Consider the following 115,343-nt stretch of genomic DNA (forward strand, 5'->3'; position numbering starts at 1 on the left):
CCCAAATTCCTGATCGCCGACGAACCGGTTTCAGCACTCGACGTAACCGTCAGGGCGCAGGTTCTCGACCTCTTCTCAAATCTGCAGAAACGTTACGGGTTTTCGTGCCTGTTCATCAGTCACGATCTCGGCGTGGTCGAGCAGGTGGCTGACCGCGTCATCGTCATGCGGGACGGACGCATCATCGAGCAAGGTGATCGTGACACCATCTTCGACAACCCGAAGGAGGCCTACACACGGCGTCTCCTTCAGGCAATTCCTGCTCTCGACCTCAACGAAAATGGTGGAGTGCAACTGAAATGGCGACTGGAGGCATAAAATGGACATGAGTGTAAACACCGCTACTGCGGCAACCGCGCTTGAGGAAATTTGCAACGCGCAGCCTTTCACCACCCGTTTCATGGTGTGCAATCTTCTGACGGGTGAAAGCATCGGTCGCGGTGAAGATGAAGAAACACCGTCAGCCAGCACCCGCAAGACATCCATCATGATGGCAGCCCTCAAAGCCGTGCATGAAGGCCGTCTCGATCTGGATGAGCAGATTGTCTACGAGCAACGTTTTTCCGAAGAAGTCGCCAGCGGCATGTTTCGCTACCTGACACCGGGCATCGTCATATCGCTGCGTGATGCTATTACCGGCATGATGGTGCTGAGTGACAATGTCTGCACCAAGATGGTGTTCGAACGGCTTCAGCTTTCCGAAGTGGACAGCTACTGCAAGTCCATCGGCATGAGCGGAACGCATCACCGTTTCCTCATTCCGCCATTGGCCCTGTCGCCGGATCACACTTTGGGTTCGGTGACGACAACCACGGCACGCGATCAGGTGTTTCTGCTGCAGACAATTCTTGATGCGCAGACGTCACCGGAAGCTGCCGAACTGCTCGGCTCATCCATGGAGCTTTGCGCTTACGCGCTGCAAACGCTCAAAAACCAGATCCTGCGTTACGCCATTCCATCACGGCTGCCATTTGGCACCTTGGTCGCTCACAAGGGCGGAACGGGCAAACGCGGCCGTATGAATGCCGGCATCGTTTACCGCGATGGCGCGCCTTTCTACATCATCGCCGCTTTCACCGATCAGGTGCCACAGGCGATGGCCGACGGAACGCCGGGCTACACCGTATCACTAGAAACGATCGGCAGACTTTCACGCGTCTGCTGGGACCAATTCCAGCAATAAACTCAATCACAAAAGAGGGTAGAACATGAAAAAGATACTGCTTGCAGGTACAGTCCTGCTCACCATGGCCAATATGGCGGTCGCCCGCGACATCGTCGTGGCGCAAAGCTCGGATTTGCGCAGCAACAATCCCGGCGTCAACCGTGACGGCAATACCGATGGCGTTATCCTGCACATCGTTGAAGGCCTTGTCGGTTACGCCAACAATGGTGAAGTCAAGCCACTTCTCGCCAAGAGCTTCGAAACCTCCGACGACGGCCTGACCTACACGTTCACTCTTCGCGACGGCGTGAAGTTCCACAATGGCAAGACGCTGACCGCTGAAGACGTGGTGTGGAACTGGAACCGCTATATGGACCCGGCCACGAAATGGACCTGCGTTGGTGATTTCGACGGTAGCCGTATCGTTCACGTTACCGGTATCAAGGCTGTAGACGCCAACACCGTTACCATGACCCTTGAAAAGCCTTCGGCGGTTTTCCTCGGTCTGATGTCGCGTCCTGAATGCGGTTACACCGGCATGATCTCGCCCGACTCTGTCGCTGATGGCACCTTCAAGGAGCCAATCGGCACCGGTCCCTTCAAGTGGAACGAGTGGAAAAAGGGTGAATATATCCGCCTTGCCAAGTTCGATGATTATGTCTCGCCGGAAAATGACGGCAAGGCAGATGGCATGGTTGGCTCCAAGCGCCCGTTGGCTGACGGCATCAAGTTCATGGTCATTCCTGATGCATCCACGGTCAAAGCCGGCCTGCAGTCTGGCGTTCTGGACACTGCCGAAATCTCGCCGGACCTGATCCCTGAGTTTAAGTCGAACGACAAGACACAGCTGATCGTTTCCCCGAACAACGGCAAGAACCTATTCTACATCCAGACCCGTGATCCGGTTTTGAGCAAGCCAGGCGTTCGCCGTGCCATGGCCATGGCGCTTGATCTCGACCAGCTCGTTATGGCCGCTTCGAATGAAACCGGCCATGCCAACGGCTCCATGGTTGCCGAAGACTCCATCTACTACAGCGACGTTCAGAAGAAACGTCCTGCCTACGATCTGGAAGCCGTGAAGAAAGAACTGGCAGAAGCCGGTTACAAGGGCGAGCAGATCAGCATCATCGCCAACAAGCGCGGTAACGTGCCAAGCTTCCCGGCCGCCGTGATGGCGCAAGCCATGATGCAGGCGGCGGGCCTCAACGTTCAGATCGAAGTTCTCGATTATGCAACACAGGTGGATCGTCGTCGTTCCGGCAACTACCAGGTCATTTCGCAGTCGGTAGCGCCACGTCTTGACCCGGCCCTGATGTACAGCTTCTATGTCGGCGACAAGGACAAGAACGCATCGCTGATGTGGGACAATCCAAAGGCCATCGAACTGATGAACGCCGCCTATGTCGAAACCGACCAGACCAAGCGTCAGGCGATTTTCGATGAATTCCATGAGCTGATGCTGGCCGAAATGCCCGGCATTTTCCTCTACGACATGATCGATGTCTGGGGCGCAACCGCCAAGCTTCGCGGTGAGCCAGTGTGGCAGTCGAACGCCCGTCTTTGGGAAGTATCGATCGCGGATTGATTCGCACCTTCAGGACGTCAGCGATGACCTCACGTCCTGAACAATTCAACCACAAGAACAGATGCAGTGGCGGACGTTAGTCCGCCATCCAGACTTCTTTTGCCTGAAATTCCACCCCTGCCCTGAGGATACGACATGCCTGATACCGCTTCACTTGCCGCGTTGAACGCCAATATTGATGGCCTTTCATCCGGGTTTACGGCCCTCAGTGACAGCATCTGGGATTTTGCAGAACTGAAATTCCATGAACACCGCTCAGCCGGTCTATTGATCGACATGCTGAAAAAGCATGATTTCTCGGTCACCACAGGTGTTGCCGGTATGGAAACTGCATTCATTGGCGAATATGGCAGTGGCAAACCGGTCATCGCATTCCTCGGCGAATATGATGCGCTTGCAGATATGAGCCAAGTCGCGGGTGTTGACGAACAAAAGGTTATGGAGACAGGCGCAACTGGCCATGGATGCGGTCACAATCTCTTGGGCAGTGGCTCGCTGCTTGCAGCCATTTCCCTTGCCAAACACCTGGCGGAAAACAACATTCCTGGAACGGTGCGCTATTACGGTTGCCCTGGCGAAGAAGGCGGATCCGGCAAGACCTTCATGGCGCGGGCCGGTCTGTTTGACGATGTAGATGCCGCCCTGACCTGGCATCCAGCACCGTTCAACGGCGTGCGGTCGACGAACAATCTCGCCGTTCTCGAATATTATTATCGTTTTAAAGGCGTTGCCGCCCACGCCTCCAATGCTGCCCATCTTGGTCGTTCAGCACTTGATGCGGTGGAACTGATGAACGTCGGTGTCAACTTCCTGCGCGAACACATGCCACAGGATTGCCGCGTCCATTACGCCATTACCGATACCGGCGGCAAAGCGGCCAATGTCGTACAGGCCCGTGCCGAAGTGCTCTATCTCGTTCGTGCGCCTGAAATGTCGCAAGCACTTGCTCTTGCCGAGCGGGTCAACAAGGTGGCGAGAGGCGCTGCCATGATGACGGAAACCGAAGTCGAGATCGTCTTCGATTCAGCTTCAACAAATCTCCTGCCCAACCTGACGCTTGAACACGCGATCCATGACAATCTGACCGCTCTCGGCCCGGTTCCATTCGACGACGCGGACGTTGCCTTTGCACAGAAGATCCAAGCCACTTTCTCAGACGAGGCAATCAAGAGCAGCATTCGGCTTTATCAGATCAAGGAGGACGTTTTCCTCAATCACAAGGTGGATGGCACACAACCTCTGCATCTCGGACTTCGGTCGTTCGAGGGGCAGTCTCACTTCCGCGCAGGGTCAACCGACGTGGGCGATGTCAGCCGTGTCACGCCAACCGCGCAGTGCTGGGCACCGGCTTGGGCAATCGGCACAAATCCGCACACATGGCAGGTCGTGGCGCAAGGGCGCAGTCCCGGTGCACACAAGGCGATGATCCATGCCGCCAGAGCGATGGCTGCAACCGGACTTGATCTGCTTGTTTCGCCGGAATTACTGGCCAGAGCAAAGGCTGAGTGGGAAGAAAAAATGGACGGGCAGCCCTATGTCTGCCCGATCCCGCCGGATGTCCATCCTGCCATCGACTGAGGCAGCCTATCCATGCGTCATGGTTGCCCCGCAGAAAGGGCAACCATGAGTGTTCGTTCAGCGCTTGTACTTGCCGATCAGGGCTTCCATCATGCCCATTTCTTCCGTTGTCAGATCCTGCAATGGAGAGCGAACCGGGCCTGCATCAAAGCCCTGCAATCGCACGCCTGCCTTGACGGCTGAAACGGCATACCCCTTGGCACGGTTACGGATCGCCATGAACGGATAGAAGAAGTCGATAAGGATCTTCTCGCACGTCGCACGTTCACCTGCACGCAGTGCCTTGTAAAACTCCACAGCAAGACCCGGAACGAAGTTGAAAACCGCCGACGAATAGGTGGTAAAGCCCGCAGCCAGATAGGCCTCCGCGAAAAGCTCCGCTGTCGGCATGCCCCCGAGATAGGTCAGTCGGTCACCCATCTTCGCGGTGATCTGGCGCACCAGGCCAATGTCGCCCGTCCCATCCTTGAAACCGACAAGGTTCGGGCATTCATCGCAAAGTCGCGCCAGCGTATCAGCGTGCAGGACCGAATTGTCGCGATTATAGACCATCACCCCCATGCCGGTTGCCTGGCAGACCGCCTTGATATGGCGATAGAGGCCTTCCTGCGGCGCGTCGATCAGATAATGAGGCAAAAGCAGAATGCCATCAGCACCGACCTTCTCTACCGACTTGGCAATGGAAATGGCGATTTCAGTGCCGTAACCGCAGCCCGAAACGATTGGTGTTGTGCCGGCCGCTTCCTTTGCGACCCGAACAATCTCCGGGATTTCCTCCGGTGTCAGCGAAAAGAACTCGCCTGTACCGCCGGCCGCAAACAAGGTCGCCGCCTCAAACCCAGACAGCCAGTTGACGTGTTCGGCGTAGCTTTTTGCATTGAACTTGCCTTCGCCATCGAAATGCGTAACCGGGAAGGACAACAGTCCCGCCCCTAGAACATGCTTCAGATCTTCGGTCTTCATGGATATAACCCTCCTGTTGTCGAGGTGCGGTTGTCCGTCACCTCTGTCTACTCGTGAATGGGTGGAATGATGGTTCAGGCCTTTAGAGAGCCGACCATTTGAGCCAAACGATCACAGGCACTTTCCAATTCCTGATTGGATGCCGCGATCGACAGGCGAATAAAACCGGGTGCACCGAATGCAGCACCGGGAACGCTGGAAAGGCCAAACTGCTGCAGTAGACAGGCGGCAAAGTCGGTATCGTCAGCAATGACATCCCCGCCGCTAGTCTTGCGACCCAACAGGCTTTGTACTCCGATAAATGCGTAAAATGCGCCATCGGGAGGAATAAAGTCGATGCCATCGATCTTCGCCAGACGTTCCGCCATGAGACGGGCACGGCTGGCAAAAATCTGTGCGCCATCAGTTACAAAGGTCTGATTGCCGGTCAGGGCTGCAAGCGCAGCCTCTTGTGCAATTGACGAAACGCAGGAGACGCTTTGCGTCTGCATCTTGTTGAGCGCCGAGATCAACGACTTTGGCCCTGCCGCATATCCAAGACGCCAACCGGTCATGGCATAGGCCTTTGACACACCATTGACGACCAAAGTGCGATCACGCAATTGCGGACAGGCACTGACAAACGAGACGAAAGGTTTGTCCTGCAGAAGAACATGTTCGTAAATCTCGTCGGAGACCACAAGAATATCCGGGTGGCGGATAAGCACCTCTGCAAGCAGTTGGTATTCAGCGGCGGAATAGATTGCTCCGGTCGGATTGGAAGGGGAATTCAACATCAGCCAGCGGGTCTTTGGCGTGATGGCAGCTTCCAGCTTACCGACCGATACCTTGAAACCATCTTCAGGGCCGCAGTTGACGTAAACCGGCTTGCCGCCATGCAGGGCAACGATATCGCCGTACGACACCCAGCAGGGTGTTGGAATAATGACTTCGTCACCCGGTTCCAGTGTCGCCAGAAATGCGTCGAACAGGATCTGTTTTGCACCATTGGCAATCATCACCTCGTCGGCCGAGTAATCCAGCCCGTTCTCGGTCTTGAATTTTTGTACAATCGCCTTGCGCAGGCTTTCCATGCCAGCTGGCGCGCCATAGCGTATGCCACCTTTCAAAACAGCTGCGACAGCCGCTTTGGTGACATGCTCCGGCGGTTCGAAATCCGGCTCTCCCAATGAGAGATCAATGATGTCGCGACCTTCCGCCGCCAGCTTTTTTGCAGCCATTGCAATCGCCATGCTCGGGGACGATTTGATGCTTGCTGCGCGCCCGTTTTCGAAACTCATTTCCGACTTCCTTGACCTTATCTTTCAGCCAGAAACCGGGCGAGGCTGAACCTCTCGCCCGGTTTCTACGGGAGGGTTATTGGGCAATCACATAGTCGAAGTCAGTGTCGCGCTTCGCGGCATCGGCGTCGCGCTTCTCGACTGGACCGTAACCGCCGCCGCCCGGCAGCTGCAGGATCAACCGCCGACCGGCAGGCACATGCTGACGACCCTTGGTGGCAAGACGTGTTCCGTCGTCGAGAAGAACGGCGCCGGCTGCACCATCTTCACCGCCTTCACGACCCCGTGGCGGATGATCGACGCGGTCAAACATCGCGTTGAAGTGCATTTCATGTCCATCGGTCGGGGATATCTCGACAACCTGGCCGAGGCCACCACGGAACTGGCCGGCACCGCCGGAACCATCCCGCAATTCCTTGCGCCAGAAGATAACCGGACCAACATGCTCGGTCGCCTCGATCGACATAGAATGGACACCACTTGGGAAGGCGGTGGCACTCAGACCATCCAATGTCGAGCGGGCGCCAGCACCACCACTGTTGAACAACAGGACTTCGGCGCGCTGGCCGCCGTCGGCTGGTGCATGCTCACCCTGCAATGGCCGTACGCTGACATGCAGGTTCCACAGGGCGCCCGCACCTTCTGCCGGAACCTGCCCCGGCAGCATCTTGTGAACCGCACCGAGTACGGCGTCCGGAACCAGGTGGCCGAGAACGTGGCGAACGGATACTGGCGCCGGGTGCTGAGCGTTCAGAATGCAGTTGGTCGGTGCCGTCATGCGGAATGGCAGCAGCGAAGCGTGATTGTTGGGGATTTCAGGCGCAATCGAGCATTTCATGCCATAGCAGGCATAGGCTGCCGAATAGATGATCGGGCAATTGATACCCTTTGGGCTGGGCGGTGATGTGCCCTCGAAATCCGCAAGAATATGATCATCTGCAACGTCAAGACGCACGGCAATGTCGATTGGCGAGCCGTAACCGTCGACACGCATGACGTTGGAATAAGAACCCATCGGCAATGCTGCGATACGTTCGATCGTCGCATCGTAGCTGCGCTTGAAGATGAATTCGCCGAGTGTCTCCAGATCATCGAGCTCAAACTCTTCCATCATGTCCATCAGACGGCGATGGCCGATTTCGTTGCAGGCTGCCAGCGAATACACGTCACCCACAACCTGATGGCTTTCACGCACATTGTTGTGCAGGATGTTGACCAGATCCTTGTTGACCTTGCCACGTTCGGCAAATTTCATGATCGGTACGAAGATACCTTCCTCGTAAACTTCGTTGGCATCTGGTCCGAAACCACGGCCGCCAACGTCCACAACGTGCGCGGTACAGGCGAAGTAACCCACCAGGGCGCCATTGCGGAAGCTCGGCGACACGACGGTGAAGTCGTGCAGGTGGCCCGTTCCCTTCCAGGGATCATTGGTGATGTAGACATCACCTTCAAAAATGTTTTCGGGGCCAATATCGCGGATGAAGTGACCAACCGCCTCGGCCATGGCGTTGACGTGGCCGGGCGTACCGGTCACGGCCTGGGCAATCATCTTGCCGCCACGGTTGAACACACCGGCAGACAGGTCGCCCGATTCACGCACACTGGTGCTGAAAGCGGTACGAATAAGGGTGACAGCCTGTTCTTCAACGACGGAGATCAGACGGTTCCACATGATCTGCATGTGGACTTCGGAAAGTGCATTGGTTTTCATGGGTAATCCTCCGTTCAAGCGCTTTGCTTGACGCGTACGAGCAGGCATCCGTCAGCTTGCATGATGACTTCGCGGCTTGCGGTGATAATGGTCGAGGTTTCGCGTTCGGTGATGACGGCAGGTCCTGAGACCCAGTCGCCGGCCTTCATGTCGCTGCGCGACACAATCGAGGCTTTCTGGAAGCTGCCTTCCTGCACATCGAAGATGTCACGCACACCGCTGGTTTTGGCGCTGGCAGCCTTTTCAGTCTTGCCAATACGACCGGGAGGCGTGACTTTTGACGTTGCACGCAGAGACCAGCTAACGATCTCGACATCCAGACCATCAATGACACGTCCGAAGAACTGTTCGTATTGTTCATCAAACAGGTCACGGAACAGCTTATCGTCAGTGTCGGCATAATCACGGACGTCGATGGTGACAGGCACTTCCCATCCTTGACCGACGTAACGCATGTAGGCCGTGCATTCGAGTGCCGGATCGGCATCTGGAGCTCCGGAACGAACGAAGGACGTAGCTTCGGCAATCAGGTCGGAGATGGTCTGATTGATCGCCTTGGCCTCAAATCGGCTGAGACGGCTGTAAGCACTGCGAACGGATTCGAAACCGAAAGGCGCACGCAGGAAGCCGATAGCCGAACCAACACCGGCACCAGGCGGGATCAGTAGATCCGACATGCCGAGCTTTTCACACAGCCGTGCCGCATGAATTGGTGCTGCACCACCAAAGGCAATCATGGTGAACTCGGACAATTCCTTGCCGTTTTCCACCGCATGCATACGCGCGGCATTGCTCATGTTCTCATCAACAACTTCGCTGAGACCGTAAGCAGCCGTTGCGATGTCCGTTTCAAGTTTGGAGGCAATGTCGGTGTCCATGGCTTTGTCGGAGGCCGGGCGATCAAGCTTCATGGCGCCACCGGCGAATTCATCCGGGTCGAGACGGCCAAGGATCAGGTCGGCGTCGGTTACCGTCGGGTTTGCACCGCCACGACCGTAGCAGGCAGGGCCTGGTTCGGAACCCGCACTGTGCGGCCCAACACGGATCTGGCGCATGCTGTCGATGGTCGCGATAGAGCCACCACCGGCACCGATTTCGACCATTTCGATAACCGGAATGGAAATCGGCATGCCGCTGCCCTTCTTGAAGCGCCATGTACGGGCGACTTCAAAGGTTTTCGATGTTTTTGGTGTCTGTTTTTCAATCAGGCAAATCTTGGCGGTCGTACCGCCCATGTCGTAGGACAGAACCTGATCGAGACCATAGCTGCTAGCAATATGGGCTGCAAAAATCGCGCCACCGGCCGGTCCGGATTCAAGCAAGCGCACTGGGAATTCAACGGCACTTTCGACGCTTATGATACCGCCACCGGAATGGATCATGAAGACCGGGCAGCGCGTACCTTCTTCGGTCAACCGGCCAACAAGGCGGTTTAGGTAAGACGCCATCAGCGGCTTGACGAAAGCATTGGCGCAAACCGTGTTGAAGCGCTGGAATTCGCGCATCTGCGGCGAGACCTCAGACGAGATCGACACCGAAATATCCGGCTTTTTGGCAAGTAGGCGTTCGCGAACGACCTTTTCATGTGCGCTATTTAGATAGGAGTGGATGAAACCGATCGCGACGCTCTCGTAACCAGCTGCAATGATTTGGTCACACAGCGCGTCCACTTCGGCGATATCCAGTGCCTTGAGCACCGAGCCATCTGCACCGATACGTTCATCGATAACAAACCGTTCGTTTCTTGGCACGAGCGGCGCCGGCAGAACAATATTGAGATCATACTGTTCGAAACGGCTTTCGGTGCGCATTTCGATGACGTCACGGAAGCCCTTGGTGGTGATGAAGGCCGTGCGCGCGCCCCGTCGTTCAATCAATGCGTTGGTCGCCAGCGTCGTGCCGTGGATGATCGTATCGATCTCGGAAAGCTCGACACCCGCCACCTCCGCCACCTGGCGGATACCCTTGACGATCGCGTTTTCGGGATAAGAATAATCGGTCAACACTTTGATCGAATGGAGCGTGATGCCTACCTCCATCGCAACGTCGGTGAAGGTGCCACCGATATCGACACCGACCCTGATCTGCTTGCCATCTTTCGCCATTTTATAACTCATGCTCCGTAAGCGAGCTGCTGGTTGTGCCGGGCGCGGGACGTTCAATTTTTGACATGCGTCCGCCGTTCCCCCACCCACACAATCAGGTGGAGGCCAAAAGCTCTTGAATTGTTGATATTGAGGTGTTCTGCGCGGCGGCCGCAGCGACCGCGCAGAAATTCAGCGTTACTGTTTGCCGGTGAAATCAACGCCCGGCAGGGTCGTTGGCAACTTGGCCCGATCAACCCCGATCCATTTTTTGTAGGCGGCATCCAGCGTGCCGTCTGCCGTGTGGCGGGTGACAAAGTCCGTCAGGTAATCCAGCAATTCCTGATCGCCCTTGCGCACTGCCATGCCCTGGAAATTGTCTGCCACCTTGTACTTGCGGTCGAATTGCGCATCGTAACCGGCCTGCTTGATAACAATGCCGTATGTCACGCTGCCAAGAATGGCATCGACCTGGCCGGAAAGCAGCGCCTGCACGGTTGTTGCGTCATCGTCAAAACGTTTGATCTGGGTGTCTGGAGGCGCAACCTTGACCAGCAGTGGTTCAAAAGCGCTGCCGCGGTTGACGCCGATCACGAACTTGCCGAGATCTTCGTTCGCCTTGATGTCAGCATCTTTCTTGCCCCAGACCGTGATGTCATTCGAGGAGTAAGGAATGACATACTGGATGACCTTGGCGCGTTCCTCGGTAATCGTCATCGACGGCACCAGGAAGTCGACATTGCCGTTGACCAGCAGCGGAATACGGTTCTGGCCGGTGATGCGCTCGAATTTCACCTCAACACCAAGTTCCTTGGCAATCATGTTGGCAATCTCGATATCGAACCCGTCGTTCTGACCCTTTGGATCAATAAAGCCCCAGGGGAACTGGTCCATCTGTACGCCAATTGTCGCGGTGCCTTTGGCCTTGATCTCTTCCGGGGTCACAGCGAGTGCCGACGTCGCAAAAGAGGTCGCGGCAAGAAGGACGGCAGTCAATCCGCCGAGGGCTTTGGAACGCGAAAGAGTGAATGCTGTATTGAACATAGTGTCACCTCTGGTTGGTTTTTTGTCATGCGTTCTTGTGTTACCGAGCGGCGTTCAGGCGCCTTTCGATCCGTGCACTGCAATAGGTCAGTGGTATGCAGATGAAGAAGTAGATGAGTGCAACAGCCCCATAGACCTGCAGCGGTTGAAACGTGATGTTGGCCATTAGCTGTCCGGAGCGGGTAAGCTCTGTCAGGCCGAGAAGTGCGGCAAGCGCTGTACCCTTGATCAGATTGACCAGGAAGCTGATGGTCGCTGGCAGGCCGATGCGGAATGCCTGCGGCAGTACAATATCGACCATGCGGTGTACGTAACCAATACCAAGCGCACGTGCCGCCTCGCTCTGCCCATCAGGAACCGCCTGAATGCTGCCGCGCCAGATTTCACCGAGAAAGGCGCTGGTGTGCAGCGAAAGACCAATGGTCAGCGCCACCCAGACATCCACCTTGATGCCGACCAGCGGCAGGCCGAAATACACGAAGAACAGTTGCACGAGCAGCGGCGTACCCTGGAATATCTGGATATAGGTCGCCATCAAAATACGCAGCCATTTCCATTTGCTGGTACGTCCAAGTGCGACTGCCAGTCCGAGCGCGCCTCCGGCTGTGAAGGCAAGAAGCGACAGGACTACCGTCCAACGCGCGCCTTCCAGCAAGAACAGGAACTCTCCCCAACCAAATTGACGGATCATCGCACTGCCTCACTTTACCGGATAGGAGAAATACACTCGGCCAATGGCGCCGAGAGCGATGGAAAAGAACTGCGACAGCGCAAGATAAATGGCACCAAGGGTGAGATAGATCTCGAAGCTGCGGAAAGTCTGCGAATCCAGCGTCTGGGCGAAATAGGTCAGTTCTTCCGCCGACACCGATGACATCAGACTGGAGTTCAGCATCATCAGGATAAACTGGCTGCACAGCGCCGGATAAACAGCACGGATGGCAGGCCGAAACACAACGAAGCGGTAAATGTCCACCGTGTGCAAACCAAGCGCTCTGCCCGCCTCGATCTGGCCAGGACGAATGGACTGCACACCGCCGCGAACAATCTCCGCCGCATAGGCTGCACAGTTCAGTGTCATGGCTAGGATCGCCGCCTGCTCTCCGCTCAATCGGATGCCCAGTGCTGGCATGCCGAAAAACACAAAGAACACCTGCACCAGAATTGGCGTGTTGCGGATAAGTTCGATGTAGCCAATGGCGATGGTGCGCAGCACGGGCGTCTTACTCATCCGCATGGACATGAAGACGATACCTAGGCTCAAACCGAAAACCATCGACAAAGACGACATCTTCAATGTGCCGATGATGCCGTCCGCGAGCATCGGCCAGGCGGCAAATACAGGGGTAAAATCAAATGTATAATTCATCGGTCACCCCTCAATGGTTGAGGATCTGGCTGAGGAACGTTCTGGTACGCTCATGGGCCGGATTGCTGAAGAAGGTGTCCGGTTTGGCGCTTTCGATGATCTCGCCGCGGTCCATAAAGATCACCCGATGGGCAACGGCGCGCGCAAATCCCATTTCATGAGTAACGCAGATCATGGTGATGCCGTCATCGGCCAGCGATACCATCGTATCAAGCACTTCCTTGACCATTTCCGGGTCAAGAGCAGACGTCGGCTCATCAAAAAGCATGATCTTGGGGTCCATACACAGTGCCCGAGCAATGGCGACGCGCTGTTGTTGTCCGCCGGAAAGCTGGGCCGGGAATTTTTTGGCCTGTTCGGCAATATGAACGCGCTCCAGATGACGCATTGCCTTGTCTCTCGCCTCGGCAACCGGCGTTTTGCGAACGCGACGCTGCGCCAGCATGCAGTTTTCAAGAACGGTCAGATGCGGAAACAAATTGAACTGTTGGAAAACCATGCCGACATCACGGCGGATATGGTCTGCGTTGTTACCTTTCTGGCTGAGTTCGGTGCCATTAACGGCAATCTTGCCCTGCTGGATTTCCTCAAGGTGGTTGATACAGCGGATCAAGGTCGACTTCCCCGACCCAGAGGGGCCACACAGAACGATATGTTCGCCCCGCGCGACATTGAGGTCGATGCCCTTCAGCACCTGGAGTGTGCCATACCACTTGTTGACGCCGGTCATCTCGATGGCTTTTTCCGACATGCTGGTCCCGTTCATGGCCAGTTCCCCTTTTTGTTGTCAGGCGTTAGGTGCGATTTCAAATATGGCATCAATCTCGACAGATGATCCGCGCGGCAGAGATCCCGCGCCAAGTGCGGTGCGGACATGACGGCCCTTGTCTCCAAATATCTCGACAAGGAGATCCGAAGCACCATCAACGACGGCTGGATGCCCTTTGAAATCAGGTGGCGCATTGACGAAGCCGCGAAGCTGGACACAGGCAACCACACGGTCTAGATCGCCGTCGAGGGCAGCGTTGACACGCGCTATGACATTGAGTGCGCAAAGCCGGGCGGCCTGATAACCGTCGCCGGGCGAAATATCCTGACCGACAACACCGACAAAATGCTCGACGCCATCTATTCTGGGTATCTGACCCGAAACGAACAGCAGATTTCCCGCCAGTCGGTGCGAAATGTAATTACCTGAAGCCGGGGCAATCGACGGCAATACGACGCCCAGCTCTGTGAGACGTGCGGAGACGGCACCCATAGCAGCTTTCCATTTTAATTTTTGAACGCGCAGTGTGCGCGGACCACGTTCCCGGAGCCAATCGCCAACCGTCTTGATACATCTGACTGGTCGTAAGCTCACTTTTTCTGAGGTAGAGCATTATTGAAATAGTACCTCTTGTCAACAACAAACAAAGAGGTACTACCTCTTGAAAATTAAATCCATTCAATATCTCTAACCTTATGTTTATAAATCTCTTTACTGGTGTTATCTCACCTCGACATTTTCTGACACTGTGCGTCAATACAAAATTTTTTTTAAAATAAACGCCAAAATAGCGCCCAGATATACCGTACTTCCATCACCTCAACCTCAGAGTGCGCACACTTAAAACGCGAAAATTCACCAAAGAGGTAGCATCACTCAGCCAAGTAGTGATACCTTGTCGACAGAAATGAGATTTTACCGCAAAACATAAGCGATACAGGAACTGCGAACTTTGGATACTCTGACGGGCCGAACCATAAAGGCGTTGAAAACCCACATAAGCGAAAGCCAGTTTGAAAGTGGTTTCAAGCTGGGTTCACTCAATGATTTATCACAGCAGTTTGGCGTCAGTAGAACAGTCATCCGTGAAGCCGTGTCGGCGTTGCGATCCGACGGCGTGGTGGAATCACGGCACGGGGTTGGCGTCTTTGTCCGGCAAGCGCCCCGAGTGGCTGAGAGCGAACCGGATACATTTGATGCAGACGTAGCGCTCGCTCCATTTGCGCGCCTGAAAACTTCATTCATGGATCTCCTGGAATTAAGAATGGCCTTCGAGGTTCACGCAGCCGGCCTGGCCGCCACCCGCCGTTCATGGGCGCAGGAATCGAACATCTGGAATGCCGCGCGCCAATTCGAAGCTTCGCTGGAAGATGAAAGCGCACTCGACCATCTCGATTTCATTTTCCATCGCTCTATTGCCGAAGCGACGAATAACGGCGCCTTTATCGAATTTTTCAGTCTAATGAGCCTGCAAATCCTTCCGCAGCCAGCCTTTTCGAGACAACTCAATCCTGCACTGATTACCCCGGATTACATTCAAAACACCGTTGTTGAACACCGCGCCATCTGCGAGGCAATCAGCTCTGGTATTTCGGAAAAAGCGCGAGAAGCCATGCGCGCCCATCTGAACCGCAGCCATTTGCGCTATCGCGGCTTTTCAGATGGCACCACCTCGCCGCTCAGCAATGTCGCGCGGGAAGACTGAGTAAAGCGCAGGCTCTCTGTTAACGACCCATAGCTCGCGATGGGGCTATGACCGACATGCGATTGGAATGGCCTAGCGCATGGCCAAGGCTGCCCGCCGATGAAAGACGTCGGCAGCATCGGAAATTCCTTGAAGGGAATTTCCGTCAATGTGCACAACCCGCCATCAACTGGCCTTTTGAACTGCGCACGACCTGTGACCTTCCTTTCACGCTTCACCACGCGCTCAATTGCAAAGAAATTCTCATTGTCGTCGGGATATTAGATTATATTACCTATAAATTTGATAGATTTTAATTACATAAAGTGAACGGGATCAGTATCCGTTTCCAGACACTCCCAAATCGGAAAATAATTACTTGTTTTCATACAGTTATGCAAACTGATGGCGAGTGAGAAAAACTATCGTCGGCGATGCATGGGCGTGAGAAGCAGAACCGATTCCGGGCGTACCAGTTCACTTTTTTGATGCAGACCAGCAGTGCAGGCAAACAGATGACCCAGCGGGAAATCCACCTCAACCTTTTTATGCGGTTACAGGGCAATCATTTGTCCGGATGGCGGCACCCTAAAAACCGTATCAATGAAATTCTCGACATTGATTATTACATTGAGATCGCCCGCAAGGTTGAGGCAGCCAAATTCGATTCCCTGTTCATTGCCGACGGTCTCTCGATCATCAATCACCCTTGGAAAGGACTGAGCTGGCTATTTGAGCCTTTGACACTTCTGTCGGCGCTGGCTGTCTCCACCAAACATATTGGCCTCATCGCCACGGCATCGACAACCTATTCGGACCCATTCAGCGTCGCCCGCGCTTTCGCAAGCCTCGACCACATTTCGAAAGGTCGTGCGGCCTGGAACATTGTCACGACATTTCATCCGGAATCAGCCGCAAACTTCGGAGACCGCCCGATCCCCGAACATGCGACGCGGTACGATCGTGCTGCAGAATTTGTCGATGTGGTGCGAAAGCTGTGGGACAGCTGGGAAGCAGACGCTCTCGTCAGGAACAAGGTTCAGGGAACTCTGGTCGATTATGACAAGGTTCACGCCATTGATCACAAGGGGCCGTATTTTGATGTACGGGGCCCGCTGACCAGCCCCCGACCACCACAGGGCCACCCTCTGCTCGTTCAGGCTGGCGCATCAGCCAGCGGCCAGAAATTTGCCGGCGCTTATGCGGATGCGATTTATGCACCAGGCGACGACTTTGACCAGACGCTGGCGTTTACTAAACAGATCAGGGAAGCAACAGAACGTTCCGGACGGCCGCGCAACGCAATCTCCGTTCTGGCAGCCCTTTGCCCCGTACTGGCAGACACTGAGCAGGCAGCCAAAAACATCGCGCAAGAGCTGCATGAACTGTCAACAGTCGATCACGTCTATGGGTCGATGCGCAGTTGGTTTGGACTGGAACTATCTGAGGTTGGACCCGATGAACCCATCCCGCATGAGCTTTTGCCAGAGCCGGATCAGGTTCAGGGCCTAAGAAGCCGCTACGAACAAATCCTGCGTTTGATCAAGGACAAGAACTACACGCTGCGCGACATTGCCAAACATCTCGAAGGCAGCAATGACGGCGGTTATTTCGTCGGCACGCCCGAGCAACTGGCTGACCGCTTGGGCCACTGGTGGGAAACGGGTGCTGTCGACGGCTTCAACCTGTCCCTGCCCTATTACGACGAACCACTCGACATCTTCATCAATGAGGTTCTGCCGATCCTGCAAAAACGCGGGCAGTTCCGTTCAAACTATGCAGCCGGAACGCTGCGTGACCGTTTCAGAGGTTGAATACAATGAGCCAGATTATCACCGATGTGCAGATTGAAGGTGCGACAACCCATATTCCGGGCCGCTTTCTGATAGGCAATGACAGCTTCCAGATCGTGACCGACGCAACCGCTGGCAAAGGTGGTCGCGGACAGGCAGCAGGCACCTCGCACCTGATTGGTGGCGCACTCGTCACCTGTGCATTGAATGTTTTCAGAGGCGCAATTGAGCATGATCTGCCCGCGTTTCGTAATGTGCATATTGATGCCCGTTTCCAGCGGGTCGAGGGCCAGACAAACCTCGGCTCGCTCCATCTCGACGTCGCGATCGAAGGTATCGATCAGACAGAAGCCGACCGCCTACGCCAGCTCTACCTCGACAATTGCTCGATCTATCAGGCGCTGAGCGCAACGAAGGCGCTCGACATTACCGTTTCCTCCCGCCCCCAATAATCTCCCAACGCAGGGTAAAATCCATGACCCACACGCTTTCACGTCGTCATTTTCTAGGTGCTGCAGGCGCCTCCGCCGCCGCATTGACACTGGCCGGTAAATCCAGCGTTTTCGCCGCCGACAATGTTCAGATCCAGCAACAAGTCTGGACAGGCGCGCAGGAAATCGTACCGCAAAAGGTTGCAAGCGCATTTCAGGCTGCCAATCCCGGCGTCACCATCACCGTTGCACCGGGCTCATCCAATGCGGTACTCAACACCATTGTAGCCGCCCGCAAGGCAGGCAGCCCTCCACCGATCAATGTCGGTTTCTTCAACCTCGAAAACACCGCACGTGGCCTCGCCGAAGATGCATGGGTGGCGCTCAACGCTGCCGAGGTAAAGAACCTCGACAATATCCACGACGACTTTCGCCTGCCAAACGACGTCGGAGCATTCCCCTGGATTGATCTAGGCGGCATCATCTACAATGCCGAAAAGGTCAAGGAACCACCGAAGTCCTGGAAAGACCTGTTCGACCCTAAGTATCACGGACGTGTCGCGACTTTCGATGGCTTCTGGACAGGCAATGGCGTGCTTGCAACCGCCTATGCCAATGGCGGAAGCATCGATGACATTGAACCTGCGCTGAAGATTTACGAAGAAGCCGCCAAGTCCGGCCACATCCATTCGCTCTTCAACTCCAACGCCCAGATCCAGCAGCTTCTGGCAAGTGGCGAAGTCTGGATTGCACCGCACTTCCGCGGTATTGTCCTGCCTTGGATCGAGGAAGGCGCACCATTCGGTTATGCGATCCCGGAAGAAGGGCAGATCCTGTTCCCTGAAGGTTTCCAACTGTTGAACGGCAGCACAGATGATCAGCTGCGCGTTGGCCGCAACCTGATCAATGAGAGCCTGACGCGCGAGAACATCATCGACTATGCGGTCACTGCCTCAGTTGTACCTGTGCTGAAAGACAATAGCGGCCTGCCGGAAGAACTTGCCAATGATCCGGCCGTCTCCAGCGAGCAACTCGCCAAGGCCCTGAGATTGGATTATGCGAAGATAGCCGCAAACCATGCGGGCTGGCTCGACCAGTGGAACCGCCGCGTGAAAGCGAACCTGTCGTGACGGCAGGAGCCATCGACATACGCCTGAGCAATGTCGGCAAGAAGTTTGGCGACCAGACCGTCGTTGAACCTTTGAACCTCGATATCCGGCAGGGAGAGTTTTTCTCCCTGCTGGGCCCATCGGGATGCGGCAAGACCACGACACTTCGCATGATCGCGGGTCTGGAAGCACCGACAGAAGGTGAAATCACCATTCGCGGCAAGTCGGTCATCGGTGTTCCCGTGGAGCGCCGGCCGACCAATATGGTGTTCCAGAAGCTTGCCCTTTTTCCCCATTTGAGTGTTTTTGATAACATCGCCTTCGGGCTGAAGCTCAAACGCACTTCAAAACATGAAATACGCAACCGCGTCTCTGTCATTCTGGAAACCGTGAAGCTTGAGGGATATGGACAGCGCGCCATTTCCCAATTGTCAGGTGGCCAGCAACAGCGTGTGGCTATCGCCCGTGCGCTGGTCAATGATCCTGCGGTGTTGCTGCTTGATGAACCTTTGGGCGCTCTGGACCTGCAGCTGCAATTGCACATGCAGCAGGAACTGGTTCGCATTCAACGCGCGTCCGGCACCACCTTTGTGTACGTCACTCACAATCAACAGGAAGGACTTGCGATGTCTGACCGCGTCGCTGTGATGAATGCCGGACGTTTTGAACAGGTTGATACACCACTGGCGCTTTTTCACCGCCCTGCCTCAGAATTTGTTGCCCGCTTCATGGGGCAAACCAATGTTATGAGCGGCGAAGTGACAGCCAAAAACGGCAATGAAACACACGTTTCAGCGCAAGGGCTGAGTTTCGTCCTGATCGGCCAGGAAACACTGGCCGTCGGTGACAAGGTACTGCTTTCCATTCGCCCTGAACGGCTAAATCTGACCACACAACAAGACGCCAAACTCAGCCTTCCACTGTTGCGCACTTTGTTTCAGGGAACGACGGTTCTCTACACATTCGGCCTGCCCGGTGGCGACGAGCTGAACGTTTCGGCACTTGCCCCTTCAGATGCACTGCCCGAAGCCGGTCAACGGGTTGGTCTGCGCTGGGAAAATGACGCCGCAATCTTGCTCAATCGCTCGCCGGCAGAGACATCATCGAAATGACCCTTCGAGAGCGCTCACCCTGGCTGCTGCTGATCTCACCGGTCGTTGTGCTGGTGGCACTGCCGTTTATCGCCAGTCTGGCGTTGGTCATCGGCTTCGGATTCTCCGGCAGGCAAGCTATCGGGCTGGAAGTCTGGGCACGGTTCATCACCGACCCGTTTTCGTGGAAGGTCATCTGGACCACGCTGTGGTTGGCAGCCCGTGTGACATTTTTCTGCCTTCTCATCGGTTATCCGGTTGCCTTTGCACTCAACAACCTGAAATCACCTCTCACCCGCGGCATTGCCTTCACCGTTCTTTTCACACCTCTGTTGATGAGTGTGATTGTGCGGGCCTATGGCTGGATCGTTCTGCTCTCCAGCCAAGGGCTGGTGAACTCCGTACTTGGTATTGCTGGCCTCGGCCCGTTTCGGCTGATGCTGAATGATTTTGGCGCGCTGATTGCCATGGTGCATGTGATGTTGCCATTTGCGGTTCTGCCGCTGTTAAGCTCCATCAACCAGTTGCCACCCAGTGGCATCGAAGCTGCGAGAGATCTGGGGGCGAACCCCGTGCAGGTATTGCTGCGTGTCATCTTCCCATTGACGCTGCCCGGCATTCTCTCGGCAATCGAGATCGTATTTGCGCTCGCCGCCTCTGCCTTCGTCACACCTTCCATTTTGGGCGGTGGACGTGTGCTGACCCTGCCGCGGCTGATCTATGACAATATCGGCAGTCTCGACTGGGCACTGGCCGCGGTTCAAAGTCTCACGCTGCTTGGTATCACCGTTCTTGTTCTTTTCGGCCTTCGTCGCCTCGGACGGTTGTTCCGTTATGAAGGAGCGACCCGTTGAAACGCACCATTCTCAATATCATTCTCGGCGCAACGCTGGTCTTCATGGCCGCGCCTATTATTGTCGTGATCATCAATGCATTTAATGTCAGCGCCTATAATGCCTGGCCGCCACCCGGCCTGACTTCGGCGTGGTTTCAAAAGGCGCTTGCCAATCAGGGCTTTATTACCGGCCTGTGGCGTTCTCTGGCGGTTGCGATACTCGCAACCCTCGTCATCGTCATGATCGGCATACCCGCCGCCTACGCCATTTCGCGGTTCCGTTTCCGGGGGCGCAAAGTCCTTCGCTCCGTGCTGCTTGCGCCGCTCGTCGTACCACGCGTGGTGTTAGGGTTTGGTCTGTTTATCCTGTTTGTCACAACACGCTCCCAGCTGTTTGGCACCCTGCCGGGCATTGCGCTTGCGCATGTCATTCTGGTCGTTCCATTTGTGGTGATCATTTTTCTCGCCGCTCTTGAAGATGTCGATCCCAAACTGGAAGAAGCGGCCCGCGATCTGGGCGCCGGACCGGTTCGTGCGTTCTTTCTGGTGACCCTGCCGCAAATGCGCGTGGCGTTGCTGTCCGCATCGTTCTTCTGCTTCATCACATCCTTTGACGAGGTGGAAACAACGCTATTTGTGGTTCAGCCCGCAGTTAAGACACTTCCCGTTGCGCTCTATCATTACCTTGAATTCCAGCAGGACCCGACAATCGCTGCTGTCTCCAGCCTGATGATTGCCGTCACATTTGTGTTCATCCTGCTCGGCCTGTTCCTGACGAACGGGCAATTCTGGAAAAAGATCTTCGGCAACTCATAAGCCGCTTTCCCATGAGAACGGACAGAGCTGCCGATCGTCCAGCCGTCGGCAGGTCTGTTTTTGGGGTGATTACCAGGTTGGAACCAGAATGGCGCGCGGCTCCAAAAACTCATCCAGACCATAAGCGCCAATTTCGCGACCAATGCCCGATTGCTTGAAGCCGCCGAACGGCGCGTGAGGATCATGCGGTGCACCGTTGATGATGACCCGGCCGGCGATCAACCGGTCAGCAACAGCCAGCGCGCGGGTTGTGTCGGCAGAAAGCACATAGGCCTGCAAGCCATAATCGGAATCATTGGCGATCTCGATTGCTTCGTCGTCATCGCAGTAAGTGATGACGCTCAGAACAGGCCCGAATATCTCTTCGCGGGCGATCCTCATGTCGTTCGTCACATCGGTAAAGATTGTCGGGCGAACAAACCACCCTCTACTGATCCCGTCCGGGCGTCCCTCGCCACCGGTCAAAACAGTCGCACCTTCCTGCTTGCCGAGTTCGATATAGGATTGGATACGCTGCCATTGCCGTTCATTGACAAGCGGCCCGATCCTGACATCCGGATCACCGGGATTGCCAACCTTCAGCTTCTCGGCCTCGCTTTTCAATCGCGCCAGTATCTCGTCACAACGCGAAAGCGGGATCAATATTCTGGTTCCGGCAACGCAGGCCTGGCCGCTATTGGCAAAGCCGCTCATCAGGGCAACCGGTATCGCTCTATCCAGATCGGCATCGTCAAGCACGATTGTCGGCCCCTTGCCGCCTAGCTCCAGAACAACCCGTTTCATCGTCTCAATGGCCGCACGCTGGATGATTTTTGCAGCAGCAGTAGAACCGGTAAAGCTGACAGAAGCGACATCAGGATGTGTGGTCAGTTCTGCTCCTACAACCGGGCCAAGGCCGTTTACAACATTCAGCACACCAGCCGGCAGATCTGCGGCATGCAGGCATTCCAGCAATATCTGGGTCTGGATAGCGCTCTGTTCGGCAGGTTTGATCACGACGGTGGAACCTGAACCAATGGCGTGGGCCAGCTTCGTGGCAATGAAACCAAAGTTGCTGTTCCATGGGGTTATGGCTGCCATGACACCCAGTGGCAGCATTTTAACGGCGCTGGAACCGGCCTGCCTGTCAAAGGTATAGTTCTCGACAGTTTCGGCCATAACATCGAAGATTGATGCGGTGTTCTGCACGGAAAAGCCGGTGAAGTAGGCAGGTGCACCATATTCATCGGTCATGGCCGCGGTCAGGTCGTCCGTCCGGGCCCGAACCGCCGCACTCAAACGATGCAACATGGCAATACGATCTGCTTTGCTCGTGCGTGACATCGCTGGGAAAGCCCGCTTGGCGGCAGCGATAGCGGCACGCGTGTCATCTGCATTGCCAAGCCTCACTGTTCCGATTTTTTCCTCGGTGGCTGGGTTGAATAGCTGCAATATGTCAGTGCCTTCAGGCGTAATGAATTGACCGTTGATGTAAATCTTGTCGATGTCTCGCACGTCTTGGCCTCCTTGGCTGTTGACAGAAATATGCGTCGAGGTCATCGATCTTATTAGATACACAATAAGACACGGGCTGATGAGGAACATTGCGCAATGACCAAAACAAGTCTCGCCGAACTTGAAGCCGTTGCTGTCGTTGCCCGGAGGGGCGGTTTTCGGGCAGCGGCGCGGGAACTTGGCGTATCCTCGTCAGGCCTTAGTCACGCAGTTGCGGGTCTTGAAGAGCGTATGGGCGTTCGCCTGTTCAACCGCACCACCCGCAGCGTGGTGCTGACCGCAGCCGGCGAGCAGTTCATCGAGACAATTGCCCCGGCATTAGCTGCAATTGAAGGTGCGCTTGAAAATGCCGGAGAGCATGTGGCAGAACCGTCAGGTTTGTTGCGGCTGAACATGGCACTGGGTGCCGCGCGGTTCATTCTCCAGCCTCTGGTGCTCGAATATCTAAGACGGTTTCAGCGCATGCATGTTGAAATTGTCACGGATTCTGAACTGGTGGATGTCATCGCCAACGGATGTGACGCCGGCATCCGGTTGGAAGATCGCGTGCCACCAGATATGATCGCGGTGCCCATCATTCCTGACATGCGCGAGGTCGTCGTCGCTTCGCCGGATTATTTCAAACAGCGCAGCATACCTCTTCATCCCAAGGACCTGCTGACGCACGAATGCATTCGCGCGCGCATGGCAAGCGGTCGCATTTATCGCTGGGAATTTTCCAAGGAGAATGAGCGCCATGCGCTTGATGTACCTGGACGCATGGTGCTGGATGAAAGTGGCTTGATGCTTGACGCCGCGCTCAGCGGTGCAGGTATAGCCTATCTGTCGGAACGCGCGATCTCACCGCATTTGGACAGCGGCGATCTGCAGATCGTTCTCAGCGATTGGACACCGCCCACGCCCGCTCTCTGCCTTTATTACCCGGGCCGTCGGCACGTTCCACAAAAGATGCGGGCATTTATCGACCTTGCACGTGAATACTCGCGCAAAGGCAGCCTCACGACATCGGTCTCTCTCTCGGGCGCGAATAAATGAAGCGTCTCCTGCCACCGGCAAGAGACGCTTTCTTTCTTGTGTTCAATAGGCCATGGCAAGGCTGAACAGACCTGCAAGCGCTGAAGGCTCTGTCGAGGCAATGTCATAGATGCACGGTGCGGCAAACACCGACGCCACAACAGTCAGAATGACCATCTTTCGCATGTCGCCCTCCCTTCAAATCAGCTTCAGCTCTACGTTGATATTGCCGCGTGTTGCCTTGGAATAGGGGCAATTCTGATGCGCCTCCTCAACGAGCGCCCGCGCCAGTTCAACCTCCAGGCCGGGCAGGCTGATATTGAGACGTGCCTGCAGAAAATAGGCGTCACCGGTCATCCCGAGATCAACCTCGGCATCGACAGCCGTTCCCTCGGGAAGGCGCAACTTGCGCTTGGCCGCTGCCAGCCCCATTGCTCCGATAAAGCAGGCCGACCAGCCAGCTGCGAACAGTTGCTCCGGGTTGGTGCCGGGTTTTGAGGTTCCTGGCGGCGACAGCTTCACATCAAGCTGTGCATCATCGCTACGGGAAAATCCATCGCGACCACCTGTGGTATGGGTCTTGCCGGTATAGAGAACCTTTTCAATCTGGGTCATGGAAACACTCCTTTGTTGCTGACAAGGCGTGTTTTGACGGATCGACGTATCTTGCGTGTTTCAGAAAACAATTGAAATGTAAGCTATTGTAGGGCCGGGAGCGCGAGATACTTTTACGTACAATTCCAAGGTTTTATTCAATGATCGGAGCGCTCAGTCGAGCGTGAGTTCCGCAACCAATCCGCCACCATCACGATTGTACAAACGCACCGAACCACCAATTGCCGCTGAAAGCTGCTGGGCGATCGCCAGACCAAGCCCCGTCCCGCCAGTCTCGCGATTGCGGGATTGCTCCAATCGGAAGAACGGCTGCATGGCAGCCTCCAGCATATTCTCGGGAATACCCGGGCCACGATCGAGAACGCTGATAACCGTTTGCCCCTGATCGCCCTCCGTCACGCAGATTTCGGCAGCCCCGGAAAACTTGATCGCATTGTCGATGAAATTTGTGAGTATCCGCCGCAACGCATGCGGTTTGGTCGCCACCGTACCTTTGACAAGATCGATGACGCGGACTGCCTTGCCGGTGTCCTGATAATCGTAGGCGATGCTGTCGATGAACGAAGAAAGATCGATGCGCGACAGCTTTTCAGCATTGCCATGCGAACTGCGTGCATAGGCAATACCGTCCTGCACCAGTCGTTCGATTTCACTGAGATCACCGACCAGCTTGTCTTTTTCAGGCGTATCGTCCGCCATTTCGGCCCGCAGGCGCATCCGGGTAATCGGTGTTTGCAGGTCGTGCGAAATCGCTGCCAGAATTTGCACGCGTTCTTCCAGATGGTGGGCAATCCGATCCCGCATGGCGTTAAAGGCACGCCCTGCCCGTGCGACTTCAGCAGGGCCTGTCTCGCTCATCGGCGCGCCTTCTTTGCCGGGATCCACCGCATCGGCAGCGGCCGCGAGATCCGCAAGCGGACGGATCGCCTGACGCACAGCTAACCACGTGCACAGTATCAGCAATGCCATCTGGATGGCGAACACATAAGGAAGCCAGCTGGCTATCGGCATGACACCGCGCGGCGTGACATCGATCGTCAGCTGGGAGCCATCAGACAGGACGACATGCCCCTGCAGCCGTTTGTCATCACCTGGAATTGCCTCAACCTTAAGCGGAAACCGGTGGCCGGCCGCCTCTTCGATCCGCTCGGCGATTTCAGCAGCACGGCCTGACATGTCTGGTATGCCGGCAAGACCCGGCCCCAGCACGAGACGGTAGTTTCCGCGGCTGAGCCGGTCAATCCATTGTGGTCTCTCATCCTCTGGTAAGCGGTCTATAACGGCGATAGACGTCGCCAGATCGCTTTCCAGCGTGCCGAGCATCACCGCCTTGGCCGACATGTAGCGTTCTATGAAGAGAATGCTGAAAGAAAGACTGTAGGCGATCGCCAGACCGGCAAACAGAATGATGAAAAGCCGTGATCGCAACGTGCCGGGCCACCAGCCTTGGCGGTCAGCCTCGTTTTTTGCAGCATCGATTTTGCCAGTGCTGGTCATGTCCTGGCTTCCGAAATCTCGACCGGGACGGAAAAGACATAGCCTTCCGCCCGGACGGTTTTAATATAGGTTGGCTCGCGCGCATCATCACCCAATCTCTGCCGCAACCGGCTAACGAGAAGATCGATCGAACGGTCGAACAGTTCGGCATCGCGACCTTGTGTCAGGTTCAGCAGCTGATCACGATTGAGCACCCGCTGCGGGTGATCGATAAATACCCTCAGCAAACGGTATTCCGCACCGCTGAGCGCAATTTCCGTTCCATCTCCGTCAAGCAAATGGCGGCCGACCGTATCCAGACGCCAGTTACCAAAGGTCAACAGACGCCCTGCTTCGCTGATTTGCAGATTTGGCGGCAACATTCGTGTCCGGCGCAAAACCGCTTTGATGCGGGCAAGAAGTTCACGCGCAGCAAACGGTTTGGGCAGATAGTCATCTGCCCCCATTTCCAACCCGATGATCCGGTCCATCTCGTCATCGCGCGCAGTCAGCATCAGTACCGGTGTCGCCTTGTGTTTTCCAGCCCGCAGTTCCCGACACAGAACAAGCCCGTCATCGCCCGGCATCATGACATCGAGCACGATCAGATCGACGGTGTTGTTGTCGAGAAATGTCCGCATCTGCCGCCCATCAGCGGCCACCGTTGTGCGCAATCCGTTCTTTATCAGATAGCTCGAAACCAGTTCGCGGATGTCACGGTCGTCATCGACGACTAGAATGTGGTCTATGTGTTCCATGAATGTCTTCAACGCCTTGGGGCTGGCACGCGGTGCGATACCGCATGCGTAATCTACTCTGACAAGAAAAGATATTGGCTCCTAAAACTTGCCAATGTCGAGAACTGCCTGCGCAAATGCCTGTGGTGCTTCCTGCGGCAGGTTATGGCCTATGCCACCAGTGATATTGCGGTGTTCATACCTGCCGGAAAATCTCGCGGCATATGCCGATGGGTCAGGATGGGGCGCACCGTTGGCATCACCTTCCATAGTGATAGTTGGGACGGCGATTTCAGGCAGTTTGGCAAGCCGCTGCTCATAGGCATCGTACTGTGCTTCACCCTCGACCAGTCCCAACCGCCAGCGATAGTTATGGATGGTGATATCAACATGATCAGGATTGTCGAAAGCCGGGCTAGAGCGATCAAAAGTCGCATCGTCAAACGCCCATGTCGGAGAGGCTGTCTTCCAGATCAACCGCACGAAATCCAGGGTATTGGCTGCGTAACCCGCACGCCCCCGTTCTGTCGCGAAATAGAACTGATACCACCAAGATAGTTCGGCTGCAGGTGCCAACGGCTTCTTGTTGATATCCTGACTGCCAATGAGATAACCGCTGACAGACACCAGCCCCTTGCAGCGTTCAGGCCAGAGAGCCGCCATGATGTCAGCGGTGCGCGCGCCCCAATCGTAACCGGCAACAATTGTCGTCTCGATACCAAGTGCATCGAGAAGCGCAATCATATCCACAGCCAGAGCCGATTGCTGGCCGTTGCGCGGCGTATCGCCGGAAAGGAACCGGGTTGTCCCGTATCCACGCAAGTAAGGTACGATTACCCGGTAGCCTGCCGATGCCAGAATTGGCGCGACATCGACATAGCTGTAGATGTCATAGGGCCATCCATGCAGCAGTAAGACAACGGGACCGTCAGTGGGACCTGCCTCTGCGTAACCGACATTGAGAACGCCAGCGTCAATCTGCTTCAAGGCCGCAAATTCTGTGTGGCCATCGGCCTTTGTTGCGGCACTCATCGCCGTCTGCGGCGGTGCGACTGCGGCCTCAGCCTTTGCCAGGACGGGTACACCGAGCTCAACGGCAGCGGCAGCCATTGCGGCGACACCGAAAAAGTGACGGCGATTGAGATTGATTTCGTTGCTCATGAGCTTTCTCCGATTTGCATAATCATGATCGAGAGAAAGCCCGTGCCATGTATCTCCGGTGTGTCGTTGACGACGGAAATTGCATGAGCATGTAGCTTTTAGGCCCCCAGATACAATTCGATACATTTCGCAGGGCGACCGGACACATGCGGGATACGTCGTGACGACCACATTGGCGTCATCGCTGGTTTTACGATCATCACATCACGCCAGCTCCACGTTTCAAGGAGACGACGATGACGCTTCATATCATTGCCTATCTGGGCGGAGCGCTGACCATTCTCAGCCCCTGCATCCTGCCTATTCTTCCCTTCATATTTGCCCGCACCGGACAGCCATTTCTGCGCGACACATTGCCGATGCTTGCGGGCATGGCAGTAACCTTTGCTTTTGTCGCAACGCTGGCAGCTGTCGGCGGCAGCTGGGCAATCCATGCCAATGAATACGGGCGGCTTGCCGCCATAGGTTTGTTGGCGATCTTCGGCATCAGCCTGCTGTCGCCAAATATTGCGGCAGTCATCACACGACCTGTTGTCGATCTTGGAAACCGGCTTATCAATGCCCGTGGCAAACCCGGCTCGGCAAGCTCTCCTGTCAGTGCACTCATTCTTGGTGCCGCCACCGGCTTGTTATGGGCGCCCTGCGCCGGCCCTATTCTTGGCATTGTGCTGACCGGAGCAGCTCTCAAGGGTGCCAATCTGGAAACGACCGTCCTGCTGGCCGCCTACGCGGCAGGTGCTGCAACGTCTCTTGGCCTTGCGCTTCTCCTCGGCAACAAAGTTTTTGCTGCACTCAAAAGCTCTCTTGGGGTCAGCGAACGCATCCGCCAGGCTCTCGGAGTTGCTGTTCTGGCAGGTGTCGGGGTGATTGCCCTTGGTCTTGATACCGGTCTGCTCGCACGACTTTCCTATGCCAGCACATTCTCCTTCGAACAGGCCATCCTTGATCGCGTTCATCCAAGGACGGACCGCTCCATGTCGGTTGATGTGGCAAGCAATGGCAAGACCGTGGTGCCAGCAGACATGACCATGACGTTTCAGGCCAATCTGCCGGTCGAAGGTCGCGCGCCATCGTTTAACGGCGCGGTTGAATGGCTGAACTCGCCACCTCTCACCTCGGAGCAATTGCGTGGCAAGATCGTCCTCGTCGACTTCTGGACCTACTCCTGCATCAACTGCATTCGCACAGTTCCCTTTGTCCGCGCCTGGGCAGAAAAATACAAGGATCAGGGGCTCGTCGTCATTGGCGTTCATGCGCCGGAATTTGCCTTTGAAAAGAAAATCGACAACGTCCGCAAAGCGGTTGGCGACTTCAAGATCGATTATCCCGTTGCCATTGATAACGACTACAAGATCTGGCGCGCCTTCGAAAACAACTACTGGCCGGCCCATTACCTGATCGATGCCAATGGCCAGATCCGTTACCACCACTTCGGCGAAGGAAACTACCGCCAAACAGAACAGGCAATTCAGGATCTGTTGCACGAAGCGGGTAGAAACATGCCGGCAAGCACACCGGTCGAGCCCGCCGCGCAGGGGGCAGAGGTAAGCCCTGATCTCAAGAATATCCGCTCTGGCGAAACCTATCTCGGTTATCAACGCGCGACCGGTTTTGTCTCACCGGAAACCGTCGAGCCGGGCGTCGCCACTGATTATTCTGTCGACGACCCTGATCTCAACCAATGGGGTCTGGCTGGCACATGGACCATCGACCCGGAACAGGCCGTCTCAAACAAGCCGGATGACAAGATCGTCTCCCGCTTCAGCGCCCGTGACCTGCATCTTGTCCTCGGTTCCGGTCAGGTCGGCAAACCCATCCGTTTCCAAGTCACCATTGATGGCAAAGCACCAGGTGCAGACCATGGCGCCGACATTGATGCCAACGGTTACGGCACGGTCAGTTCGACAAGACTCTATCAGCTCGTTCGCCAATCCGGCGACGTAACAACCCGCAAATTCGAAATCCGCTTCCTTGATCCCGGTGTCGAAGCCTACGCCTTCACATTCGGCTGATGCCTGCCCCTATCCCCATTATCAAAGAAGGAAACCTCTCCATGCAGCGTTCTATTTCCACTATGGCAATAGCCTTCGTCGCTAGCCTTGCCGCTTTTGCCGCCCATGCAGCCGACGTTAAAAACATTGTTGTCGTTCATGGCGCCCTTGCCGATGGGTCAGGCTGGAAGACGGCAACTGAGATTCTCGAAAAGCGGGGTTTCAATGTCACGATTGTCCAACAACCAATCACCTCGCTGGCCGACGATATTGCCGCAACCAACCGGGTGCTCGACATGCAAGATGGTCCGACCCTGCTGGTCGGCCACAGCTATGGTGGCGTGGTTATTACCGAAGCAGGACATAACAACAAGGTCGCTGGCCTCGTTTACGTGGCGGCCTTTCAACCGGACAAGGGCGAAAGCCTGTTGTCGCTGGCAAGTTCCAAGCCGTCTTCGGGCATGAATATCCGCGAGACACCCGACGGTCAGTATCTCTATCTCGACCCGGCAGCTTTCCCGAAAGACTTTGCGGCGGACCTTCCTCAGGATGAAACGGCTTTTATGGCAAAGGCGCAGGTTTTTGCATCCAAACAATCCTTCTCGGCCAAGGTCGGTGACCCCGCCTGGAGGGCCAAGAACAGCTGGGCAATCGTCGCGACGCAGGATCGTTCAATCAATCCCGAGCTTGAGCGTGAGATGGCCAAACGTGCAGGCAGTGCGATCACCGAAATAACAGCAAGCCATGCGGTCTTTGCCTCGCAACCGGACAAAGTCGCAGATGTGATTGAGGCTGCGGCACGACAGTCTTCAAAATAAAAGCCAGCGCTACTAAGCGTGTTGGTTGCCTATCCCAGCCGCCCTCACGAAAGGGCGGCTGAATGGATTGCTCGCTAGAGATTTCCGACCCCGCCATCGACCAGCAGCTCCGTGCCGACAACGAAGGATGCTTCATCGGATGCAAGAAATACTGCGGCCTTGGCAAGTTCCAGTGGCGTGCCCAGGCGACCGATTGGCACCAATCGCCGGATTTCACGGCGCAACGCTTCTTCCGCGTCACTTTCCAGACCAAGCTTGCCAAGGGCTGGTGTTTCGGTTGGACCGGGGCTCAATCCATTGACCCTGATACCCCTGTCTTTGAACTCGCCGGACAGGGTCCGCGCTAGTGACAGAAGGCCAGCCTTGCTGGCGGCATAGGCACTGGACTGCGGCAAGCCGATATGGGCAGAAACAGAACCACAAAGAATGACCGAAGCCGGAGCCTTCAACAGCGGTAAAAGTGCCTGAACAAGGAAAAATGGCCCCTTCAAATTGGTCGCGAACAAGGCGTCATACGTTGCCTCGTCCCAGTCTTCCAGCGGACGGTGCGTGACATCGCCCGCATTGATGAACACCACATCGAGGGCTGGCCATGCCTCACCCAATTGCGCCGCCAGGTGACGTTGCGCCGCGATATCACCCGCCTCGTTGGATATGGCGATGACATCGCCACCCAATTGACGTTTTGCGTCCTCCAGCCGTTCGACCGAACGGCCAGTGATTGCGACCTTTGCCCCCTCTTTCAGGAATTGGCGCGCCGTTTCCAGCCCAATGCCGCTGGTCCCACCGGTTATCAGCGCGTGCTTGCCTGCAAGGCGTCCCATAACAATGTCTCCTTTTATGATGCGAGACGATTGTCAGGGCTTTAGTATCTTTTGTATAGTAGGCACCAAATTGCTACTAAAGGAAAAAAATGAAAAAGCACATAGAGCAGGCTGAACAGGCTATGCGATGCCCGATGGTTGATTTCGTCAATCTCATTTCCGGTAAATGGGCAATCCCCGTGCTTTATCGCCTGATTGTTGAAAACCGGCCGGTGCGTTTTGGCACCTTGCAACGTGCAGCAACCCCAGTCACACAAAAGGAACTGACCCGCCACCTCAGGCTTTTCGAAAAACAGGGCTTGGTGAAACGCACGGTCTATCCGGAAATGCCGCCAAGAGTGGAATATGAAATCACAGAACTTGGCCGCACCCTGAAACCAACTCTGGATTCTTTGGCCGTCTGGATGACCACACACGGTCCATCGATCCGCACCACGATCAGCAATGAAGTCGACGCTTAAGTGCTATCAACCCAGTGTGCCATCCTTCAAGAGAGGCCGTGTCACCGTCACGATGGCGTCAATGGCGACCCGTAGGCGAGGCAACATAACAGGAGATGCTGGCCAGATTGCATGGATCGCCAGATGCCCGGCGATCCTGTCGTCCATTAGGGAGACCAGTCGACCACTGGCCAACTCATCTCGTACCAACCAGCGAGGCAAAAGGCCAAGCCCCTGCCCGTTGCAGATCGCCGAATGTGTCAACAGACTCCCATCAAGCACAAGGCGCGCCTTGGGGTGCCAGCTCACCATTTCCCCGTCGAGACTGTGAAATTGCCACGGTGCGGGTTTGCCCTGACGCGGCGCTGCGATCACATCGTGATCGTCGAGATCCGCCACACTTTGTGGCACGGGCCGTGTCTCGAAATAGCTGGACGAACCGCATAGAGCGAGTTGCTGCAGCCCCAAAGACCGTGCGGTCAACCCGCTTATATCGGGTATCTCGCCAATTCTGACAGCGAGATCCGTCGTGCCATCCAGGAGATTGCTCGGCTCTGTCGATGTTGAAATACTGAAATCAAGGTTTGGCCACTCTCGGCAGAGCGCATAGAGCGCCGGTGCGATAATTTTTGCGCCGAAGAGCGGCGGCAGGCTGACTTGAAGGGTACCGGCCGGTTCATGCGCAAGGCCTGCGATGGCCACTTCAACGCGCTCTATTTCACTGCGTGCCCGTAAACATACATCGCGATACACCACACCTTCCGCCGTCAGGTTGAGGACGCGTGTCGTGCGCTGAAACAGCCGAATACCCAGGCGGTTTTCCAACCTGCCGATGGCCTTTGCCACAGCCGACGCCGAGAGCCTTAAACGAAGCGAAGCCGCAACGAAGCTGCCCGCCTCGCAGACCATGAGAAACACGCCAATATCGTCGCCAGATTGATGTCGCATGGCAATCTATTAGCGAATTTTGTTCGTCAATCGAAGGAAAATTATGCGCTTCTACCACGCTTGTGCGGTAGAATATGGTTGCGCTCATGAGCACACATCGAACCTACACCATCATCGGGGGTACGTCCGGCATCGGACTGTCCCTCGCCCGCAAACTCATTGAACGTGGCGACCACGTCTTTCTCGGCGGACGGTCGCCAGAGCGGCTTGCCACGACACTTACAACATTGGGAGATCGGGCTTCCGGTCGCACCGTGGAGATTACCGACAAGACGTCGCTCCGTGATTTTTTCGCAGAAGCGCCCATTCTTTCAGGCCTTTTTACACCGGCCGCATCTTACCAGACCGGTTCCTTTACAGACGGTGACATCACCACCAGCGAAGACCTGTTCAAGGCAAAATTCTGGGGCCAATACTGGGCTGTTCACGCTGCCCTTCCCCGTCTGGCACCAAATGCATCTGTTCTTCTCATGTCGGGTGCTGCCTCGGTCCGTCCTATTGGTGCACCAGCCTATGCCGCCTGCAATTCGGCGCTGGAAGGGCTGGCCCGCGGGCTTGCCATCGAACTCAATCCGATCAGGGTAAATTGCCTTTCCCCTGGCACCACCGATAGCGACCTTTGGCGAAACCGACCGCAGGAAACACGTGAGCCAGCCTATGAATACTGGAGCAAACTTTGCCTCGTTCAACGCCCGGCGACGGTCGACGAACAGGCGCATGCAGCCCTGTTTCTGCTCGACAACACCAACATGACTGGCAGCACTTTGTTCAGTGACGGTGGGTATTCGTTACGCTAGTCGACTGCATCAGTGTGCCATAGTCCGTGCAGATCAGGGGTCGTATGGACTATGGCCACGGCACCTCCCTCGGTAGATTACGCCGATCTAAAACATGACCAATTGAAGAAAGTATATTGAAATAAAAACTACAAATGTGTAGTCAGACCAACGTGACGCCGCCGTGGCATCGCCTTGGAGACATCGCGGCCCCGCCGCCGAGAGAGACACATGACCCTGACTCGCCTCTTTTCCAACCATACTTTGCGCGCACTCTGCGCAACATTTGCAGCAACATTGTTTGCGTTCACGACGACACCGGTCCAGGCGCAGGGGACGCGCACCATCACCCACGAACTGGGTGCAACCGAGATCGCCGGCACCCCTGCTCGCATCGTCGTGCTGGAATTTTCCTTTGTGCAGGCATTGGATTCGCTTGGAGTGACGCCTGTTGGCATTACCGATGACAATCAGCCGGATCGCATCGAGCAGAACCTCGGTAAAAAGATTGAATATAGCTCCGTCGGCACTCGCCTGGAACCAAACCTCGAACTGATCAGCGCACTGCAGCCGGACCTCATCATTGCCGATGAACGCCGCCATGGCGCAATCTACGAACAGTTGAGTGCCATCGCGCCAACCATCGTTCTCAACAGCTGGGATGGCAGTTACAAGGACATCAAGGAGGCCGTCATAACGATCGCGGATGCTATCGGTGACAAGGCCAAGGGTGAAAAGGTCGTTGCCAACCATGAGGCAAAGATGGCCGCCATCGCCGCAAAAATCCCGGCCGGTAATGATCGCAAATTCATGCTTGCCGTTGCCACAGCCGACAATTGGTCTTTGCACACGTCCGATTCCTTCAGTGGCTCGATCTTTGCAGCCATCGGCGTTGAAGCTGCCATCAAGGCCGACAAACCGGTTGAAAGTGGCGTTGGTCTGGAACGTCTCGTTGCCGTCAATCCCGATGTTCTGCTTGTTGCCACCGATCCAGGCGGTACCATTTTCGACCGCGTGCAGGACAATTCCGCTTGGAAAGCCATTGCCGCCGCAAAGAATAATCTAGTCTTTGAAGTGAACCGTAATCAATACGCCCGTTTCCGCGATCTTCGCACCGCGGAACTGATTGCCAATGACGTATTGAACAAGGTCTTCAATGTCCAATAAGGTCGAGAGGGCCACAGGGCCTTCTGCCCATGAAAACACCAAGATCGGGTGGAGCGGAGCTTTTCGCCGCCATCCGGTCTGGCTGTTTGGTATTCTGATGGTACTGCTGCCAATTGTGGCTATCGGCAATCTTATGGTGGGAGCCGCTGGCCTCACCATCCAGCAATCGCTTGCCGCCCTTTTCCAGCCTGATAGTTCGGTGGAAACTGCGCTGATCTGGGATGTTCGCCTGCCGCGCGTGTTGCTTGCCATACTGGTCGGCGCCAATCTGGCTGTCGCCGGTGTATTGATCCAGGCACTGACCAGAAACCCGCTCGCCTCACCTCAGACATTCGGGATCAATGGTGGCGCAGCATTAGCGATTGTCGTTTGCGTCATTGCACTCCCCGGACTTTCCGGCGGAAGAACGGTGCTACCGGCTTTTGCTGGCGCAGCGGCCATCGGCTTCATCATGTGGGTGCTCTCGCTTTCCAACGCCATCACGCCGCTGAAACTGGCGCTCGCAGGCGTGGCCCTGCAACTGGTGCTCGCCGCTCTGGTGCAGGCTGTGCTCATTGCCAACAATGCGTCCACAGACATTGTCTACTGGCTGGCGGGTTCTGTCACCTCTGCCCAGTGGTCAAAGGTTCTGATCATTCTGCCATTCACAGTCATCGGCATCATCATCACCATTGCAGGCGGCCATCATTTCGGTCTGCTGGCGCTGGATGCAAGCACCGGCCAATCGCTTGGCCAGAATGCCCAGCGAACTGGTGGCCTTGCGTCAATATTGATCGTTGTCCTCGCCGGTTCATCCGTCGCCGTTGCCGGCCCTATCGGCTTTGTCGGACTGATGGTGCCGCACATCGTCAGAAGCCTCGTCGGTGAAGACTTGCGCACCGTACTGAGCCTCAGCACCGTCGCAGGTCCGCTGCTGCTTGTCGGCGCCGATCTTGGTGGCAAACTCGCGACTTACCCGGCCGAACTGCCGGTTGGCATCGTCACTGCCATTCTTGGCGCACCAGCATTTCTGCTGATCACGTGGAGAAACCGCAATCAATGAACGCAGCGCTGGTTGATCCATCAACATCTCAGCCCTTGCGCACCACGCTGGTATGCGTTGGCCTGGCGGTTTTGCTCGTTCTGCTTGCCTTGGTCAGTATGGCCCTTGGCGCCGTCCCGCTTTCTCTCAACCGAGTGCTGGCGGGTCTTTTCGGCGGACCAGATGCCTTCATCATCGGCCAATATCGTCTGCCCCGCGTCATCGTCGCCATTCTCTCCGGTGCTGCACTCGCTTTGGCAGGTCTTTTCTTACAGGTGGCTTTGCGAAACCCGATCGCCTCGCCCGATGTAGTCGGCATCACTAAGGGCGCGGGTCTTGGCGCGATGCTGGCACTGATTTTTGCACCACCAGCCTGGATCATCTGGAGCGTGCCGGTTGGCGTTATCATCGGCGCCGGTACCGTTGCGGTCCTGCTGCTGGCGATCGGCCGCGGCCTTGGGGGTGGGGTCACCACTCTGGCGCTCGTCGGCGTTTCGCTTGGCGCACTGGCACAAGCCATGATGCAGTTTTTGATGGTGCGTTATCCACGTGGTATCGACCAGAGCATGGTCTGGCTGGCAGGCAGCGTCTACGGCAGCACAATTTCCGACATTCTATCGCTGTCATTCTGGCTTCTCGCCTGCCTGCCCGTGGTTATTCTGCTCGCCATGGTTCTCGACATTTCTGCCTTCGGTGACGATACGCTGAAAAGCCTTGGCATCTCACCCAATCTTTTGCGCGCCAGCCTTGTCTTGACCGCAGTGGTCTTGACGGCAGGCGCCGTCGCAAGCGTCGGCAGCATCGGCTTTTTGGGTTTGCTGGCGCCCCATATCGCTCGGCTTATGGTGGGACCACATGCCCGCCATCTCGTTCCAGCCACCGCACTGACCGGGGCACTGGCACTTCTGTTGGCGGATTTGATCGGACGACTGGTGGCACTGCCAAATGAAATTCCGGCCGGCATTGTCGCTTCGGTGATCGGTGGACCCTATCTCTTCTTCCTCTTGCTTTGGGAGGCTCGCCGTCGTGGCTGATATCCAACAGGACCGTTTACAAGCTGCAACCTTGAGCGTCGGTTATGGCAATAACTCCGTACTCAATCAGGTGTCGCTGGCAATCCCGGACGGAAAGATTACGGCACTGATTGGTGCCAACGGCTCCGGTAAATCCACATTGCTGCGTACCTTGGCACAGGTCCTGAACCCTGTTGGTGGCACGGTCCTGCTGGATGGCAAGGACATTACTCAAAGCCCACGCAAGGCTGTTGCCCGCATCATGGCGCTGTTGCCACAAAATCCTGTCGCACCGGATGGTCTGACAGTTCGCCAGCTGTGCCGCTTCGGTCGTTACCCGCACAAGCCGCTACTGGCGCGCTCCAGCGACCATGATGAATCGGTGGTCGATACCGCTCTTGCCGACGCAGGCCTGGCCAATCTGGCAAACCAACCGCTGCACCGTCTGTCGGGCGGTCAACGCCAGCGCGCCTGGATCGCAATGGCACTTGCGCAGGAAACACCCATTCTGCTGCTCGATGAACCAACAACTTATCTCGACATCGCGCACCAGATGGAAGTCCTGCACCTGCTGCGTCAACTCAACAAGCAGCAAGGGCGCACCGTTGTCATGGTGGTACATGACCTCAATCATGCCGCTCAGTTTGCCCATCACATTATTGCGGTTGCCGACGGTGGCATTCATGCTGCCGGTAATCCGCAGGAACTGCTGACCGCAGAGCTGATAAAAAGCGTGTTTGGCGTGGCGGCCATGGTCATCCCTCACCCGAGTGACGGCACACCACTTTGCCTGCCACTTGCCGCAGTGTCCTGAGAATGACGGCATTCCCATACTGTGTTAGGCAAACCCAATGACCGACCCCTCGCACACAGATTCGGGCGTTGCCCAAGCCTCGGCACTTCTGCGCCGCCATTACGATGCCAATGCGCACACGCTGACACGGACCGAGCGTCGCGTCGCCGATTATCTGCTGACGCTGGCGCCAGCCGATCTGGCATTTCGCAGCGCAGGTGAGATTGCGGTCGCGAGCGACACCAGCGATGCCACCGTCATTCGTACGGCCCGCCGTCTGGGCTTTTCCGGCCTGCCGGAACTGAAACGCCTGATCAATCGGCCTATCGCCACCCACACATCGCCCAGCACACGCCTTGGCCACAAGATCAAATCCGTGGCGCCGGACGCATTAGCGGCCCGCGACGCCATCTTCGCAGCCGCACACGAAATACTGGAAGCGACCCGCGAAGTGCTTGATCCTGGCGCTATCGAGCAGGCGGTGACACTGTTTGAAAATGCCGGAACCGTCTGGTGTCTCGGCATCGGCGTGGCGGAACAACCAGCACGCCATCTGGCCACCGGTCTGTTGCGTGCTGGCCTTGTCACGCAGACCGTTGCAAGCAGCGGCTTTGATCTTGCCAACAGCATGATTGGCCTTCGCAAGGGCGATACACTGGTAATTTTTCATGCCGCGACCCGCCGCAAGGATATCGCTTCGCTGATAGAGCACGCTGGCAAGATCGGCGTTTCAACCGTTCTGGTGTCCGGCACTCAACTTAATGAATTGTTCCGCGATCAGGTAACAGTTGCCCTGCATTCCATGGCTGTGGCGTCCAAATTGGCCAGTTGGCTGATTGGTGCAACCGTTATCGGTGATCTCCTCACCTTTCGGTTCTCTGCAAGGAATACGGCGCGCGCCACCGCAACGCATGACAATCTCAACCAATTACGTGCAAAATTCGAATAAAGCTGTTTTTCTACAATGCTTGGCAGGGCCTCCGGTCCCAAGACCTGCGACACTTTACCCGCAACCAGATCTCACCATCGTCACGACACCACACCAATGTACGGTTGAGAAAATTATGTTTTTTCAGCGTGATCTGTCCGGTTATGGTATTTATTTGACCGATTGCAGAATCAACTCCGTAAATTATTTGCTGCCCGGCAGCAGTGGCCTTGGAATATCATGCTCAAGATTGATCAGCGAACCTCGCGCGCGATGAACCGGCGCCTTGTCCTAAATTTGCTGCGCCGGGAAGGTCCATTGAGCAGGGCCGAAATCGCTGATGTGACGGGACTTAGCCGCGCCACGGTCACCTTCGTTGTTGGCGATCTCGTCAAGGAAAACTACCTCATCGAGCAGGAAACGACACGTGGTGCCAGCGGTCGACGCCCTACACCAGTGGCCATCAATTACGATGGTCACGCGGCCATCGGCATCAAGATGAACATCGACAGGATTGAGTGCATCCTGACAAACCTCTCGACGACGCCAATCCTGTCTCACGCGATTGACTATTCCAACACCCGTCCTGAGACGATCGTCGAGGCATCCCATCAGGCAATCAGACACCTGATTGCTAATGCGCCCACAGGGATCGGCCCGGTAACAGGCATTGGTTTTTCAATGCCCGGCATCATCGACAATCGCAACGGAATTTGTCTGAAAAGCCATCGTTTTGGCTGGAACAATGTACACTTCGCCGAGCAGCTGTTTGCAAAAACCCGCATCCCCGTGTGGATGGAAGATGACACGATTGCCTTTGCGCTGGCTCACCACCTTTTCGGGCTTGGCCGCAACGTCGGTACATTTATCGCACTCGCCATCGGTGCCGGTATTGGCTCTGCAACCGTGGCAGATGGTGTGGTTCTGCGCGGTGCGCACGGCCATGCCGGCAAACTGGGGCATGTCAAACAACATCTGGAAGGGCCGCTCTGCGAATGCGGTCAACGTGGCTGTCTGCAGGCATCCTATTCCGAACCCGCCATTGTTGCCCGGTGGCGCAAAACCAAGGACTTACCTGCCGCCAAGGACCGCTTTGACATGCTGGAAGCTGCCAAACAGGGTGATGCCGAAACACGTGCAATTCTGAAGGAAGCAGGCGAGCAGATCGGCATCCAGCTTGCAGCCCAGATCAATACGATTGACCCGGAGATCGTTATCGCAGGTGGCGAGGCAACCGCATTTGGGCCGTTCCTGCTCGACCCGATGACGGAAACGCTGGAAAAATACTGTTTTATGCAGGCGCCACCCATCCTAGCGGATGAACGCGACAATTTCTGGAGCCCAGGTGCAGCAGCGCTCGCCACCCAACGACTGTTCGACTTTGAAGTCGATGTGGCCGCAGACGAAACAGCAGTCTGACCAGCGCGCTACGCAGATACAAAAACGTGCGGGGAACTTGGTTCCCCGCACGTCTTGATAGCTCAACCATCACTCTCCTGGGAGGGTGGAGACTTAGCTGAGCTCAATCACCAGGCAGCCGTAGCCAGCCAGTTCAGTCGCGCCTGACACGGCTGCATCCGTCAACAGATCCTGACCAGCAGGCAGTGCCTTGAAAGAGCGGCTTTCGCTTGTCGTGTTGATGACGAAAAGCAGGCGACGATCTTCTGCCGTGCGGAGCGATACTTCGACGCCGGACGGCAAATCTTCCACCAGAGGCTGAGCACCCGACTGGGCAATGACAGTCGGTACCAGAAGCTCAACCACCTCAGGTGTCAGATAGGTTGCGAGATAGATCGCACGTCCCTGCCCGACCTTGCGCTCGGTCAGCATCGGTTTTCCAGCCAGACTGCGATCGGACCAGGACCCCAGGATCTTCACATCGTCAGCGATCTCGATGGTCTCGTAGAGATGTTCGGCCGTCGCCTCTCGGTTGCCAATCTGCATCTTGTAGGACCGTTCCGACGACGAAGACGGCAGAACCTGTGGCGGCACATACATGCCGGCATCAGGCGCATTGCGCTGGAACAGACCCTGCCCGCCAGCCGCCACAACACGGCCGAACTCTTCAACCTTCACACCGGTCAATTCAGAAAGCTGTGCGCCCGGCGCCTGCTCGCGAATAATGTGGTTGTTGCGATCCCGGGTGCCTGTCATCGCACCAACAATCACCGTACCGCCCGCTTCAACAAAGGCACGCAATTTTGGTGTCCAGGCATTATCCCACATCACCCAATGCGGAATGTAATACACCTTCAGGCGAGACAGGTCGTCTTCCGGATGGACGAAGCCGGTCGCATAACCGTTCTGATAGGCGAAGCGATGCAGATGAACTGCATCTTCCACCGGCGACGGCAGGCCGATCGGATAAGTCTTGTGGGCTTCCTGGTTGTCGAAGTCCGCGCCGGCAATGCCGATGTCGATCTGAACACTGGTGCCCAGCAACTTGCTCTTGATCTTATTGATGTCGGACGCGAAATGACGTGCCTCTTCATAACGGCGACGTGGCACGTCATCGTGATCGAGAATGCCCATCCAGTAGATTTCCGCACCAAAATGCGCTGGGCGCCAGCGGAAGAACATCAGGCCGTCTGCACCACGCGCCACGGATGACAGTGCCATGCGGCGCATTTCGCCAGGCTCTGGTGTCATCGTCGTGAAGGCTGGCTGGCTGCCAAGACCGGATGCCTGCTCCGGCACGATGAAGTTGCCCGAATAGCTGCGGCACAAATCCATCTGTAAGGCCTGCGTTGCGGCATGGCCGCCCGTCCGACGGAACTCGTCGTAGAGCATCGGATAGATATCGAAACCGATGAAGTCGAGATCCTGACCGAACTGCCCACGGAAATCGATATCGGTGAGATTGCCGAGATTGTGGAAGATGAACCAGTCGGAATTGGTTTCACGCAGGATCTTGACCTGATCATGCTGGAAGGTTGCGGTCGCTACAGCCAGGAAGCGGTGATAGTCCTGGACGTGGCCGGGGCTCAGATAGGATGGTGCCATCGGCATTGGCAACACGACCTGATCGAAATTGTCATAGGCAGTGGCCCAGAAATGGCCGCCCCAGGCGAAATTCAAATCATCGATCGTCCGATATTTGTGACGCAGAAAATTGCGGAACGCGAGTGCGGCAGAATCCGAGAACGATTCCGACACCGTGGTGTTCAGCTCATTGTCTGTCTGCCAGCCGATAACATAGGGATTGTCTTCGTAGTGCTCGGCCATTGCCTTGGTAATGCGGCGGCTGTGGTGACGCAGCACAGGGCTGGTCGTGTCGCAATGCTGGCGCGAGCCATGGCTTGCACGACGGCCGTTGCGGTCAACACGCAGCACTTCAGGATAGTTATGTGTCAACCAACGCGGTGGTGTCGCCGTTGGTGTGCAGAGCACGGTGTTGATGCCAGCCTTGCCAAGCACTTCAATCGCCCGGTCGAATAGATCAAAGTCGAACTTGCCTTCAAAGGGTTCCCAGATGTGCCAGGCAAATTCGCCCATACGCACCGTGTTGAAGCCGAGTTCCTTCATCCGCTCGGCATCACGCTGCCAGTAGCTTTCATCGACATGTTCAGGATAATGCGGCACGCCGAGCAAAAAATCGTCAAGGTTAAGGGTGCGCCAAGCCGAAAGCGGCGCTGGATTGGACCGTTTCATATCTTCAAAACTCCAAATTAAATTAAGTGCGGGTGGCGGCTTTCGCAGGAGTGATCGTTTTGCCGTCAGGCCCGAAGAGATAAGCGTCCGAGAGGTCGAAGTTGACCTTCACCGACTGGCCGTTGGAAAAGGCAACGACATCACCCAATTGAACAGTAATATTCTGGGTGCCGGTGTCGGAGCCGGTGGTAACCACAGGACTGCCGTCAACGTGAAGGATCGTCTCGCGGCCAAGATGTTCGATCAGGCGGATTTTCGCGTCGAAACTGGCGTCCCCGGTCTGCTCTCCGGTTTTCAACCGTTCCGGACGCACGCCGACCTTGACCTTGTCGCCGACTGAAAGTTTCACGTCGGCGATATCGGCAAATTGCAGTTCCGGTAGTCCCTCGACAGTGACGCTGACGCGGCCGCCCGAAACGGTCACGATACGACCTTCAAAGAAATTCATGCGCGGCGCACCGAGGAAGCCGGCGACAAAATGGTTGATCGGGTTGGCATAGAGCTCAAGCGGCGAACCAACCTGTTCGATTGCCCCCTTGTTCAGCACCACGATCCGACTGGCCATCGTCATCGCCTCGACCTGATCATGGGTGACGTAAATCATCGTTGAGCCAAGCTCGGCATGCAGCGTTGACAGTTCCACGCGCATCTGTGTGCGCAGTGCTGCATCCAGGTTGGACAGCGGTTCGTCAAACAGGAAGACTTCCGGAGAACGCGTAATGGCACGTCCGATCGCTACGCGCTGCCGCTGGCCGCCGGACAGCTGCTTAGGCCGCTTGTCAAGCTGTTCGGTGATGCGCAGGATTTCGGCAGCACGCTTTACGGCGGCATCAATCTCGGCCCTTGGCCGTTTTGCCATTTTCAGGCCAAAGCCCATGTTTTCGCCAACCGTCATGTGCGGATAAAGCGCGTAGGACTGAAATACCATGGCTATGCCACGATCGCCCGGCTCTTCCTTGGTCACATCACGACCATTGATCGTCAACGTGCCGGAGGTGACGGTTTCGAGACCGGCAATGGTCTTAAGCAGCGTGGACTTACCGCAGCCGGACGGACCGACCATCACGATAAACTCGCCCTTTTCAATCGTAAGGTTGATGTCCTTCAGCGCGTGGAAACCACTATAGTGCTTTTCGACATTGGTAAGTTCGACGCTTTTCATGCCGATCTTGTCCTTATTGTTCGTCTGGTTGGTGGGCGTCGGGGTCTGAGCGGCAACAGTCATCCTTTGACCGCTCCCATGGTCAGGCCCGAAATGAAATGCTTCTGCATCAGGAAGAACATGATGACTGGCGGGATCGCGACGAAGATCGTGGCGGCCGAAACAATGTTCCAGGCAGAAACCCATTCACCCTTGAGGTTGGAGAGACCGGCAGTAACCGGTTTGACGACATCACTCTGCGTCAGCACCAGCGCCCAGAAATAGTCATTCCAGATGAAGGTGAAGACGAGAATGGCAAGTGCTGCGAGCGCAGGGCGGACAAGGGGCACGACAATGTGGATCAGTGTCTGCCAGGGTGACGCACCCTCGGCACGTGCCGCCTGGAACAGTTCGTCCGGTAAGGCGGCAATGAAGTTGCGCATGAACAGTGTGGCAAAGCCGGTCTGAAAGGCAACGTGGAACAGGATCAGCGCATAGAAGGTATCGTAGAGGCCGATCGAAACCATCAGGTCGCGGATCGGAATCATCATGATCTGCTGCGGCAGGAAATTACCGCCGACAAAGATCGCAAAGATCACCATCGAACCCCGAAAACGATAACGCGACAGCACAAAACCGGTCAGCGTCGAGAACACCAGAACCATGATGACCGAGGGCACCGTAATGATCAGGCTGTTCATGAAATAACGCGTCATCTTGGTCTGTTCGAAGACCGCGACATAGTTCTCAACGAGATTGAACTTGCTGGGCCAACCCCAGTAGTTTCCGGCCATCACGTCATCAAACGACCGGAAGGACGTCATGATGACGGCAAACAATGGCAACAGCCACAGGACAAGCACCAGCGAAACGCCAGCCATATATCCAAAGCGGGCAAGTTTTTTGTTCTCGGGTATGGGACGAGGATACATCGGATCAGCTCCTCTTTTCGGATTTGATCAGCCCGCGCAGATACCAGGCAATGAATATGGACATGATGAGGAAGAGGATGGTGGCAATCGCCGCCCCATAACCGAAACGGTACGAGAAGATCGACTGATCATACATCTGGTAGGCAAGCACCATGGAGGAGCCGAACGGACCACCGGCAGTCATCACCGAGATCGCATCGAATGACCGCAGGGCACCGACAACGGTGATGGCAACTGCGATAAAGGCAACTTGGCTGAGTTGTGGTAGAACGATATGGCGCAGCATCTGCCAGCCTTTCGCGCCATCAACACGGCCAGCACCGATCAATTCCTCGTCGAGATTGTTGAGACCGGCCAGAAACAGCACCATACAAAAGGCGATCTGTGGCCACAGGGCAGCGCCGACAACAGCGAAGGTCACAAGGTTTTCATCGGAAAGAAGAGCTGGCGCCTCCGCACCGAATGCGTGGTAGATGATGGCCAGCAGACCGAAGGTCGGATCGTAGAACCATCCGAAAATCACGCCAACCGTAACGGTTGCCAGCACCAACGGCATGAAGAACAGCGATTTGATAAATCGCATGCCAGCAATTTTCTGATTGACCAAAAGCGCAATGGCCAGACCGGCGGGCGGCGCCAGCAGGAACGTGATCAGCCAGATCGTGTTGTTCTTCAGCGATACATAGAACTGCGGATCGTCGAACAGTTCACGGTAGTTGCCAAGGCCAACCCATGTTTTCGGGCCCATGCCGTCCCAGTCGTAAAACGAGATACGGAACGTCTCAAGCGACGATGCGATGATGACAACGAGGAAAAGTATCAGGCCCGGCGCAAGCAACAGCGCGGGTGTCAGCCAGTTACGATGGCTGCGCCACCAAAGAGACATGGGCATATCCTATGGAAATGATCGGAGGTGGAACAAGTCCACCTCCTTTTGAAACGAAGCGGCGGTTAGCCGTGGATGCGCTGGCGGGTACGCTCGACCTGTGTCAGGATCTGCTCGCGGCGCTCTGGCTTTGCCATGAACTCCTGGAAGCCCTTGAGGCCGGCCTGCGCAAGATCAGGATCGCTGTCGCGGTCGTAATACTGCGAAGTGCCCTTGACGTTCTTCAGTTCAGCCACTGCCATTTTCAGGATCGGATCATCACCGATCGTGCAGTCGCTGCGGGCAGGCACGTTGCCTTCCGGCGCAAGGTAAGCACTGAGGTTTTCCGGCTTGTAGAAGTAAGCGAGGAATTCACGTGCCAGTTCCTTGTTCTTCGAACCCGACGGCATGTGGATCGAATCCACCGAGAAGTCCTCGAACTGGTCCATGCCCGGATTGATCGTCGGGAAAGGCGCAAAACGCACATGCTGCAGATCTTCGGCCGGGAACGCATATTTGATAAAGTTACCGAGATCCATCATCGCGGACTTTTTCTGCACAAGGCTGGCCGCGGCAGGATCCCACTCGTAGGACGAACCGTTTGGCGTGAAGAAATCAGCCTTTATCAGCGCTTCCCACTTGTCGAAAACATCCTTGAGCGATGCATCGGTGTATTTCACCTTGCCGTTCATCAGATCCATGTGATGCTCAAGACCATTGATACGCAGGTTCATATGGTCGAACCACCCGCCACAAGGCCACTGATCCTTGGTGCCCATGCTCATCGGGATGATGCCAGCTTTCTTGGACTGTTCAGCGAGAGTAAAGAAGTCATCGAATGTCTTTGGAACTGTCAGACCGTGCTGGTCAAACGTGTCCTGACGGTAGAACAGACCCCAGAGAATACCGCCTGTCGGCAAACCATATTGTTTGCCATCGACAGTAACGGAACCGAGCGTACCGCCCAGCACATCCCCATAATTTTCCTTCTCTACGAGATCGGAAACGTCCTCGAACAACCCCTTCTGCACAAAACCACGCATACGGCTGCCAGAGAACCAGAAGCAGATATCCGGCGGGCTTGCCACGAGATAGTTGCGGATCGCGGTCTTATGCGCCTCGTGATCCATGTTATTGACGGTGACATTTGCACCGACAGCCTTGCCAAATTCAGCAGCAATCGTTTCCAGCGCTTTGCGCTGACCGGCGTTGCCGCGGTTGGAAATGATCGTCAGCTGTTTTTCCTGCGCTATAGCAGGTGCTGACAGCGCGCTGGATGCCAGAACGGCACCTGTCAGCTGTACAAAACGGCGGCGGGTCGGCTTCAGAATCGTGGTCATGATGTCCTCCTAAAACAAACGAGAGCTCCCGATCTCAGCGGTATCACTAGGCGAACGCCTATCGCTCGTCAATGGTTAGTTTAATAAATTAATGATTGGAATTGCGATTTTTCATTCCGAAAGTAGCGATCGGGACGAACGAAAATATAAGGCCCGCCGGGATTGCTAACATTGACTGCTACTCAAAGAATTCAAGGCTTTAGGACCCTACAATTCACAGCCGCACTCAAGCACTAGACAGACACATCCGACAGTCCTGAAAAGGACAGGATCACGAAATGCCATATAGGATTTATCGGCGATACAGAGGATGCTGAAATGACCACAAGCAGCCCAGCCGCGATCGACTGGCCTTATTTCCACTCGCATTTTATACGAAATGGACCTACCAGCGGATGTTCCTGTTTAGATGCGAAGAAAGCTGACCTTAGATGCGAAGTCCAAAGCGCGAGACGCGAAAGAATGATCCCGACAAAACCAAGGAAGACATTCTGGCAGCGGCCACGGAAGAATTTGCCGCTCTCGGACTGGCTGGCGGGCGGGTTGATGCAATAGCCGAACGCACCAAGACATCCAAGCGGATGATCTATTATTACTTCGGTGGCAAAACCGGCCTTTATCTTGCGGTTTTGGAGAAGGCCTATATTCAGGCTCGGACATTTGAGAGAGAATTGAACCTTGAGGCACTCTCTCCTGTTGAAGCCCTGAAAAAATTGATTGAACACACATTCGACCACGATGAGGCCAACCCCGATTTTGTGCGGTTGGTAATGAATGAAAATATCCACCAGGCCGTGCATTTGAAGCAATCGAAGGCGATCGGGGATGCGGGCCCGCCCGTGCTTAAAACATTGGAAGATATCATCACCCGTGGTCGCGAAACGGGTGTGTTTCGCCGCGATATCGAACCGCTTGATCTGCACATGTTGATCAGTTCGCAGTGTTTTTTCCGCGTTACCAACAAACATACATTCGGCGCACTCTTCCAGTGCGACCTCTCCGTACCCGATATCTACCAGCGGCACAGACAGATGGTGGTCGATTCCGTATTGGCCTATGTCACCACGGACTATTCCGGCAGCCGGTGGGCTGCTCCATAAAAATGCCCGGCGCATGGCCGGGCATTTCTTTTTCCAGAAAATGTGCCTGACGGCTTAGTTTGGCAGCGCGTAGGCGATCACATAGTCGCCGCGATCAGGCGACTGACGTGCACCACCGGCCGAGATGACAATGTACTGCTTGCCAGTCTTTGGCGACTTGTAGGTCATCGGCGTACCCTGGCTTCCAACCGGCATACGAGCCTTCCAGATTTCCTTGCCTGTCGCACTGTCAAAGGCGCGCAGATAGTAGTCCTGGGTGGCGGCAAAGAATACCAGACCGCCCTGCGTGGCCAGCGAGCCACCAATCGTCGGCATGCCGATCGGAATTGGAAGACCCATCTTGATACCCATAGGGCCGGTATCTTCAACCGTACCGAGTGGCACCTGCCACTTGATCTTCTGGCTGTCCATGTCGATGGCAGTCAGTGAACCATAGGGAGGGGCCTGGCACGGAATCCCGAGCGCCGACAGGAAACGGTTTTTGTCGACCGCGTAAGGTGTACCGCGCATCGGCACGACGCCCATGACAGTATTGGTCGCTTCCGAACCGCTGTTGACGGCAGTGCTTGGTGCGGCTTCCTTCATCTGGATCCACAGACCAAGGCGCATGTCGTTGACAAAGATGGTGTTTGTCGTAGGATCGGTGGAGAAACCGCCCCAATTCATGCCACCAAGCGAGCCTGGGAAATTCAGCGCCAGATCTGTTCCCGGAACGGTGTAGACGCCATCATAACGCATGCCCTTGAAGGCAATGCGGCACAACAACTGGTCAAATGGCGTCGCACCCCACATGTCGCTTTCCGTTAGCGTCTGCGCACCGATCTGCGGCATGCCAACCGACAGTTTTTGTGTCGGAGCATAAGGTTCGTTCGGGATTTTACCTGGTTTAACCGGCACGTCGGCGACTTCGGTCAGAGGTTGACCGTTCGCACGATCAAGCACCCAGATCTGGCCAGCCTTGGTCCCGAAGGTTAAAGCCGGAACAGTCGATCCATCAGCCTTCTTGAAGTCGAAGAATGACGGCTGCATTGGCACGTCAAAGTCCCAGAGATCGTTATGAACGGTCTGATAAACCCACTTCTCGCGACCTGTGGTGGCGTCCAGCGCCAGCATCGATGCACCATACTTGTGGTCGAGTTCCGTACGCGTCGCGCCATAAAGGTCGACTGATGGGCTTCCGACTGGGAGGAAGACAGTGTTCGATGCTGCATCATAGGACATTGCGGCCCAAACATTCGGTGTCGAACGTGTATAGGTCTGACCTTCTGGAGGTAGCTTGGTGATTTCAGGATTGCCCGGGTCAAATGCCCAACGCAATTCGCCGGTGATCACATCGAAACCGCGCATGACGCCGCCCGGCATATCGACCTGAACGTTATCGGCAATACGACCGCCGACAACAACAGTGGTACCAGCAAGCGTCGGCGCTGATGTCAGCACATATTGCGGATCAGGGGCATCGCCCATACCAATCTTCAGATCGACGCGGCCGTTGGTGCCAAAATCAGGGCAAAATGCGCCGGTGTCGGCATCAATTGCAAAAAGCTCGGCATTGATCGAGTTCATCAGCAGGCGGCGCTGGCAAAGAGCACCTTCCGGAACTGTGGCTGCTGTGACCGGCGTCGAGCCATCAACGGTTGGCTGCTCAAGCGGACGGGTCGCATCGAAATAGGCAAGACCACGGCAGCGCATCCACACGGACGACTTGGCATTGATCTCGTTTTTCCAGTTTTCCTTGCCCGTGTCCGCATCGATAGCGATGACGTTGTTATGCGGTGTGCACAGGAATACGCGGTCACCAACCTGCAACGGTGTCAACTGGTCTTCGGCACCACCGCCACCGGGGCTGACGGGCGTATCACCGGTCTGGTAGGTCCAGGCAACGGTCAAATCCTTGACGTTATCGCGAGTAATCTGGTCAAGCGCGGCAAAGCGCGAGCCACCGGTCGTATTGCCGTAGGCCTCCCAGTTCTTCTGCTCCTTGGCCGGATCAACTGGCGTCAAAGGCGCAATAGTACCGTTAAAGGCAACGGTTGGATGCGGCACGAACATGCCAGCAAATCCGGCCCCTGAGACAACCGCCAGAAGCGCCGCGATGGCAAAAGATGGAAGATAGGCCGGTGTCTTTCCGGACGCCTTGCGCAACAACGGCAGGCTGAGCACGACCACGGTCGCACCGACGCCAAAGGCCAGCAAACGCGAGATCAGCGGCCAGAATTCAAGGCCGACATCCAGCAACGCCCAGACAACCGTAGCCGCTGTTACCAGGCAGAAAAGAAGTGCGCCAGCGGGCTTGCGCATCACGACGAGCAAACCGGCAACGATGATGGCAATGCCGGAAATCAGGAAGTACCAGCTACCGCCCAGCGACACCAGCTTGCCGCCAGCAGCGGCAAAGAACAGGCCGGCGAGAATGAGAACGGCGCCAAGCACGAATAGCCATAACCTGGCTACCGGGGACAGGATGCCTTTAGAGGCTTTCATTTATCTCTAGCTCCAATTGTGGATTCGACAGAGTCGACAGTCAAAGCCCACAGCGACGGAAGCAGAAGCGGAGATCACATTCAATTACGGTCACCACACTGCTTTCGAACGGGCGCCGACATCTTGGCCGGTCCGGATGACCAGCAATTCAGGGAGCGCCCTCTGCAAGGACTTTCTTATATTACCACCATGCCCTCCCACGCACGACAGCGAAGGGAATTTCTTCCCGAGACTGCGGTATAGTGCCGCTGGTATCTGTTTTGCAACCACATACGTACTTGTTCGTACATTTTTACGTCAACAATTACTGAAAGACCGTTTAGCGGAGGTCGCCAGAATATTTGTATAGTGAGAGTAATAGGAGCACCGGTAAGGCTAACGGCTGGACGCAAGCCCTTTAGCTACAACCCGCTGATTGCGGAAAAGGTACACACTCAAATCTAGCGCGAGTACCGAAATGAGAACTTCCGTCCTTGTAAGGTGCAAAAATTAAATCGATAAGCCTATCAATTGATCATTTGCCGCTTTTGGACTCAGACTCATTTTGGCGCCACCCCTCCATTTTGCCCACAACAGCGGCAATTTGCCTGAATTCAGTTCAAAACACCGTCAGATGCACAACGGCGTGCATCTGAGCCGATATGCACTAACTTCCGCCCCGAGCCACCAAGCACGGATGACGGGCGATGCATCCGGCACCTTGCGAGAGCACTGTCCCAGCGGGTTTGCCGACTGAAAACCGGCGGCCCTCATGCCTTCTTATTGATGATGAAAGGAGTGTCGCCATGGCGACCGTCGACGAGAAACTTGAACCCATTCTAGCCCAGGTCCTGCAGCGCAATCCTGCGGAGCCGGAGTTCCATCAGGCCACCCGCGAAGTACTGGAAAGCCTCGGCCTCGTCGTCTCGAAACATCCCGGCTACCTCGCCGATGCCTTGATCGAGCGCATCTGCGAACCGGAACGTCAGATCATTTTCCGCGTGCCATGGGTTGATGACAAAGGTCAGGTACAGATCAACCGTGGTTTCCGTGTGCAGTTCAATTCGGCACTCGGTCCTTATAAGGGAGGTCTGCGTTTCCACCCTTCCGTCAATCTCGGTATCATCAAGTTCCTTGGCTTCGAACAGATCTTCAAGAACGCCTTGACCGGTCTGCCGATCGGCGGCGGCAAAGGCGGTTCGGACTTTGATCCGAAAGGTCGTTCCGAAGGCGAAATCATGCGCTTTTGCCAATCCTTCATGACCGAACTTTATCGTCATCTCGGCGAACACACCGACGTGCCTGCTGGCGATATTGGTGTCAGCGGCCGCGAAATCGGCTGGATGTTTGGCCAGTACAAGCGCCTGACCAACCGCTTTGAGGCGGGCGTCTTCACCGGCAAGGGTCTGAGCTATGGTGGCTCTCTGGTGCGCAAGGAAGCGACCGGCTACGGCGCCGTCTATTTCACACGCGCTATGCTCGAAAGAAAAGGCACCAACTTTGAAGGCAAGAAGGTCACCGTTTCCGGTTCCGGCAATGTGGCGATTTATGCCATGGAACAGGCTATCAGCTATGGCGCAACCGTCGTCGCTTGCTCTGACAGCAGCGGTTACATCATTGACGAAGAAGGCATTGATCTTGATCTCGTCAAGGAGATCAAGGAAGTGCGCCGTGAACGCATGTCTGAATATGCCCGCGTAAAGTCCAAGGGCGTCCATTTCATTGCATCCGGCAGTGGCTCGATCTGGGACGTGCCTTGTGACGTCGCGCTACCTTGCGCCACGCAGAATGAACTGTCCGGTCGCGATGCAAAGACCCTGATTGCCAACGGCGTTATTGCCGTTGCGGAAGGCGCCAACATGCCATCGACACCGGAAGCGGTTCGCGCGTTCCAGGAAGCAGGCATTCTGTTCGGACCGGGCAAAGCGGCCAATGCTGGCGGCGTTGCCACCTCGGCTTTGGAAATGCAGCAGAACGCCAGCCGTGACAGCTGGAGCTTTGAGACTGCCCGCGAACGTCTTGGCCAGATCATGCAGGGCATTCATAACCGCTGCGCAGAAACAGCTGAAGAATATGGCGCGAAAGACAATTACGTGCTCGGCGCAAACATTGCCGGCTTTATTCGCGTGGCAGAAGCCATGCGAGCGCACGGCGTGATCTAAAGCACAGCGATAAACCCCAGTGAACGGCTCCGGCATTTGTGCCGGAGCCGTTTGTTATTTTACAGCAACGGACCGCCCAGCTCATGCTGGTGTCGACGCGGACACGGCATGTATCATGGGCCGGAAATGCTGGCAGGGGCGGAACTGAGGAAGATCAACCTTCTGACACGCACACCTTAAGTTGCTATTCACTACAAATGAGAAAATAGAAAACAGAGATTTTCACAGTTTGGCTGGGAGGTCGGAGTGAGTAATTTTCTTTATGGAGAGACAGCTTGCGGGGCACGCCCTCAAGCAGAGCAACAATTATAAAAATCAAATAAATTCATGTGCTTTACATATGAATTGGCAGACGCCCAGAAGCATCCCGCTTTCGCTCATCAAGCCCGTATCACTGCGCCAGCATCGTCAAACGCGGTGGCTTTTTCTGCATTCACGAAATCAATTCCAGATTGAAATTTTAGTATGACTAAAAAACGCTTGACAAAAATCCACTCCGATCCTTTGATTGTAGTAATACTAAAAAAGAGTGGAACTAAAAATGAATCCTGTAAGCGGTCCTGCGCATAGCGCAGCCGACATTCAGCCTTTGGGAGAACGGTTGCGACTTTGCCGTAAGGAGCAAGGCCTGACCCTGCAGGAAGTTGCTGATAAGGCAGGATTTTCGGTCGGTTTCATTTCCCAGATCGAACGCGGAATTACAGTTCCTTCCCTCACCTCACTGGTCGCTGTATGTCGCGTGCTGAAAGTCGACGCAGGTTCATTTTTCAACTCGCAGAAACCCAGCTCCTCGGTTACCCGACGGGAAAGCCGTGAGGCCTACGGCCTTGGCGGCGAAGCTGGTCGTGCCGTCACCTATGAGCGCCTGTCAGCCGCCTTTCCCGGCAATGTTTTGCGCAGCACCCTCATTCACGAGCCGCCGGGATATCGAAGCGAGCCGATGTCGCATGAGGGAGAAGAGATATTCTTCGTATTGGAAGGCGCTCTCACCATAGAGATTGATGGCGAGCGCATGATTTTGGAAGCAGGCGATTCCGCCCACTTTCCGTCAACAAGGGTCCATGCCACCTGGAACCATACCACGGGAACAACGACGGTTTTTCACACCTGCACCATGGATGTATTTGGTGACGACCATACCAACACCAACGGCGACAGCCTTGTTGTGACGCGCGCGGCCAGCCGACGCAGCGCGCCCAAGCAGCCGGTCATTGGCTCCAAGACGCCTCCCATGAAGTCCAAAAAGCCCATAACAAAAAAAGGGAACAGGAAATGAAAAACAGCTTCAAGTTATTATCAGCAGCATTGATTGCTACCGCATCGCTCTACGGATACGCACAGGCAGAGACCGTTCTAAGGTTGGATGAATCGCCCGTTGGTGAGCTGGATCCGGCCAAGGCGTCCGACTATGCCGACTCCATCCTGATGTTCAATGTTTATGATGCTCTGGTCATCCCCAAACAGGGACAGCCTGGATACGATCCCTACCTCGCGACCGGCTGGGAAATTGACGGAACGGCATATACGTTCAAACTGCGCGACGACATTAAATTCCAAAGCGGCAATCCGTTGACGGCAGACGATGTCGTGTTCTCGCTGGAGCGCATGAAGGCACTGGGTGCTGGCCTTTCCTACCTGTTCACCAAGGTTGAAAAGGTTGAGGCGATTGACCCAACCACCGTGAAATTTACGCTCTCCGAACAGGACGCCCCCTTCATCTCGGCACTGACCCGCCTGCCAATCGTCGACAAGAAACTTGTTCTCGAAAATCTAGGTGACGGCGAAGGCGACATGAAGGACTGGGGACAGGCTTACCTCTCCGGTCATGCAGCCGGCAGCGGCGCTTACAAAGTCGTTTCACACAATCCGCAGGAAGAAACCGTCATGGCTAAAAATGCCGGTTACTTCCTTGGCGTGCCGCCCAAAGCCCCAGACACGGTACGTCTGCGCTACGGTCTGGAGGCGGCAACCGTCAGAACCCTGATTTCGCAGGGCCAGCATGAAATTTCCTCGCAGTGGTTGCCACCGGAAGTCCTGAAATCTCTGGCGGCCAGCGGTGCTCAGCTACTAACCGAGCGCGGTACATCCGGCTTCTACGTCAAGATGAACACCACCAAGGCCCCATTCGACGACGTGGAATGCCGCCTCGCGGTATCCTACGCCTTTGATTACAACGCCGCCGTCAAAATCGTGGCCGTCAATGACACGATCTCGCAGGGCAGTGCTGCCACCGGTCCTATTCCGGTCGGCATGATGGGTGCCTTGCCTGCAGACCAGACACTGGCGCAGGATCTGGACAAGGCCAAAGAACATCTGGCCAAGTGCAAATACAAGCCAGAAGACATCAAGATGGATATCTCCTGGATTGGTGAGGTGCCGTTGGAAGAGCGTTTTGCATTGCTGATGCAGGCCAACTTCAGCCAACTTGGCATCAAGGCAAACGTCAAAAAAATGCCATGGGCGCTGTTTTCCGAACAGGTGACGAAGGCAGAAAACACACCTGAAATCAGCCAGGTCTTCGTCAACACCATGACCGGAGACCCTGATACGCTGCTTTACAGCATGTATCACTCAACTGCTGCCGGCACATGGATGTCGCCAGAGCATTTGAAGGACCCGGAAGTTGACGCATTGCTCGACAAGGGCCGTGAAACAACCGACGAAGCAGAACGTGCGAAGATTTATCAGGAGCTTGGTCTCAAGCTGAAATCCATCGCCCCGTCCATTTATGGTCAGGATCAGATTTCGGTTTTTGCTGCCTCGCCCAAGGTGTCAGTTCCTGCGCTTACCGATCCTGCCAAGGCGTTTCCTCTTGCAGCGTTTGGCTTCACATTCCGTCTGATGGAAATGAACGAGTAAAGATGATGTGCCGGGCGGTCCCCCGTTCGGCACTCCTTTAACTTTCTGAAAGAAAAACAGATGTTTCCTGTCCTGCATCTTCTCGCGAAGAAGCTGGGTACGTCGCTTATCGTCCTTTTTGGCGTGTCCCTGCTGATCTTTGCCATAGCCCGGATCATTCCCGGCGACCCGGCGCGCATTGCGCTCGGCCCTAATGCCACGGCCGAAGCCGTTGAGGCTCTGAGAGTAAGGCTGCACCTCGATGCACCCTTCATCGAGCAATATGGCTACTTCGTCGGTAATCTTCTGCGCGGTGATCTCGGCATTTCACTTTATACGAACCGTCCCGTAACAGCCGACATCGCACAATTCCTGCCGGCCACGCTCGAACTTGTCATCGTGTCAGGTATCATGATGGTGCTGTTCGGTGTGCCACTTGGCGTTCTGTCCGCACGGTATCGTGGCACCGTCGTCGATCACCTTATACGCCTGATAACGCTGCTCGGTGTGTCTGCTCCCGGCTTCGTTTGGGCCGTCATCCTGATGTTGCTGTTTGCCTATTACCTGCCGATTTTCCCAATCGCAGGACGGATTGCAGACAGTTTCACCATCGCACCTGTGACTGGCTTCTTGTTGCTCGACACGTTGCTGGCAGGTCGCCCGGACGCCTTTGTTGACGCCCTTTCGCACCTCATTCTTCCAGCCTTCGCGCTTGCCCTTTCCGGAATCGGACAAGCCGCCCGTCTGGTCCGTTCCAACATGGTGGAAACCTACGATAAGCCGTATATCGAAATGGCGCAGGCCTACGGTTTTCCGGAAAAGCGGATTTCACGCAAATATGCCTTCCGGCCATCGATGATCCCGTCTTTGACGATCATCGGTCTCGATTTTGCGGCCATGCTCGGCAATGCGTTCCTCATCGAAGCCGTTTACGCCTGGCCCGGCCTGTCACGTTACGGCGTCGCAGTGGTTTTGCGAAAGGACCTTAACGCCATTATCGGCACGGTTCTCATCATTTCCGCCATGTTCCTCATCGTCAATCTCGTCGTTGACTTGCTGGTCTCCGTCATCAATCCGAAAATTCGCCTTGCACGGGGGAAAGCATGAGCAAAACCCTCTTTGTACTTGTGCGCAATCCGCTTTCCCTGATCGGTCTGATCCTTGTGGCTTTGGTGGTATTCTCGGCGGTTTTTGCCGACTTCATCGTGCCCTTCCCCGAACATCAGGGTGCTGTCGTCGATTTCCTGAATTTCAACAAGGCACCTGAATGGCCTTATATTTTCGGCACTGATCTTGTCGGCCGCGATCTCTTCACTCGCATCATCTATGCGTACCGGGTATCGCTGATCCTCGGCATCGTGGTGCTGGCGATTGCAGTTCCGGTCGGCGTCGCCATAGGCCTTGCTGCCGGTTACCTCGGCGGCTGGACGGAATATGTGCTGATGCGCATCACCGACGTGTTCCTGTCCATTCCACCACTGGTTCTTGCCATGTCGATGATGGGTCTTCTGGAACCGACCCTGACCAACGGCATGATTGCGGTCACCGCCATGTGGTGGCCTTGGTACACGCGTCTTGTCTACAATCTAGCCCGTGGTGAAAAAGAAGAAGGGTATGTGCTTGCCGCCGAAGTGATCGGCGCGTCGCGCCTGCACATCATGTTCCGGGAAATCCTGCCGAACTGCGTACCCTCGATCCTCACCAAGATGACGCTCGATTTCGGCTTCGTGATCCTCATCGCCTCCTCCCTCTCCTTCCTCGGCCTTGGTGTACAGCCGCCAACACCTGACCTGGGCTCAATGGTGGCTGAAGGTGCAAAATATCTGCCCGACAGTTGGTGGCTCACCGTCTTCCCCGGTCTTGCCATTCTGATTGCGGTGTTCGGTTTCAACCTGATCGGCGATGCGCTTCGCGAAATTCTGGGAGTGGATCAATGAAAACCCCAACCCTGAAAATCGAAAACCTCAAGCTTGGTTTCAAAGGCTTTTCCGGCACCAACGCCGTGTTGCACGGCATATCGCTGCATATTGCAAAGGGCGAAAAGGTTGCGCTGGTCGGTGAATCAGGCTCCGGAAAATCCGTGACCGCCCGCATCGTGCTGGGACTTCTGCAAGAGCAAAAAAATGCCAAGATCACCGGCGGACTGGAATTTGAAAGTCGCAACCTCAACGCCATGACTGCACGCCAGCGTAAGGCGTTACGCGGCACGGATATGTCGATGATCTTTCAGGATCCGACCTCCTCGCTAAACCCGGTCTACACCATCGAGGTGCAGTTTCACGAGGTTCTCAAACGCGCACGGCCTGATCTCAAACGTGCCGAGGCTCGTGCACTTGCGCTTCAGGCGCTGGCAGATGTGGCTATCAACGAACCCGAACGGGTCTTGGATTCCTACGCCTTTCAGCTGTCCGGCGGCATGAACCAGCGTGTGATGATTGCCATGGCGCTTGCCAACAATCCTGCCCTGCTTCTGGCCGATGAGCCAGGAACGGCACTTGATGTGACCGTACAGGCCCAGACGCTGAAACTGATGGGAGAACTGGTGGAAAAACACCATACGTCGGTCTTGTTCATTTCCCACAATCTTGGTGTTGTGCGGGAATTTGCAGACCGGGTTTACGTCATCTACAAGGGTAACATCGTCGAGCAGGGCAAGACCGAAACCCTGTTTGATAATCCGCGCCATCCTTACACGCGCGCTCTCCTGTCTGCCGTTCCACGCATCACCGGCGGCGGTATTCCCGACATCGATGACGATCCCGCGCATTTCAGTGCGCCGCTCATCGCGCATGAAGGCTTTAGCGAGAAGGAGCTTCTGGCATGAGCGCGCTTCTATCCGTTCGCAACATCTCCAAAACCTTCAATGTCGCTGGCCGAGACGTCAGGGCGCTGGAGAATATTTCATTCGACTTTAATGCCGGGGAATGCCTGGCTGTGGTTGGTGAATCCGGCTCTGGAAAGAGCACCATCGCCAACATCATTTTAGGCATTTATGCGGCCACGTCAGGCGATCTTGCCTTCAAAGGCCAGACGCTTCCGGCAAAACGGACGCAGACACATCGCCAGAACATTCAACTGGTTCAGCAGAACCCGCTCTCATCTCTCAATCCGCGCCGCAGCATCGGTGCCTCGTTGCGACTGGCTCTCGACGTTCACAATATCGGCGACAAGTCCGGACGCGACAAACGCACCGGTGAGTTGCTGGAGGAAGTCGGACTGCCGGAAGATTTCCGCAAACGGTCTCCATCGGCACTGTCCGGTGGCCAGCGCCAACGTGTGGCCATTGCGCGTGCGCTGGCCTGCCAATCCGAACTGGTCGTTCTGGACGAACCCACATCCGCACTCGACGTGCTGGTGCAGGCGCGCGTGCTGAAACTCTTGAAAGAGCTGAAGGACAAGCGTGGCTTGACCTACATCTTCATTACCCACGATCTGTCCGTGGTGCGCAATATTGCAGACCGTGTCGCTGTTTTTGAAAAAGGCCGCATCGTCGAAATCGGCTGCACGGACGCCATCTTCACCAATCCCCAACATGCCTACACACGCCGGCTTATCGGCGCAGTTCCGGTCGTCAGCCGCGATGAAGCGGCCCTGCGCGATCGTCTAATGGAGCAGGAAAATGCAAATGACTGACTATAGCGATTTCAATGCCGCACTCGCTGAAGCTGGTGATCAGCCACACAAGGCCATGGTGGCGCTGGAAGCCCTGACAAAAAAGCTTGTGGGCGCAAAGCTCTTCACCATCATGACCGCAGACACCGTGGGTAAAAACTCCGAGCGCGTTTATTCCGGCCTGCCAGATGTTTATCCTGTGTCTGGTACCAAACCTTACAATGAAACCCGCTGGTCCGAAATCACCCTCAAGCAGAAGCAGACCTTTGTCGCCAACACGATCGAAGACATTGCCACCGTTTTCGATGACCACGAGATCATCAAATCGCTCGGCCTGGGCAGCGTCATCAACGTCCCGATCATCGTCGACGGGAATGTTATCGGCACGCTCAACTGCCTGCATGAAACAGGTTTTTACACGCCAGAACGCGTAGCTGCAGCCGAAGCGCTGAAATTGCCGGGCACCATTTGCATGCTTCTTCACACCCACAACAAGGCTGGAGCACACTGATATGAGCGGAAAAACCATTCGCGTCGCAACCGATGTCGGTGGCACGTTCACCGATCTCGTTTGCTTCGAAACGGACCACGCAACCGGTGAAGCAACCATCACCACCGCAAAGTCAGACACCACGCCTCCCAACTTTGAACAGGGTGTTCTCAATGTTCTGGACAAGGGCGGCATTGATCCTGCCAGCGTGGATTTCTTTGCCCACGGCACCACCGTTGTCATCAATGCGCTGACAGAGCGCAAGGGCGTCAAAGTTGGCCTGATCACCACAGAAGGTTTCCGTGACACGCTGGAAATCGCCCGCGGTAACCGCCCGGACTTTTTCAACCTGCATTATGAAAAGCCCGAAGTTTTTGTGCCGCGTTATCTGCGCCGTGAACTGCCGGGACGTTTTACCTACAAAGGCGAGGAAGTAACGCCGCTTGATCTTTCCTCACTGCCGGAGATTTTGAAGATTTTCCGGGATGATGGCGTTGAAGCCATCGCCGTCTGCTTCCTGCATTCCTATGCCAACCCATCGCATGAACAGGCTGTTATCGCCGAGATCGCAAAGCTGTGGCCAGAAGTGGCGGTCGTCTCCTCACACCAGATCACCCGTGAATGGCGCGAATATGAGCGCAGCAACACCACTGTTATGTCGGCCTATGTGCAGCCAGCCGCCGAACGTTATCTCAAACGGTTGAACGATGGCCTTAAAACCAAGGGGTTTGATGGCAACCTGTTTATCATGCAGTCCAACTGCGGCGTAGATTCGCTGGATTCGGTTTCGAAAATCCCGATCACTATGGTCGAATCTGGCCCAGCCTCCGGTTTCTGGGGTGCAGCCGAATTAGGCAAGCTGATTGGTGAACCGAATGTGCTGGCACTTGATATCGGCGGCACAACGGCAAAATGCTCGTTGATCGAAGGCGGTCAGGTCCGCATCATGACCGATTACTGGATCGAACGCGACCGCACATCCGCCGGATATCCGATCATGGTACCGGTCGTCGACCTTGTTGAGATCGGCAACGGTGGCGGCTCGATTTCTTGGGTAGATGATTTCGGCAAGCTGCATGTCGGTCCGAAATCGGCAGGCGCGATGCCTGGACCTGCGGCCTATGGCCGTGGCGGCACGGAAGCAACAACGACGGACGCCAATCTTTGGCTGGGACGTATAAACCGTGACTATTTCTGCGGCGGTTCGGTCGAGGCTGATATGGCCGCGACTGAAAAGGCGCTGAATGCCGTTGGCGGTAAGCTTGGCGTGACTGCCGACGAGGTAGCACGTGGCATTATCCGTATTGCCAACAACAACATGGTCAACGCGCTGAAGCTCGTATCCCTGAACCGTGGCTTCGACCCTCGTGACTTCACCCTGGTGGCGTTTGGCGGCGGCGGTGCCATGCATGCCGTGGCACTGGGCATGGAACTGGGCGTCAAAAAGGTTGTGATTCCGGCAGGTGCATCGGTTTTCTCCGCATGGGGCATGATGATGTCCGATCTGCGCCGCGATTATTTCGTGACCAAGCTGGCCGACCTGAAAGATGGCGCCGCGGCAATGATCGAAAACCTGTTCGGCGAAAGCGAAACGCTGGCAAAGGAGCAGTTTGCCGCCGAAGGCATCGACGCCACAAAGGTCAAGTTCCTGCGCTATGGCAAGTTCCGCTATCAGAACCAGGAACATACGACGGAAGTTCTGATCGATGGAGGCACGATCACGCAGGCACGCTTGCAAGAGATCGAAACCGACTTCCACGAAACCTATGAGCGTGAATACACCTATCGTCTCAAGGCACCGGTGGAGCTGGTCGGCATTCACCTCGTGGCCTTTGCCGAGGTTGGCAAACTGAAGATGCAGGAAAAGCCGCTTGGCGACAGCGACGCATCACCAGCGACCAAAAGCACCCGCAAAGTCGATTACGCTCTGGAAGGTGTTCACGACGCTACGATCTACGACGGCACAAAATTGCAGCCCGGCATGCAGTTGAAAGGCCCGGCCGTGATTGAAGATCCCGGCACCACCATCGTCATCCATCCCGACAATCGCGTCGAGGTCGATGGTTTCGGCAACATTCACATCCATCTTGGCGCCTGAAGGAGCGGGACATGGCAGAACAAATCCACGACCCCATCACGCTTGAAATCATTCAGAACTCACTACAGGCCACGGCTGACGAAATGTTTGCCGCCATGCGCAAAACGGCGATGAGTTCCATCATCTACGAAGTTTTGGACATGGGCACCGGCATTACCGATGCCAAGGGCCATCTGGCTTCTTCCGGAGCAGGTATTCCGGGCTTCATCGGTGTTCTCGACAAGTCGGTAAAATTCGTTGTTCAGAAGTTCTCCGAGCCCGGCGATATCGAACCCGGTGACGTCTTCATCACCAACGACCCCTACTACGGCGGCGTGACCCACCTCAACGACCTGATCGTTGTCATGCCGGTGTTCTCCGAAGGGCGGATCATTGCCTGGACAGCGAACATTGCCCACAATTCCGACATTGGCGGCATGGCGCCGGGTTCCTTGTCATCGGAGGCAACGGAAATTTTCCAGGAAGGTTTGCGCCTGCCTGCCATCAAGATGATTTCCCGTGGCCAGCCCATCCGTCCGGTTTTCGAGATCATCACCACCAACTCACGCATGCCGGACTTTCTGGAGGGTGACTTGTGGGCGGCAATCGCCTCGGTTCGCATCGGCGCCAAACGGCTTGAAGAACTGGCGGTCAAATACGGCGTTTCGACCTTTGAAGCGGCCATGGTGCAGTTCATGAATTTCGGGGAACAGGTATCGCGTGCCGAACTGGCCAAACTGCCGCACGGCACCTACTCCCTTTCGGAGGAGCAGGATGACGGACGTTTCTTCAATGTTTCCATCACCGTCTCGGCCGATGAATTCATTGTAGATTTGCGTGACAACCCGGATCAGGACAATGGTCCGTTCAACGCCGGACGCGATGACACGCTGGTCAGCATGCAGGTCATTTTCAAGGCGCTTACCGACCCTGCCTCCCCGGCCAATGAAGGTTCCTTCCGTCCGCTGAAAGTGCTGACAAAAGAAGGCACCGTATTCCATGCGAAGGAACCCGCCGCCGTTGGCTTCTATTACGAAGTCGGCATTCGCGTTTACGATCTGGTCTGGCGCTGCCTTGCTCCACATATGCCGGGCAAGCTGCCATCCGGTCACTTCTCGTCCATCGCCGGAACCTTTATCGGGGGTATTCACCCGGATACCGGACGCCAATACACCATCATCGAACCGCAGATTGGCGGCTGGGGTGCCAATGAAGGCCGTGATGGTAACAGCGCCATCTTCTCCGGCGTGCATGGCGAAACCTATAACTGCCCCGCAGAAATCTCCGAGGCCCGCAATGGCCTGATCATCGACCGCATGGAGTTAAACACCGAACCGGGCGGCGAAGGCAAATGGTCAGGCGGCCACGGCATTCGCATCGATTACCGTATTCGCCGCGATAACTCCTTTCTCACACTCGGTTATACCCGCTCACGTATCATGCCGTGGTCGCTGGATGGCGGCAATGAAGGAACGGCAAACTATGCCCTCGTCATGCGCAAGGACGGAGCACAGGAACGTCACGCCTATGCATCCGGCATCCGTGTCGACAAGGACGACGTTATCCGCATCATTACGGGTACTGGCGGCGGCTTGGGCAACCCGAAAGAACGCGATCCGGCACTGGTCGCGCAGGATATTCGCAATGGCTTCATCACGCCTGAGCGGGCTGCCGATGTTCATGGTTACAAGGTCTGAGGTCGCGCCATGACCAACAAACCTCTCAAGATCATGTATCTCAATCCGGTCTCCGCCAATCCTGAGGTCGATGCCATCTTTGCTGAGATGGCACGTGACCACAAACTGCCGGGCACTGAGGTGCATGTAACCGCCTTGCCGAAAGACCAGTATGGTTTTTCGCATATCGAGTTTCGCACCTACGAGGCTCTGGTTACCAGAGGCATCATGAGGGCGGTACGCGCCGCCGCACGGGAAGGTTTCGACGCCCTCGCCATCGGTTGTTTTTATGACACGGCCCTGCATGACGCCCGCGAAATATCGGGCGACATGATCATCACAGCACCATGTGTTGCTTCCTGCGAGATCGCTGCCAGCCTCGTCAATCGCTTCGGCATTATTGTTGGCCGTCGCAAATGGGTAAACCAGATGCACGCCAATGTCGTGGAATACGGCCATGGCGAACGCCTTGCAGGGTTTTACGATGTTGGGCTTGGTGTCGATGATTTCCAGAAAGACCATGACGAGACGGCACGTCGCTTGAAACAGGCGGGTCGCAAGGCCGTTGAAGAAGGTTATGCAGAGGCACTCATCCTTGGCTGCACCATGGAAATCGGTTTTTACAAGGAGCTTGAAAAAGAGCTCGGTGTACCGGTAATCGATCCGTCGATTGCAGCGTTGAAACGGGCGGAATATGCCGCCCTTCTCAAACAGCAATGCGGTTGGGGACCGGGACGTAAATGGTCCTGCGAACCACCATCGGAAACAGAAATGGCAAAATTTGATGCCTTTGGCGGTGACGACCCCGTCTTTGGCAGCCGCATCATTCTTGCGGCGAATTAAGAGGAGACACCTATGGGCAATCAAACACAAAACCGGCTGGCCGCTCTACGCGCGCAAATGATGGCAACCGGCACAGGACTTCTTGCGGTTGGTCCCGGTTCACACATGGAATGGGTGCTTGGATTTTACCCCATGCCGGATGAGCGACCCTGCCTGCTGCTGGTTTCGCCAACCAAGGAAGCATTTTTGATGCCTGCGCTGAATGCCGACGGTTCGCGTGAACACACCGACATTGCGTTTTATAACTGGAGTGACGATCAGGGACCGGACAAGGCGCTGAAGGAAGCGCTTGAAGCCATCGGCGCGACGGCGCCTGGTGTGGTCGCACTGGATGAAACCATGCGCGCCGACTTTGCTCTTTTGCTGCTGCACGCCTTGCCGGACGACACGAAAAGCGAGTTCACACCGGCGACCCTCGGCTTCCTGCGCATGCGCAAGGATGCCAGCGAATACAAAAAACTGAAAATGAATGCCGGCATCGCCGACCGCGCCATGCAAAAGGCCTTCGCCACGCTGCGTGCAGGCCTCAGCGAAAACGAAGTTGCCGCAGAAATCCGTGCACATTTTTCCTCGGAAGGCGCTGATCCAAAATTCTGGATTGTCGGTGCTGGCGGCAATGGTGCATTTCCACATCACCATACAGGTGATCGGATCATCCAGAAGGGTGACGCTGTTGTGATCGATATTGGCGGTCGTAAGGATGGTTTCCCAAGCGATATTACCCGCATGGCTGTGGTTGGTGAGGCGCCGGAAGGTTATGCAGAAGTTCATGCCATTGTCGAAAAGGCAGTTCAGGCCGCTATCAAAGCCGCCCGCCCTGGCGTGAAAGCAAAAGAGGTAGATGCCGCGGCACGTTCGGTTATTACCGAAGCCGGATATGGCCCTTATTTCGTGCACCGTACCGGTCACGGCATGGGTATTGATGGCCATGAGCCACCCTATATCACTGCCACCTCGGAAACGGTGCTCGAAGAAGGTATGGTTTTTTCCATCGAACCCGGCATCTACCTGCCCGGCCGTTTCGGTATTCGTCTGGAAGACATCGTCATCCTGCGCGCCGATGGCCCGGAGATTTTCTCCTCGCTGCCACGTGATCTGCACACAACGAAAGCCTGATCCCGACATCGTTTTACAGGAAGGACAAAAGCCATGGCACGTGCCTGGGTCATCAACAGCTATTCCGGTTATCAGGGGCTTTCACTCGTGGATGTCCCCGTCGAACAGCCGGGACCTGGAGAGATCAGGCTAAGGATCGAGGCTTTTGCCCTGAACTGGGGCGACATGGATCTGATGTTGGACAATTACTCCTTCAGCTTCCATGACTTTCCCGCCAGGATCGGCATGGAAGCTGCGGGCATTGTGGAAGCGGTGGGAGATGGTGTCGAAGGGATCTCAATCGGCGATCGTTATTGCACCCTGCCCTACTTCTATTACCAGCGCGGCGCCAGCACCGAGACGTTGATCATTGATGCCAGCTACGTAACACCTGCACCAGATGGACTTTCGGCTGTGGAAAGCGCCTCCATCTGGATGCAATATATGACGGCCTATTTTCCGCTGGCCGAAATCTCAAAGGTGGGAGCTGGCAATCACGTGCTGGCGACGGCAGCAACCAGTACAGCCGGAACTGCCTCGTTGGAAATTGGACGCATTCTAGGTGCGACCATGATCGGCACGACCCGCTTTGCGGCCAATCGCGACTACCTGCAAACGAAGGGTGCTGACCATGTTGTCGTTACCGATGGCAAAGGCCCATCCGTTGCTGAACAACTCTTGGAAATGACCGGTGGCAAGGGCATCGATGCCGCCTTCGATCCGGTGGGCGAAACCATGATTGCGCAATATAGTCCGGCATTGGCCCGAGACGCGCGCATCTATTTTTACGGCACGCTCGACACCAAGCCGCCAGTCCTGCCGATGAAGGACTTTTTCCAGAAAAACGCGACCTTCCAGCCTTATTCACTGTTCAACTATGTTGAAAATCCTGACATGTGCGCGCGCGGCAAGGCTTTTGTCTACCGGCATCTGAAAGGTGGGCACATCAAACCGTCCATCGACCGGGTCTACCCGATGGAAGAGTACAAACAGGCCTGGGATTATCTGCGACAACCGCGCACCAGCCACGGCAAGGTGGTTATAAAGACAGGTCTTTGACCTGTCTCAGCCTGGACGGAAACGATCAAAAGCGGTCAGACGCCGAATGGGAGGATCGGCCTCCCAGCGATAAATCTCGTTCCGCAGGAAATGCATCTCGTCGTCGAATTTCTCTTCCGGCAATTCCACCCACCAGGATTTCGGTCGACCGTCAGAGCCATCCGACCACCGGTAACCGCGTGCCTTGAGATGGTCCTTCATGTCGAAGGGCGAGTTTTCGGCATAGATACGAACACGCGACAACTGGCTGGCGGCATGCAGTTCCGAAAACGGTGTGGTCACGGCGGGTGCGCGCTGCAGGGCAAGCACTTCAAGCAGGGCAAAACAGTCATCGACGGCACGGTGCCCATCGTGGAAGTAACCCGATTGCCCAATCAGATACCCCAGTTTACTACCTTCAAAACCCCGTGCCGACCAGTCGACTTCAGCGACCGAACAGCCCCAGGCCTTATGAACAAAAACCGGTGAAAAAGCTTCACAGAACGGCCGATCAAAACCGGCATTATGCGCGATGATCAGATCAGCCGGCTCAATCAGAGAATTCATACGATCCCGGTCAATCACTTGGCCGGCAACCATTTCGTCGGTGATTCTTGTCAGCCGTGTAATCTCTGGAGGTATCGAAACGCTCGGCTGTTGAAGACCACCATAAATATCCGTGACATCGCCGATCTGGCCGTCATCGTTAAAGGTGAAAGCCACCAACCCGATCTCGATAATCTCGTCGGAACGGAAATTCAGACCGGTTGTCTCGGTATCGAGAACAATGCCACGACGCGCGAATTCCGGGCGCGGATGTTTAACGATCGGCGGCGCCTGAAGCTTGCGCAAGATGCGATAGTTGCCGGTGGATTCGAGATATCGGGCCATGGCCTCGCTATCGACTGGCTCTTCCTGTCGTCCCCGTGCACGCGCCGGGGACCTGCCAATGCTCACGCTTGCAGTTTTGCCGGACGATGCAAAGAAGTCGAGTTGTGAAGTCATGCTGTTCCAATCCGTATACGGCAACCTTGGGGCTAACAGAGTCGCCATTGCAGGGCAAGCAACGCCAGGTTCTATCGGAAGTCGCGCGTCTTGACCCGGATTTCACCCCGATGGCTGTGAGGCGTAAGGATTGCGCCCGATTTTGGTCGGCCTCTTGGATCCGGCGGCGGCATGCCATGATGGAACTCATCCAACAACCTGAACCGCCTCCCCCTCCCGCTGAATATAACCTTTGATGCCCAACATGCTAGCACCGAGGACGATACTGCACCGTTTCTCAAACACTTGGACCATACGACCGCATTGGCGACACCCGTTTTATCTTCGCTAGTGATGAACATCACACCCTTGGCCGATCCGGGTCGCTGGTGCGCCAATATGATCCCGGCAATTTCGACCCAACGTTTGTCACGAGACGCCAACGGGGCAGGTACAACGATACAACCATGACCATCACAGACATGGGGAAGCTCTTGTTGCGCAAGGTCATGCCATCTGCCTGACCTTGGTTTTTTTCGTTGGCGGATCAAAATGCCAATTGCACTTTCATTGACTTTGTTCTGTCTGCGGCTGTTTCGAATGCGGTAACGGCTTCGTTGAGCGGGAAGGTCCCGGTCAGAAGTGGTTTGAGATCAACACGGCCCTTGTTGATGAAGTCGACCGCAAGCCCGAACTCCTCATGGAACCGGAACGTGCCCTTCATTTCGATTTCCTTGGCAACCACCATGTTTTGCGGAATGGAGACATCGCCACCCAGCCCAAGCTGCACAACGGTCGAGCGCGGACGAAGAACCTCAAGCCCCGAGCGCACAGCGCTCTGGTTGCCCGACGCCTCGAACTGAACATCAAAATATCCCTTGTTGGCGGAATAGGCAGAGAGCTGATCGGCATTGTCGGCAACATTGATCACCCGGTCAGCACCAACATCCAGTGCCTTCTTCAGCACCGCATCCATCACATCGGTTGCCACAATCTCGCGCGCCCCATGCGCCCGTGCTGCAATGATCGCCAGCGCTCCAATGGGTCCACAGCCGGTCACCAGAACCCGCTTGTCGGTCAAGGCTCCAGCCCGTGTCACCGCATGCAGTGTGACGGCAAAGGGTTCAGCCATCGCCGCCTCGTGGATCGATACACCCTCTTCTACCCTGTGGCACTGCCAGGCCTGCGCCACCAGCCTCTGGCGGAACGCGCCCTGGATATGCGGCATCGGCATGGCACTGCCATAAAACCGCATGTTGAGGCAGTGGTTCTGTTGCCCCTTCAGGCAATATTCGCAATCATTGCAAGGACGGCTTGGCGAGACCGCAACACGATCACCCACGGAAAGCCCCGAGACACCCTCACCCAGCGCCTTGATCGTACCGGCCACCTCATGGCCGAGGATCATCGGTTCGCGGATGCGCACGGTGCCAAAACCACCGTGATTATAGTAATGCAGGTCAGAGCCGCAAATGCCGCCCGCTTCAATGGCAACCTCTACCTGACCTGGACCAACAGGTTCGACGTCTCTCTCCTCGATACGCAGATCCTTGGCAGCATGGATAACGACAGCTTTCATGGTTTCTCTCACACAACAGGCGTTAACAGGGCAGACCCGGCAAAATGCGCGGCGAGATTATCCCGCACCAGCTTGCCCATGGCCTTGCGGGTCTCAATGGTTCCAGACGCATGGTGCGGCTGAACCAGCACATTGTCGAGTTGCAGGAAACGTGGATTGAGCTTTGGTTCACCCTCAAACACATCAAGTGCTGCCGAACCGAGCGTCTTGTTCTCCAACGCTTCCAACAGTGCCTCCTCATCGATGTTCGAGGCCCGCGAGATGTTGATCAGCATGCCATCAGGTCCAAGTGCGGCAATCACATCCTTTGATACGATGTGGCGGGTGACAGCAGAAGCGGCCAGTGTGACGAAGAGGAAGTCGGCATGCCGGGCAAGTTCCACCGGATCGGCGATGTAGGTCAGGCCGTCCGCGAAGGATTTTGCCTCGACATCGCTATAGGCGATATCCATATCAAAGCCACGTAGGCGCTTTGCGACTTCAAATCCAATACGGCCAAGTCCCAGCACACCAGCTTTGCGGCCCCAGACGCGGCGCTTCAGCGGATAAAGACCCTTTTCCGCCCAGCTACCATCCTTGACCCAGGTCTCTGCGCCGATGATACCGCGTGACTGCACCAGCATCATTGCCACACCAAGGTCGGCCACATCATTGGTCAACACATCAGGTGTATTGGTGACACGAATGCCGCGGGCACGGCAGGCTGCCAGATCAACCGTATCAAAACCGACACCATAGACGGAGATCACTTCCAGCTTTGGCAGCTTGCCGATCAGCTCGGCAGACGCCCCCAGTTCACCACGGGTGGCAATCGCACGGATCTTGGCGCCATGCTGGCTCAGGAATGCATCGCGGTCGGCGGCTTCAAACAGCTTGTGCACCGTATAATGTGCATCGAGTTCCACCTGATCCCATTCCGGGTATGGACCCGTCATCAGAATGTCCGGTTTGCTCATGGTTTCCTCCAAAAGATAAACACCGCTCGTGCGGGCATGGTCAGTGGTCATGGCCGATGGGCATGCATCTGCCATCATCGCCATTATGGGATGTCAAAAGGGTTCTTTGGCTCACGGAGCCAAAACTCAAAGGCTGGTGGTAATCCCACCATCGACATAAAGCGTGTGGCCATTCACAAAGGACGATGCCTTGCCCGATAGGAACACAGCCGCACCGACCAGCTCATCGACATTGCCCCAACGGCCAGCCGGTGTGCGCTTCTCAAGCCAGGACGAGAACTCCTCGCTATCGACCAGCGCCTGATTGAGAGGTGTCTTGAAGTATCCAGGTGCAATCGCATTGATCTGCAGGCCATATTTGGCCCAGTCCGTGCACATGCCGCGTGTCAGGTTCTTCACAGCACCTTTGGTGGCCGTATAGGGCGCAATTCCCGGGCGGGCCAGTTCACTCTGCACCGAGGCGATGTTGATGATCTTGCCGCGACCACGGCCAATCATGTGACGGGCCACCGCCTGACCGACATAAAACACGCTGGAGATATTGGTCTTCAGCAATTGTTCCCAACGGTCGGCTGGAAACTCCTCCAGCGGCGAGCGGAACTGCATGCCGGCATTGTTGATCAGGATATCGATCGGTCCGATATCTCGCTCGATGGCTTCGACACCGCGCTTGACCGCGTCACCATCCGTCACGTCAAAATCCGCCGTATCAACAGCAACGCCCGTTTCAGCCATCAGCGCCGCCGCCGCTTCGCCAAGTCTTGCCCTGTCACGGCCATTCAGCACAACAGATGCGCCGTGCTCGATAAGACCCTGCGCCAAAGCAAGTCCAATCCCCTGCGACGAGCCCGTCACCAATGCACGCAAACCGGACAAATCAAATAGTCGAGACGTCATCAGACCTTGTTCCTTAAAAAGGAGATGTCATTTTCATGTAAGCGAAGAACGGTATCGGACACCCTGCAGACCGTTCCTCTTTTCTCATGGGATCACTGACGATGACGCGAAACAGTAGACGTGTTTCGCAGCAACGAAAGATCAGATATCGACAACCAGACCCTTGGCCTTCAATACGGCTTCGAGATTGCTAACTTCGACAACCGATTTGCCCTGCTTGTAGGCTTCGATGTAACCGGCTTCGGCATCTTCGCGGATCTGCGACAGACGCGCCGATTCCTGGGCTTCTTCACGGCGCACGACAACCAGACCATCGGCATCGCCAACGATAATATCGCCGGGATTGATGATTTCGCCGCCAACGATGATGCTGTCATTCACCGCGGCAATCGTTTCCTTCACAGTGCCCTTGATACAGACGCTGAGAGAGAAAACCGGGAAACCAAGGTCTCTCAGCTGCAGTGTGTCGCGCACCCCAGTGTCAGTCACCAGACCGCCGATCCCCTTTGCCAGGCAGGCATTGGCCAGCACGTCACCGAAAGAACCGGCTTCTTCATATTCACCTGCCGAAACAACAATGATGTCGCCGGGCTTGGCATAGTTGATGGCCAGCTGAAGCATGATGTTGTCACGCGGGGCGCATTTCACCGTGAAGGCAGGGCCACACAGCTTCATCTTGTAGTCGACAGGCTTCAAACGGGAGGAAAGTGCACCTTTACGACCCTGTGCCTCATGGATGGTTGCAGGCGAGAACTTCGAAAGTGCTTCGATGTCTGCTTTGCTTGGCCGTTCTGCGATATCTTTAATGTGGATCATAAAAACCTCCCACGGTAAGGCATGCGGCGGGAACGTCCCGCCGCTCGCATTGATGTTGATGTGTGTGTTTCAATGGATGCTGAGGGGCCTTAGCCCGGCAGGATCAAGGAATAGGGTCGAACTTCAGTTCGGAAAGTGGAACCACCTTGTCGGTACGGGTCATCTTGTATTCGGTATCCGGGCCAAGCCACTTGTCCCAAATCTTGTTGATCTCGCCGTCTGCATCGAGCTTCTTCAACACTTCGTTGATCTTGGCGGTCAGAGCCGGATTGTCCTTGGCCATGCCAATACCGATCGGTTGATAGAGCATTGGCTCCTCGATCATGCGCATTGGTTTGCCCTTGGTCTTGGATTCGTTGACAAACTTCGTCGTTGTCATGGTGTTGGCAACCATGCCACGGGCTTTACCCTGCTGCACGGCAAGATAGGCAGACGCGGTATCCTGAAAGGTCAAAGGATCGGACTTGTTGAGCTTGATCGACATTTCAGAGGTCGAGCCCTTGGTGGAGGCAACGCGCTGACCTTCATAATCGGCCTTCTTCTGACCAGCATCATCAACCGGCACGATCAACATTTCCTTGGCAAGGTAATAGGGATCGCTGAACTGGATCTGCTCTGCGCGGCTCTGTGTATAGGCAAGGTTGGCAACCGTGATATCGACGCGGCCGAGTTTGACTTCTGGTACGCGGGCTTCAACCGACACAGGCTTGACCTCAGCCTTCACGCCGAGTTCCTTGGCAATGGCATTGCAAAGATCAACGTCGAAACCGGCCATTTCGCGGGTCTTTGGATCGGGAGCAGCAAAAGGAACAACGTCTGCAAAGGTCGCGCAACGCAGAACCTTGTTGGACATGATCGTATCCAGCTGATCCGCAGCGGCAGGCGTCGCAAGGGCTGTACCAGCGAGAATGGCGGTGAGTGTAAGGTATTTCCAGTTCATTGCAGTTCTCCTCTTATGATTTTGCTTGGTATCAGTGACGCAGATCGGACAGGAACCGCTGCGCGCGCGGATGGCGTGGTGTGGTGAAAAACTCTTCAGGCGTTGCCTTCTCGATAATTTCACCGGCATCGATGAACCAGATGCGGTCGGCAACTTCGCGGGCGAAGCCCATTTCATGCGTGACACACATCATGGTCATGCCTTCTGCAGCCAATCCCTTCATCACGGCCAGCACTTCGCCAACCATTTCAGGGTCGAGCGCGCTTGTCGGCTCATCAAACAGCATGACCGGTGGCTCCATGGCCAGAGCGCGGGCAATCGCCACACGCTGCTGTTGACCGCCGGACAATTGAGCCGGGTAAGCGCCAGCCTTGTCGGCCAGACCAACCCGATCCAGAAGTTTCAAGGCCTTGTCGCGGGCTACATCCGGTGCAACGCCTTTGACGCGGATGGGCGAGATCGTCACGTTTTCCAGCACCGACAGATGCGGAAACAAATTGAAGCTCTGGAATACGAAACCCACCCGGCTGCGCAGCAGATTGAGTTCCTTCGTTTTTGTCGCCGCATGAATGTCCTGGCCATCCAGCGTGATCGAACCGCTGTTGATTTCCTCAAGACGATTAACGGTGCGGATCAGCGTCGACTTGCCGGAACCGGAAGGACCACAGATGACGACCACTTCGCCACGCGCCACCTCAGCGTCGACATTCTTCAGAACCTGATAGTCGCCATAACTTTTGCAGACATTCGAGATACGGATCGTCTGCTCTTTCGATGATGATGTCGTGGTCATGGCTGCTCCGTTATGATTTTGGCCTGCGCCAGCGTTTCCGGTTGCGGGCGGGCAACCACACCCGCGCGGCGCTTGGCAATACGGCGCTCAACAGCATTGGCGAGATAGGTCAGGCTCCAGCAGATGGCGTAATAAACGATTGCCAGAATGAGGAAGACCTGGAAGGGCTGCGTCAGAAGCTGGTTGTTAACCTGGCTTGCCGCGAAGGTAAGGTCCGGCACGTTAATGACATAACCAAGCGTCGTATCCTTGATCGTCGCAACGAAGGTCGAGATCATGCTCGGGATCATGTTATAGAGCGCCTGCGGCAGGATGATAAAACGCATGGCGCTGAGATAGCTGTGACCCAGCGCTCTTGCTGCATCCATCTGCCCTGCCCCCAGGGCAACAATACCAGCCCGGACAACTTCGCTAAGGAATGCGCCCTGATAGACAACGAGCGTCACCAGCATAATGGCGAAGCTTGGTACATCAGCCCCCGTCCACAACGGGATGAGGAAGTAGGTCCACAGGATCAGCATCAGCAACGGTACGCCGCGTGTAACGTAAACCAATGCTGTGATCGGCCACCGCACCATGCGCCATTTGGACAGGCGTGCCATGGCCATCAGAATGCTGACCGGGAACGCAAAGGCAATAGCGAGCGCTGACAGAATAAGCGTGTTGGCAAGGCCACCAAGCGGGCCATTCGGGTACTGACCGATCAACAAAAGCAGCCAGTAGTCTTGGATGATGGTGATCATATCTCCGATCATGCCCGTGCCCTCCATACAGGATCCAGACGCATCGACAGATAAGCTCCGGCAGCCATGATCAACAGCGAGAAGAAGAGATAAAGAACAGTTCCAACCAGATAGATTTCAAAGGTCTGGAAGCTGAGATTTTCAATTTCCTTGACCGCATGGGTCAATTCGGACGCGCCGATAACCAGAGCAAGACTGCTGTTCTTGAACAGGGAAACACTATGGTTGATCAGCGGCGGCAATGCATTACGCACACCTTGCGGCATGATGATGAAGCGCATGGCCGACAGATAGCCGTGCCCCAGTGCTTTTGCCGCCTCCATCTGCCCCGGACTGACCGAGCGCAAACCTGACCGCAAATCCTCACTGAAATAGGCGGCCTGACAAAGCCCAAGCCCTACCACGGCAAACACTGCTTCGGCGTTATGATCCGTCAGCCAATTTGTCAGTCCCGACGGCAGCAAGGTGAAGATACCGAAGTACCACAACATCAACTGCACCAGTGTCGGCACATTACGATGGTAGGAAACATGTGCCGCAACAAGACGATCACCGAATTTGAACGGCGAAAAGCGGATGCACAACAGCGCCAGCGCCAGTGACATGGCCAGCGACCACGAGCCAAGGAAGATAGCAAATGTGATCTTGATGCCGTGGAGCAGCATCCCGATGTACTCCTGATTGCTCAGGACGGACATCAGATCAAAGCCGCTCACGGCTTTGGCTCCTTGGTGACATCAGACTGCGCGGCAGTTTGTGGCTTGGCAGTTTGAAGACCCCCCATCACCTGCAAAGTCGGGGTAATCTCCATGTGACCAATATTGACAGCAACTGGTGCTGCGATGGCAAAGGCTATCGCATCGGCGATGTCTTCTGCCTTTGGTAATTCAAAGCCATCGATAAAACGTTCACGCACGCTCGGGTCATTGCCGTGCACGTGATTGAAGATATCCGTCGCAACACGGCCCGGGCAGATTTCTGTCACACGGACACGCTTGCCAAATGCATCCAGCCGCAACTGGTTCGACAGCATGGCAACACCAGCCTTGACGGCGTGGTAAGTGGAGTTTCCTCCAAAGTTGTAATTGCCGGCAATCGACGAAATGTTGATGACGTGACCGCGGTCGCGCTCCACCATGCCCGGAACAATCAGACGGCAGATATGCAGAACCGCACGCAGGTTCACATCGACAAGAAGATCAATGTCGTCGGCATCAGCCTGCAGGAATTTTTTCGGCCTGTCGACACCGGCATTATTGACCAGAATATCGAACTGAACCTTCTCGGAGAGAGTGGCAAGCGCTGCACGATCGGTAACATCTATAGCATGCGCTATGCAGCCGGTACGTTTTGCAAGTTCATTCAACGCATCCGCACTGCGGGCAACGGCATGAACTTCAACATTTTCGCGTCGGAGCCGCTCTACAACTGCTGCGCCGATACCGGATGAAGCACCGGTGACCAAAGCGGTCTTGTAATCGGAGAATGGCATTCTGATCCCCTTTATTTGTTGCCATGAACATTAGCTAAGCTTTGGGCTCTTGCCTAAGACCGATTACTTTTGGAGTAATAAGGAACTTTTATGGAGGGCAGAAAACAGCTTTTCCGTACGGGATTGGCGAAAATCCACGACAGCGAATTACGAAATTCATACAAGGGCCTGCATTGCAAAACCTGCCCGAGCCTGTAATCTGCGCGCCACTCAAAACCATTTGAAAAAACATGGATATAAGACGTTTAAAATCGTTCATCGTCATTGTTGATAGCGGCAGCATCACGCGTGCGGCAGATATTCTGCATCTCGCACAGCCGGCCCTCAGCCAGCAGCTCGCAGCGCTTGAAGAACATTTTGGCCAGAAGTTGCTCATCCGTAGCCAGCAGGGTGTGACGATGACCGATGCCGGCCACGCTGTTTACCGTCACGCGCAGATCATCCTACGCCAGATGGAACAGGCACAGGTGGATGCATCGGCGGCTGGAAATTCGATTGCCGGACGGGTTTCCGTCGGTCTCGTACCCTTTAGCAGCGCAGCAACATTGTCGGTCGATCTTCTGGCCGAAACACGTAAACGTCACCCAGGCATTCTCATCCATCTGACCGAAAGCGTCGGACAGACCTATAGCCAGATGATCATGAACGGTCGCCTTGAACTGGCGCTGATTCATGGCGTCGGCCCGATCAAGGGCGTGCGTTTCGAACCGCTGCTGAGTGAAGAGTTTTATCTGGTGGCGCATCGGGATTTTGCCATCGAGGCGGACTCAAAACCGGTGCCGATTGCCGCACTGGACGGTATGCCGATGCTGATGCCGCCTGCGTACAATTTTGTACGCCGTGCTGTCGATACAGCTTTTACCCGAAGCCGCATCAACCTCAAGGTTGTCGCAGAGGTAGAGATTGTCAGAACTCTCGCACGTGCCGTTGCCAATGGCCTTGGCGCAACCATCATGCCGAAGGCGATCGCTGACCGTATCGTCTCAGAAACTAGCGAGCCGCTGATCTGTCGTATCCTGTCACCTCGTATCGAGGAAACCCTGTCCTTGTGCACATCCGACCAGAATTCTTTGTCGGAACCAGCATTTGCCGTGAAGGACATTCTGGTCGAGCTTACCGAAAAGTTGAAGCTGTAAGGTAGTTGCCCGCCGGCCCGACATTCAGGCCGGCAGATCAAATCTAATCAGCGCATATCCGTGCAGTACTGCGCGATACGGGCGCACCCTTCGTTCAACATTTCGTCGGTAGTGGCATAGGAAATGCGGAAATACGGGCTCATGCCGTAGGCCGCACCCTGAACGGTGGCAACGTGGTGCTCTTCAACCAGTCCCATGACAAAATCGACATCGCTTTCAATCTTGCGCCCACCCTTGGTGGTCTTGCCGATCAGCCCGGACATGTTCGGGTACAGGTAAAATGCACCTTCCGGCTTGTGGCAACGCAGGCCCTCAATTTCCGCCAGCTTGCCCAGCACAAGATCGCGACGCTCGCGATAGATTGTAGCGCGTTCCTTCAACAAATCCTGCGGTCCATCCAATGCTGCAATGGCTGCAGCCTGCGTAACCGTGGAGATACCACCGCTATTTTGGCCGTTCACGTTGCTGATCGCCGCAATCAGTTCCTTGGAACCACTGGCACAATAACCAAGACGCCAACCGGTCATCGCATAGGCTTTGGAAACGCCATTCATCGTCAGGACACGGTCATAGAGACGTGGTTCAACATCGGCAATCGTGCCGAATTCAAACCCGTCATAAACGAGATGTTCGTAAATATCGTCGGTTAGGATCCAGACATCCGGATGACGCAGCATCACCTCTGCAATTGCTGCCATTTCCGACCGTGAGCAGGCAGCGCCGGTTGGATTGTTCGGGAAGTTCAACAGCAGCCATTTGGTACGCGGCGTGATTGCCGCTTCAAGATCTTCTGCACGCAGTTTGAACCCCGTCTCTTCAACGCAGGGAACAGGAACCGGCACACCGCCGGCAAACTTGACGATGTCGGCATAGCTTACCCATGACGGCGTTGGAATAACCACCTCGTCACCGGGATTACAGGTAGCAAGCATCGCATTAAAAATCACCTGCTTGCCGCCGCCGGATACGATAATCTGGCTTGCATCATAGGTGAGGTTGTTGTCGCGCTTGAACTTTCTGGCGATAGCAGCCTTCAGCGCCGGTGTGCCATCCATAGGCGGATATTTTGTCTGGCCACCAAGAGCAGCCGCATGGGCCGCCTCAATGGCATGGGCAGGTGTCGGGAAATCCGGTTCCCCAGAAGAGAGACTGACAACCTTGATGCCTTGCGCAGCCAGTTCTCTGGCACGCTGTGTCATGGCAGCAGAAGCGGATATGGAGACGTTTTTCAATCTGTCAGCGGTAGAAGGCATCGGAATGATCTTTCTGTGAGATGAAGGAGAAGGCCGATGAGCGGCCTGTTAAGACGCAAGTTCTGCGGCCGGTGCGAGGGTCGCGCCTGATGCAATGATTTCGCTGCGCACGATACCGGCCAATTCCAGCGAACCCGGCGTATCGCTGTGTACAAGAATGGACCGAGCCGGCATGGCAAGGATGGTGCCATCGATAGCCTCAACTGTCCCATCGGTCAGAAAACGGCGAACACGGGCACGCACGGATAGTTCATCTTTGACCAACGCACCTGGAAGACCACGGGCAACAAGGTTACCCTTAGCGTCATAGGCACGGTCGGCCAGGAATAGGGCAAGGGTTTTTAAACCGGCACGCTTGGCGGCTTTTTCGATTTCACTTTGCGGGGTTACAAAGACCACCAGCTTGGGATCAACAGCCGAAATGGCGTTCATCATCATGTCGGCAAGCACCGGATCACGATTGACCATGTTGCCCATGGCCGCATGAAAACTGAAATGGCCAACCTCAACGCCTTCGCTTTTGGCGATCGCGATCAGTGCACCCAGTTGGTAAAGCATCTGCTGGCGCAATTCATCGGGCTGAAACGGCAGTTCGCGCCGCCCGAAACCCGTTCGATCAGGCAAGCCCGGATGCGCACCGATACCAACGCCATTCTGCTTGGCCAAACGCACCATTCGCGCCATTGTGTCAGGATCACCCCCGTGAAAACCGCAGGCAATATTGGCGGATGACACCAGCTTCATCATCGCGTCATCGTCACACAAGCGGTATGGCCCAAAACCTTCACCCATGTCGGAATTGAGATCGATTTTCATCAGTTCCTCCCTCTTGATCCGGTTGCTGCTCAGGCCATCGCCTTAAGCGCGCGCTTGACCATGTCTGCAGTCCGTTTGATGTCTTCTAAATAGGTTTTTACCGCCTGCTCGACCTGGCGTGCCTCTTCGTGGCTGGACCGGACAAACCTGATCTTGCCACCGGGATTTGCCTGTCCAAGCCGCCAGAGGTCAGCCTCGATCACGCCGGCAATTTTTGGATATCCACCAGCTGTATTGGCGTCACTCATCTGAATGATCGGTTCACCACCGGGCGGAACCTGTACAACGCCTGGAACCACACCGTGCGAGCGCATTTCTCTGATCTCGGTCGGTTTGATTGGCTCACCGGAAAGCCTGTAACCGGTGCGGTCACTGCGCGACGAGATACGCCAGACCTGCCCCCAGAAGGCTTCACCATCATCGGTAAACAGATGATGTTCGCCAGCCGGAATAGCGCGAACCTGCAAAACGCCGTCAACGATGTCAGGAAAGACATTGGCCAAAGCTTGTGATGGCTCCACCACCGCCAAGCCACTTGCAGGCAGTGGCAAAATATTCTCCTGCCTGCCAGTTTTCAGATGATCACCCTTGGCAAGCGGCTTTCCGTCATTGCCGCCGAAATTGCCGCGCAGTGCCGTGCTGCGTGATCCCATCAGCACCGGGACATCCAATCCGCCGCCAACAGCAACATAAGCGCGGGCGCGTTTGCCCGGTTGGCGCAATTCCAGCACATCACCGTCCTTGGCCAGATGAGCGCACCATGGCAACACGTCTTTGTCGTTCAGCAGAACCAGGCCATCTGTACCGGTTACCGCAAAAACCATTGGCGTAGAAACACGCAACTTGAACGGAAAGGTCTGTACTTCGATGACCGCCGCTTCCGGCTCGTTCCCGACAAGAACATTGCCGGTTCTTACCGCAAGCGGATCCATGGCGCCGCCAGCCGTGACACCAATATTGCGAAAGCCCGGACGTCCGAGATCCTGAACGGTGTTGAAAGGGCCAGTTTCGAGGATTTCGATCATAGCTCTACCCTCGCTGGCACAAAACGGACTGTGTCGCCAGGCGCCAGAAGCGCTGGTGTCGCTGACGTTGGATCGAACATTTTCAAGTCCGCGTAGCCGATTGAGTTCCAACCATTGGGACCGGTCAGCATGGCAACACCGGTCTGCATGCCACCAATTGTTACGCAACCCTTTTCCATCTTGATGGACGGCACCGTTTTGCGCGGCATGTAAATACGGCCGTCAAGCCCGTGCAGGTACCCAAAGCCGGGCGCGCTACCGAGCGCAAAAACCCTGTATGTCGCTTCATGATGAATGCGTACAACCTCACGGTCACTTAAGCCGGAAAAGTCGCATAATGCGGCAAGATCCGTTGCGTATTCACCGCCGTAATGAACCGGTATCTCAACCGTTTTTCCCGAGAGATCGAGACTTGCGGCATTGTCCCATGCTTCCAGCAGACGGCCGATAACGGCATCGGGGTCCGCAGGCGTTTCCTTGAAAATGGTAAGAAGGTTGGTCATGCCGGGAATGACTTCCGCGACATCAACCCATGCACTTACAGTTTGCGAAAGCGCCCAGATAAAGCGCTGTGCCGGTAAATCGAATTCACCCGGCGCTTCAAGCAGGAAGGAGCGTGAGCCGATGAAGGAAATATTTGCCCGACCTTTAACGACAGGCTGAATTTCATGGTGCGACGCGAGGATGCTTGATCTGGCAATCATGATTGAGGCTCGAGTTCGAACAAAACATCACCGAAGCCAACCAGAGCATTCTGCTCGGCGAGCTGGCGGGTTAGCAAGCCAGTGCGGCCGGCAAGGACGGGAACGAGGATTTGGCCGATACGGATAAATCCAATCACATCGGACGCAACAACCGAGCGGGGGAATTGACCCGCCTCAGAGGCAAGAGACGGATGTGACAAATGGAAATGCCCGGCAATCGGTGCATTCACCGTCGCGCCGGATGTCGCACTCGTCGGTTTAAAAGTCACGGTAGACGAAGACGTTCTCACGGTCTCCGGCACGGAAATAACCAGCCGCAACTGCGCATTCGGTGTGGAGATTTCCAAGCCTTCGACACCGGCAGCTGTCAACATCTCCGTCAGGGCTTCAAGAGAGGCGGGATCGGTGAAATCGAGCCTGCTCATGCCGTTCTCCATGCTTTCAGCCACTTTTCTAGATAATGAATGTCCGTTTCGCCTTGGGCAAAAGCCACGTCTTCAAACAGGGCACGCAGCAAAGGCAGGTTGGTGGAAATGCCATCAACGCGTGTCCCGGCAAGCGCGGTTCGCATCTTAGTGATGGCCTCAGCCCGCGTCGGCGCATGCACGATCAACTTGGCAATCAGGGAGTCGTAATAGGGCGACACCCGGTAGCCGGGATAGATATGGGTATCGAGCCGGACGCCTTCGCCTTGCGGCCAGGCAATGTCCGTGACAGCCCCCGCCGATGGCAGGAATGTATCGGGGTCTTCGGCATTGATGCGGCATTCGAAGGAATGCCCGTCACAGACAACGTCATCCTGGCGCAGTTCGAGATATCTGCCCTGCGCCGCCTTGATCTGGGCCTGCACGATGTCGATGCCACTGGTCATTTCAGTAACGGGATGTTCGACCTGCAAACGGGTATTCATCTCGATGAAATAAAATTTTCCATCTTCATACAGAAATTCAAACGTGCCAACGCCGCGATAACCAATCTGCTGGCAGGCTTCCACGCACGCCAAACCAACAGGCTCAATGATATCGGCTGCAATACCCGGGGCCGGGGCTTCTTCGACCACTTTTTGATGGCGCCGTTGCATTGAACAATCGCGATGCCCAAGCCAAACCGCATTGCCATGGGTGTCGCAAAGCACCTGTATCTCAATATGACGGGGATGCTGGAGAAACTTCTCCATGTAGAGCGCGGGGTTGCCGAAGGCCTGTCTCGCCTCTTCACGCGTCAGGGTCATTGCTTCGATCAGCGCAGATGGTTCCTGAACCACCCGCATGCCACGCCCGCCGCCGCCGCCCGCCGCCTTGATGATGACAGGATAACCAATGTCATGGGCGATCTGCTCAACCGTGGCATGGTCATCTGGAAGCGCCGTATCCGGCCCTGGCACACACGGCACACCCGCGGCAATCATCGCCTTCTTGGCGGTAATCTTGTCACCCATGGTGGCAATGGAGTGTGCATCTGGACCGATAAAGGTCAGTCCGGCCTCCTCTACGGAGGCCGAGAATGACGTGTTCTCGGACAGAAAACCGTAACCGGGGTGAATGGCACCTGCACCGGTTAACCGGGCGGCCAGAAGAATGGCATCCTGATTGAGATAGCTTTTGCGCGCATTGGCGGGACCAATACAAACAAAATGATCTGCCGTTTCGCCATAGGAGGCTTGCCGGTCAGCCTCAGAGCAAATCGAAACTGTCTTCAGGCCGAGTTCGCGGCAGGCGCGCTGTATGCGCACAGCAATCTCACCACGATTGGCAATCAGCACCGTATCAAAGAGTGGCTCAGCGCTGGCGAAATTCTCTGCCATCATGCAATCTCCGCCAGCAAATTGTTGGTTTCGACCTCTCCGCCATCAACATCCGTAACGAAGGTGATACGGCCAGCACAGGGCGCCGCGATCTTGTTGAATACTTTCATGGCCTCGATAATAAAAAGTGTCTGCCCCTCTTCCACCAGATCGCCAATATTGACGAATGGCGGCTGGCCCGGTGCAGATGCACGATGCAACACACCAAAGATCGGTGCACGGACCGATGTGCCAGAACTGTTGCTGTCAGAGGGTGCCGTTTGCGTATCCGGCAGAATAGCTTGAACGCCGTCAGTCGGTGTCGTGACCGTTGCAGCAGAGATTTCGTGGCCAGTTCGGAAAACTCGAACGGTGACGTCCCTTTCCGTTACCTTCAGTTCGGTAACGTTGGTTCGCCCGACAAAATCAATCAGCGCTTTTATCTTCGGCAGGTCCATGAGCACACTCGGCATTGTTCGAAGCCGCACAACGATCCCGCAAAGGCGGAACCACCGTCGACTGAACCAGACCTAGCACGATAGGTTGTTTGATGGGGTCAGAAGAACTTTTGATATAGCCCGGTTTGCTCATGATTTCCGCAAACACCTTCACACGACACACCCGCATCAACGGCGCATGAACCTCTGCTTTTTTTAAAGAGATTTTCAGGTCAACCTTGATTGACCGGTTGCGTATCTTCGAATGCCGGCAACGCCACAGCACCACCGGCCTGTTCAAACACCGCCATGTCGATACCGCAGATATCGCGAAGTTAAGCGGTCAATGTCTTTTGACTTTTCGCAATTTTCGGAAATGCGCCAAAGGCTTGGCCCTGTTTGAGATGTGAAAATTTATATTGTGTGGCGGCACCAAGCCGTTTGACATGTCTCTCAAGAGGGTGTTCATTTCCTCAACCCTTAATGCATAGTCACGAAAACCATAAATCGGATTAAGTGTAATGTTCAAAGCTGCAAGAGGTTGGGTTTGGGGCGTGATCGCCGTTATTGCCATCGGCGTCGGATATTACGCTTGGACCGTTCTGCGGGGTGATAATTTGCCCGCAGGTTTTGTCTCCAGCAATGGTCGTATAGAGGCCGTGGAGATTGACATCTCCACCAAAACAGCTGGCAGGCTCAAGGAGTTGATGGTTCGCGAAGGTGAATTCGTCAAGGCTGGCCAGCCACTTGCACAAATGGACACCGCCCAGCTGGAAGCCAGCAAACGACAGGCCGAAGCACAGCGGCGCCGCGCGGAGATATCGGTCGATACGGCCCATAGCCTCGTTGCCCAGCGTGAGGCAGAACGAAAATCTGCACTAGCCGTCATAGAACAGCGGAAAGCCCAGCTCGATTCCGCGGCTAAAACCAATGCCCGCTCGCGACAACTATTGACCAACAATACCGTGTCACAGCAGGTCGTCGATGACAGCGAAGCGGCCGAGCAGGCTGCAAGGGCAACACTTGCTGCGGCAGAAGCGTCGCTTGCTGCCTCTGATGCAGCCATCAATGCTGCTAAGGCGCAAGTGGTGGATGCCGAAGCAGCTGTTGATGCGGCAAAGGCACAAATTGACAGTATCGAAACCGACATTGCCGACAGCACTTTGACGGCACCCCGCGACGGGCGAATTCAATACCGAATCGCACAGCCCGGCGAGGTTCTGTCTGCCGGTGGCCGTGTCTTGAACCTCGTGGACCTTGGCGACGTCTACATGACCTTCTTCCTGCCAACGGCAGAAGCTGGCCGGACCTCAATTGGTTCAGACGTACGTCTCGTGCTGGACGCGGCTCCCCAGTTGACCATCCCTGCCCAGGTGTCCTTCGTTGCCGATGTGGCGCAGTTTACGCCCAAAACGGTTGAGACTGAAGAAGAACGTCAGAAACTGACGTTCCGGGTTCGCGCCCAAATACCGCAGGAATTGCTGCAAAAATACATCCAGTACGTCAAAACCGGCTTACCGGGCATGGCGTATGTCCGGCTGGATGCGCAAGCAACATGGCCGCAAAATCTCGAACAGAATCTTGTAAAATAACGGCGCCGCGATGAACGAGGCTGACACAAACAACAGCACTGCCTCGAGTTCCGCCAAAAGCGGTCAGAACGCTGTGGTACGGCTTCAAAACGTCACTCTCGCCTACAAAAAAACGTTTGCCCTGAGCGAGGTATCGCTGGATATCCCGTCAGGCTGCATGGTGGGACTGATCGGCCCTGACGGCGTTGGAAAATCCAGCCTTCTGTCACTCGTTTCCGGCGCACGGGCTGTTCAGAAGGGCAAGGTCGAAGTTCTCGATGGCGACATTTCCGATGCGAAACATCGCAATGCCACCTGCCCCCGCATTGCCTACATGCCGCAGGGACTGGGCAAAAACCTATACCCAACACTTTCTGTTTTCGAGAATGTCGATTTTTTTGGCCGCCTGTTCGGCCAGGACAAACAGGAGCGTGAAACCCGTATTCGCGAACTGCTTGATAGTACCGGTCTTGGCCCTTTTGCTGAGCGGCCGGCAGCCAAGCTTTCCGGTGGTATGAAACAGAAACTCGGCCTTTGTTGCGCGCTGATCCACGATCCGGATTTGCTGATCCTCGATGAACCCACGACTGGTGTCGATCCGCTGTCACGGCGGCAGTTCTGGGAACTGATTGACGCGATCCGTCTCGAACGGCCGGGCATGAGCGTTATCGTCGCGACAGCCTATATGGAAGAAGCCGCAGGCTTCGATTGGCTTGTTGCCATGAACGCCGGCAAGGTTCTCGACACTGGCACACCTTCAGAACTGCTTGAACGCACAGGGGCCGCCAATCTTGATGCCGCCTTCATTGCCATGCTGCCAGAGACGGAACGCCGTAATCATGTCGATGTCGTTATTCCGCCTCGAGAAACCGGCGGCACGCAGGAATATGCCATCGAGGCCAGCCATCTGAGCATGCGCTTTGGCAGTTTTACCGCCGTGGACAATGTCAGTTTCCAGATTCCACGCGGCGAAATCTTCGGCTTTCTCGGCTCCAATGGCTGCGGCAAATCAACAACCATGAAAATGTTGACCGGCCTTCTGGCCGCCAGCGAAGGCGAGGCAAAGCTTTTCGGCAACAAGGTCGATGCCAGTGACATGGCGGTGCGCCGCCGTGTCGGTTACATGAGCCAGGCTTTTTCTCTCTACAGCGAGCTGACCGTTCGCCAAAACCTTGATTTGCACGCTCGCCTGTTCAAACTGCCTGAAGAAACCATTCCGGCACGCATCGATGAAATGGCGCAAAGGTTCACCTTGCGAGACGTGATGGATACGTTGCCGGACGGGCTGCCGCTTGGCATACGCCAGCGCCTGTCGCTGGCCGTTGCCATGATCCATTCACCAGATGTGCTTATCCTTGACGAACCCACCTCGGGTGTCGATCCAATCGCGCGTGATGCATTTTGGCAAATCCTTGCCGATCTCTCCCGCAAAGACAATGTAACGATCTTCATCTCCACGCATTTCATGAATGAAGCGGAGCGTTGCGACCGCATTTCATTAATGCATGCCGGCAAGGTGTTGATAAGCGACACGCCGGCCGCCATTGCCAAAAGCCGCCATTCTCCCACGCTGGAAGATGCATTCATCGCCTATCTGGAGGAAGCCTCGGGCATCACGCCTTCGGACAAGACCGATAAGGTAAAAACTTCTCAGACTGCTGATATCACCAAACTTGCCGCTGCCAGCCATCCGCAGGCGATGAGCAAGAAACGCTTCTTCGATATCAGGCGCATGTTCAGCTACACGCGGCGCGAAGCACTTGAACTTCAGCGCGATCCCATTCGTGCCACGCTTGCGGTGCTGGGCAGCGTCATCCTCATGTTTGTCATCGGTTACGGCATCAATATGGATGTCGAAGACCTGACATTCGCCGTACTCGACCGGGACGATACCACCATCAGCCGGGATTATGTCCTCGACATTGCCGGATCACGCTACTTCATCGAAAAAGAGCCCATTCGCGATTATGCCGACATGGACAAGCGGATGCGTGATGGCGAGATAAGTCTGGCCATTGAAATTCCGCCGGGTTTCGGGCGCAAGGTGCAGCGTGGCGATGACGTCGAAATCGGCGCCTGGATCGACGGCGCAATGCCGCAACGGGCGGAAACTGTCAGCGGCTACGTCCAGGGCATGCACGCTGATTGGCTCACCCGCAAGGCAAAACAACTTTACGGCACGGAGGCAACCCGCGGCACATTTTCCATCGAGACACGCTTTCGCTACAACCCTGATGTCAAAAGCCTGGTTGCCATGGTGCCTGCAGTCATTCCGCTTCTGTTGATGCTCATCCCGGCCATGCTGGCAGCCCTCAGTGTGGTAAGAGAAAAGGAACTCGGATCCATCATCAACCTCTATGTGACCCCCGTCACACGGTTGGAATTCCTGTTTGGCAAACAGATCCCCTATGTGGTTCTGGGCGTGATGAACTTCCTGTTGCTGGTTGCCTTTGCGACGCTAGTCTTCCGCGTTCCCTTCACAGGCAGCTTTATTGCCTACGCGGCAGCAGCTCTTCTTTATGTGATCATTGCGACCTCGATCGGCATTTTTATGTCGACATTCATGTCAAGTCAGATCGCAGCGATCTTCGGAACTGCACTGCTGACACTTATTCCAGCCACACAATATTCCGGCATGACCGATCCGGTCTCATCCCTTCAGGGTGCGGGCGCCTTCATCGGCGAAATTTACCCCACCACCTATTTTATGACCATCTCACGCGGCGCCTTTTCCAAGGCGCTCGATTTTGCAGGCCTTGCCGGTTCCTTTATCCCCCTGCTGATCGCCATCCCAATCCTTGCGACACTCGGTGCCGTGCTTCTTAAAAAGCAAGAGAGCTGAGCCATGTTTTCATCCAACATCTTTCAGCTCGGCTTAAAGGAACTGCGTGGACTGGCGCGCGATCCAATGCTGGTGCTGCTGATCCTCTACGCATTCAGTCTGCAAATCTATACCGGATCAAGCGCCCTGCCCGAAACGCTCAACAATGCCGCAATTGCAATTGTCGATGAGGATCAATCACCTCTTTCCGGCCGCATCAGCACGGCATTCACGCCGCCCTATTTCGTGCCGCCGAAGCAGATCGACATCAGTGAGATGGATCGCAGAATGGATGCGGGGCTTGATACATTCGCCCTCAACATTCCCCCGGATTTCCAGCGCCATGTGCTGGCAAACCAGCATCCGGCAATCCAGCTCAATGTTGACGCAACACGTATGAGCCAGGCCTTCAGCGGCAGCAGCTACATCCAATCGATCGTGACGAGCGAGGTCAATGAGTTTCTGGAGCGGTATCGCGGCCAAACCAATGTTCCCGTGGACCTGACGCTTCGGGCCCGTTTCAACCCGTCACTCGACAAGTCGTGGTTCGGCTCCATCAACAACATCATTACGTCCATCACCATGTTATCGATTGTCCTGACGGGCGCTGCACTGATCCGTGAGCGTGAGCACGGGACCGTCGAACATCTACTGGTCATGCCGGTAACACCCACGGAAATCATGCTCAGCAAAATCTGGTCGATGGGCCTGGTGGTGCTGGTTGCCGCGGGTTTTGCGCTGTTCGGAGTGGTCAAAGGGTTGCTTGGGGTACCGATTGAGGGCTCTCCGTTCATCTTCCTGCTGGGAACGGCACTGTTTCTGTTTGCAACGACATCCATGGGGATATTCCTTGCGACCGTGGCGGGCTCGATGCCGCAATTCGGTCTGCTGCTTATTCTGGTACTGTTGCCGCTTCAGGTGCTTTCAGGTGCAATGACACCGCGTGAAAGCATGCCTGACATCATCCAGCACATCATGCTGCTTGCACCCAACACCCACTTCGTCATCCTCGCACAGGCGGTGCTGTTCAGGGGGGCTGGTCTTGATGTTGTGTGGCCGCAATTGCTTGCCCTGCTGGTTATTGCCGTTATTCTCTTCACTTTGGCATTACGCCGGTTCCGCAACTTCCTGCGATAAATCAGGCACGTTTTTGAGTGCTTTATCTGGCGTGAAACCCTCGTGAATCAGGGGATCGAGCAAAGCCGCCGCACGTTGACAGTTAAGTCTTCATTAACCATGCTTGGTTACGAGTCGTTATCTGCCCGCCGATGGTTGTCGGCGCTCGTTAGCATCGGTCGCTAAATGACATATCAACTGCTTCCGGTATTGGCTCGACGTCTCGGGCTTTTCACAGCATTAGCCTCATTGGCCTTTGTCGTGCCGTCGTTTGGGCAGTCGGTGTGGACCGGTAATAAGGACAATGAATTCAGCGACGGAACGAACTGGACACCTGCTCTGCCGGGCGCAAATGATGCTGCCGCTGTTAACACTGGTTCCCCGCAGGTCACCAATAACGTCACCGTCAATCAGCTTGGTGTAAATGGCGGCGATGTCACCATCACCAATACCGGTACACTAACGGTGACCAGTGGCAGCACGATCAACTCCGGCACCCTCGGTATCAATGCTGGTGGCGTCGTGAATTCCGATATCGACCTGAATGGCGGCAACCTGTTCATCGATGGAACGCTCAACGGCAAACTGCAATTGAATGCAGGCAACGTTGCGGTAAATGGCAGCCTAGGCAGTGCTGTGGTGGAAGCGACCACTGCACTTTCCAACAGCGGGACTGTGGGCGATGTGTCCGTGTCCTCCGGCGGGACCTTTACCAATAACACAACTGGCAATGCTGGTGCACTCGCCAATGCCGGTACGGCGTCGAATGCCGGCACGCTTGGCTCGTTGACAAATACGGCAGGCAACTTCACCAACAACAACCTCGGCGTCATCAGTGGAAAGACGATAATCTCCGGCGGAACGGTGACCAACAATTTCCAGATGACAGATGCGGATGTCGCCGCGGCAGCAGATTTCGTCAACAACAACGGCGCAACGGCTGGCAATATCAGAAACTCCGGCACAGTCTCCAATGCCGGTACCATCACATCCCTGCAAAACAATGCGGGAAGTTTCACCAACAACTTCGGCGGTGTTGTCTCTGGTGCGACAACTGTAGCCGGAGGCACTGTCACCAACAATGCCGAGATGAATGCTGTGAGTGTCGGGACTGGTGGCATATTCACCAACACCACGGATGGCACGGCCGGTGCCGTTACCAATGCCGGCAACAGTTCCAATGCCGGCGAAATCGCCTCGCTGACCAACACTTCCGGAAACTTCGTCAACAATGCCGGCGGCACAATCACCGGACAGACCACCATTACCGGCGGGACAGTCACCAACAATTTCGAGATAACCGACGCCGACGTTGCAGCCGCCGCAGCCTTCATCAACAACTCTGACGGCATCGCGGGTAATATCAGAAATTCCGGCACGGTGACCAATGCTGGAACGATTGCATCCCTTCAAAATGACGCTGGCTCTTTCACCAACAATAGTGGTGGCGAGGTTACGGGCACGACGACAGTCAATGGCGGAACGGTCGTCAACAATGCAACGCTTGCTTCCGTCGAGATCGGCAATCAGGGCACATTTACCAATAACAACGGGGCAACGACGGGCGCGGTCACCAATTCCGGCACCGCGTCGAATGACGGTATAGTTGCGTCATTGACCAACAATGGTGGTTCCTTCTCAAACACCGGCATCATCAGTGGTGCGGCGAGCGTCAGCGGCGGTGAATTCATCAATGAAGGAACAGTCACCGGAACGATCGATGTTTTTGACGGCGGTTTGCTGTCCGGCAGCGGTGTCTCCGGCAGATTGGTGATCAATGCCGGTGGCATTCTCTCCCCCGGTCCTGGCCTGCAAACCGTTTCCGTGAATGGTGACCTGACCTTCCGCATTGGATCGACCTACCAGGTGGATATTACCTCAACCGGTCTGTCGGATCAGGTGAACGCCATCGGCACAATTGATATCGAAGGTGGTACGCTCAATATTCGTGCAGCAAGCAACACCTATGGCCTGTCCACGGCCTACACGATCCTGTCGGCCAGCAGCATTATCGGTAATTTCGACACCATCGCCAGCGACTTTGCGTTTCTTTCCCCGACGCTGACCTACAATCCGACGACATTGGATCTCAGCCTTGATCGCAATACTGTGCGTTTTGCCGATGTTGCCCTGACACAAAATGAACGTGTAACCGCAGCAGCCGTTGAGAGTCTGGGATCGACAAATGCACTGTTCATGGCCGTGTTGCCTCTCAATATAGAAACCGCCGAGACCGCCTTTTCACAGATTAACGGCGAGGTTCACGCATCACTCAAAAGCGCGTTTCTCTGGGAAAGCAAGTTTCCCCGTGACGCGATCATTGATCAGATGAACCCGCTGATCGCCAAACCCTGGGCATATCAGGAAGAGCTGTCGTTCTGGACAACCGGCATATTTTCTCAAGGTAATTTTTCTGAAAATGGTGTGGCCAGCGGTCTTGATACCCGTGTAGCAGGCTCACTCATCGGCGCTGATTTTGCCATTTCAGAACAATGGCGCCTCGGCGGCATTCTCGGATACAGCTCTCTTTCTGCAGGTTCTGAGGCCACGGCAGACAGTTATCATGCAGGCCTTTATGCTGCCGGTGGCTTCGGTCCTCTTGATATACTTGGCGGGGCCATCTATTCACGCAACGATATCTCGACCAAACGCGATATCGCATTCGGCTCCTTCACCGACCGGCTGACGGCCGATTACGGCAGCGATACTCTTCAGGCATTTGGCGACATTTCCTGGACGCTGGAACTGGATGATGTCAAGCTGCAGCCCTTCGCCAATCTTGCCTATATCAATCTCAATACGGATGATTTCCGTGAAGATGGCGGTGTCGCAGCCTTGTCTGTTGCCGGTGGCTCCAACAACCTGACCGTCTCAACCATAGGCATGCGCTGGGCTGCCAACCTACCGACTGACATGCCGGTGATGGTATCTGGCATGCTGGGCTGGCGCCACGCAATCGGTGATCTTTCGCCCACCTCATTTTTTGCCTTTGAGGGTGGCTCACCTTTCATTTTGGAAGGCGTGACCATGCCGCGCGATTCAATGTTGGTAAAAGCTGGCATTACCGCCAGACTTTCCAAATCCGCACGTTTGACACTGAGTTATGCTGGCGAGTTTGCCAGTGGCTTTCAGTCAAATGCGGCCCATGCCAACCTACAGGTCAATTTTTAGCGTCGACAATAGTTGTCCGGCAAACATCCGCACAAAAAAACAGTGCCCCGAAGTTCTTCAACTTCGGGGCACTGCGTTTCAGGTCAAATCTTAGTAGTGGACCGACAGGCTATCGATCGGTGTGGTCTTTGGCGGCGCGAACTTGGTCAGGTCGATGCCGTCAACCGCACTGCGGTACTCTTCAATGCTTGGCGTGCGGCCAAGAATTGCCGACAGCACCACGACCGGGGTCGAAGCCAGAAGCGATTCACCCTTCTTCTCCGAGGTGTCTTCCACAACGCGGCCTTGGAACAGGCGGGTCGAGGTTGCGAGAACCGTGTCACCCTTTTCAGCCTTTTCCTGGTTGCCCATGCAAAGGTTGCAGCCTGGACGCTCGAGATAGAGAATGTTCTCGTACTCGGTACGGTTAGCAGTCTTTGGCTTCAGGTCATCAAATTCGAAGCCGGAATACTTCTGCAGGATTTCCCAATCCCCTTCAGCCTTCAACTCGTCAATGATGTTGTAGGTTGGTGCGGCAACCACCAGAGGCGCCTTGAACTCAACCTTGCCTGCAGCTTTTTCGATGTTCTTCAACATCTGGGCAACAATCTTGATGTCGCCCTTATGCACCATGCACGAACCAACGAAGCCGAGGTCGACCTTCTTGGTGCCGCCATAATACGAAACCGGGCGGATCGTGTCATGCGTATAGCGACGGGAAACGTCTGTATTGTTGACGTCAGGGTCAGCGATCATTGGCTCGTTGATGATGTCGAGATCCACGACAACTTCTGCGAAGTACTTCGCGTTGGCATCCGGGCTCAGAGCAGGCTTTTCACCCGAACGGATTTCGGCAATGCGCTGATCTGCCTTGGCAATCAGGCCTTTCAGCGTGCCAACAGCATTGTCCATGCCCTTGTCGACCATGATCTGGATGCGCGACTTGGCGATTTCCAGCGACTCGATCAGCGTCTCGTCCTGCGAGATACAGATCGACGCCTTGGCCTTCATTTCAGCCGTCCAGTCGGTGAATGTGAAGGCCTGGTCAGCGAGAAGCGTACCGAGGTGAACTTCAATGATGCGGCCCTGGAAGACGTTGTCGCCATGCTGCTTGAGCATCTGCGCCTGTGTGGCATGAACAACGTCGCGGAAGTCCATGTACGGTTGCATCGTGCCCTTGAAGGTCACCTTGACCGACTGCGGGATTGGCATTGTTGCCTCACCGGTGGCCAGTGCCAGCGCCACGGTGCCAGAGTCTGCACCAAACGCAACGCCCTTGGACATGCGGGTGTGGCTGTCGCCGCCGATGATGATTGCCCAGTCATCCACGGTGATGTCGTTCAACACCTTGTGGATGACGTCGGTCATCGAGTGGTAAGCGCCCTTCGGATCACGCGCGGTGATAACGCCGAAGTTGTTCATGAAGGACATCAGCTTTGGAATATTGGCCTGTGCCTTTTTGTCCCAAACGGAAGCCGTGTGGCAACCGGACTGATAAGCACCGTCAACCAGCGGTGAAATGACGGTCGCCGCCATCGCCTCAAGTTCCTGCGCAGTCATCAGACCGGTGGTGTCCTGCGAACCGACAATATTTACAATTACACGGACGTCGGAGCCCGCATGCAATACCTTGCCTGGCGTCACGCCAACCGCGTTGCGGTTGAAGATCTTTTCAACAGCTGTCAGTCCCTGGCCTTCGATTGAAATTTCCTTGTTTGGCGCAAAGACCGCAGTCGGCTCAACGCCGAGGGTCTGGGCGGCAAATGTCTGGAGCTTCTTGCCGAAAACGATAGCGTAGGAGCTACCAGCCTTCATGAACTCCATCTTCTGCGGTGTGAAGGCCGCAGCAACATCAACCAATTCGTTGCCATTTTCATCACGAAGTTTTTTACCCTTCGCGTCGATTTTCAAAACAGTGCCGGTTTCTACCGAAAACTGCTGTTCAAGGATCGGGTTGCCATCATTGTTGAGGATCGGCTTGCCATCGTCACCGGTCTTTTTGGTCCAGTTCTTCAGGTTGATACCGATGCCGCCGGTCACGTCGACAGTGGTCGCGAAGATCGGCGAGATACCGTTGGTGCCCGCAACGATTGGCGCGAAGTTGACGAAAGGCACATAAGGGCTGGCCTGCTTGCCGGTCCACAGCGCAACGTTGTTTACGCCGGACATACGCGACGAACCCACGCCCATCGTACCCTTTTCGGCGATCATCATAACGCGCTTGTCAGGATGCTGCTTCTGCAGCGCAACGATCTCGGCCTGTGCTTCAGGCGTGATCATACACTGACCATGCAACTGGCGGTCGGAACGCGAATGCGCCTGGTTACCCGGCGACAGAAGGTCCGTCGAAATGTCGCCTTCAGCTGCGATGAAGGTCACAACCTTGATTTCGTCTTCGACGTCAGGAAGCTTGGTGAAGAATTCAGCCTTGGCATAGCTTTCGAGAACGCTCTTCGCGACGGCATTGCCAGCCTTGTAGGCATCACGCAGGCGGAACATGTCGGCATCGTAAAGGAAGACCTGGGTCTTCAACACATCACCGGCCTTGGTTGCGATTGCAGCATCGTCACCGAGCGCGATATCGAGCAGAACCCTGACCGAAGGACCACCCTTCATGTGCGACAGGAGTTCGAGAGCAAACGTCGGCGTAATCTCGGGCACGACCGCTTCGCCAAGGATGATTTCCTTCAGGAACGCGGCTTTGACACCTGCAGCACTGGTGGTGCCTGGCAGCGTGTTGTAGATGAAGAATTTGAGGGCATCGGCGCGGTGTTCGCTACCTGTATCCTTGATCAGCGCAATGATCTCACCGACGAGAGCTCCGTCATCAATCGGTTTGGGAGCGAGCCCTTGAGTTTCTCTGCTTTTGATCTCAGCCAGGTAATCCAAATAAAGGTTCATCGTAATCCCAACGTCATAATGTGTATGGCGCTGAAACGCAGCGCCACCAAACGGTATTGTTAATCGGCCCAAGGGTCGTGCAGGTTTCGAGTACGTCAACAAAGGCCGACTTGCAAGATACTGCATTTCAGTAAAAAAATATTACTTCGGTTTCAGCGAAAAGCTTTAAAAAACCGCGCTGCGCAGGGTGGTTAAGCCGCAAACCTCTAAATGCTTAAATTCGTGCCGATTGATGCCAGCGATATGACGGAAACGGGCGCTTATCGAGGCAGGGTCCGAGAACTGTCATCAAGGAAATCTAAACCTGATACAGCGCCTCTTCAGTTGGCAAATTTGACGCCTCGTAAAGACATAATCGTAAGGGCCGCAAAAACGGTTGGCAGATGTGGCTGGCCGTTGCCGGGCGGCAAATTTCCGAAGAAGCTAATTAATGCATTGATAATAAACAATTTTACCCCGAAAAATCCGCCAAATTCTCGATAAGTAATTGTACTACATATTCAATTTCGCCCGGTAGTTATTCGGGTTCGAAAATTAAGAATTTGTTAACCCAATCTAAGCGAACATTAGCAAGTTCTTATTACTCGTTATTGGAGTATTCGTTCATTGCTAGGCGCCGGCCAAATTGCGGTGCAATGGCACAGGGAGAGAGCATGAAGTTCGCACCAATACGCTATTTTGTTCCGTTTGTTTCACTGATGTTTCTGCCAGCCGTCGCCTTTGCGCAGACGTCTACATCGACGAACTTCACGGTGCAGATCACCATTCAGGCAGCCTGCCAGATTAACTCTGCCGCCAATCTCAATTTTGGCACCAATGGTGTTCTCGCGGCCAATGTAGATGCAACCAGCCAGATTATCGTGCAATGCACGACGGGCACGCCATTTAGTCTAGGTCTAAGTGCGGGCGCTGGGACTGGCGCAACAGTTACGACCCGTTTAATGACCGGCCCCGCCTCGGCCACAATCGCTTACAGCCTCTACAGAGATGCCGCACACTCACTTGTTTGGGGCAACACGGTAGGCACGGACAGGTTAACCGGGACAGGAACCGGCGCGGCACAGCCTTTTACTGTCTATGGGCGTGTTGGGCCCCAAAACACCCCTGCTCCTGGCACTTACACGGATACCGTGACGGCCACACTCACTTATTGATCGCCAAAGGGAGGATCGCATATGCGTCTTTTTACTTTAGCGGCTGCGTTACTTGCCGGTTTGTATGTTTCACCTTCTCACGCAACCTCGTTACGGGTCTCACCCGTTATTTTGGATCTCAGAGCACCAGCAGCGACGTCCAATCTGCGCATCCGCAACGATGCCAAAACAGCCATCAATGTTCAGGTCCGGATTTTCCGCTGGACCCAGCAAAACGGCTCGGATGTCTTAACGGCGGTAGACGATGTTGTTGCAAGCCCACCGATCACACAACTCAAACCCGGGGCGGAAAATCTCGTCCGCATCGTGCGGCTCTCCAAGGTGCCTGTGAAGGCTGAAGAGAGCTACCGCGTCATGGTCGATGAATTGCCAACACAGGGTAAACTTCGATCCGGCACCATCAATCTCGTTGTCCGCCATTCCATCCCGGTCTTTTTCTCGAAAGACGATGCCAGCGAGGCGCAGCCAACATGGTCTGTGACACCCAAGGGCAATGGCTACCAGGTTACCGTCTCCAATAAAGGCTCCAAGCGCGTGCGCATCGCCAATATCAGGCTGCTCAATGGAAGTGGTCAAGCGGTGGCCCAGCAACAGGGACTTGTCGGTTATGTACTCGGAAAATCCGGTGCAACCTGGCTGGTGCCGGCAGCCGGCGGCAAGCGAGGCGGCGGCACACTGAAAATTTCCGCAGATAGCGAAAGCGGCCCTGTCAATGCGACGGCGCGCGTTAAGGGCGGTTAGCCTTGCCGTTTTGACGATTGCAGGTTTGACGATCATTTCATCGCGCAGTTTTTCCCAGGATCAGGATTTACCTCCTGATGCCTCACCCCCCTCTGTTGCCGCCGAGGACGTGAGAGAGTTACAACTTGAAGTCTATATCAACGATGTTTCAACAGAACTGATCGCCACCTTTCGTCAAAACAGCACCGGCTCGCTCCTGATTGAGCCGGTTCAATTGAGAAATGTCGGAATTATCCCGGTTGAAACTGCTGTCGGTGCCGATGGTTGGGTTGATATCGCCAAGCTGCCGGATGTCAGCTGGCGTTACGACGAAAGCAACCAGTCCATCTATTTTTCGCTTTCGACGGAAGCCCGCGCCAGCAAGGTCATCGACGCCTCCGGCCAAACCGATACGCAAGAGGACGAAGAAAAAAAAGAACGGGCCACGAGCGATCTGGGAGGTTTGGTGAATTACACGATCTACGGATCATCCGGCGGTAAAAGCTGGTCGGACATTGTCGAATATAACGGCGTCTCGGCCTTGCTGGAAAGCCGTGTTTTTGGCCCACTCGGTGTCTTGTCATCCTCCCAGGTCCTGAGCACCTCAAAGGTCGAGCAGTTTGACAGCAAACGCCTCGACACCACTTGGAGCTATTCCGATGAAGATAATTTGACGACTTATAGAGCAGGCGACCTGATCACAGGCGGGCTGACATGGACACGCCCGATGCGGATGGGTGGAATACAGATACGTCGCAACTTCGATCTGCGTCCGGATATTGTCACGATGCCAATGCCTGATTTTTCCGGCTCTGCTGCGGTGCCTTCTACCGTTGATGTCTATGTCGACAATATCAGACGTATCTCACAGGAGGTGCCCGAAGGCCCATTTTCCATTACAAACCTTCCCGTGGTCAGCGGTGCCGGCAATGCACGGCTGGTGGTGCGCGATGCGCTGGGACGGGAGACCGTGTCGGAAACGCCGTTTTTTGCATCGGCAGATTTGCTGGCACCCGGCCTCATCGACTTTTCCGCCGAACTCGGTTTTGCCCGCAACAATTACGGCATCTCCTCATTTGACTATGACGAGAATTTTCTCGGCTCCGCGACCGTACGGTACGGCTTGACCAACAAGTTGACCGTAGAAGGCCATGCCGAAGGCGGCGAGGAATTTTATAATGTCGGGCTTGGTGGTGTTTTCACACTCGGCGCATTCGGATTGGGCACAGTTTCGGGTGCCACCAGCCACTTCCGGGAAGACAGTGGCTATCAGCTATCGGCAAGCGTCGAAGCAGAATTGTTGGGAATGCAGGTTTTTGCGCGCTCGCAGCGGGCGTTCGGCGATTTTCATGACATGGCATCCGTCGCGGCAACCAGATCAAAGAATGCAACGGCCTTGAACTTGGTCAACGCCCGCCCGGCGCGTTCGCTTGATCAGATTTCCCTCTCCACCCAACTCAGCTTCGATGAAGCAAGTCTCAATTTTTCCTACACGCAGCTGGAAACTTTCGATGAAAGAAAGTCCCGGCTGCTCGGCCTTACTGTCACACGGCCTATCGCCGAAAACGGCAACATCTTTGTCACCGCCTACAAGGATTTGGCGGATAAGAAATCCTACGGAATTTTTGCCGGTCTCTCCTGGACATTTGGCGGTGGCATTTCTACCTCTGCAGGATTCTCGTCCAGCGCCGATGGTTATTCCGTTACGGCAGATGCGGTCAAATCCGAGCAACAAACCGAGGGCAGTTATGGGTGGCGGTTGCGCGGCTCACGCGGCAACAATGATATCATTTCAGGCTCGGCCAGTTATCGCGGCAGCGCTGCACGCGTCGCGGCCGGTGTCGATCAATTCAACGGCAGCACACAAGGTTACGTACAACTGGATGGCTCAGTTGCCTTGGCCGGTGGTGACGTCTTCTTTGGCAACCGCATCGATGATGCTTTTGCTGTCGTTGATGCCGGCGCGCCGGGTGTCGAGATTTCGCTGGAAAACCGCCCCATCGGCCAAACCAACCGCCGCGGCAAGATCTTGCTTCCGAACTTGCGGTCTTATGATGCCAACATGATCACGCTCGACCCGGCCAACCTGCCAATCGATGCGCGAATTGACCGAACCAAACAGACGGTGATTCCGACGGAAGGCGGAGGCGCCGTCGTTGATTTCAAAGTGGAGACCGGCGGTCACGTCGCGCTGGTGACATTGAAATCAGAAAGCGGAGATGTCATCGAAACAGGGTCTTCTGGCACCATCGATGGCAATGACGACAGTAGTTTTGTGGTCGGCTACGACGGACAGGCCTATCTCGAAAACGTCTCGAACAAGCACCGACTTCTCATTCATCAACCGACCAAAGGCGACTGCGAGGCGCACATCGTTATTGGATCGACCACGGAGACCCGTGCAACCCTTGAAGCGACATGCAGGAGCGTTCAATGATGATGCTGACCCGTGCAGGCCTTGCCATCGCAGCTTTTCTTTGCGCCGCACCGGTGCTGGCGCAAACATGCAGCTTCAGTATGACGGATATGAATTTCGGTTTCGTCAATCTGGCAAGCGGTGCGGCCGTGGATACAACGGCCACATTAAATGTGACCTGCACCAACCCGCTGGCACTGGGCCTGTCGGTGCGTATCTGCCCCAATATCAACGCTGGTAGTGGTGGGCAATCCGGCGGCATTCGCCGCATGCTTCAAGGCAGCAACATACTCAATTATCAGCTGTATCAAAATGCCGGAAGAACAACACCTTGGGGTTCCACCACTCAAACGGCACTGGGTTCGCCACCGCCTATCGACCTGTTGCTACCCATTCTGCCGCCACTGCTTGGCAGCACCAGCCGCACCGTCTACGGCAGAATTTTAGCCAGTCAGGCATCTGCTGCGCGCGGCATCTATCTCTCGAGTTTCGCTGGCGCGCAAACCAGCTTCACCTATACGACCTATACGTTGCTGGCACCGAATTGCTCTGACGTTACGCAGAACCCGACACTGGTCCCTTTTAACGTAACGGCGGCTGTGGAACCGGCATGTCGTGTGTCGGCGCAGTCGATCAACTTCGGCAACCATGGCGTTCTCAATAGTGCAGTCGATGCAAACGGAGCGATCACACTGACCTGTACTGCGAACCTTGCCTACAGCATTGCCCTCAATGGCGGATTGAGCAATAGCCCGCCTGCTGCGCGGCAGATGGTCTTGGGAAGCTCATCGGTTATTTACGGGCTCTACAGGGATGCCGCCCGCTCCAATGTCTGGGGCAGTGCCGCTGGACAGGTGGTCACCGGCACAGGAACCGGGACATCACAGAGCGTAACCGTCTACGGTCGCGTTCCGGCACAAAACACGCCAGCGCCGGGGCAATATAATGACACGGTTGTTGTGACGGTCAGCTATTAGCCGATGGCCACCGCATAAAAGGCCTCCTGCCACGCATCAGCGGCAAGAGGCTTTCAACTCAACCAGCATCAGACAATCTTGCCACGCGCGGCAACAGGCCATTTCTCAACGCCGGACACACCAGCGCCGGTTACGAAAACAGCGTCCACCATGTTCGTTACCACGCAAACGTGGTTCGGCACGATTTGCAGGCGATCACCGACATTCAGGCCGATGGAACCGGTACTGACCAGACGACCATGTTCCTCAGACAACTGATCAATTGTGATGTCATCACGACCGAGCACATGACCATAGCCTGTCAGCCCGAGAAGGTCAGATGTCAGCGTCTTGGAACCAGCATCGATAATCGCACGGTTTGGTGCTGGCACAGAAACAACCGTCGCAAGCACCGTCAGGGCGCAATTGTCCCACGTCGTCACGCCGCGTGATACGAGCGAACGGTCATTATAGATATAGGTTCCCGGACGATACTCTGTCGTGACCGGCGCCTCGGCAGCATGCATCATCGACGGCGTGCCGCCCGATGTGATCACAGGAACAGCGATGCCCTGCGCCTCGATAAGCGACTTCGCTTCGCCCATAAAGCGCTCCACCGATGCCTCCCCACCAGCGGGCGGATAGGTCATCAGACCGCCAAACACGAGCCCCGGTGCCGCATCAATATAGGCTGCAAGCTTCAGAGCCGCATCAGGCGACGGAACACCACAACGGTTGGCACCGGTGTCGCATTCCACCAGAACGGCAAGCGGCTGCGCCTCACCAGCGAACGTCGCAGACAGTCCATCCACAATCTCGGCGCTATCAGCAACAACCGATAGTTTTACCTTTCCGGCAAGGTCCTTCAGGTGCTCCAGCTTTTCGCTGCCGATGATGTTGTAGGTGATCAGCACATCGGTGATTGCGTCGCTGCCTGCAACCATCGCCTCTGCTTCCGAGACTTTCTGGCAGGTGATGCCAGTTGCTCCGGCAGCAAGTTGCATCTCTGCCAATGCAGGCAATTTATGCGTCTTGATATGCGGCCTTACCCGCAATCCATTTTTATCAGCATAGCTCTGAAAACGCTCGACATTCGCCTTTGCGATATCAAGGTCAACGAGGATTGCAGGCGTGTTGGCTACGTCAATGTCGCTGGGCGAAAAGGGCATAAATTCCTCTGTCTTGGCAAGTACGGGGCTGCCACAAAATACATCACTTTACGGCGCCGCACCAATTATCACCTATACCTATTGACAATACATCCTCCATGATACTTGATATGTCAATCCAATAAAACAGACATATGTCCAATATATTGGAATACAAGGAAACGTTCAGTTCATAGGGGAACGCCATGACCATTTCTTTCCGTACCGGCATCATGTCTCTGGTCGCCGCCACATTCCTTTCCACCACTCCGGTTCTCGCCGACGGCAGCAAACTCGATGAAGTTCTTGCGCGCGGCCATCTCGTGCTCGGCACAGGCAGCACCAACGCGCCATGGCACTTCAAGAGCGCCGACGACAAGCTGCAGGGTTTTGACGTTGATATGGGCCGCATTGTTGCCAAGGCGCTGTTTGGCGATCCAGACAAGATTGAATACGTCAACCAGTCGTCTGACGCCCGTATTCCAAACATCACCACCAACAAGGTTGACCTGACCTGCCAGTTCATGACGGTAACAGGCGAACGCGCGCAGCAGATCGCCTTCACCATTCCTTATTACCGTGAAGGCGTCGGCCTAATGCTCAAGGCAGACGGCAAATATGCTGATTATGAAGCTCTGAAGGCCGCTGGCTCGTCCGTGACCATCTCGGTTCTGCAGAATGTGTACGCTGAAGCCATGGTTCATGCCGCTCTGCCGGATGCGAAAGTTGACCAGTACGAATCCGTTGACCTGATCTATCAGGCTCTGGAATCCGGCCGTTCCGACGCTGCCGCAACCGACCAGTCGTCGCTTGCCTGGTACATGACCCAGAACCAGGGCCGCTACAAGGATGCCGGTTACGGCTGGAACCCACAGACCTATGCTTGCGGCGTCAAGCGTGGCGACCAGGATTGGCTGAACTTCGTCAACACCGCTCTGCATGAAGCCATGACCGGCGTCGAGTTCGATTTCTATGCGAACTCCTACAAGACATGGTTCGGCAAGGAACTGGCGCCGCCACAGATCGGCTTCCCGGTCGAATACAAATAAGCTCACCGGCTTGTCTCATATGGACGGAGGGCACCACCCTTCGTCCCGCTCACTCTACTATGGCAGGATGACGCCATGGGCTACACGCTCAATTTTGCCGCCGTCTGGCGCAGTTTCGACCAGCTTCTTGAAGGTCTGTTACTCAGTCTTGGCCTTGCTTTTGTTGCCATTCTGATCGGTGCGCTGATCGGTCTGCTTGTCGCTTTCGCGCTGATCTCAAAGAATGTCTGGATCAAGGCTCCGGCTGCGACCTATGTCACAATCATTCGCAACCTGCCGATCCTCGTGCTGGTGTTGTTTGCCTATTTCGCATTGCCGCAGCTTGGCGTGCGGCTTGGCAAAATCGAAAGTTTTGTCGCCGTTCTGGCGATCTATTCCGGTGCCTACCTGGCCGAAGTGTTTCGGGCCGGCCTGTTGTCGATCCCGCGCGGTTTGACGGAAGCAGGTCTCGCCATCGGCCTGACGCCGATGCAGATCCGCACTTCGATCATCGCACCGCTGATGTTCCGCAATGTGTTGCCATCACTGTCCTCTACGATCATTTCGCTGTTCAAGGACACATCACTTGCTGCGGCTATCGCCGTGCCGGAACTGACCTTCGAAGCACGCAAGATCAATGTCGAGACGTTTCGTATCGTCGAAACCTGGATCGTCGCATCGGGTCTCTACGTCACCACCTGTTTTGTGCTCGCCGCGCTGATGCGTTTTGTCGAGCGCCGTCTGGCCGTCCCGAGGTGATGTCATGATGGATTTTTCCGCTTTTTTTGATCAGGTCTGGCTGGCGCGTTACGTCATCCTCAAAGGCCTCGGCGTCACGGTATCGATCTCGCTTCTGTCGATCCTCGCAGGCTCAGTACTCGGTGTGTTCGTTGGCCTGTCGCTGGTCTACGGTAATCGTGTGCTTCGCTTCTTTGTCCGCGCCTACACTGACTTCATCCGCGGCACGCCGGTTCTCGTACTGGTTCTCGCCAGCTATTACGTGCTGTCAGCTGTCGGCATCGAGCTTGGACCTTTTCAAGCGGGCGTGTTTGCCCTCGCCATCTTTTGTTCCTCGCATGTCGGCGAAATCGTCCGTGGTGGCCTGCAGGCCATTCCCAAGGGACAGACCGAAGCCGCCAAGGCAATCGGCCTGACCTTCAGCCAGACCTTCGCCTATGTGCTTTGGCCACAGGCATTGCGGCAGTTCCTGCCGGCCTGGGTCAATACGGCAGCGGAGATGGTCAAGGCATCGACCCTGCTTTCGGTGATTGGCGTTGCCGAGCTTTTGCTGCGCACGCAAGAGATCATCTCCCGCAATTTCATGAGCCTGCAGTTCTATTTCTTCGCCGGGCTTCTCTACTTCGTCATCAACTACAGCATCGAGCGTTTTGGCAAATACGTCGAACGCAAGACGGCTGTCCCGTCCTGAGGCCGCATGTCATGAGCAAGGTACTTCTCGAAATTCAGGGGCTGCGCAAGCAATATGGCCCACTCGAAGTCTTAAAAGGCGTCGATACCACCATGCACGAAGGCGAGGTTATCTCGATCATCGGCTCTTCCGGCTCCGGCAAGACAACAATGCTTCGTTGCATCAACATGCTGGAAGAGTTCCAGGGCGGACATATCCGCCTAGGCGGTGAAGAGATCGGTTACGAATATTCCGGCAACACTCGCAAACGTAAAAGCGAAAAGGAAATTGCCCGACAGCGCGCCATGACCGGCATGGCCTTCCAGCAATTCAACCTCTTTCCACACATGACGGCGTTGCAAAACGTCATGCTCGGTCTCGTCAAGGTCAAGAAAATGAGCCGTGACGAAGCCCGCGCCATTGGGGAAAAGTGGCTTGAGCGCGTCGGCCTCGGTTCGCGTGGCGGCCATTTCCCCGGCCAGCTCTCGGGCGGCCAGCAGCAACGTGTTGCCATTGCCCGTGCCATTGCCATGTCACCCCAACTGATGCTTTTCGACGAAGTCACCTCGGCCCTTGACCCCGAACTGGTTGGTGAAGTGCTGCAGGTTATCAAGGGCCTGGCCGCAGACGGCATGAGCATGTTGCTCGTCACCCACGAAATGCGCTTCGCATATGAGGTGTCTAGCCGTGTGATCTTCATGAACCAAGGCGTCATCTGTGAAGAAGGCGACCCCAAGGAAATGTTCATCAAGCCGAAAACCGAGCGGCTTGCCGAATTCCTCAAGACATCCAGTTTCAACTAAAAGAAAAGAGAGAATGCAATGACTATCAAGCGTTACGGTGCGGGTGAAACCGGTGCAGGCGGACAGCCCCTTCCCTTCGCCAGAGCAGTTGAAGCCAATGGATGGCTGCATGTTTCCGGTCAGGTGCCTATGGAAAATGGCGAAATCGTTCGCGGCGGAATTGTCGCCGAGACCCGCAAGGCAATCGAAAATCTGATTGCCATCCTGCATGAGGCCGGTTACGGCGTGGAAGACGTGGTCCGTGTTGGCGTCTGGTTGGACGACCCGCGCGACTTCTGGAGCTTCAACGGCGTTTACGCAGAATACTTCGGCGCCAACCCACCAGCCCGCGCTTGTGTTCAGTCGAGTATGATGGTCGATTGCAAGGTAGAAGTCGACTGCATTGCTTACCGCGCCGACCGCGGCTGACAAGATTTGGAGAACAGCATGACCGAGGCGCCACCCGATACGGTATCGCGACGCACAAGGGGACTGGATCGCGCATTCGAGATCCTCGAGTTTCTGCGCGTGAAGCGACAACCCATGCGGCCAAACGAGATCGCCTCGGAAATCGGGGCGCCCCGATCGTCAGTCTATGAACTGATCAATCTTTTGTTGCGCCACGGCATGCTCGACTACGAAGGAGGAGACGGCCGCGTTTATCTCGGCCGCCGCCTCTACTTCCTCGGCACAGCCTATGCCGAACAATTCGATCTGATGCGCGAATGCGACCGCATGCTCATCCGGCTTGCGGAAGAGACCCGAGAAACCGCACAGATGTGCTTGCTTGAAGGCCGCAAATATACCGTTGCCATGATGCGCGAAGGCATTCGCCCGTTTCGCATTTCATCCAATATTGGTGAACTGGTTTCCATCGCCTGGACGGCGTCTGGCCGTCTGCTTGTTTCGCATTTAAGCGACCAGCAGATCCTTGATCTTATCCCGGCGGAAGATTTCATTCTGCCAAACGGCAGACGTATGGAACCGGCTGAATTCATCGCACAGGTGCGTCAGGCCAGCCGCGACGGCTTCTTTACCTTCAACAGTGAAGTCGAGAACTTCACCCATTGTTTTGCCGTGCCGATCTATCAGGCGGATGGCGCTTGCATCGCCACCCTTTGCCTCGTTGCGCCACGAGAAGACGGCTTGCGTAATCGCACCGCCTATCTCGAAAGCTTGATCAAGGCAGCAGACGAGATATCCGAGAAGCTTGGTTTCCATAATAAGAGAAACCAAGCCACTATCGCCGGATAACCTCGCTACACCCTACTTGGCTGCAATCGCAGTCATTTCCACAAGCAGGTCCGGGCGGGCAAGACGAGCCTCTACCGTTGCGCGGGTTGGTGCATGGCCCTTCGACACCCAGGCGTCCCAGGCTTCATTCATTTCATCGAATCCGGACATGTCAGCCAGATAGATATTGACGCTCACCAGATTGTCCTTGGTCACGCCAGCCTTTGAAAGCGTGTCTTCCATATCGAGAAGCACCTCTTCAGTCTGGATTTTGACCGACTGGCCACGGGTCTTTTCAGCGATATGACCGGACAGGAAAATCAGGTTTCCGACAACGACTGCATCACTCCAGCGATCAGTCAGTCCAATTCTCTCAATCATAGCAATCTCCTTTTCGCAGTGACACGTCACTCGCAGAAAGTGACGGCATGAGGCCGGTTTATTCGACTGTCGCCGGTGAAGCCTGCTCCGTCGCGAGGGCTTGCCGGACCGCGATCTCGGCCATGGCCAACGCGGCCTCACGGGTACGGGCGGCGGCGACAAAACGGCCATTGTGGCAGAAGCTTGCACCCTCCACACCACTTGCGGCTTCCAGATCGCCATTGGTCAGGCCCGCCCATGCGACGGGCAAATCAGCGCGCACTTCAAAGCCTTCATCGGCGCGACGAATGGTCGTCAGGCACCAGTCCTTTTCACGTGGATGCACCACGAACAGCAAATGATCGGCACCGGCCTTGATGATCGTTGGGCGGAATGGCATGCCCATTGGCAATTCCAGAACACGCCGTTCCCCTGCATTGTTGATTGCCTGAAGAACAACCGCCTCGGCACGCATTTTGGAGGCGCTTTGGGCAATTCTGGCTTCGACAAAGCTGCGCGCCACACCAAGTGCTGCGTGGAAAGCGCGGTCGCTTGCATCTGGATCAGTGTCGTCAAACACAGGCTTGAGTGTCTCAAGCAATACAGGGAGTGTTAGCCCGCCCAAAACGCCTGAGGGGCTGAATGCGCCATTATCGACCAAATCAATCGGCAGCACGAAGTTTTCGTCAAATGACGCGTGAACCTTTTCAACATGTTCTACCGGCAGACCGGAAGCAACCAGGTAATCGCGACCGTAATGCCTCCAGACCAGACCAAAAGAGCTGTAAGGCTGGCCATCCTCGCGCAGTGGCGCGCCGCGCTGGTGATGATCGAAAATGTTCTTATCGGCATCGTACGCACCGCCGACATCGTAGATGATGCGATCTTCGCCCGGCGCGATCCATTCAGGCGCTCTGCTGCGGACAATACGTGCCTTCGGAAACAGCCGGGTCAGGATTACGCTGGACAGAAGTTCATCAGCATGGAAGCCACCGGAATGGGTGACGAGAAAGTCCGGGATCATACGGGAGACGTACCTTGTATTGTGGAAGATCAGCTTTGGGTGTGCACCAGATAGCCTGTGTCGAGTTTGATCTCAACCCGCCAATCATTTGTCATGTCGTCGCGTGAACTTTTATGCGATTTCGATGATCTCGATTTCCTGATTTCCCGATTGCACCACATCACCGACAGCCTTCCCGATAAGAAGCCGGGCCACAGGAGAGACAAAGGAGATCGAACCTTTTGTCGGATCAGCCTCATCTTCGCCGACAATCCGATAGGTTTGCACCCGTCCGTCATCCCGACTGAAGGTAACGGTGTTGCCGAAGGCAACCTTGTCGGTTGATGACGGCACCGGCATCAACTGAGCCGTATGAACTCTCGCAGCGTAATAACGCAAATCCCGCAAGGGATGGCCCGCCTGACGTCGCCGTTCGTTGACATCCTCGACGGCATTGGCGACAGCATAGGCTTCACGCGCCTGTTGCAACTGCAATTCAAGCGCCTGCAATCCCGCCTCTGTCACGAGATTGGGATGAGGTGAAATAGGGCGATCAGGAAGCAGGGTTTCCGAAGCTGCTTCGGCACTTTCTTCCTTGACAAAGGCAACACTCAATTTCCAACTCCGTCTGACATCAGGCTTATCTTCATCTGTAAGCCATTCTACGCCTTTTAGGTTCCGTAACCACCGCTGTCATCCCCGTCACGCTCCAAGCACAAGCGCCGCAACAACCAAGCCACCGGATAGACAAAATACAAAATTCCATTCATGATTTTGTCGGAGAGACATTTTATACGGAAAATGACAGGACGTAACTCCAAACGCAGCCTTTCCCATAGTCTGCGCGGGCAGCGTTCACGCAGACAGTTGACACAGCCGCAAGTCTATCGCGCATTTCTATTGTTTATATTGAACACCAAAAAGTGCAGCTTAATCCGTTCGCATTAGGGCCAATTGCTGAGGTTTCGCAGTGGAAGAAGAACTGCGTTTTGCATCCTTTTCGATCGTACCTGCCAGGCGCAGCCTGAAGCGGGATGGAGCGAATGTTGCGTTGGGAAGCCGCGCGATAGACATTTTGCTTTTTCTTATCTCAACCCCCGGCGCACTCAAGACCAACGACGAAATCGTCAAACACGTATGGCCGGACACATATGTTGATGAAGCCAATTTGCGGGTGCATTTGTCTGCACTTCGGAAAGCCCTTGGTGACACCAAATCAGAACCACAGTTCATCGCCAACATTCCCGGCAGAGGTTACACATTTGTTGGAGAGGTGCTCCGGGGTAGGAAGGATACCCAGCGCGAACCGATACGACCACCCACGCCTGACGAGGGTGGTCAAAAGGTCTTTGGTCGTAACCAGATCATCGAGGGAATTCTTGAACAGCTTCCCAAGAGTCGCCTGTTCACAATTACGGGGCCTGGTGGAATTGGAAAATCAACCGTGGCCAAAGCCGTCGTCAGCCAGTTGGCAGGCGAACTTGAAATCATCAAAGTCGAACTTTCGGATATCGTATCCGGCGATTTGGTGCCTGCAGCCGTCGCCTCCAGCCTTGGCATCACATACCGTTCTGACAATGTGTTGGCGACCATCTGTGCCACGCTGGAAACAAGGCCTGTCACAATCTTTCTGGACGGATGTGAGCATCTGATCGACGATGTAACGGACTTCGTAGAGGCTGTGCTACAACGAACGTCAAACACACGTTTTTTGGCAACGAGCCGTGAGCCTCTTCGTGCCAGCGGTGAGAGGGTTCATCGTCTTCTGCCGCTTGATGTCCCAGTATCAACAGTCAAACTCGAAGAAGCACTCGCCTCTCCTGCGGTCCAGCTTTTTGTACAGCGCGCAGATGCCTGTCTCGGTGGATATCAACTGACAGAAATGGACGTGCCAATTGTCATCGACATCTGTGCACGGCTTGACGGAATAGCTTTGGCGATTGAGTTGGCGGCCGGCAGGCTGGAATCGATGAGTATTTTGTCGCTTGCAGCATCGCTCCATGATTGTTTCAGGGTCTTGAGCCGTGGTCGACGCACTGCTTTGCCACGGCACCAAACACTGCGCGCAACACTCGATTGGAGTTACCAGCTGTTAGCCGTGGACGAACAACGGGGTCTGAACGAGCTTTCCATCTTCAGAGGACGTTTTTCCATATCTGCCGCAGCTGCGGTACTGAGTGATGACACTTACGATCTCGTGGCCGCCCTTGTCGCAAAGTCACTCGTGGTGGCGGAAACCTCGGCTTCCACCCAGTTTTACCGTTTGCTTGATACCACGCGCATCTATGCTGCGGAAAAACTGGCTCAAACCCACGGCGTTAGCCCTGCCATGGAAAAGTTTGGCACATATCTCCTGCAATTGTTCGATACATCTTCAGCCAGAATTTACAGCCAAGCCACCGAAGAGACCATCGAGGAATTTGGCCATATTGTTCTGGGTCTGCGCGCATGTCTCGACTGGGCACTGTCGACGGGTGGCAACAAGCTGTTGGGAGCAAGACTGACCGTTGCGGCATTGCCGCTATTTTTCAAGCTTTCGCTTTACGACGAATGCATCTCGGCCGTTACGGCGTCGATCGATTACCTGAACGCAAATCCCGGTATTGACGAGGCGAGCAGGATGAAACTTTATACTGCGATGGGGTGGCCGCAGATCATCACGGCAGCTTCACCCGGCCGAGGTGTGAAAGCGTGGAATGAGTCTGCCGATATCGCAGAAAGACTCGGCGACGTGGACCATCAACTGCGCGCAATATGGGGATTGTGGGTCGATGCCATCAATCGGGCGGAACCTAAGACTGGCCTTCATCTGGCAACGCGGTTTGCCGAACTTGCAATTTCATCGCCCGATCCTGCCGATATAGTCATCGGCAATCGGATCAGAGGTGCGACATTACACTGGCTCGGGCGCCATGCCGAAAGTGAAACATACCTCGAGACCATGTTGCGTGATTATCAGGGTCTGCCATCGACGGGGCACGCTATCCGTTTTCAGTTCGATCAGCGGGTAACGGCTCAGATCATATTGTCGCGCTGCAAATGGTTTTTAGGACGACAACAGGAGGCCATGGCAGATGTTGTATCAACCCTGGAATACGCCCAATCCGTTGGCCACTACGCATCGCTGACCAATGCCCTTGCAGAATCCGCGTGCCCACTTGCTCTGATGTCCGGACAAGACCGTCTGGCCGCTGAGTACATTGCTCTTCTCAAAGAGCACACCAAAGCTACGATGCTTGATGTCTGGCGAACATATGCGGTGTGTTTCGAAGCTGAACTTTTGCGGCGGCAGGGAGACGACAGAACTGCCCTGTCACAAATACAATCCGGTCTGCAATCGCTTCGCAATGCCGGTTTCAACCTGTTTGAAACAATGTTCATCACAACAGAAGCAAGAGCATTGTCCGGGCTTGGTCGCCACGTCGAGGCCATGAATGTACTCAATACCGCAATGGAAAAATGCGCCGCCGCCGGCGTGGCATGGTGGCAGCCTGAAATGTTGCGGACCAAGGCAGAAATCCAGCTCAAAACATCAGACCTGGGCGAAGCGCGCTCGACCCTGGCACTTGCATATGAGTTTGCTCAGTCGGCTGGTGCCATTCCTCTGCTAAAATCGGTGGAAGATAGCGTGTTTGCGTGTGGTCTCTATGAAAAGCAGCTATCGACTACTCAAAATGCCTCCTAACTGGCCTCGTTACCGACAAGCAGTATCCCGTCCTTCCTTCCTTTACACCAATTTACAACTCTCAACTCGTCAACGCCGGTCAGTCGAGCCATCATCTTCTTCCAAGTTGAGGAGATCGCAATGGAAGGCATTCAGCCGACCCGTTTTCTGGTTATCCTTGCAGCGAGCGACAGTGACCAAGCAGCAAATTCCAAGATCACATTGAGCGATTTTGCACCGGTCTATTATCTTTTCAAGGATTTTGGTGCTGACATTGTCCTCACCACGCTGACAGGTGAATATCCAGAATTGTCAGATGTCAGGGAGAAGACATCGCAACACCAAGCAGTGCGTCGATTTATGGATGACAGAGTGGCACGCGAAGAACTTGCGGACACACTTAGTCTCGAGCAGATCGACCTTGAGGATTTCGATGCGATCTTCTGTCTTGGAATGTCGCGACACCTTTGGGATTTTGAAAACAGCAAACCACGGTCTTTCCTTGCGTCGTTCCTCGACAGTGGAAAACCAGTCGCCATATTCCCAGCCCATCTTGTAACACGTAGCCTTCAAGACGACAGGCATAACAGGCTCATTACTGAGGGTTCCGACGGGACACCTTTGACGACGGCACTGGCACTCCTCAAGGCCGCAGGCGGGCGCTCTCTTGATATTAACACAGATAGAACAACGACATAAAATGACCGCGTCGGGCGTTTGCATCATTTTACGACGCTTTACTCGCCACAGCCCCGTCTTCGGCTCAATCTGTTTTCCGTGAACGATCAATCATCAGGGAGGGCGTTATGAGTGAAATCACTGCCGTAAACGTTGCGCCGAGGCCAACCCGCCGTGAGGTCATTATGGCGAGCGGCATCGCCGTAGCCGCCATGGCTCTGCCCAACCAATCCCACGCCACAACACACTTTTCCACACATCCATCGGAGAACCATGCCATGTCATTTGTAAAAGTAAGCGACGGAACCGAGATTTATTACAAGGATTGGGGTCCAAAAGACGCGCAACCAATTGTCTTCCATCATGGCTGGCCGCTCAGCGCGGATGATTGGGATGCCCAGATGATGTATTTCCTCGACAAGGGCTACCGCGTCATTGCGCATGACAGGCGTGGCCATGGTCGCTCAACACAGACTTGGACCGGAAACGAGATGGACACTTACGCCGCCGACGTTGCAGCGCTGACGGATGCCCTTGATCTCAGGAACGCCATCCACATAGGCCATTCAACCGGCGGCGGTGAAGTTGCCCATTACGCTGCCCGCGCAAAACCTGGCAGAGTGGCAAAGGTGGTGCTGATCGGCGCCGTGCCACCTATCATGGTCAAGTCGGACAAGAACCCGGCCGGACTACCGATTGAGGTGTTTGACAGTTTCCGGGCGGCATTGGTTGCCAACCGTGCTCAATTCTTTCTCGATGTCCCTGCCGGCCCCTTTTACGGTTATAACCGGCCGGGCGCCAAAGTCAGCCAAGGCGTCATCGAAAATTGGTGGCGGCAAGGCATGGCTGGCGGCGCAAAAGCGCACTACGATTGCATCAAGGCTTTTTCCGAAACCGATTTCACGGAAGATCTGAAAGCCATTACCGTCCCAACACTGGTGATGCATGGCGATGATGACCAGATCGTGCCTTATGCGGATTCTGCGCCACTTTCCGTCAAGCTGCTCAAGAACGGTACTCTGAAGACCTATGCTGGTCTGCCTCACGGCCTGTGCACCACCCATCCTGAAATCGTCAATCCCGATCTGCTTGCCTTCATCAAGGGCTGATCTGCGTGGTCGGGAGCAATGTATGTGCGTTGCTTCCGGCACCAAAACGAACGGATCCTTTACGTTTTATCGTCTCAGGGAAGGACAGGACATGACAAGGAAAACTGCTCTTGTTACCGGTGCGTCATCGGGCATTGGCGCCGTATATGCCGAAAAGCTCGCTGAGCGAGGTTTTAATCTCGTCGTCGTCGCCAGAGATATCGACCGGCTTAATCAATTGGCCGACACACTCTCAGAAAAACATGGTGTCTCGATTACGCCACTTCCCGCAGACCTTTCCAAATCCACTGACATCAAGCGCGTGTTGTCAGCCATATCTGAGAACACCTCGTTGGAGTTGCTGGTTAATTGTGCAGGGATAGGGCCGAAAGGCTCGGTCCTTTCATCTGATGCCGAGGATCTCTTTGGCATGGTCTATCTCAATGTTGACATTTTGCACACGCTGACGGTGACCGCTGCCAAGACATTCGCAGATCGTGGCAAGGGTGGTATCATCAACATCGCTTCCGTAGTGGCTTTGATGCCGGAACGCTTCAACCCGACCTACGTTGCCAGCAAGGCATTTGTTCTTGCACTGACGCAAGCCCTCGCCGTTGAACTTGAACCTCGCGGGGTTCAGATCCAGGCTGTCCTTCCCGGCTTCACCCGCACGGAAATCTTTGATCGTGCAGGTATCGATATCAACGTCATCCCAGCAGACATGATGATGGATGCCGACGAAATGGTAACGGCAGCACTTGCAGGGTTTGACCGTGGTGAGACGGTCACGATCCCCTCCCTGGAGGACGCCAGCCTCTGGCAAAAAATGGAAGAGGCTCGACTTGGCCTGGCGCCATTTTTATCACGGAAACATTCAGCCACACGTTACGGGGTAGGACAGAAAACCTGAGATCAGGTTTGAAGGGGGGGGGGCATGACCATGGTATGGACATTGGGAAGAGGTGCCATTTTTACGGGCGCGCTGCTGTTTGCCAGCACATCTGCACAGGCGCATGTCAAATGGTTCGCACCCTATATCGTGGGTGCCCCACCACAATCATTGTCCAGCGTTCTCAAGGATACATGGTTCTGGATCGGCATTGCACTTGTCGTCGTGTTTTTTGTGCTGACGCGCCTTATTGAAATCAGTCCGCTCGGCAACAGGGTTCATGACGCGCTGGACCGCAGTACTGATGTTTTGTGGAAAAGGCTCGACGACTATGTACGCGTTACGGTCGGGGCATTTTTTGTCGCTATATTTTCGGTGGGCGGCGTATATTTGACACCCGACCTGCGGACGCCGGCGGAGTGGGTTTCATGGCTGCAACTGGCCATCGCCGCCTGTATTTTTTTTCGAAAAACAATGCCGTTGGCGGGTATCGGAATTCTGGCCTTATGGCTTTTGGCTATCCGCGACTACGACCTATTCCATCTCTTCGATTATCTGGCGCTTGGCGCTGGCGTTGCCGCCTATCTCATCTTGGAGCCATCAAAAAACGAAAACCTCCGCTCACATCGGTTCGAGGCATTGCGATGGGGGCTCGCGATCGCTCTGATGTGGTCCAGCCTTGAGAAATTCGCCTATCCCGACTGGTTTTATCCCCTCATCATGGAAAAGCCGTTCCTGACGTTCGGACTGCCGCGCGACGTCTTTATTCCGATGGCTGGCGTTGCGGAATTCACTATGGGTTTTGGTCTTTTGTGGACCCCTCTGATCCGACGTCTTTCGGCCATTGCCCTCATCATCATTTTCACTGCTGCCGTCTGGCCATTCGGACGCGTTGACTTAATTGGACACGGTCTCATCATGGCCATTCTGGTTGCCGTGGCCTGTGATCAATGCCGGGTGACCCGCTTTCTGCCATCGTTGAAAATCCATTTGCCTGCCATACCCGGCGGTATTGCTGCGGCACTTGTGGTGTTTGCCACGGGTTATTGGGGGCTTCATTTCGCCTTCTATGGTGCGAGCGGCTTCACAGGACCGGCAATGATTGAGAGGGCCACGCATTCCCATAATCCCGAACAGCCACATGGCCCGATCTCCGACACCGGTATCGGTGCGCCGCCAACGAAGTAAATAAAAATGGCTCTTGAATAAAATAGGAGTCCTATATATATTCGCTTCATGGAAACAACGAAGAACCCAGGATCAGTCAATCATCGCATTCGGGAAGGCCTTGCCCGTATCGCTTCTGTCATGCGCAACGAAGACTGGAGCCGAGCGAAAATATCAGGACTGAACCCGACCCAACTCGCAATTCTTGAATTGCTGGAAGGGCGCGCGGATGGGCTGTCTGTGAAGGATATTGCCGCCAATCTCGGTGTATCACAACCGACGGCGACGGATTCCATCGCCGCACTTGAACGTAAAGACCTGGTCGCGAAAAACAGTGACGGCATCGACAAGCGCTCGGTAAAGGTCGACATCACAACGACCGGGCGTTCGGTTCTTGACTTAGCAAAACCTGATTCAGGGGCAGCCAGGGATGCGGTTGATGCCCTGGCATCTCATGAACAGGAAGACCTGCTGATCACGCTTGTTAAAATGATCAGCCATTTACAACAGAATGATGCGATCCCCATCCAGCGCATGTGTGTCAGCTGTCGATATTTCGCACCATTCGTACATTCCGATGCGGCTCGCCCGCATCACTGTCATTTCGTAGACGCAGCATTCGGCCAACGGGAAATCCGTGTCGATTGCCGCGAACATGAGATCGCCGATCCGGCGGTCCGGGCTGCCACCTGGACCGCTTTTAACAAAGGATAGGTGAAAACCCTCCAGGCAACGGAAAAAAGGAGACTATCGATGTTTGGTAAAATCGCAGCCGGCGCACTCATCGCCGGAACGGCATCGCTATGGCTGGCAACAGCATCCGCCCATTCGGTCACGGCAAAGCCAACCGAGGCGGTGCAGGCATCTTTCGACATTATTGAAACAACGATCACAGCCAAGGGCGACACTGCACTCTTTTCAACCCGCGTGCGTGGTGAAGCAGGCAAGGACAAACCCGATGCGACAGGCAAGTTCGAAGGGTCGAGCGTCTATGCCTATGTCTGGCCAACCAGCCTCGATAGCGGCGAAATCGGCTTTGAGAGCAAGCAAGGAATTGTCGCACTCGCGGTAACCTTCCATCCCGACTTCGACGACGCAGCCAATGGCGGCAAGAACCGTCATATCTGGCATCCGCACTGGGTGGTTCTGGCGCAGGACAAAGCCTGTGGCGGTGGCTTGAAAGTGATCGACATTCCCGAAGGTACGAAACCAAAGGTTCCTGCAACCTGGCCCGGCGTGCCATTGCTGATTGACAGCCCGGAGTATCCTACAAATTTCAAGGGCGATCAGGTCGACGTCGAAATCCCGCTATCCCTGATCAATGGCATTGTCGGCGCGTCTTTTGATGGTGTGACAGCCGGCCTGAAGGTGAACGGCAATCTGCACGCCCCACTCTTATGCGTCAGCAACGTCTTCAAGGTTGCATCTGGCGATCTCAGTCTGCCCGGCAAGGTCATGCCTGCAGAGTAAAACAAGCGCCGGTTCAGTGACTGCCATCACCAAACCGGCAATCCCTCCCCTCCAGGCATTGAAAGGAAAGAACATGACAAGAATTACTCTCATTGAACCATCAAGCGCAACAGGCACGACGGCTGAAAAGCTCTCCGAGATAAAGGCGGCCTTCGGCATAGTGCCAAATATGTTCAAAGCGGTGGCAAATTCACCGGCAGCGCTTTCCAGCATGTGGGGCTCGTTTGCCGCACTCGGCGGAGGGCGACTGGGTGCCAAGCTCGGTGAACAGATTGCGGTTGCCATAGCCGATCGCAACAACTGCAACTATTGCCTTGCCGCACATACAGGTCTCGGTCGTAAAGCTGGTGCAACCACGATTGAGATGTCTGAAGCACAGGCAGGTAGATCGCCAGATCCCAGAACACAGGCCGCGCT

At 55.4% G+C, this 115,343-nt stretch carries 104 protein-coding genes (2 of these 104 cut by a window edge); 59 read left to right on the forward strand and 45 right to left on the reverse strand.

The features are described 5' to 3' along the window. From IB237_RS15895 to IB237_RS15910, 4 genes are all read left to right on the forward strand, one after another. Positions 1–318: the 3' end of an ABC transporter ATP-binding protein gene (locus tag IB237_RS15895; protein ID WP_192489659.1), read on the forward strand. 1,311 nt of this gene lie to the left of the window's left edge; 318 of the gene's 1,629 nt are visible here — the last part of the coding sequence; its start codon lies off the left edge, out of view; it ends in the stop codon at positions 316–318. Between the two features lies 1 nt (position 319). Continuing rightward, positions 320–1,183 (forward strand): serine hydrolase, encoded by an 864-nt coding sequence (locus tag IB237_RS15900; RefSeq protein WP_192489660.1) that lies wholly within the window; start codon positions 320–322, stop codon positions 1,181–1,183. A 25-nt stretch (positions 1,184–1,208) separates the two neighbouring features. Next, a complete protein-coding gene (locus tag IB237_RS15905) occupies positions 1,209–2,750 on the forward strand; it encodes an ABC transporter substrate-binding protein (protein WP_192489661.1) in 1,542 nt (513 codons plus the stop codon). A 135-nt stretch (positions 2,751–2,885) separates the two neighbouring features. Beyond that, the gene (locus IB237_RS15910; protein WP_192489662.1) at positions 2,886–4,328 is read left to right on the forward strand and encodes a M20 family metallopeptidase; all 1,443 of its coding nucleotides are present in this window, start codon (positions 2,886–2,888) and stop codon (positions 4,326–4,328) included. A gap of 57 nt (positions 4,329–4,385) precedes the next feature. Here IB237_RS15910 and kdgD read toward each other — a convergent pair whose 3' ends face one another. The 9 genes from kdgD to IB237_RS15955 all read right to left on the reverse strand — a co-directional run bounded on the left by kdgD (position 4,386) and on the right by IB237_RS15955 (position 14,043). After that, on the reverse strand, positions 4,386–5,291 hold the full coding sequence (gene kdgD / locus IB237_RS15915) for a 5-dehydro-4-deoxyglucarate dehydratase (RefSeq protein WP_192489663.1): 906 nt from the start codon (positions 5,289–5,291) through the stop codon (positions 4,386–4,388). Between the two features lie 74 nt (positions 5,292–5,365). Then, positions 5,366–6,571, reverse strand: a complete 1,206-nt coding sequence (locus IB237_RS15920; RefSeq protein ID WP_192489664.1) for a pyridoxal phosphate-dependent aminotransferase — start codon at positions 6,569–6,571, stop codon at positions 5,366–5,368. 76 nt (positions 6,572–6,647) lie between these two features. Next, positions 6,648–8,285, reverse strand: coding sequence for a hydantoinase B/oxoprolinase family protein (locus tag IB237_RS15925; protein WP_192489665.1), 1,638 nt, complete (start codon positions 8,283–8,285; stop codon positions 6,648–6,650). A gap of 14 nt (positions 8,286–8,299) precedes the next feature. Further along, positions 8,300–10,390 carry a hydantoinase/oxoprolinase family protein gene (locus tag IB237_RS15930; protein ID WP_192489666.1) on the reverse strand — a complete coding sequence of 697 codons (2,091 nt, stop codon included), beginning with the start codon at positions 10,388–10,390 and terminating at the stop codon, positions 8,300–8,302. A gap of 177 nt (positions 10,391–10,567) precedes the next feature. After that, complete coding sequence (locus IB237_RS15935; protein ID WP_192489667.1) at positions 10,568–11,413, reverse strand: transporter substrate-binding domain-containing protein; 846 nt, start codon at positions 11,411–11,413, stop codon at positions 10,568–10,570. A 40-nt stretch (positions 11,414–11,453) separates the two neighbouring features. Then, positions 11,454–12,104 carry an amino acid ABC transporter permease gene (locus IB237_RS15940; protein WP_060725904.1) on the reverse strand — a complete coding sequence of 217 codons (651 nt, stop codon included), beginning with the start codon at positions 12,102–12,104 and terminating at the stop codon, positions 11,454–11,456. A 9-nt stretch (positions 12,105–12,113) separates the two neighbouring features. After that, positions 12,114–12,782: an amino acid ABC transporter permease gene (locus IB237_RS15945; RefSeq protein ID WP_192489668.1), complete on the reverse strand. Its 669-nt coding sequence runs from the start codon at positions 12,780–12,782 to the stop codon at positions 12,114–12,116. A gap of 10 nt (positions 12,783–12,792) precedes the next feature. Beyond that, a complete protein-coding gene (locus tag IB237_RS15950) occupies positions 12,793–13,548 on the reverse strand; it encodes an amino acid ABC transporter ATP-binding protein (protein WP_174014749.1) in 756 nt (251 codons plus the stop codon). A gap of 21 nt (positions 13,549–13,569) precedes the next feature. After that, entirely contained in the window at positions 13,570–14,043 is a 474-nt protein-coding gene (locus IB237_RS15955) for a RidA family protein (protein ID WP_192489669.1), read from the reverse strand. Between the two features lie 460 nt (positions 14,044–14,503). On the opposite strand from IB237_RS15955, the gene IB237_RS15960 reads away from it, so the two are divergent. From IB237_RS15960 to IB237_RS15990, 7 genes are all read left to right on the forward strand, one after another. Beyond that, positions 14,504–15,256, forward strand: a complete 753-nt coding sequence (locus IB237_RS15960; RefSeq protein WP_192489670.1) for a FadR/GntR family transcriptional regulator — start codon at positions 14,504–14,506, stop codon at positions 15,254–15,256. A 494-nt stretch (positions 15,257–15,750) separates the two neighbouring features. Beyond that, entirely contained in the window at positions 15,751–17,049 is a 1,299-nt protein-coding gene (locus tag IB237_RS15965; RefSeq protein WP_192489671.1) for an LLM class flavin-dependent oxidoreductase, read from the forward strand. A gap of 5 nt (positions 17,050–17,054) precedes the next feature. Further along, positions 17,055–17,480, forward strand: a complete 426-nt coding sequence (locus IB237_RS15970) for an OsmC family protein (RefSeq protein ID WP_192489672.1) — start codon at positions 17,055–17,057, stop codon at positions 17,478–17,480. A gap of 23 nt (positions 17,481–17,503) precedes the next feature. Then, positions 17,504–18,589 (forward strand): PotD/PotF family extracellular solute-binding protein, encoded by a 1,086-nt coding sequence (locus IB237_RS15975; protein WP_192489673.1) that lies wholly within the window; start codon positions 17,504–17,506, stop codon positions 18,587–18,589. Beyond that, on the forward strand, positions 18,556–19,680 hold the full coding sequence (locus IB237_RS15980) for an ABC transporter ATP-binding protein (protein WP_192489674.1): 1,125 nt from the start codon (positions 18,556–18,558) through the stop codon (positions 19,678–19,680). The genes IB237_RS15975 and IB237_RS15980 overlap by 34 nt, the downstream gene beginning before the upstream one ends. Continuing rightward, positions 19,677–20,513, forward strand: a complete 837-nt coding sequence (locus tag IB237_RS15985; protein WP_192489675.1) for an ABC transporter permease — start codon at positions 19,677–19,679, stop codon at positions 20,511–20,513. The genes IB237_RS15980 and IB237_RS15985 overlap by 4 nt, the downstream gene beginning before the upstream one ends. Then, positions 20,510–21,310, forward strand: a complete 801-nt coding sequence (locus tag IB237_RS15990) for an ABC transporter permease (protein WP_246787987.1) — start codon at positions 20,510–20,512, stop codon at positions 21,308–21,310. Before IB237_RS15985 ends, IB237_RS15990 begins: the two co-directional genes overlap by 4 nt. Before the next feature lie 69 nt (positions 21,311–21,379). Here IB237_RS15990 and IB237_RS15995 read toward each other — a convergent pair whose 3' ends face one another. Further along, on the reverse strand, positions 21,380–22,804 hold the full coding sequence (locus IB237_RS15995; RefSeq protein ID WP_192489676.1) for an aldehyde dehydrogenase family protein: 1,425 nt from the start codon (positions 22,802–22,804) through the stop codon (positions 21,380–21,382). A gap of 96 nt (positions 22,805–22,900) precedes the next feature. Between IB237_RS15995 and IB237_RS16000 the strand changes: the two genes are divergently transcribed. Next, complete coding sequence (locus IB237_RS16000; RefSeq protein WP_192489677.1) at positions 22,901–23,839, forward strand: LysR family transcriptional regulator; 939 nt, start codon at positions 22,901–22,903, stop codon at positions 23,837–23,839. Between the two features lie 42 nt (positions 23,840–23,881). Here the strand turns inward: IB237_RS16000 and IB237_RS26450 are convergent, their stop codons facing one another. The 5 genes from IB237_RS26450 to IB237_RS16020 all read right to left on the reverse strand — a co-directional run bounded on the left by IB237_RS26450 (position 23,882) and on the right by IB237_RS16020 (position 27,807). After that, positions 23,882–24,004: a hypothetical protein gene (locus IB237_RS26450; protein ID WP_256435714.1), complete on the reverse strand. Its 123-nt coding sequence runs from the start codon at positions 24,002–24,004 to the stop codon at positions 23,882–23,884. A gap of 12 nt (positions 24,005–24,016) precedes the next feature. Continuing rightward, entirely contained in the window at positions 24,017–24,433 is a 417-nt protein-coding gene (locus IB237_RS16005) for an organic hydroperoxide resistance protein (RefSeq protein ID WP_192489678.1), read from the reverse strand. Positions 24,434–24,586: 153 nt separating this feature from the next. Further along, positions 24,587–25,930 (reverse strand): ATP-binding protein, encoded by a 1,344-nt coding sequence (locus IB237_RS16010; protein WP_192489679.1) that lies wholly within the window; start codon positions 25,928–25,930, stop codon positions 24,587–24,589. Then, positions 25,927–26,667, reverse strand: coding sequence for a response regulator (locus IB237_RS16015; RefSeq protein ID WP_192489680.1), 741 nt, complete (start codon positions 26,665–26,667; stop codon positions 25,927–25,929). The genes IB237_RS16010 and IB237_RS16015 overlap by 4 nt, the downstream gene beginning before the upstream one ends. 81 nt (positions 26,668–26,748) lie before the next feature. Further along, a complete protein-coding gene (locus tag IB237_RS16020) occupies positions 26,749–27,807 on the reverse strand; it encodes an alpha/beta fold hydrolase (RefSeq protein WP_192489681.1) in 1,059 nt (352 codons plus the stop codon). A gap of 236 nt (positions 27,808–28,043) precedes the next feature. Here IB237_RS16020 and IB237_RS16025 point away from each other — a divergent pair, with 236 nt between their 5' ends. Then, on the forward strand, positions 28,044–29,819 hold the full coding sequence (locus IB237_RS16025; RefSeq protein ID WP_192489682.1) for a cytochrome c biogenesis protein DipZ: 1,776 nt from the start codon (positions 28,044–28,046) through the stop codon (positions 29,817–29,819). Between the two features lie 41 nt (positions 29,820–29,860). Beyond that, complete coding sequence (locus IB237_RS16030) at positions 29,861–30,616, forward strand: alpha/beta hydrolase (RefSeq protein ID WP_192489683.1); 756 nt, start codon at positions 29,861–29,863, stop codon at positions 30,614–30,616. A 74-nt stretch (positions 30,617–30,690) separates the two neighbouring features. On the opposite strand, the gene IB237_RS16035 is transcribed toward IB237_RS16030, so the two are convergent. Further along, positions 30,691–31,440 (reverse strand): SDR family oxidoreductase, encoded by a 750-nt coding sequence (locus tag IB237_RS16035; RefSeq protein ID WP_192489684.1) that lies wholly within the window; start codon positions 31,438–31,440, stop codon positions 30,691–30,693. Between the two features lie 89 nt (positions 31,441–31,529). On the opposite strand from IB237_RS16035, the gene IB237_RS16040 reads away from it, so the two are divergent. Then, positions 31,530–31,901, forward strand: coding sequence for a helix-turn-helix domain-containing protein (locus tag IB237_RS16040; RefSeq protein WP_192489685.1), 372 nt, complete (start codon positions 31,530–31,532; stop codon positions 31,899–31,901). A gap of 6 nt (positions 31,902–31,907) precedes the next feature. On the opposite strand, the gene IB237_RS16045 is transcribed toward IB237_RS16040, so the two are convergent. After that, complete coding sequence (locus tag IB237_RS16045) at positions 31,908–32,828, reverse strand: LysR family transcriptional regulator (RefSeq protein ID WP_192489686.1); 921 nt, start codon at positions 32,826–32,828, stop codon at positions 31,908–31,910. Between the two features lie 86 nt (positions 32,829–32,914). Between IB237_RS16045 and IB237_RS16050 the strand changes: the two genes are divergently transcribed. The 7 genes from IB237_RS16050 to IB237_RS16080 all read left to right on the forward strand — a co-directional run bounded on the left by IB237_RS16050 (position 32,915) and on the right by IB237_RS16080 (position 39,945). Next, on the forward strand, positions 32,915–33,625 hold the full coding sequence (locus IB237_RS16050) for an SDR family oxidoreductase (protein WP_192489687.1): 711 nt from the start codon (positions 32,915–32,917) through the stop codon (positions 33,623–33,625). Positions 33,626–33,835: 210 nt separating this feature from the next. Next, positions 33,836–34,771: an ABC transporter substrate-binding protein gene (locus IB237_RS16055; protein WP_192489688.1), complete on the forward strand. Its 936-nt coding sequence runs from the start codon at positions 33,836–33,838 to the stop codon at positions 34,769–34,771. Beyond that, positions 34,761–35,813 carry an iron ABC transporter permease gene (locus IB237_RS16060; RefSeq protein WP_192489689.1) on the forward strand — a complete coding sequence of 351 codons (1,053 nt, stop codon included), beginning with the start codon at positions 34,761–34,763 and terminating at the stop codon, positions 35,811–35,813. Before IB237_RS16055 ends, IB237_RS16060 begins: the two co-directional genes overlap by 11 nt. Beyond that, positions 35,810–36,826, forward strand: a complete 1,017-nt coding sequence (locus tag IB237_RS16065) for an iron ABC transporter permease (RefSeq protein ID WP_192489690.1) — start codon at positions 35,810–35,812, stop codon at positions 36,824–36,826. Before IB237_RS16060 ends, IB237_RS16065 begins: the two co-directional genes overlap by 4 nt. Beyond that, a complete protein-coding gene (locus IB237_RS16070) occupies positions 36,819–37,619 on the forward strand; it encodes an ABC transporter ATP-binding protein (protein WP_192489691.1) in 801 nt (266 codons plus the stop codon). Before IB237_RS16065 ends, IB237_RS16070 begins: the two co-directional genes overlap by 8 nt. Positions 37,620–37,656: 37 nt before the next feature. Further along, positions 37,657–38,547 (forward strand): MurR/RpiR family transcriptional regulator, encoded by an 891-nt coding sequence (locus tag IB237_RS16075; protein WP_192489692.1) that lies wholly within the window; start codon positions 37,657–37,659, stop codon positions 38,545–38,547. Positions 38,548–38,844: 297 nt separating this feature from the next. Beyond that, entirely contained in the window at positions 38,845–39,945 is a 1,101-nt protein-coding gene (locus tag IB237_RS16080; RefSeq protein ID WP_246787989.1) for an ROK family transcriptional regulator, read from the forward strand. A 93-nt stretch (positions 39,946–40,038) separates the two neighbouring features. Here the strand turns inward: IB237_RS16080 and IB237_RS16085 are convergent, their stop codons facing one another. The 5 genes from IB237_RS16085 to IB237_RS16105 form a co-directional block, all read right to left on the reverse strand. Next, the gene (locus tag IB237_RS16085) at positions 40,039–42,177 is read right to left on the reverse strand and encodes a beta-galactosidase (protein ID WP_192489693.1); all 2,139 of its coding nucleotides are present in this window, start codon (positions 42,175–42,177) and stop codon (positions 40,039–40,041) included. A gap of 22 nt (positions 42,178–42,199) precedes the next feature. After that, a complete protein-coding gene (locus IB237_RS16090; protein WP_192489919.1) occupies positions 42,200–43,339 on the reverse strand; it encodes an ABC transporter ATP-binding protein in 1,140 nt (379 codons plus the stop codon). A gap of 59 nt (positions 43,340–43,398) precedes the next feature. Next, positions 43,399–44,250, reverse strand: coding sequence for a carbohydrate ABC transporter permease (locus IB237_RS16095; RefSeq protein ID WP_192489694.1), 852 nt, complete (start codon positions 44,248–44,250; stop codon positions 43,399–43,401). Between the two features lie 4 nt (positions 44,251–44,254). After that, positions 44,255–45,136 carry a carbohydrate ABC transporter permease gene (locus IB237_RS16100; RefSeq protein ID WP_192489695.1) on the reverse strand — a complete coding sequence of 294 codons (882 nt, stop codon included), beginning with the start codon at positions 45,134–45,136 and terminating at the stop codon, positions 44,255–44,257. A gap of 65 nt (positions 45,137–45,201) precedes the next feature. Beyond that, positions 45,202–46,455, reverse strand: a complete 1,254-nt coding sequence (locus tag IB237_RS16105; RefSeq protein WP_192489696.1) for an ABC transporter substrate-binding protein — start codon at positions 46,453–46,455, stop codon at positions 45,202–45,204. Positions 46,456–46,886: 431 nt separating this feature from the next. Between IB237_RS16105 and IB237_RS16110 the strand changes: the two genes are divergently transcribed. Further along, entirely contained in the window at positions 46,887–47,555 is a 669-nt protein-coding gene (locus IB237_RS16110; RefSeq protein WP_192489697.1) for a TetR/AcrR family transcriptional regulator, read from the forward strand. Positions 47,556–47,609: 54 nt separating this feature from the next. Here the strand turns inward: IB237_RS16110 and IB237_RS16115 are convergent, their stop codons facing one another. Beyond that, positions 47,610–50,039, reverse strand: a complete 2,430-nt coding sequence (locus IB237_RS16115) for a glucose/quinate/shikimate family membrane-bound PQQ-dependent dehydrogenase (RefSeq protein WP_192489698.1) — start codon at positions 50,037–50,039, stop codon at positions 47,610–47,612. 785 nt (positions 50,040–50,824) lie between these two features. Here IB237_RS16115 and gdhA point away from each other — a divergent pair. The 13 genes from gdhA to IB237_RS16180 all read left to right on the forward strand — a co-directional run bounded on the left by gdhA (position 50,825) and on the right by IB237_RS16180 (position 65,870). Continuing rightward, complete coding sequence (gene gdhA / locus IB237_RS16120) at positions 50,825–52,180, forward strand: NADP-specific glutamate dehydrogenase (RefSeq protein ID WP_192489699.1); 1,356 nt, start codon at positions 50,825–50,827, stop codon at positions 52,178–52,180. 541 nt (positions 52,181–52,721) lie between these two features. Next, complete coding sequence (locus IB237_RS16125) at positions 52,722–53,456, forward strand: helix-turn-helix domain-containing protein (protein WP_192489700.1); 735 nt, start codon at positions 52,722–52,724, stop codon at positions 53,454–53,456. Beyond that, positions 53,453–55,039 carry an ABC transporter substrate-binding protein gene (locus IB237_RS16130; RefSeq protein WP_192489701.1) on the forward strand — a complete coding sequence of 529 codons (1,587 nt, stop codon included), beginning with the start codon at positions 53,453–53,455 and terminating at the stop codon, positions 55,037–55,039. The genes IB237_RS16125 and IB237_RS16130 overlap by 4 nt, the downstream gene beginning before the upstream one ends. A 60-nt stretch (positions 55,040–55,099) precedes the next feature. Beyond that, positions 55,100–56,125, forward strand: coding sequence for an ABC transporter permease (locus IB237_RS16135; RefSeq protein WP_192489702.1), 1,026 nt, complete (start codon positions 55,100–55,102; stop codon positions 56,123–56,125). Then, positions 56,122–56,955, forward strand: a complete 834-nt coding sequence (locus IB237_RS16140) for an ABC transporter permease (protein WP_192489703.1) — start codon at positions 56,122–56,124, stop codon at positions 56,953–56,955. The genes IB237_RS16135 and IB237_RS16140 overlap by 4 nt, the downstream gene beginning before the upstream one ends. Continuing rightward, positions 56,952–57,842, forward strand: coding sequence for an ABC transporter ATP-binding protein (locus tag IB237_RS16145; RefSeq protein ID WP_192489704.1), 891 nt, complete (start codon positions 56,952–56,954; stop codon positions 57,840–57,842). The genes IB237_RS16140 and IB237_RS16145 overlap by 4 nt, the downstream gene beginning before the upstream one ends. Continuing rightward, positions 57,839–58,651, forward strand: a complete 813-nt coding sequence (locus IB237_RS16150) for an ABC transporter ATP-binding protein (RefSeq protein WP_192489705.1) — start codon at positions 57,839–57,841, stop codon at positions 58,649–58,651. Before IB237_RS16145 ends, IB237_RS16150 begins: the two co-directional genes overlap by 4 nt. Next, positions 58,644–59,141 carry a GAF domain-containing protein gene (locus tag IB237_RS16155; RefSeq protein WP_192489706.1) on the forward strand — a complete coding sequence of 166 codons (498 nt, stop codon included), beginning with the start codon at positions 58,644–58,646 and terminating at the stop codon, positions 59,139–59,141. Before IB237_RS16150 ends, IB237_RS16155 begins: the two co-directional genes overlap by 8 nt. A gap of 1 nt (position 59,142) precedes the next feature. Further along, positions 59,143–61,218 (forward strand): hydantoinase/oxoprolinase family protein, encoded by a 2,076-nt coding sequence (locus IB237_RS16160; RefSeq protein ID WP_192489707.1) that lies wholly within the window; start codon positions 59,143–59,145, stop codon positions 61,216–61,218. Positions 61,219–61,229: 11 nt separating this feature from the next. Continuing rightward, on the forward strand, positions 61,230–62,894 hold the full coding sequence (locus IB237_RS16165; RefSeq protein ID WP_192489708.1) for a hydantoinase B/oxoprolinase family protein: 1,665 nt from the start codon (positions 61,230–61,232) through the stop codon (positions 62,892–62,894). 9 nt (positions 62,895–62,903) lie between these two features. Further along, the gene (locus IB237_RS16170) at positions 62,904–63,716 is read left to right on the forward strand and encodes an aspartate/glutamate racemase family protein (RefSeq protein WP_192489709.1); all 813 of its coding nucleotides are present in this window, start codon (positions 62,904–62,906) and stop codon (positions 63,714–63,716) included. 12 nt (positions 63,717–63,728) lie between these two features. Continuing rightward, complete coding sequence (locus tag IB237_RS16175; RefSeq protein WP_192489710.1) at positions 63,729–64,832, forward strand: Xaa-Pro peptidase family protein; 1,104 nt, start codon at positions 63,729–63,731, stop codon at positions 64,830–64,832. Positions 64,833–64,865: 33 nt separating this feature from the next. Continuing rightward, positions 64,866–65,870, forward strand: coding sequence for a zinc-binding dehydrogenase (locus IB237_RS16180; RefSeq protein ID WP_192489711.1), 1,005 nt, complete (start codon positions 64,866–64,868; stop codon positions 65,868–65,870). Between the two features lie 6 nt (positions 65,871–65,876). Here the strand turns inward: IB237_RS16180 and IB237_RS16185 are convergent, their stop codons facing one another. The 10 genes from IB237_RS16185 to IB237_RS16230 all read right to left on the reverse strand — a co-directional run bounded on the left by IB237_RS16185 (position 65,877) and on the right by IB237_RS16230 (position 75,049). Beyond that, complete coding sequence (locus IB237_RS16185) at positions 65,877–66,854, reverse strand: 3'-5' exonuclease (RefSeq protein WP_192489712.1); 978 nt, start codon at positions 66,852–66,854, stop codon at positions 65,877–65,879. Positions 66,855–67,380: 526 nt separating this feature from the next. Continuing rightward, on the reverse strand, positions 67,381–68,412 hold the full coding sequence (locus tag IB237_RS16190) for an L-idonate 5-dehydrogenase (RefSeq protein WP_192489713.1): 1,032 nt from the start codon (positions 68,410–68,412) through the stop codon (positions 67,381–67,383). A gap of 8 nt (positions 68,413–68,420) precedes the next feature. After that, positions 68,421–69,368 carry a 2-hydroxyacid dehydrogenase gene (locus tag IB237_RS16195; RefSeq protein ID WP_192489714.1) on the reverse strand — a complete coding sequence of 316 codons (948 nt, stop codon included), beginning with the start codon at positions 69,366–69,368 and terminating at the stop codon, positions 68,421–68,423. 126 nt (positions 69,369–69,494) lie between these two features. After that, the gene (locus tag IB237_RS16200; protein ID WP_192489715.1) at positions 69,495–70,265 is read right to left on the reverse strand and encodes an SDR family oxidoreductase; all 771 of its coding nucleotides are present in this window, start codon (positions 70,263–70,265) and stop codon (positions 69,495–69,497) included. A gap of 141 nt (positions 70,266–70,406) precedes the next feature. Further along, entirely contained in the window at positions 70,407–71,081 is a 675-nt protein-coding gene (locus IB237_RS16205) for a 4-carboxy-4-hydroxy-2-oxoadipate aldolase/oxaloacetate decarboxylase (RefSeq protein WP_192489716.1), read from the reverse strand. 103 nt (positions 71,082–71,184) lie between these two features. Continuing rightward, a complete protein-coding gene (locus IB237_RS16210; protein WP_192489717.1) occupies positions 71,185–72,021 on the reverse strand; it encodes an ABC transporter substrate-binding protein in 837 nt (278 codons plus the stop codon). A gap of 31 nt (positions 72,022–72,052) precedes the next feature. Then, entirely contained in the window at positions 72,053–72,814 is a 762-nt protein-coding gene (locus tag IB237_RS16215) for an amino acid ABC transporter ATP-binding protein (protein WP_192489718.1), read from the reverse strand. Then, positions 72,811–73,569 (reverse strand): amino acid ABC transporter permease, encoded by a 759-nt coding sequence (locus tag IB237_RS16220; RefSeq protein ID WP_192489719.1) that lies wholly within the window; start codon positions 73,567–73,569, stop codon positions 72,811–72,813. Before IB237_RS16220 ends, IB237_RS16215 begins: the two co-directional genes overlap by 4 nt. Further along, on the reverse strand, positions 73,566–74,273 hold the full coding sequence (locus tag IB237_RS16225; RefSeq protein ID WP_192489720.1) for an amino acid ABC transporter permease: 708 nt from the start codon (positions 74,271–74,273) through the stop codon (positions 73,566–73,568). Before IB237_RS16225 ends, IB237_RS16220 begins: the two co-directional genes overlap by 4 nt. Further along, a complete protein-coding gene (locus IB237_RS16230; RefSeq protein WP_192489721.1) occupies positions 74,270–75,049 on the reverse strand; it encodes an SDR family oxidoreductase in 780 nt (259 codons plus the stop codon). Before IB237_RS16230 ends, IB237_RS16225 begins: the two co-directional genes overlap by 4 nt. 230 nt (positions 75,050–75,279) lie before the next feature. Here IB237_RS16230 and nac point away from each other — a divergent pair, with 230 nt between their 5' ends. Continuing rightward, positions 75,280–76,185, forward strand: coding sequence for a nitrogen assimilation transcriptional regulator NAC (gene nac, locus IB237_RS16235; protein ID WP_192489722.1), 906 nt, complete (start codon positions 75,280–75,282; stop codon positions 76,183–76,185). A 47-nt stretch (positions 76,186–76,232) separates the two neighbouring features. Here nac and IB237_RS16240 read toward each other — a convergent pair whose 3' ends face one another. The 7 genes from IB237_RS16240 to IB237_RS16270 are packed head-to-tail and all read right to left on the reverse strand — an operon-like array spanning position 76,233 to position 82,224. Beyond that, entirely contained in the window at positions 76,233–77,438 is a 1,206-nt protein-coding gene (locus tag IB237_RS16240; RefSeq protein ID WP_192489723.1) for a pyridoxal phosphate-dependent aminotransferase, read from the reverse strand. Positions 77,439–77,486: 48 nt separating this feature from the next. Further along, on the reverse strand, positions 77,487–78,254 hold the full coding sequence (locus IB237_RS16245) for a 5-oxoprolinase subunit PxpA (protein WP_192489724.1): 768 nt from the start codon (positions 78,252–78,254) through the stop codon (positions 77,487–77,489). A gap of 29 nt (positions 78,255–78,283) precedes the next feature. Further along, the gene (locus IB237_RS16250; protein ID WP_192489725.1) at positions 78,284–79,279 is read right to left on the reverse strand and encodes a biotin-dependent carboxyltransferase family protein; all 996 of its coding nucleotides are present in this window, start codon (positions 79,277–79,279) and stop codon (positions 78,284–78,286) included. Beyond that, positions 79,276–79,983 (reverse strand): 5-oxoprolinase subunit PxpB, encoded by a 708-nt coding sequence (pxpB, locus tag IB237_RS16255; protein WP_192489726.1) that lies wholly within the window; start codon positions 79,981–79,983, stop codon positions 79,276–79,278. The genes IB237_RS16250 and pxpB overlap by 4 nt, the downstream gene beginning before the upstream one ends. Beyond that, positions 79,980–80,408 carry an acetyl-CoA carboxylase gene (locus IB237_RS16260; RefSeq protein ID WP_192489727.1) on the reverse strand — a complete coding sequence of 143 codons (429 nt, stop codon included), beginning with the start codon at positions 80,406–80,408 and terminating at the stop codon, positions 79,980–79,982. Before IB237_RS16260 ends, pxpB begins: the two co-directional genes overlap by 4 nt. Continuing rightward, the gene (gene accC / locus IB237_RS16265) at positions 80,405–81,790 is read right to left on the reverse strand and encodes an acetyl-CoA carboxylase biotin carboxylase subunit (RefSeq protein WP_192489728.1); all 1,386 of its coding nucleotides are present in this window, start codon (positions 81,788–81,790) and stop codon (positions 80,405–80,407) included. Before accC ends, IB237_RS16260 begins: the two co-directional genes overlap by 4 nt. Further along, positions 81,787–82,224: an acetyl-CoA carboxylase biotin carboxyl carrier protein subunit gene (locus IB237_RS16270; protein WP_192489920.1), complete on the reverse strand. Its 438-nt coding sequence runs from the start codon at positions 82,222–82,224 to the stop codon at positions 81,787–81,789. The genes accC and IB237_RS16270 overlap by 4 nt, the downstream gene beginning before the upstream one ends. A gap of 500 nt (positions 82,225–82,724) precedes the next feature. Here IB237_RS16270 and IB237_RS16275 point away from each other — a divergent pair, with 500 nt between their 5' ends. The 4 genes from IB237_RS16275 (at position 82,725) to IB237_RS16290 (ending at position 90,882) form a co-directional block, all read left to right on the forward strand. Then, on the forward strand, positions 82,725–83,795 hold the full coding sequence (locus IB237_RS16275; RefSeq protein WP_192489729.1) for an HlyD family secretion protein: 1,071 nt from the start codon (positions 82,725–82,727) through the stop codon (positions 83,793–83,795). Between the two features lie 10 nt (positions 83,796–83,805). Next, a complete protein-coding gene (rbbA, locus tag IB237_RS16280) occupies positions 83,806–86,616 on the forward strand; it encodes a ribosome-associated ATPase/putative transporter RbbA (RefSeq protein WP_192489730.1) in 2,811 nt (936 codons plus the stop codon). 3 nt (positions 86,617–86,619) lie between these two features. Beyond that, positions 86,620–87,732, forward strand: coding sequence for an ABC transporter permease (locus tag IB237_RS16285; RefSeq protein WP_192489731.1), 1,113 nt, complete (start codon positions 86,620–86,622; stop codon positions 87,730–87,732). A 165-nt stretch (positions 87,733–87,897) separates the two neighbouring features. Then, positions 87,898–90,882, forward strand: coding sequence for an autotransporter domain-containing protein (locus tag IB237_RS16290; protein ID WP_192489732.1), 2,985 nt, complete (start codon positions 87,898–87,900; stop codon positions 90,880–90,882). 90 nt (positions 90,883–90,972) lie between these two features. On the opposite strand, the gene IB237_RS16295 is transcribed toward IB237_RS16290, so the two are convergent. Then, positions 90,973–93,762 (reverse strand): bifunctional aconitate hydratase 2/2-methylisocitrate dehydratase, encoded by a 2,790-nt coding sequence (locus tag IB237_RS16295; RefSeq protein WP_192489733.1) that lies wholly within the window; start codon positions 93,760–93,762, stop codon positions 90,973–90,975. A 653-nt stretch (positions 93,763–94,415) separates the two neighbouring features. Here IB237_RS16295 and IB237_RS16300 point away from each other — a divergent pair. The 4 genes from IB237_RS16300 to IB237_RS16315 are packed head-to-tail and all read left to right on the forward strand — an operon-like array spanning position 94,416 to position 99,029. Beyond that, positions 94,416–94,916 (forward strand): spore coat U domain-containing protein, encoded by a 501-nt coding sequence (locus IB237_RS16300; RefSeq protein WP_192489734.1) that lies wholly within the window; start codon positions 94,416–94,418, stop codon positions 94,914–94,916. Between the two features lie 21 nt (positions 94,917–94,937). Further along, positions 94,938–95,657, forward strand: a complete 720-nt coding sequence (locus tag IB237_RS16305) for a molecular chaperone (protein ID WP_192489735.1) — start codon at positions 94,938–94,940, stop codon at positions 95,655–95,657. Then, positions 95,629–98,073 carry a fimbria/pilus outer membrane usher protein gene (locus IB237_RS16310; RefSeq protein WP_192489736.1) on the forward strand — a complete coding sequence of 815 codons (2,445 nt, stop codon included), beginning with the start codon at positions 95,629–95,631 and terminating at the stop codon, positions 98,071–98,073. Before IB237_RS16305 ends, IB237_RS16310 begins: the two co-directional genes overlap by 29 nt. Next, positions 98,070–99,029: a spore coat U domain-containing protein gene (locus IB237_RS16315; protein WP_192489737.1), complete on the forward strand. Its 960-nt coding sequence runs from the start codon at positions 98,070–98,072 to the stop codon at positions 99,027–99,029. Before IB237_RS16310 ends, IB237_RS16315 begins: the two co-directional genes overlap by 4 nt. 68 nt (positions 99,030–99,097) lie before the next feature. On the opposite strand, the gene IB237_RS16320 is transcribed toward IB237_RS16315, so the two are convergent. Continuing rightward, the gene (locus IB237_RS16320) at positions 99,098–100,177 is read right to left on the reverse strand and encodes a D-TA family PLP-dependent enzyme (RefSeq protein ID WP_192489738.1); all 1,080 of its coding nucleotides are present in this window, start codon (positions 100,175–100,177) and stop codon (positions 99,098–99,100) included. Between the two features lie 185 nt (positions 100,178–100,362). On the opposite strand from IB237_RS16320, the gene IB237_RS16325 reads away from it, so the two are divergent. The 6 genes from IB237_RS16325 to IB237_RS16350 all read left to right on the forward strand — a co-directional run bounded on the left by IB237_RS16325 (position 100,363) and on the right by IB237_RS16350 (position 104,628). Then, positions 100,363–101,205, forward strand: a complete 843-nt coding sequence (locus IB237_RS16325) for a transporter substrate-binding domain-containing protein (protein ID WP_192489739.1) — start codon at positions 100,363–100,365, stop codon at positions 101,203–101,205. A 75-nt stretch (positions 101,206–101,280) separates the two neighbouring features. Beyond that, a complete protein-coding gene (locus IB237_RS16330; RefSeq protein ID WP_192489740.1) occupies positions 101,281–101,943 on the forward strand; it encodes an amino acid ABC transporter permease in 663 nt (220 codons plus the stop codon). Between the two features lie 4 nt (positions 101,944–101,947). Then, positions 101,948–102,613, forward strand: a complete 666-nt coding sequence (locus IB237_RS16335) for an amino acid ABC transporter permease (RefSeq protein WP_192489741.1) — start codon at positions 101,948–101,950, stop codon at positions 102,611–102,613. Positions 102,614–102,624: 11 nt separating this feature from the next. Next, a complete protein-coding gene (locus tag IB237_RS16340; RefSeq protein WP_192489742.1) occupies positions 102,625–103,395 on the forward strand; it encodes an amino acid ABC transporter ATP-binding protein in 771 nt (256 codons plus the stop codon). Between the two features lie 18 nt (positions 103,396–103,413). After that, entirely contained in the window at positions 103,414–103,803 is a 390-nt protein-coding gene (locus IB237_RS16345) for a RidA family protein (protein ID WP_192489743.1), read from the forward strand. Positions 103,804–103,821: 18 nt separating this feature from the next. Continuing rightward, complete coding sequence (locus tag IB237_RS16350) at positions 103,822–104,628, forward strand: IclR family transcriptional regulator (RefSeq protein ID WP_192489744.1); 807 nt, start codon at positions 103,822–103,824, stop codon at positions 104,626–104,628. A 12-nt stretch (positions 104,629–104,640) separates the two neighbouring features. On the opposite strand, the gene IB237_RS16355 is transcribed toward IB237_RS16350, so the two are convergent. The 3 genes from IB237_RS16355 to greA all read right to left on the reverse strand — a co-directional run bounded on the left by IB237_RS16355 (position 104,641) and on the right by greA (position 106,585). Further along, on the reverse strand, positions 104,641–104,988 hold the full coding sequence (locus tag IB237_RS16355; RefSeq protein WP_192489745.1) for a RidA family protein: 348 nt from the start codon (positions 104,986–104,988) through the stop codon (positions 104,641–104,643). Between the two features lie 58 nt (positions 104,989–105,046). Then, a complete protein-coding gene (locus IB237_RS16360; protein WP_192489746.1) occupies positions 105,047–105,991 on the reverse strand; it encodes an MYG1 family protein in 945 nt (314 codons plus the stop codon). 111 nt (positions 105,992–106,102) lie between these two features. Then, complete coding sequence (gene greA, locus IB237_RS16365; RefSeq protein WP_192489747.1) at positions 106,103–106,585, reverse strand: transcription elongation factor GreA; 483 nt, start codon at positions 106,583–106,585, stop codon at positions 106,103–106,105. A gap of 355 nt (positions 106,586–106,940) precedes the next feature. Between greA and IB237_RS16370 the strand changes: the two genes are divergently transcribed. From IB237_RS16370 to IB237_RS16405, 8 genes are all read left to right on the forward strand, one after another. After that, positions 106,941–109,655, forward strand: a complete 2,715-nt coding sequence (locus IB237_RS16370) for a winged helix-turn-helix domain-containing protein (protein ID WP_192489748.1) — start codon at positions 106,941–106,943, stop codon at positions 109,653–109,655. A gap of 120 nt (positions 109,656–109,775) precedes the next feature. After that, entirely contained in the window at positions 109,776–110,333 is a 558-nt protein-coding gene (locus IB237_RS16375; RefSeq protein WP_192489749.1) for a transporter, read from the forward strand. A gap of 257 nt (positions 110,334–110,590) precedes the next feature. Beyond that, a complete protein-coding gene (locus IB237_RS16380) occupies positions 110,591–111,421 on the forward strand; it encodes an alpha/beta fold hydrolase (protein ID WP_192489921.1) in 831 nt (276 codons plus the stop codon). A 91-nt stretch (positions 111,422–111,512) separates the two neighbouring features. Further along, positions 111,513–112,310, forward strand: coding sequence for an SDR family oxidoreductase (locus IB237_RS16385; RefSeq protein WP_192489750.1), 798 nt, complete (start codon positions 111,513–111,515; stop codon positions 112,308–112,310). 24 nt (positions 112,311–112,334) lie between these two features. Beyond that, positions 112,335–113,477 carry a hypothetical protein gene (locus tag IB237_RS16390; RefSeq protein WP_246787991.1) on the forward strand — a complete coding sequence of 381 codons (1,143 nt, stop codon included), beginning with the start codon at positions 112,335–112,337 and terminating at the stop codon, positions 113,475–113,477. A 48-nt stretch (positions 113,478–113,525) separates the two neighbouring features. Then, positions 113,526–114,170, forward strand: coding sequence for a MarR family winged helix-turn-helix transcriptional regulator (locus tag IB237_RS16395; protein ID WP_192489751.1), 645 nt, complete (start codon positions 113,526–113,528; stop codon positions 114,168–114,170). 39 nt (positions 114,171–114,209) lie between these two features. Continuing rightward, positions 114,210–114,926: a hypothetical protein gene (locus IB237_RS16400; protein WP_192489752.1), complete on the forward strand. Its 717-nt coding sequence runs from the start codon at positions 114,210–114,212 to the stop codon at positions 114,924–114,926. A 73-nt stretch (positions 114,927–114,999) separates the two neighbouring features. Continuing rightward, a protein-coding gene (locus IB237_RS16405) for a carboxymuconolactone decarboxylase family protein (RefSeq protein ID WP_192489753.1) crosses the window boundary here: on the forward strand, positions 115,000–115,343 show its 5' portion. Its footprint extends 205 nt past the window's final position; 344 of the gene's 549 nt are visible here — the first part of the coding sequence; its start codon is at positions 115,000–115,002; its stop codon lies beyond the right edge, outside the window.

Origin of the sequence: Agrobacterium sp. AGB01, from assembly GCF_014851585.1 — a bacterium.
Taxonomy (GTDB): domain Bacteria; phylum Pseudomonadota; class Alphaproteobacteria; order Rhizobiales; family Rhizobiaceae; genus Agrobacterium.

Bases quoted from the DNA above. Each gene is read 5' to 3' on its own strand.
- IB237_RS15900 (WP_192489660.1), top strand. From the start codon at position 320: ATGGACATGAGTGTAAACACCGCTACTGCGGCAACCGCGCTTGAGGAA.
- IB237_RS15905 (WP_192489661.1), top strand. From the start codon at position 1,209: ATGAAAAAGATACTGCTTGCAGGTACAGTCCTGCTCACCATGGCCAAT.
- IB237_RS15910 (WP_192489662.1), top strand. From the start codon at position 2,886: ATGCCTGATACCGCTTCACTTGCCGCGTTGAACGCCAATATTGATGGC.
- kdgD (WP_192489663.1), bottom strand. From the start codon at position 5,291: ATGAAGACCGAAGATCTGAAGCATGTTCTAGGGGCGGGACTGTTGTCC.
- IB237_RS15920 (WP_192489664.1), bottom strand. From the start codon at position 6,571: ATGAGTTTCGAAAACGGGCGCGCAGCAAGCATCAAATCGTCCCCGAGC.
- IB237_RS15925 (WP_192489665.1), bottom strand. From the start codon at position 8,285: ATGAAAACCAATGCACTTTCCGAAGTCCACATGCAGATCATGTGGAAC.
- IB237_RS15930 (WP_192489666.1), bottom strand. From the start codon at position 10,390: ATGGCGAAAGATGGCAAGCAGATCAGGGTCGGTGTCGATATCGGTGGC.
- IB237_RS15935 (WP_192489667.1), bottom strand. From the start codon at position 11,413: ATGTTCAATACAGCATTCACTCTTTCGCGTTCCAAAGCCCTCGGCGGA.
- IB237_RS15940 (WP_060725904.1), bottom strand. From the start codon at position 12,104: ATGATCCGTCAATTTGGTTGGGGAGAGTTCCTGTTCTTGCTGGAAGGC.
- IB237_RS15945 (WP_192489668.1), bottom strand. From the start codon at position 12,782: ATGAATTATACATTTGATTTTACCCCTGTATTTGCCGCCTGGCCGATG.
- IB237_RS15950 (WP_174014749.1), bottom strand. From the start codon at position 13,548: ATGAACGGGACCAGCATGTCGGAAAAAGCCATCGAGATGACCGGCGTC.
- IB237_RS15955 (WP_192489669.1), bottom strand. From the start codon at position 14,043: ATGGGTGCCGTCTCCGCACGTCTCACAGAGCTGGGCGTCGTATTGCCG.
- IB237_RS15965 (WP_192489671.1), top strand. From the start codon at position 15,751: ATGACCCAGCGGGAAATCCACCTCAACCTTTTTATGCGGTTACAGGGC.
- IB237_RS15970 (WP_192489672.1), top strand. From the start codon at position 17,055: ATGAGCCAGATTATCACCGATGTGCAGATTGAAGGTGCGACAACCCAT.
- IB237_RS15975 (WP_192489673.1), top strand. From the start codon at position 17,504: ATGACCCACACGCTTTCACGTCGTCATTTTCTAGGTGCTGCAGGCGCC.
- IB237_RS15985 (WP_192489675.1), top strand. From the start codon at position 19,677: ATGACCCTTCGAGAGCGCTCACCCTGGCTGCTGCTGATCTCACCGGTC.
- IB237_RS16000 (WP_192489677.1), top strand. From the start codon at position 22,901: ATGACCAAAACAAGTCTCGCCGAACTTGAAGCCGTTGCTGTCGTTGCC.
- IB237_RS26450 (WP_256435714.1), bottom strand. From the start codon at position 24,004: ATGCGAAAGATGGTCATTCTGACTGTTGTGGCGTCGGTGTTTGCCGCA.
- IB237_RS16005 (WP_192489678.1), bottom strand. From the start codon at position 24,433: ATGACCCAGATTGAAAAGGTTCTCTATACCGGCAAGACCCATACCACA.
- IB237_RS16010 (WP_192489679.1), bottom strand. From the start codon at position 25,930: ATGACCAGCACTGGCAAAATCGATGCTGCAAAAAACGAGGCTGACCGC.
- IB237_RS16015 (WP_192489680.1), bottom strand. From the start codon at position 26,667: ATGGAACACATAGACCACATTCTAGTCGTCGATGACGACCGTGACATC.
- IB237_RS16020 (WP_192489681.1), bottom strand. From the start codon at position 27,807: ATGAGCAACGAAATCAATCTCAATCGCCGTCACTTTTTCGGTGTCGCC.
- IB237_RS16025 (WP_192489682.1), top strand. From the start codon at position 28,044: ATGACGCTTCATATCATTGCCTATCTGGGCGGAGCGCTGACCATTCTC.
- IB237_RS16030 (WP_192489683.1), top strand. From the start codon at position 29,861: ATGCAGCGTTCTATTTCCACTATGGCAATAGCCTTCGTCGCTAGCCTT.
- IB237_RS16035 (WP_192489684.1), bottom strand. From the start codon at position 31,440: ATGGGACGCCTTGCAGGCAAGCACGCGCTGATAACCGGTGGGACCAGC.
- IB237_RS16040 (WP_192489685.1), top strand. From the start codon at position 31,530: ATGAAAAAGCACATAGAGCAGGCTGAACAGGCTATGCGATGCCCGATG.
- IB237_RS16045 (WP_192489686.1), bottom strand. From the start codon at position 32,828: ATGCGACATCAATCTGGCGACGATATTGGCGTGTTTCTCATGGTCTGC.
- IB237_RS16050 (WP_192489687.1), top strand. From the start codon at position 32,915: ATGAGCACACATCGAACCTACACCATCATCGGGGGTACGTCCGGCATC.
- IB237_RS16055 (WP_192489688.1), top strand. From the start codon at position 33,836: ATGACCCTGACTCGCCTCTTTTCCAACCATACTTTGCGCGCACTCTGC.
- IB237_RS16060 (WP_192489689.1), top strand. From the start codon at position 34,761: ATGTCCAATAAGGTCGAGAGGGCCACAGGGCCTTCTGCCCATGAAAAC.
- IB237_RS16065 (WP_192489690.1), top strand. From the start codon at position 35,810: ATGAACGCAGCGCTGGTTGATCCATCAACATCTCAGCCCTTGCGCACC.
- IB237_RS16075 (WP_192489692.1), top strand. From the start codon at position 37,657: ATGACCGACCCCTCGCACACAGATTCGGGCGTTGCCCAAGCCTCGGCA.
- IB237_RS16085 (WP_192489693.1), bottom strand. From the start codon at position 42,177: ATGAAACGGTCCAATCCAGCGCCGCTTTCGGCTTGGCGCACCCTTAAC.
- IB237_RS16090 (WP_192489919.1), bottom strand. From the start codon at position 43,339: ATGAAAAGCGTCGAACTTACCAATGTCGAAAAGCACTATAGTGGTTTC.
- IB237_RS16095 (WP_192489694.1), bottom strand. From the start codon at position 44,250: ATGTATCCTCGTCCCATACCCGAGAACAAAAAACTTGCCCGCTTTGGA.
- IB237_RS16100 (WP_192489695.1), bottom strand. From the start codon at position 45,136: ATGTCTCTTTGGTGGCGCAGCCATCGTAACTGGCTGACACCCGCGCTG.
- IB237_RS16105 (WP_192489696.1), bottom strand. From the start codon at position 46,455: ATGACCACGATTCTGAAGCCGACCCGCCGCCGTTTTGTACAGCTGACA.
- IB237_RS16110 (WP_192489697.1), top strand. From the start codon at position 46,887: ATGCGAAGTCCAAAGCGCGAGACGCGAAAGAATGATCCCGACAAAACC.
- IB237_RS16115 (WP_192489698.1), bottom strand. From the start codon at position 50,039: ATGAAAGCCTCTAAAGGCATCCTGTCCCCGGTAGCCAGGTTATGGCTA.
- gdhA (WP_192489699.1), top strand. From the start codon at position 50,825: ATGGCGACCGTCGACGAGAAACTTGAACCCATTCTAGCCCAGGTCCTG.
- IB237_RS16125 (WP_192489700.1), top strand. From the start codon at position 52,722: ATGAATCCTGTAAGCGGTCCTGCGCATAGCGCAGCCGACATTCAGCCT.
- IB237_RS16130 (WP_192489701.1), top strand. From the start codon at position 53,453: ATGAAAAACAGCTTCAAGTTATTATCAGCAGCATTGATTGCTACCGCA.
- IB237_RS16135 (WP_192489702.1), top strand. From the start codon at position 55,100: ATGTTTCCTGTCCTGCATCTTCTCGCGAAGAAGCTGGGTACGTCGCTT.
- IB237_RS16140 (WP_192489703.1), top strand. From the start codon at position 56,122: ATGAGCAAAACCCTCTTTGTACTTGTGCGCAATCCGCTTTCCCTGATC.
- IB237_RS16145 (WP_192489704.1), top strand. From the start codon at position 56,952: ATGAAAACCCCAACCCTGAAAATCGAAAACCTCAAGCTTGGTTTCAAA.
- IB237_RS16150 (WP_192489705.1), top strand. From the start codon at position 57,839: ATGAGCGCGCTTCTATCCGTTCGCAACATCTCCAAAACCTTCAATGTC.
- IB237_RS16155 (WP_192489706.1), top strand. From the start codon at position 58,644: ATGACTGACTATAGCGATTTCAATGCCGCACTCGCTGAAGCTGGTGAT.
- IB237_RS16160 (WP_192489707.1), top strand. From the start codon at position 59,143: ATGAGCGGAAAAACCATTCGCGTCGCAACCGATGTCGGTGGCACGTTC.
- IB237_RS16165 (WP_192489708.1), top strand. From the start codon at position 61,230: ATGGCAGAACAAATCCACGACCCCATCACGCTTGAAATCATTCAGAAC.
- IB237_RS16170 (WP_192489709.1), top strand. From the start codon at position 62,904: ATGACCAACAAACCTCTCAAGATCATGTATCTCAATCCGGTCTCCGCC.
- IB237_RS16175 (WP_192489710.1), top strand. From the start codon at position 63,729: ATGGGCAATCAAACACAAAACCGGCTGGCCGCTCTACGCGCGCAAATG.
- IB237_RS16180 (WP_192489711.1), top strand. From the start codon at position 64,866: ATGGCACGTGCCTGGGTCATCAACAGCTATTCCGGTTATCAGGGGCTT.
- IB237_RS16185 (WP_192489712.1), bottom strand. From the start codon at position 66,854: ATGACTTCACAACTCGACTTCTTTGCATCGTCCGGCAAAACTGCAAGC.
- IB237_RS16190 (WP_192489713.1), bottom strand. From the start codon at position 68,412: ATGAAAGCTGTCGTTATCCATGCTGCCAAGGATCTGCGTATCGAGGAG.
- IB237_RS16195 (WP_192489714.1), bottom strand. From the start codon at position 69,368: ATGAGCAAACCGGACATTCTGATGACGGGTCCATACCCGGAATGGGAT.
- IB237_RS16200 (WP_192489715.1), bottom strand. From the start codon at position 70,265: ATGACGTCTCGACTATTTGATTTGTCCGGTTTGCGTGCATTGGTGACG.
- IB237_RS16205 (WP_192489716.1), bottom strand. From the start codon at position 71,081: ATGATCCACATTAAAGATATCGCAGAACGGCCAAGCAAAGCAGACATC.
- IB237_RS16210 (WP_192489717.1), bottom strand. From the start codon at position 72,021: ATGAACTGGAAATACCTTACACTCACCGCCATTCTCGCTGGTACAGCC.
- IB237_RS16215 (WP_192489718.1), bottom strand. From the start codon at position 72,814: ATGACCACGACATCATCATCGAAAGAGCAGACGATCCGTATCTCGAAT.
- IB237_RS16220 (WP_192489719.1), bottom strand. From the start codon at position 73,569: ATGATCGGAGATATGATCACCATCATCCAAGACTACTGGCTGCTTTTG.
- IB237_RS16230 (WP_192489721.1), bottom strand. From the start codon at position 75,049: ATGCCATTCTCCGATTACAAGACCGCTTTGGTCACCGGTGCTTCATCC.
- nac (WP_192489722.1), top strand. From the start codon at position 75,280: ATGGATATAAGACGTTTAAAATCGTTCATCGTCATTGTTGATAGCGGC.
- IB237_RS16240 (WP_192489723.1), bottom strand. From the start codon at position 77,438: ATGCCTTCTACCGCTGACAGATTGAAAAACGTCTCCATATCCGCTTCT.
- IB237_RS16245 (WP_192489724.1), bottom strand. From the start codon at position 78,254: ATGAAAATCGATCTCAATTCCGACATGGGTGAAGGTTTTGGGCCATAC.
- IB237_RS16250 (WP_192489725.1), bottom strand. From the start codon at position 79,279: ATGATCGAAATCCTCGAAACTGGCCCTTTCAACACCGTTCAGGATCTC.
- pxpB (WP_192489726.1), bottom strand. From the start codon at position 79,983: ATGATTGCCAGATCAAGCATCCTCGCGTCGCACCATGAAATTCAGCCT.
- IB237_RS16260 (WP_192489727.1), bottom strand. From the start codon at position 80,408: ATGAGCAGGCTCGATTTCACCGATCCCGCCTCTCTTGAAGCCCTGACG.
- accC (WP_192489728.1), bottom strand. From the start codon at position 81,790: ATGATGGCAGAGAATTTCGCCAGCGCTGAGCCACTCTTTGATACGGTG.
- IB237_RS16270 (WP_192489920.1), bottom strand. From the start codon at position 82,224: ATGGACCTGCCGAAGATAAAAGCGCTGATTGATTTTGTCGGGCGAACC.
- IB237_RS16275 (WP_192489729.1), top strand. From the start codon at position 82,725: ATGTTCAAAGCTGCAAGAGGTTGGGTTTGGGGCGTGATCGCCGTTATT.
- rbbA (WP_192489730.1), top strand. From the start codon at position 83,806: ATGAACGAGGCTGACACAAACAACAGCACTGCCTCGAGTTCCGCCAAA.
- IB237_RS16285 (WP_192489731.1), top strand. From the start codon at position 86,620: ATGTTTTCATCCAACATCTTTCAGCTCGGCTTAAAGGAACTGCGTGGA.
- IB237_RS16290 (WP_192489732.1), top strand. From the start codon at position 87,898: ATGACATATCAACTGCTTCCGGTATTGGCTCGACGTCTCGGGCTTTTC.
- IB237_RS16295 (WP_192489733.1), bottom strand. From the start codon at position 93,762: ATGAACCTTTATTTGGATTACCTGGCTGAGATCAAAAGCAGAGAAACT.
- IB237_RS16300 (WP_192489734.1), top strand. From the start codon at position 94,416: ATGAAGTTCGCACCAATACGCTATTTTGTTCCGTTTGTTTCACTGATG.
- IB237_RS16305 (WP_192489735.1), top strand. From the start codon at position 94,938: ATGCGTCTTTTTACTTTAGCGGCTGCGTTACTTGCCGGTTTGTATGTT.
- IB237_RS16310 (WP_192489736.1), top strand. From the start codon at position 95,629: ATGCGACGGCGCGCGTTAAGGGCGGTTAGCCTTGCCGTTTTGACGATT.
- IB237_RS16315 (WP_192489737.1), top strand. From the start codon at position 98,070: ATGATGATGCTGACCCGTGCAGGCCTTGCCATCGCAGCTTTTCTTTGC.
- IB237_RS16320 (WP_192489738.1), bottom strand. From the start codon at position 100,177: ATGCCCTTTTCGCCCAGCGACATTGACGTAGCCAACACGCCTGCAATC.
- IB237_RS16325 (WP_192489739.1), top strand. From the start codon at position 100,363: ATGACCATTTCTTTCCGTACCGGCATCATGTCTCTGGTCGCCGCCACA.
- IB237_RS16330 (WP_192489740.1), top strand. From the start codon at position 101,281: ATGGGCTACACGCTCAATTTTGCCGCCGTCTGGCGCAGTTTCGACCAG.
- IB237_RS16335 (WP_192489741.1), top strand. From the start codon at position 101,948: ATGATGGATTTTTCCGCTTTTTTTGATCAGGTCTGGCTGGCGCGTTAC.
- IB237_RS16340 (WP_192489742.1), top strand. From the start codon at position 102,625: ATGAGCAAGGTACTTCTCGAAATTCAGGGGCTGCGCAAGCAATATGGC.
- IB237_RS16345 (WP_192489743.1), top strand. From the start codon at position 103,414: ATGACTATCAAGCGTTACGGTGCGGGTGAAACCGGTGCAGGCGGACAG.
- IB237_RS16350 (WP_192489744.1), top strand. From the start codon at position 103,822: ATGACCGAGGCGCCACCCGATACGGTATCGCGACGCACAAGGGGACTG.
- IB237_RS16355 (WP_192489745.1), bottom strand. From the start codon at position 104,988: ATGATTGAGAGAATTGGACTGACTGATCGCTGGAGTGATGCAGTCGTT.
- IB237_RS16360 (WP_192489746.1), bottom strand. From the start codon at position 105,991: ATGATCCCGGACTTTCTCGTCACCCATTCCGGTGGCTTCCATGCTGAT.
- IB237_RS16375 (WP_192489749.1), top strand. From the start codon at position 109,776: ATGGAAGGCATTCAGCCGACCCGTTTTCTGGTTATCCTTGCAGCGAGC.
- IB237_RS16380 (WP_192489921.1), top strand. From the start codon at position 110,591: ATGTCATTTGTAAAAGTAAGCGACGGAACCGAGATTTATTACAAGGAT.
- IB237_RS16385 (WP_192489750.1), top strand. From the start codon at position 111,513: ATGACAAGGAAAACTGCTCTTGTTACCGGTGCGTCATCGGGCATTGGC.
- IB237_RS16390 (WP_246787991.1), top strand. From the start codon at position 112,335: ATGACCATGGTATGGACATTGGGAAGAGGTGCCATTTTTACGGGCGCG.
- IB237_RS16395 (WP_192489751.1), top strand. From the start codon at position 113,526: ATGGAAACAACGAAGAACCCAGGATCAGTCAATCATCGCATTCGGGAA.
- IB237_RS16400 (WP_192489752.1), top strand. From the start codon at position 114,210: ATGTTTGGTAAAATCGCAGCCGGCGCACTCATCGCCGGAACGGCATCG.